Here is a 115,343-nt window from a genome sequence, read left to right as displayed (position 1 = left end):
AAAATCCAGCTAATGCAAATATAAACAATTTTCTCATATATCACATATCCCTTCATACCTAAACTTGTAAATGAAGCCATCGTGTGAATTCTCGTTGCTTAACCTCATCTAAATACTCATCAGATAAAATGTGTTGTAATAAATCCTGTTTCCTAGATGGCTCGATTGATAATCGTTTAATTAGTTGTCTACTTTCATATAAAAAATCAATATACATTTCATATGATTCATCGTACATATCGCTTATTCTTGAAATAATTTTTTTATTCAATTTAGGACTTGCCCCATTGGTTGACACGCTAATAGAAAGTTTTCCACGTTTTAAAATACTTGGAATCGTAACATTTCCAACTTGGGCTTTCGAAGCATGATTACATAATGCATAATGAGGAACACTTTCTAACACCTTTGTATTGACGTCGTTATTATTTGTGGCAATCACTACAAGATCGGCATGTTCAACATCTTGTGGCTCAAATTCTTTTTGGCTCCAAGTGATAATTTCGTTATCTAATAGTTCTTTTAAAGTTGTTGAAATAATAGGACTAACAATATGAACATCATCACAATATTCGATTAAAGTTGAAGCTCGTTTCGTTGCAACTTTTCCGCCACCTACTATGACAATCGATTTCTGGCTTAAATCAATCATGAGCGGCATATGGTTCATATTGTCGTCCTCCTATATTAGATATTTTTCAAATTATGGTAATGTCATTTCAACATCTGATACTTGTTCTTTGAACCAGCTAATTTTTTGACGCATATTTACCACATCACCAATCACAATCATTGCAGGATTTTTGATTTCAGATGCACATTGTACAATGCTACCTAATGTTCCAGTGACTGTTTTTTGAGAAACTGTTGTCCCTAAATGTACTAGCGCTACAGGTGTATCTACTGACTTACCATGACGCACTAACAGTTCACAAATTTCAGGCAAACGTTTTACACCCATATAAATACACAATGTTTCAGGACCATGGGCTAAATGTTCCCAATATGCTTCTTTCGTCATACCTGGTTTATTCACAGCTGTAACAAACGCAACGGATGAACTATAATCTCTGTGAGTAACAGGAATTCCTGCATAAGCAGGAGCTGCAATTCCTGATGTAATCCCAGGAACAATTTCAAATGGAATTTGATTATCCGATAATATTTCTGCTTCTTCGCCACCACGTCCAAAAACGAAAGGATCACCACCCTTTAATCGTGTAATGGTGTGCCCTTTTTTCGCTAAATTCACTAACATACGATTTGTTTCCTCTTGTGGCAATGAATGCTTATTTGGATCTTTACCACAATAGAAGAACTTTGTGTGAGGTTTTGCAAAATCTAAAATTTCCTTGTTCACTAAGCGGTCATATAAAATCACATCTGACGCTTGAATCGCTTTCATACCTTTTACAGTTATTAAATCAGGATCACCAGGTCCTGCACCTACAAGATAAACCTTTCCCATCTTATCACCCCGTTCGCCTTCTATTTCTTTAAAAATTAGCTGTGAAAATCTCTACCATCATGAACTTTAGCTACTACACCCGAACGAATAACGAAGTCTCCGAAATGTTCACCTTCGAGACGTGATTTTCCATAATCCATTAAAATTGGACGTAAGCTTTCGAGAATTTCTTTTTCATCGATGTTTTCTTTATATAGTTTATTTAAGCGATCACCGTTAAAGCTTCCACCTAAATACATATTATATTTGCCAGGTGCTTTACCAATAAATGCAATCTCAGCTAATGCAGGTCGTGCACATCCATTAGGACAACCTGTCATACGTATAGTAATCTCTTCTTCACTAACACCAGCTTCATCTAATAAATCTTCAATTTTAGATAATAGCGTTGGTAAATAACGTTCTGATTCAGCCATTGCTAAACCACAAGTTGGAAATGCTACACAAGCCATTGAATTACGTCTTAAACCACTATAATTTTTACCATCAGTTAAACCGTATTTATCAATAAGAGATTGAATATCTGCTTTTTTCTCTTCAGTTACATTAGCAATAATTAAATTTTGGTTTGGAGATAATCTAAAATCACCAGTATGTGTTTCTGCAATTTCTCTTAACGCTGTTTTTAACTTATAGTCTTCTGTATCTTTTACACGTCCATTTTGAATGAATAATGTATAATTCCATACACCTTTTTCACCTTCAATCCAACCTAAACGATCGCCATTATGTTCAAATTTAAATTCGCGAGCTTCACTGATTTCCCAGCCTAGACGTGTATTTAATTCTTTAACAATATTATCTACACCAAAACGATCTACTGTATATTTAAAACGTGCATTTTTACGATTTGAACGATTACCAAGATCACGTTGAATTGTAAGTAATGCTTCACATACATCTATGACTTTATCTTTAGGAATAAATCCAGCAATGCGTCCTACTTGAGGGTATGTATCTGGATTACCATGCGTCATACCCATGCCACCACCAATAGCCACATTAAATCCAACGAGTTCATCATTTTCTACAATTGCAATTAAACCAATATCTTGTGAAAATACATCAATATCGTTTGATGGTGGTACGGCAATACCAATTTTAAATTTACGTGGTAAATATTTTTCCCCGTACATTGGCTCTACTTCTTCTTTAGAATCAAGCACTTTCTCTCCATCTAACCAAATTTCATGATAGGCATTCGTTTTAGGTAATAAATGATCACTAATGGCTGTAGCATAATCAAGTATTTCTTTATTAATATTTGATTGATATGGATTTGGGTTACACATTGTATTACGATTGACATCCCCACATGCTGCAATCGTATCTAACACTGATTCATTAATTTTTTTCATAGATGATTTTAAATTTCGTTTTAAAATACCATGAAATTGGAAAGTTTGACGTGTTGTGAGTTTCAATGTATGATTCGCATAATTATTAGAAATATCATCCATTGCAATCCATTGCTCAGGTGTTGCTTTACCTCCAGGTAGTCGCACACGAATCATGAAAGCATATGCAGGTTCTAATTTTTGTTTACGACGTTCATCACGTACATCTCGGTCATCTTGTTGATAACTCCCATGAAACTTAAGTAATTTAGTATCGTCATCAGAAATGGCACCAGTTAAAGGATCTTCTAAGCCTTCTTCAATCGTACCGCGTAAATAATTACTTTCAGTTTTTAAATGTTCTAACGCATCAAGGTTTTCATTTAACTCATCAGCAATTTGTTTAATCGTTTTAGCCATTCACTCTCCACCCTTTCTTTAGTACACGTCACGTTGATAACGTTTATCTTTTTTCATTTGTTTTAAGTAGCTTTCAGCATCTTCTTCAGTTAAATTTTGTTCTTTCACTAATACATTGCGTATCGCTTGATGTACATCTTTAGCCATATTTTTTTCATCACCACAAATGTAGATCGATGCACCTTTTTCTAACCACTCATTAAATTCTTTACTATGTTCAGCAATGCGATGTTGTACATATACTTTTTGATCTGTATCACGTGAGAAAGCGACATTCATTTTTTCAAGAACACCATCTTTTAACCATTCTTGCCATTCTGTTTGATATAAGAAATCAGTAGTAAAGTGTTGATCGCCGAAGAATAACCACGTATTACCTTTATAACCATATTCTTCACGTTCTTGCATATGTGCTCTAAATGGTGCAATTCCTGTACCAGGTCCTATCATAATGACAGGTGTATCTCCATCTTTAGGGAATTTAAAGTTTGGATTACGTTTAAGATAAATTGGAACAGTATCTCCTGGTTGAATACGTTCAGCAAATTGAACAGAACATACACCTGAACGATCTCTACCGTGTGTGTTATATCTTACTGCACCAACCGTAATGTGAACTTCATCAGGTAATGATTGATAACTACTTGATATAGAATATTCTCTAGGAGGTAATTTTCTAAGGATTTGATATAAATCTTCAGGTTCTAATTCTTCAGGTGGGAAATCATTGAGTAAATCAATAAAATCTCTACCTTCAATATAATTTTGTATCCACTCACTATCTTGAACTTTGTCTTCTAACGCTTCATTATCAAAATATGCTGCTGCATTTTGAAGTAATGGTTTCGTTAATTTTGTAATTTCAAAGTAAGATGTTAATGCTTCTTCTAATGAAATCGTATCTCCATCTTCTGAGATTTGAATTTGATCTCCCGGATCCCATCCTAATGTACTTATCAGTAATTCAACTAAAGCTGGATCATTTTGTGGTAAAACGACTAAGCAATCTCCTACTTCATATTCTTCACCAAAATTATCTAATAAGAACTCAATATGACGTGTTTCTTTATTAGATCCTCTACCATTTAAATTAATATTTTCTAATACTTCAGCTTGATATGGATTCGCCTTTGAGTATTTTTTTTCTTTTGCAGATTTAATTGTTTCACTTACAACTTGTTCACTTTGTGTACCTTCAGGTGTTGAGTCAATAGTATTAATGACATTAGCCATCCATTTTTCAGCATCTTCTTCATAGTCAACATCACAATCAACACGTTCATATAATCGTTCGGCGCCAAGTTCTTCAAGTTTTTTATCAAAATCTCTACCTGTTTGGCAGAAGAATTCGTAGGTTTGATCACCTAATGCAAGTACTGAAAATCTTACTCCCTCTAATTTAGGTGCCTTTCTACCATGAATAAATTCATGTAATTCGGCTGCATTATCCGGTGGATCTCCTTCACCTTGTGTGGAAGTAATAATAAATAAATCTTCAACATTTTTAAGATTTTTAGGTTTAAATTCATCCATTGCCTTTAACGTTACATTATGTCCAATATTTGAAAGACGTTCTTCAAATATTTCTGCTAAACCTTGCGCATTTCCTGTTTCTGAACCATATAATAATGTAATCGCACGTTTTTCAGGTTGAATTGTTGGTTCATTTTGTTGAAGCATTGTTTCAGTATCCTTTGAAATAACTCCTATTTGTGAACCTTGTGTCTCAGATGTTCCTGATGTAAGTTGCTGATTTGCGACTAAATAGCCACTTAGCCATACTTTTTGTTCTGGCGTAAGTGTCTGTAATAATTCATTAATTTGTGTGGCTTGTCCTTCAGTAAAAGGACTATTGGTAACACTTAGATTCAATTCATCCACCTCTATCATTTCAATCTTTATTTTATTTAAAATACTTACTATCTCTATATTATGTAATCTATATTCGACTTTCCAGTAAAAATCGAATATAGAATATTTTTAAATCCTTATCAGAATACTATGTTTTATATAAAAAATTTTTTAAACCTTACATCACGGTTTATCTGCAACATGAAGTCCACATTCTGTTTTTTCAAAACTTGACCAACGTCCTGCTCTGGAATCATCAGAATTGAATACTGGCGCTGTACAAGGAATACAACCAATACTTGGATAATGCTGGTCATGAAGTTCATTATAAGGTAAATCATGTTGTTTAATATAATCCCAAACGTTATCTTCCGTCCAATAAATTAAAGGACATACTTTAATCGATTTAAAACGTTCATCTTTATTAATGAAATTTGTTTTAGCACGAGTCGGAGATTGATCTCTTCGTAGTCCTGAAATCCAGGCAATCGCACCACCTAGTACCTCTTCTAAAGGTTTAATTTTACGAATATAACAACATTGATTTGGATTATTTTTCCATAATGCAGGATTGTATTTCTCAGCTTGTTCTTCAAGCGTCAATTCTGGTTTCTTCATTTCAATACGTAACTTAGGAAAACGTTCTTTTACTCTATCAATTAAATCGTATGTTTCTTGAAAATGTAAATCTGTATCTAAAAATACAATTTGAGCATCTGGTTTAATTTGATAAATCAAATGAATAAGTACCATGCTCTCTGCCCCAAAACTACATGAGTAAACGATATCTTCACCATACGTAGTATAAGCCCATTTTAAAATTTCATAGGCACCCTTTGTCGCGTCGTCAGTAGAAATGGAGTCAATAAATGGATCGCCATCAAAACTCTCATACGTTATCTTTGATACTGACATAAACCTATGGTCCCTCCTCAGTATTTACAAATTTATTAATCTAATACCTATCAGAATTGTCAGAATAATATGCTAATACTTTAACGAGTTTTGAGGAGAAAGTCAAGAAAGTTTAGGGAATATTTATTTTAAAATAAACATACATTTTTTATTCGAACTACAAATATAAGTTTTATTTTATTCCTACTTAAATAAGTACCTACTTCATAACCGTTTTTTTCATTATTGAAGCAACTTCAACTGTAATTACTACCTTTTCTTTAAAACTAGGATTATAATTAACTACTAAATCCTTGTAATCAATTCATAATCTATACACTCTTATATGAATTTTATATTTTCCAACTATCTTTTTAACTTCCTTTTCAGTCATACTTGAAAAACCATATATCCATTCACACTTATATTTATTCATGATTTCAAATGATTTTAAAGAAATTTTATATAAATTCATTATATTATATAAAAATAATAATGAAGTGTTTCTCACTTTATTATTACTAACTAGTTATTCTTTTCATAACGTACTTTTTGACGGTAACCATATGTGCTTTCTTTAATTAATTGATCATTAAGCAATCCTGCGCCTATTGCTCCTGCAACAGTAGATATTGAGGTTGCAAACCAAGGAATACTTAAATAAAGTTGGACACTGGCTGGTCCTTTTAAACCTACTTGTTGTCCTAAGAATCCTGGAGGTAATAACACAAGCTCTGCAATTAAGAATAATAAATATAAAATCATATAATATATCACAATGGCTATCAATAAAGTCATGATCGTTGTTAAATTATATAACATTACAATTCTTTTATGCTTAGCTTTTTTTGTAGATTCCCATAGACCATGGGAGACCATTATCCAAACGAGCATACCTAAAATTGCCATGACGGAAATTCCAAATAATCGCCATACAGAAAAATCAAGCCCCATATTCCACATGGTTGAAAAAATCAATCCGAATGCGCCTGTCGTAAAAGCAATCGCTACAATATTACTTAAACTTGCCATCATATTCAATGGGTTATTCGCAAAGGTCATCCCACTGACAAGTCGTATCATTCCAAGACTACGTGAATTTGATAAATATCTTAAATGATTATTTCCTGTTTCTTTTAAATGTACTTCTGTTTTCTCAATACGTGAAAAAGGAAATTGTTTATTGATTTCTTTCTTAACCCTATTATTGTCATCATAACCCACATGCTCTCTTTCAGAATAATGAAGTTCATTAATAATGGTTACGATAGCATGTTTAAAACGATTCTTTACAGGACGCCATCCAAAAGCAGGATACGAAAATATTGCAGCGCCATTTTTTTTATTAATATCTAAAGCAAGTACATTTTGATGATAGAACATAGGTAAGTCTGTAATTCCTACAACATAATCCCATTCTCTTTTATTATGATAATCTTGAACTTTTTTGAATATTTCTTCCACACTTTCCGCAAAACCAGTAAGAGGATCCACCACGAGATCAACTTTCCAGTCACGTTGGTGATTATCTTGTTCTGATAATATATTGGGGATGTCATTAATTAAACTTTGGGCTAATTTCTCTGTCACTCCTGGCGCCACAACGAGACCAATTATTTTTTCTTCACTCATGTTGTCTCCTCCTCTCTATGATCTTGTTTTTTATGTTCATCTTGTTGATTATCATTATTTTGTTTATTGGATGCACTTTCTTCAACTTGTTGATTTGATGCATCATGAGAAGATGATTGAGCTTGTTCTTTTTCTTTCTTCTCTTGTTCTGCTTCTTTATAACGATGATACTGTCGATACGAATAAGTAATCTGACGGATTTTTTCTTCATTCTCTACAGTAGACCCCATTGCCCCAGCAAGTAAACCTAGTGAAGATACAAACCATACTAATTTTACATAATTTATAAATGTAAAATGAGGATGTGCGCTAGTCCATTGATTAAATAAGCTTGGTGGAACAAACAATGATACACTTATCGCTAATAAAAGATATAAAATAATATAATTTAAAAGTGTAATAATGAATAATGTGAATATGGTAGTAAAATTATAAATATAGCGATACACACGCTGTGATTTAGTTGTTTTACGTTCAATCAATTGATGTGCATAGAGTAACCAGCCTGTCATACCTAGGATAGCAATAAGCATAAGTATAATAAATCGTACTATGGAGTACTGTATACTCAGTTCCCAAGGCATGGAGAAAATTGATACATAAGTCCCAGTTGCAAAAGCAACTGAAATAATCTTTTTGAAATTAAAAATATTTTTCCATGGTTCATTTGCCCGTGTTAACCCTAAAATAAGTTGGATCCAACTGAGAATAAACCATCGATGAATATAACGTTGCTTTGGCGTTTCATCTTCATTTGGTTCTACTGCTTTAGGATGTATAAGAGGATGAATCTTGGGAGCCACTCTTGAAGTTGAATAATACAATTGTTCAATAATAGAAGTTAAACTATCTCTTAATTTTCGTCGTAGGTCTATCCAACCTAATGAAGGTAAAGATAGCATCGCTACTTGTTTATCATTATTAAAATCACTAATCACTACTTTATTTCCAGAAATACTTGGTAAATCTGTAATACATACAACAAAATCCCAATCATGTTGATCTTTCATTTTTGCCGCTTTATCAATACTTTCATGTACATCTTCAGCTGAGCCAATCATTAAATCAACGTGTAGTTGAAATACCCATTCTTGTTGATCATTCACACGTTGATTCAGCTGTTCTTTTATATCTGGAATAACAGCTTCTACGTGTTTACGAGACACACCCGGTGAAGGTATCAAACCAATTTTGTGCATTGTGTTATCCTCCTTTCTTTATAAATATAAAAAGTAAGGTGTACGTTGAAAAAGTCTACTCTTTTCAAACGTACACCTATTTATAAATAATTATTTAGCAAGTACAAGTGGTGAAAAGATAATGTAAGCAAGTACTACTAAACCTAGAACAATACCGCCTGTAACATAACGATATTTCCAAGGTGTAAGATCCACTTTAGCTTGATTAGTATTTAAGTCAAACGTATTGGAAGGTTTAAATTTATTAAAGACAAGTATAATAGCTAAATCAATAAAGAACATAAAACTAAAAGTATATAGATAATTTAATTGTGGCACCATAAAACTAATTGCAGCATATAACACAATGTGTGTAACTAAAGCTACTTTAGCGCCTAGTTTAGATGTGTGCTTAGAATAAAATGCAACTAAGACCAATGCAAGTACTGGCATACTATATACACCATTGAACTGTTGCACAATCGCATATAATCCACTTGGGAAAAGGGCAATAAGTGGAGATATACCTACTACAATAATGCCAATCACAACTGTCGCGATATGACCGACACGTGCAATATGTTGATCTGAAGCACGCTTACCAAAAATAGGTTTATAAAAGTCTAAAGTAAAGAGTGTTGTTGTACTGTTTAATGATCCAACAAATGAACTTAATATGGCTCCAAAAATAACTGCTCCGAATAGACCATAGCCCCAATCAGGTAAAATCGCCTGAATCAATGCAGGATAAGCATTATCATTAGATGTTATACCCCCATTGAAATAATTATATGCAATAACACCAGGAAGCACTGTAAAAATAGGACCAAATACCTTGAATAAACTTAAATATATCGCACCTTTTTGTGCTTCTTTTAAATTCTTACCAGCTAAGGCTTTTTGTACAATCATTTGGTTCGCACACCAAAAGAATAAATTATTAAAGAACATACCAAAGAATAATGTTGGCCATGGAACAACATCTGAATCAATGGCTCCAAAAGCGTTTAGTTTTTCAGGCGTACGTTGGATCATGTGGTCGAATCCTTTTACAAAATTCCCATCACCTAAATGATGTAAACCTAAAATTGTAATAATCAAACCACCTATAATTAATCCGACACCATAGATTGAATCACTAAATGCGCTCAGTGACAAACCACCGATAAATAAATAGATAACACCTACTGCACCAATGACAAATGCAATAATAATCGTTGCTGTTGCATCACTTACTCCTAAGTATTTTCCAATATTAAACATTTTATTAAATACTAATGAACCAGAGTATAAGACAACTGGTAAAAATGATACAACATAAGTGAAAATAAATAATATAGAAACGAAACGTTTAGTAAAGGTACCATAACGCATTTCAAGTAATTCAGAAATGGTATCCACACCGTACCTTAAATATTTTGGTAAGAATATCCATGCAAGTAAGACAACTGCTACAGCAGCTGTGACTTCCCAAGCCATCACTTCCATACCCTTACCATAACTTTGACCATTCTGTCCTACAATTTGTTCTGTAGATAGATTAGTCATAATAATCGTTGAGGCAATCGTAAATCCTGTTAAACTATTGCCTCCCATAAAATAGCCATCTGCACTATCAGTCTTTATTTTTCTTGAACGCCAAAACGCATAAAGACTGACCCCCATAACAACGGCTAAAAATAAAATAATTGCTAGCCAATTCATAATACGTGTCGCTCTCCTCAATATTTTATTTGTAAAAAATAAAAACGTTAAATCTTCATTCAACGTTAAACTGTTTATTACTTATCCTATAAAGCACCTATTTAGTGTAACTTCTATTTTAACCACGGTATATCTGATTTTCAATCATATAATTGAAAATTATTATAAAAATAAATTATATAAATTTTTATTTTTATATTCAAATAAAAAATTAATCAATATATTCTTTAATGGAAGCGCTTGACTTCTGATAATAGAAGTCATAAAGTGAAACTATAGTTAAATCATATGCACTAGGGGTGTTTTAAAACTGAGATGAGGTGTAACCTCAAACCCTTTGAACCTGAACTAGCTTATACTAGCGTAGGAAAGTGTCGTATAAAATAAGATGACCTGTTGAGATGTGTCAAACTGTTCTCAATAATGATAGATCTATTTTAATGCAACTTTCCTAACGCGAAGGTTGCATATTTTTTTGCTGTAAATGAAGTAAATGGAGGCACGATATTTATGACGAGAACAGTATTAGTAACTGGAAGTAGCCGTGGTTTAGGTGCGGTCATTGTGAAAACATTAGCTACACAAGGATTTGAAGTGATCATTAATTACAATCAAAGTCGTGAAGCGGCTGAGGCACTTGCAAAGGAGCTTGGTGACAAAGCTATCGCAATTCAAGCAGATGTCACACAACGTGCTGAAGTTGATCGTTTAGTTAATGAGGCAACACATCATTTTGGAAAAATTGACGTTGTGGTCAATAACGCATTAGTTAATTTTAAATTCGATCCTAATGCGCAAAAGGCCTTTAAAGACTTAGCATGGGAAGACTACCAACAACAAATTGACGGTACCCTAAAAGGCGCTTTTAATGTTACTCAAAGTGTCATTCCACAATTTATAGAGCGTGGTTCTGGTGCCATTGTAAGCATTGGCACAAATTTGTATCAACATCCCGTTGTCCCATATCATGAATACACAACAGCTAAAGCTGGGTTGATTGGATTCACGCGTAATGTTGCAGCCGAATTAGGGCAATATGGTATTACTGCTAATGTAGTGTCAGGAGGATTGCTTAAAACAACTGATGCTAGTGCTGTCACTACACCAGATGTTTTTGATTTAATTGCACAGACGACTCCATTACGTAAGGTGACTACCCCACAAGATGTTGCTAATATGGTTGCTTATTTAAGTAGCGAAGCTGCAGATGGTATGACTGGTCAAAATATTACTGTCGATGGTGGTTTAACCATGAATTAATATAGGTCTGGTCTTCCTTAGCTTAGAATAGAAATAAAATGAACATTGGAGTGAGAAATTAAATTGACTCATCAACATCAACTTCATCTCGGTGTATTAATCTATGGATGTGGTCATCATCAAGCTGCTTGGCAACTTCCCAATTCAAGTATTGAACGTCTCGGTGATATTCATTACTATCAAGAATTAGCCCAGTTATCTGAAAAAGGACTGTTAGACGTAGTTTTTTTCGCAGATAACCAGTCTTTTATCCCTAGCTATACGTCGATGCCAAGTTTTTGGTTTGATCCACTGATTAACTTAACTGCTATATCTCAAGTCACACAACATATTGGATTAGTTCCTACGATTTCAAGTACATTTTCTAATCCATTCACTGCAGCACGTCAGTTACTTAGTTTAGATCATATTAGTGGTGGACGAGTGGGATGGAATTTAGTCACTTCCATGACAGATGCCGAAGCTCAAAATCACAGCATGGATCATCTACCTAATCATGATGAACGCTATAAGAAGGCTGAAGAGTTTGCTCAAGTCATGAATGGATTGTTTGATTCTTGGCATACTGAAGATTTCAAACCCAACCGGCATCACCATACAATGATCAATCGCAACATCAAACCGCTTCACCACAATGGCAAATATTTTCAAGTTCATGGACCATTGACAACACCAAGTAGCATTCAGGGAAAACCTGTGGCGATGCAAGCAGGTGCCTCTAAACAAGGTATTGCATTAGCTACAAAATATGCAGATGCAGTATATTCCGTTTCTTGGAATATGAAGCAAGCAAAACGGTATCGCGAGCGCTTAGATAGTGAAATGGCACAACGTGACCATCAGCGTTATATTAAAGTGTTTCCTGGACTAGTCACTTATGTGGGTCATACACATGAAGAAGCATTGAAAAAGAAAGCAGAACTTGATCAACGACTTCCTATCAAAGCCGCTTTAAAGCAACTCAGTTTTTTCATTCAACAAGACTGTAGTCAGTGGGAATTAGATGCTCCTGTGCCTAAACTACCTTCCTTAGAAGAGTTTAACGGTCCCGCGGGTCGATATGAAACCATCTTAGAAATTATTCAAGATAAGCAACCTACTGTAAGAGAACTGCTAAGTTACCTTAATGCGGGTGGTGGACATCTGACACTCATAGGTACGCCAAAAGAAATTGTAGATGAAATGGAACGCTGGTTTAATGCAGGTGTTGCAGATGGATTTAACTTAATGCCACCTTCTTTACCAGATAGTTTAAACGACGTAGTTACACTCATTGTACCTGAATTACAACGTCGTGGCTTATATCGACATCAGTATAAAGGTTCTACACTAAGAGAACACTTAGATTTAATTTAATGTCTAATATATTTTATCCAAACCATATAGTAGAAATTAACGTAAAAAGCGATGGTATTAACTTAGGAATACCATCGCTTTTATATATCATATTATTAATATTTGTATGGATCGTTATCTTTTTCTTCTTGAAGCTTTCTTGCTTCATCTTGAATAAAATCATTACTTCGTTTATTCGTTTTATGATTTGAATAACGTTGATCACGATAGTCGTCATCCTTTGAATCATTTACGTGTGTATCGTGCTCTCTTTCATTATTATTGTCCGCTGCTTGATCTTTATTTGAATAATGATCTTTAATATAACGTTGTTGCTGTTTTTCTTCTTCTTCATTCAAAATGAATGCATTATTATTTGCATTTACATCATGATGATCTCTTTTGTAATGATCATTATAATCAGCATTGCCATACATGTCATGCTTAGGTTTACGAACAAGTAACATAATACCTGCAATTAACCATAAAATTAAACTGATCCAGTTTGTAGCAATCGCTAAAATACCTGCAATAATTAATAAGATACCTGCAAGTTTAGGTTTTTTATTAATTAAAATACCGCCAATAATTGCAAGAATTAATGGGATGAACGCGCCCCATGTAAAGAAATTAAATAAACCACCTAATGCATCCATACCATTATTTATTTCTGTTATAGAAACCTCATTGCCTTGCTTTTGTGTTTCATTAATAATTTGTTCTTTAAAATCAGCATTACCAATAAATGGTTTAATCATTAAAAACATAATTGCAACTAATGCTTGAATCGCAACACCTATCCAAGTAAGAACGTGTTCACCAGTACGTTTAATGTTATTGTTACTATTTCTAATTGTTGCATCATCATATTGTTTCGCCATTATTCCGCCTCCTTTTTTTATCCTTATACCCTACTGTCTAAAATTTTACACTCATTGATATAATGATGATTTATTTTCAGTATTATATCAAAGATGAATAAGACGATAATATACACGAGACGTCATTACATACATCAAAGCATAGATTATCATTACAAACACTAAGACACCGATATAAGTTGTTAAAAATAATTTTATATCATTAACATCTAAAATACCAAGCAAAGTATAAATCATTTTAGAAGCACATAGTACATGTATCATAGATACTATAATAGGTAAAGTAAAAATAATAACTACTTGGTCATTAATAACAGATTTAATTCGTTCTTCTTCTAAACCTACTTGACGCATAATTCGATAGTTTTTCCGATCTTCATATCCCTCAGCAATATTTTTGTAATACATCATCGTAAATGTACCAATCATTAAGACTAAAGAAACAATAGTTCCAACAAAAATGAGACCACCATAAATATCAAACATATCCTTATTTAATTCATCTTTATTATCAATTTGAATATCATATTGTTTCATCAATTTAGACTTAATATGATCTATGGACTGTGTATCTTTTGTTTTAAGATTAAAAGCAATGTATGAGTTAATATTTGCTGTTGTTTGATAATAATGAATCAATTGACGTTGTTGGTTTACATTATGAGTAACAAGTGTGACTCCACCTGGAACTGGAAATGAAAAATGATCTCCTTTTAACTGATTTGTTTTAAATGTTTGATTCATTAACTTGATATGGTCTAACTTTTGAAACATGAAATGATTCGCTAATATTCCCATTTCATTATGTTTAAGTCGCAGGTGCGTATGATTGATTGTATTGTAATCTTTCTGATTCATTACAATTAAATATACACTATTTAAATCTAATGGACTGTTCTCATTATCTCGCTTTACAAATGCACCCTTCTTATAAGTGACTGCAACACTTCCACTTGTATATTCTCTGAAAGCATCAACATCAGCATGTCTCTTAATCTCATTTTCTAGCTGATGTACTTTGTGTTTACTCGTAGTACTATGATGCACATCTCCACTCAATTCAATACGATATTGTGTTGGCATTAAATGATTCGCACGTTGGTCTACACTACGATATGTAGCGACGCTCATTCCTAGAGTCACAATAAGAAAAGTACATAGCATGGTTAAACTAGCCAAACCGATAGAATTAGAATTCATTCTTGAACGTAAACCAGAAATAGTAAAAAAATATTTAGGTCGATAATAAACACTCGGAATCTTTTGAAGCCAATCTATCACTAAAACACTCAGTGATATAAATAAGCAATACGTTCCTATTGTCACTAAAATAAGGGCAATAAAAATATTTCGTAGTGAAACCAAAATGAGTGTATCTTTTAAGGCAATCATATAACTGTCAACAACAGTTATGATTCCAACAATCAATAAGATATAGAGTAAAGGTTTGGACCATTGTTTTTCCGTTGGATGTTGTTGTTGTATTAACTTGATAGGACTTTGAAAAGTGATTTTTATATTGTTGAGAATAAATAAAAATAGCATCATTATTGCTAACATCAATAAGGTATATCTCATTGCACTTATATCAAATGGATATTTTTTTAAAGATACATGTGTATAACCTAATATTCTATTTAACGACATATAAGTTAATGCACCAAATAAATAACCACCTATAATACTCAGACATCCAATGATAATATATTGATATATTCCTTCTATAAACAGCATTAACCTAAAATGCTTTTTTTCCATACCCAGAATCATATTCATGGCAAGCTCTTTTTGACGACGTCGCATAATAAAACGATTAGCATAAAGAATAAAAAGGAGTCCAAATAGACACATAAAAAAATTTCCTATACTAATAAAAACTGGAATAACATCACTATGCTTATGAAGCGAAGTATTCATGTTTAAGGATAATAAAATAAATTCAATACCAAATAATGTACTGATGACTAGAATAAATGGAATTATAATATGACTCTGTGTCTTAAAATTCTGAATGACTAACGTCCAAACCAAGCGAAAAGTCATTTTAATCACCACTTTCGTGAAGCATTGCTAAACTATCAGCAATACGTTTTTGAAACTCTGATTGTAGTTCCTCCCCACGATAAATTTCATGATATAAACGGCCATCTTTAATGAATAAAATACGTTTGGCATAGGAAGCATCTACAGCCGAATGTGTCACCATTAAAATGGTTTGCTCATTTTTATTAATGTCTCTAAATAGTTCCATAATCGTTTTAGAAGTTTTAGAATCAAGTGCACCTGTAGGCTCATCTGCGAGTAACAAATCTGGTTCATTAATCAGTGCTCGACAGATAGCCACGCGTTGTTGTTCTCCTCCTGATATTTCAAAAGGATATTTATTAAGAAGTGGTTCAATATGTAACTGATAACTTAAGCGATAAAGACGATGACGCATCGTTTGATGTGAGCGATTCGCAAGTACAAGTGGCATTAAGATATTATCTTTATTTGTCATCGTCGGTAAAATGTTAAAATCCTGAAAAACAAAACCTAAATGGTCTCGACGGAAATAAGCGATTTCTTTATTACGCAATTGACGGATATTTTGCGCGTCAATCGTTATCGTACCTTCAGTAGCTTTATCATAAGTTGCAATTAAATTAAGTAAAGTGGACTTCCCAGATCCAGATTCACCCATAATCGCTACAAATTCACCCCTATCCACATTAAATGACATGCCATTTAATGCGGTAGTAGCATTCAGGCCTCTTCCAAATATTTTTTTTACATTATTCACGTCTAACAACATGATATCCATGCTTCCTTTCTTTTTATTAAACTCTTTAATTTATCACTTACTTCTATCATAAAACAAAAAGAAACCAGTAACATTAATCATTTCTTAAAAATGTTACTAGCTATCCTTACATTATTGAAAGTTTAATTATTTTCTGGGAAATGTATGTCAAATGTAGTTCCTTCATGGAGCGTTGAAGATACTTCTACTTTATGATGTAAATGTGCCGATATATGTTTAACAATAAATAATCCGATGCCACTTGAATGTTGATGAAGTCTTCCGTTATAGCCTGAGTACCCTTTATCGAAAATTTTGGGAAGATCGGCTTTACTAATTCCTACACCGTTATCTCGTATAGATAGCACATGATTTTCGTTGTTAAACGTAATCCAAATATCTTTACCTCTTGCATATTTCAAAGCATTATTAAGAATTTGTTCTATCATGATCGTACACCATTGAACATCAGTCAGTACTTCATCTTCACAACGTGTGTAATGAATAGTTGTTTTTTGATCGATGAATTGAATCGAATATTTCATAATAAGCGGTTTAACGAGATCGTTAATGGTCACTTTTGAAAAGGACATATCCGTTTCTTGATTCATCAATTTTAAATAGCTGAGTGCAAGACTCGTATAGTTATCAATTTGTATAATTTCTTGACGCACACGATTTACTACATTATCTTCATTTCTTTCTAGAAGGAGTTTTGAAGCGGTAATAGGTGTCTTCATTTGATGCACCCATGTTAAAAAATAGTTCTCAACGTTGACTTGGTATGCAGCTTGTTCATTTTTTACACGTTGTAATTCATCTTCTAAGTCAGCAACTTCTTCTTTTAAAGACACTGCTTCTTGAAATCCACTAAGTTGAATCAACCAAAAAATAATCATTATGAAAAGAATAATTGCCATACCTAGAAAGAAGGCATTGAAAGGCAAATTAAAAAGAAAAAAAATCACCAAGAAAAGTAATAAAAATAAAGCTACTATCATCATTTGATGACGTATCGATTTTATAAACGCTTTTAACATACTATTTATACCTTATATCCTACATTTTTCTTTGTCTCAATGAAATCAACAATACCGATAGATTGCAGCTTTTTACGTAGGCGTGTCATATTTACTGCTAACGTATTATCATCAATAAAATTCTCTGATTCCCAACATTTTTCGATGATTGCTGTACGATTGACATATTTCCCTTCATTTTGAAATAATTTATTCAAAATTTGTAGTTCAGTAAACGAAAGTTGTACAGAGTCATTGTTGTAGTATAGTGTGGCTTCATCAACAACGAGTTTACACCCTTTAACAGTCATCTCATTATTTGAAACCGTTAAATCATATGTTCTACGTAGCAATGCTTGAATTTTCGCTATAGTAAGTGACAAATTAAATGGCTTTTCAATAAAGTCATCTCCCCCCATTTGAATTGCCATAATTTGATCCATATTGTCAGTACGCGAACTAATGAAAATAATTGGGACATTAGATACTTTACGTATCTCTTGGCACCAATGATAACCATTAAATGTAGGTAAATTAATATCTAATAACACAAGTTCAGGTTCTGCAGTTTTAAATTCTTCAAGAATATTACCAAACTGCTTAGCAATACTCACTTCATAGTTCCAATGTGAGAGTTCATTCCCTAGACTTTCTGCAATGACGACATCATCTTCGACAATTAATACTTTCATTTTTTTCATCCTTTATTTTGCGTCATGATCATTATTGTCATTAGGATTAGACATTTTATTTTTTTCTTGTTCAAATTTATTTTCTTTATGTTTCGTTTTTTTCTTACGTTTTCTTTCTTCCATAATAGATAATGCGATAAATACAACTATCAGTAAAGGAGATAACATTACGAATATCATTATTGATTCACCTCTATATATTTATTCATGACATGATTTCTCTAACTTTATTTTAACGCTTTTTCTTTAAATTGAATATGTTCGAGATAACTGTTTCATAAAAAAGTAAGGAGCGAGATTCGAATTCATTTTGAATACGCCGTCTCACTCCCATGCTTCTTTTACTTTTAATCTTCTTTATTTAAAATATACTTTCTAATATCTTCTATGGTGATCGCTTCTTTAATTTGTCTTTGGATATCATTGATTTTTGCTGTTCTTCCCATACTTCCTGCCCAACTTTTAGGACTATGCTGTTCCCAATCATCTAATTCTTTAAATAGTTCTTGTAATGTTGTCATATGTTTACCACCTTTTTTTAATTTGGGTAAATAAAATAGCCCTCCTTAAATAAGAAGCGCTTGTCGACATCTTCTTATCTTTCAGGAAATCCTGTTGGATGTAGCACCTCACGCAAAGCGCAGTTGCTGAAGTTTCATAGGGCCAATTCCCTCCACTTACTCTTAATAAGATCAAACTATTTTATTTAATACTATTATAACATATATTTTCAATTCTTTATATTAAATTAATTTATCAAATCATAGAATATGATAAATTAATAATTTTTTACAATACCTTAAACTAAAGTTTACTAAATACTTACTTCAAATCAAATAAAGTTTCTTAATATAAAGATGTAAGTAATCTATATTTTACATATTAGGGGGCTTTTTTAATAATGAGTTTCATCAATAAATTTGGAAAAACCACAGTAGCAACTTCAATTCTAGCTGCTTCAGTATTAGGTACAACACATGTGTCATTCGCATCTGGTGCTGGACAAGGTGCTCAAGATCAACAAGGTCAAAATGGCGATTACATGGCCATCGGTAACACTAAAAATCCTAAAAATGTGATTTTCATGGTTGGAGATGGTATGGGTCCTTCTTATAATTCAGCTTACCGTTATTATGCAGATAATCCTAATACCAAAGAATTAGATCAAACTGCTTTTGATAAATATTTAAAAGGAACTAACCGTACTAATCCTAACGATCCTAAAGAAAATGTCACTGACTCAGCTGCAGGTGGCACAGCTTTCGCTACAGGTCATAAAACATATAATGGTTCAATCTCTGTAGATAATGATAAAAAACCTTTAAAGTCAGTATTAGAATATGCTAAAGAACAAGGCAAATCAACTGGTTTAGTGACAACAGCAGAAGTCACTGATGCAACCCCAGCTGTGTATGCGGCACATGTAGATGATCGTGATAAAAAAGATGAGATTGCACAACAATTTTATAATGATAAAATTAATGGCCAACATAAAGTAGACGTTCTTTTAGGTGGAGGCTCTAAATACTTCGGTAAAGAAAATGGTCATTTAACTGAGAAATTTCAAAAAGATGGGTACGACTATGTAACCAATAAGACTGACTTAGCTAACTCAAAAAGTGACCAAGTATTAGGTTTATTCGCTGAGAAAAATATGCCGTTACAAATTGATGCACCACAACAAAATCCATTATTAGCAGATATGGAAGAGAGTGCATTATCTAAATTAGAAAAAAATGATAAAGGATTCTTCTTAATGGTAGAAGGCGCTTCAATTGATAAATCTGGTCATCCTAATGATATCACTGGTGTCATGTCAGAAATGAGCGGTTTCGATAAAGCATTCCAAAACGCTATCGACTATGCAAAAAATCATAAAGATACATTAGTTGTCGCAACTGCTGACCACTCAACTGGTGGTTTATCCATAGCTAAAGGCAAAGATTATGTATGGAATCCAGACGCTATTCATAAAATGAAACATTCTGGCAGTTACATGACTGAACAAATTGCTAAAGGTAAAGACCCTGAAACAGTGATCAATGAAGGTTATGGTGTCGACTTCCCTAAAAAACAATTAGATAAAGTTAAAGATGCAGCGAAAGAACTAAAAGACATTAAAGATAAAGCTAAAAATGAAGATGATCCAAAAATTGCAGAAGCAACAACAACATTACAAGACGCCATCCAAAAACCAATTAATGACGAATCTCATACTGGTTGGACAACATATGGTCATACTGGTGAAGACGTAAATACTTACGCATATGGCCCAGGTGCTGATAAATTCCGTGGTAACATTGATAACACAGATAGTGCGAAAAATATCTTCGACTTCTTTGGTCAAGATGTCACGTCTAACCAAAATCAACAATAGTATTGAGCTCATAGATAAGACGTTCTCTATAATTAAAGAGCGTCTTGTTTTATGGTCAGAAAAAGCACTTTAGCAAGTAACGAACTGCTAAAGTGCTTTTTTACATCACTATTTCATTTCTAAATTATCTTTAATTTTTTGTTTTACTTCATTTAAGCTATCTTTATTAGGATAGAAATAGTACAATCCGTCGTCACCTTTGTCATCTTGACCATCAATGATTAAACGTTCTACATTATTATCAGCTTTACTATAATCCGATCTAAATTTATTTAATTCTATAAAACTTAAATCTGTTCTTAAATTATCTTGTGCTGCTTTAAATATACTGTTTAATTTTGTTACTGAATTCATTGAGAACGCTTCTTTAGCAACAGTTGTGATGACTTGTTGTTGACGTAACTGACGTCCACCATCGCCACCAGCACCTTCTTCTTTACGACTTCTCATATATGTTAAAGCTTGATCTCCATCCATATGGTATTTTTTACCCTTTTCGAATTGATAATTATGGAATTTAAATGTAGCATCACTGACAATATCTACACCACCTATTTCATCTACAACGGTTTTAACGCCATCCATGTTTATTGCAATATAGTGATCAACAGGTACATCCATTAATTTTTCAAGCGAATTCACTGCCATTTTAGGGCCACCATACGCATAAGCATGATTGATTTTCTCCGTTGAATTATGACCCACAATTTCAGTTCTCGTATCACGTGGTACACTTACCATGACTGTCTTGTTATCTTTTGGATTAATCGACATTAACACAATAGAATCACTACGTTGTCCTAAATTTTCTTGGTGTCGTTGTGCATCATCGTCAATACCATATAACACAACAGTCATTGGATCGCCATCTTTTAAATTTTTTTGTCTTAGTTGTGAGTGATCTCTATCTAATGGTTCTTTAATTGAATTATTCAGCGAATGGAATTTAGCAAATGCGTAAATAACTATTCCAATAATCACAACGAATAATAAAATTAAAATCGTTATAATGACTTTAAAAGTCGTTGATTTTTTCTTTTTCATATAACTCCTTCTATCTTTACTTAATAGTTTTAAAGATAGTATCTTCAAAATTAGACCTTTTATCTTCAAAGTTATACTTACTATCTATATCTTTATCATATACTAAATTCCCATAAACTTTTCTAATTATACCTATTTTATTTAAAAACTTATTTAAAAATTTAAAATACGAAATTTCCAGTAAATATGGTTTCTTGTCATTAAATTTCCGCATTAACATTAATGTCTGATTAGTGTCCATATAATCCTTATTCTGAGGATGAGTAAGAGTTGTTCCATCATACTTTATAAGTTGATTAATATGATAAACTAAATCATCTATATATATAACACTTCTCTGATTACTGATTTTAGGATATATAAAGTTTATTTTAGACATCTTTAATAACCTTGAAAAATTACCAGGTGAATTTTTTCCGTAAACCATCGGTGGTCTAATAATATTTACTTGAAATTGATTATTTGCTAGATCTTCAAGCATTGTTTCAGCTTTATATTTTGTTAAGCCATAGTATGTAGTTGGATTACATTTAGTATATCGATTAATTTTGACAGTAGATGTTAAAGATCCTTCCTTTCCATACACGCTCATTGTGCTTAGAAAAATGAATTTATTAACACCTGCTTTTTTAACTAAGTTAGCTAGATTTTTTGTTAATTCATAGTTAACTTTAAAGTAATCAGTAAGCCTAGCATGAGGAGTATTATTGTGAACTAATGCTGCTAAGTGAATAACAACATCAAATTTTGAAAAATCTTTTTCTTGCCATGTTTGTCTTCTCACACTAAGTCTCTCTACTCTATCTCCTTGAGCAATGAAAAATTTTTCTAATGCGTTTCCAATATACCCTGTTTTACCAGTTATTAATATATTTCTAGACATTAATGACTAACTCCTTCTGAAGATATAGTATTTTTTATTGTTTTATAAATTATATACATATCTAATTTAAAAGACTGGTTCTCTAAATAATATTTATCATATTGAACTTTTTGATCATCAGAATTGTCATCTCTACCCATAACTTGTGCTAATCCAGTTAATCCTGGTTTAATTTTATGAACATTCACTTTTGTTCTTTTTTCAATTAATTCATATTGATTGTATAATGCTGGTCTAGGACCAACTACAGTCATATCTCCTTTTAAGATATTAAATAATTGTGGTAATTCATCTAATGACGTTTTTCTAATTATTTTACCCGATTTAGTAATAAAATCAGCAGGATCCAATAAGTCCGTTGCTACATTCGGAGTATCAACTTTCATAGATCTAAATTTATAAATTTTAAATAACTTATTATTTATTCCTGGACGATCTTGTTTAAAAATAATCGGCCCTTTTGACTCTAACTTTATTGCTACTGAAACTAAAATTAATATTGGTGAAAATAATATAATAGCAAATGATGAACTAAATATATCAAATAACCTTTTCATACTAATCTCCTTACACTTATTTTTTAACAGTTTCCGTTGGCTTTAATTTAACAAAAATTAATAATTGTACAATCACTTTAATAATGTAAACAAATAATTGTGCTAAAGCAACCGAAACTAGATTATTGAATATTATTACAAATAAATATGATAAAATAAAAAATATTACTAATGTACTAATATCAATTATAGCCTTTTTACCAATTGAAAAGTACTTTAGCAAAAAACTTCTTAATATAAAATCTAAACATATCAAACCAAATGATAGTGTAACAATAAAGTATATATCTTTGATATCATTAATATAACTATAATATAATATTTTTATAAGTATTAAGCCTACTGAATATGATATTAAAGAAACAGTTACAAATATAATTGGCAATGCTATTAAAACTTTTCTTTTTAAGCTTCTTCCAATATTTTTTGAATTAGCTAAATAACTAAGAATAACAGATGAAAGCATGTTAAATGGTAATAAAAACATCTTAGATGGTAGAGTAGCTATATAAAATATAGTTATCATTGAAGAACCTAATAGCATTTTTATTACAAAACGATCCGAATAATTCATCATTGATCCAGCCAATCCAGATATTATTAAAATATTTATTGCGTTATAATGAAATATTTCTGAATCTGCTTTTATAAATTCGAATATTTTATATTTGACTATCAAAAATAATATTATAATTGTAATAAATTCAGATATATTAAAGAAAATTAATATATCAATAATATTATTGATATTTACAAAAATGATTAATGAATATAAAACACTTAAACAAATATTAACAATTAAAATATTAATAAATTGTTTCCTTATTCTAAACCACACCATTAAGAACATTCTAGATATTGTTAAAAAAACTAATAACATTAATAGTAAATAAATAATAATTGAAAAATTAATATATATTACAACTATCAAAAATAATAAGCTTGCTATGAAATAATATAGTATCAATTTTTTATAGTAAAAATAATAATTAGTCCTATTTTCTAATTCCTTATCAAAATTATTAAAATTTCTTTGATAAAGATTGGTAAAACTAGTAGCAAGTGTCACAGTTATTACATTGAAAACAGAATAAATCAATAAAAAATACCCAAAGTTTTTTTGACCTAAATTTTTTTCAAAGATAGGAAATAATAAAATCTGTTGTACAGCTATAAATAACGCCTGAGAAATAATATTTAATAATACATCTTTTAAAAATTTCATTTCTTTTTCCTATTATTTATCAAAATTTTTTTATATAATTCTGTATAAATTTTCCCTATATTTTCCCAATTAAATTTTTCAAGAAAGGTTTTATCTTCAATATTTTCTTGATAAAATTCATAATTATCTTTTATATTTTTTATTGCATATGCAATACTCTGATTATCTTTTGAGTTAACTGCTTTTCCAATAAAGTCATCTTTAAAGTATCCATCTATCCCTTCACCTTTTGTATAAATTATTGGCAAACTTTGGGATAATGCTTCAATAAATACTAAGCCAAATGTTTCATTACTAGAAGGCATGGCAAAAATATCATTTTTCTTCATTTGTTCCTTTATTTGATACTTATTCATAACTCCTAAATAATTAAATTGAAATTTTTTTGAAAGCTTACGATAATATTTTTTATTTTCTATCTTACCAATAACATTTAAACTATATTTAATATTACTTTTTTTATTTAATTGTTCAATAGCTTTAAGGATGCTATGTAAATTTTTATAACGATTGATACGACCCACAAATAATATATTGATTTCATTACTATTCAATATTTTTTTATTTTCCACTTTATTACTATGCCAAAATTGATTAATTCCATTTGGAATGACAATTGATTTTTCTAATTTTTCATTAATTTCCTTATTATTTTTAAAAAATTTATTCACTTTATTTTTATAAGAAAAATTGGGAAATATTAATAAACTAGAATATAAAATAGCGTTCTTATAATTTTTCTTCATATACTGTTTATATTTAAAAGAAAAATTAACATCTGTATTTCTAATTGTCAGAACATAAGGTATTTTATATTTTTTAAATAATTGATATGCCAATAAACCATCATTAGTTAAAGTATGTGCATGTACTAAATCAATATTATTTATTATTTTATTCTTCTCCAAGTATCTAAATGTTCTTTTCAATCTACTTCTACTAAAAAAACTGTCTGATTTTTTTATAATAATTGGATTATAATATTTATATTTACTATCAGCTTTAATACTTTGGCGTAAAGGATTAAAAATAATATTTTCTACACTATTATCTAAAACGTCTAGCTGATTTTCATAAAATTCATTATAAAAATAATTCGAATTTATATGTAAAATTTTCATAATATTACTCCTTAGAAATCAATTTAAATAGCAAGAGATTATAAAAATCTCCTGCTATAAATGAGTGATTAAATTGACCAGTAACTTATATTCTCATTTAAACTCATTTTAAATCTATTTTTTAAATCAATAATTATTGAAGAATCCTTATTTAATAATTTAATGAATGTATCATTATCTAATTCTCTAAATTGGTTATGATCTACTGCATATAGTAGAACATCTACAGATTCTTTAAGATTTTCCAATTCTACAATATCCGCTTCTAATTTCCCATTATAACTATTAACGTATGGGTCTAAAACTTTTGGTCTAATACCATAATCATTTAATTCAGAAATCATATCTAAAACTTTAGAATTTCTAAAATCAGGGGTATTTTCTTTAAAAGTTAAACCTGCTATTAAAACATTACTATCAGATGATTTTTTATTTTTTACTAATTCTTTAATAAGATTGTTTACTACAAATTTAGGCATTTGATTATTTATTTTTCTACCAGCAGAAATAATTTGTGAATGATATCCTAAATTCTCAGCTTGATAGATAAAGTAATAAGGATCTACTCCAATACAATGACCTCCAACTAAACCAGGATAAAAGCCTAAGGCGTTCCATTTTGTGTTCATAGCATCAATTACTTCATTTGTATTAATATGCATTAAATCAAAAACTTGAGATAATTCGTTCATAAATGCAATATTAATATCTCTCTGACTATTTTCAACTACCTTAGCACTTTCAGCTACTTTAATTGAAGATGCCTCATGTATTCCAGCTTTTATCACTTTACCATATACCATAGAAATAACTTTGAGTGCTTCCTCATCGATACCAGAAACTATTTTCACAATATTTTCTACCGTATTTTTTTTATCTCCTGGATTGATACGTTCAGGAGAATAACCAATTTTAAAATCTTGAGGACATTTCAAACCTGAAGCTTTTTCTAATAAAGGACCAGCTATATCTTCCGTTACTCCAGGATAAACTGTAGATTCGTATACTACATAGTCACCTACACTTAAATATTTACCTACTGTGTTTGTAGCATTCTCAATTGGTTTTAAGTTTGGAGTATTATCTTGATTTATCGGCGTAGGAACAGTAATTATATAAAAATTAGCATCTTTTAAATCTTCTACATTTGAAGTAAACTTTAATGTAGATTTCTTTAAGCCCTCTGTTCCTATTTCTCCCGTAGGATCTTCATAATTTTTATATTTATTCACCTTATTCTTATCTATGTCAAATCCAATTGTTTCAAATGTTTTTGCGAAAGTAACTGCTAAAGGCATTCCTACATAACCTAAACCTATAACAGCAATTTTTATATTTTTTTTATTCATTTAAATAACCTCATTTCATTTTCTATTTTTATTATTAAAATTTTGGAAATCTCTTTCAAAAATTCATCAGGTCTTCTTAACAAAGCTTTCAAAGCGCTAATAATAGCCTTTTTTTTCTTATTTTGAGACAAATAATTAGAAGTGCTAGCTAAATAATGGCGAAAATATATCCTATTTTTATCAATAATATTTACATTTTTTAAATTTTTAAATTTATAATTCAACAACTCCTTTAACTGAGTTTGCCTTTTACTATTAGTAGATATCCTATTCCCTGTATGTACTACTGCTACTGTAAAATAGTCATCAATATAACCGAGTTTATAATTTTTTCTTAAAGCATTATCTACTAAGTGAAACTCATGTCCCATTGGCACATCAGGAAATCCTTTCACATCTTCAAGAAGAGTTTTTTCAAATATAAAAGTAGGAGTGCCAGTTAAATGATATTTATAATGTTGGGTTCTTAATTCTTCATTATTATATATTTTTTTATTTAACCATTTAAAAGTTCTAATATCTTTAATTTTATAATTTTCATTGACTATAACTAAATTAGAAATAACAAAATTAAATTCGTTATTTTCTAAATAGTCAACTTGTTTTTTTAATTTATCCTTTAAATAAAAATCATCGTCATCTAAAAAGGTAATATAGTCGCCTTTAGCTATTTTTATAGCTTTATTTCTTGATTTTGCACCACCAATATTTTGTTTGTTTTTAATGTATTTAATTCTCTTATCATTAAGCTCATCGACTAATTTTTTAACATCATTTGATATATCAGAATTTATATTATCATCAACTAAAATAATTTCAAAATTTTGATAAGTTTGTTTCAAAACAGATACCAGTGCTCTTTTTATTAATTTTTTATCTCTATTATATGTTGGAATTATTATTGAAACTATTTTCAATTTTTATCCTCCTTTTATTATCAGTTGGAATAAAGAAATAGCCAAATATTATTAAAAATAATAAACCGTGAGTAATTAATAAAGTTTCAAGAAACGATGTATTTATTATGTACATATAAGTAAAAATTATTCCAAAATATTGTGGCTTAAAATTTAGACATTTAAGTATAAAAATTAATAATACAAAAATTAATGAATTTATAATAACACCTATCATTCCCATGCTAATATAGCCTTCAACAAATATACCTGCATTCGCTACCATTCCATCTTGTTTTAGGACTTGTTCACCAATGAACTGGGCTACATTATCAATTTTATTAGGGATATTAAAAATCGATCCTAATATTGTTTGTGAATAATAAGTAAAATTCCCACTAAATGTTTGTTTATATATTGAAAATAAATATGCTGGTAAATAAAAAATTCTTCTTAAATAATCAGCCATGGTTATTGAATCAAACAACCTATAACTTATTATTGAATATGCAAAGAAAACATTTATAGTAATAATAAAAAGTACATTTTTCACACTATACCTAAATGGATAAAATACTATTGTTGCTAAAGCACCAAACAAAATACTTTTTACCGCTCCATTTAATAAGAATAGAAGAATAATAAAACCAAATACTATAACACTATATAATTTTTTGTTTCTAAACCAAAAAAACACTATTAAAAACGGAAATATTACTCTTGCTATAGAACTATATAAATAATCCATAATATTACTATTATCCGAGCGAGTATTAAGTCGTGAATCATAAATGTCATTCAAAAGTAAATTTGATAAATTTATAGAACCTATATTTTTTAAAAAAGGTACTATTAAAATAATTGAAAAAATTATTGATAATATAGCAAAATAGCGATTTTCAACATTAAATTGCTTTCTTTTAATCTTTATATTTTTTTTATCAAGTAAATCAATTGTAAAAAGGAATAAAGTGGGTATTATTACATATCCAAAAAGTTCATTAGTATTAGAATGTAAAGATACAACTGATTGACCATATACTATCATTATTAGAAAAATATTATAAATTATATTATAAAATGAAATTTTCATAAATAATTGTAAACTTGTTAATACTAAAATAATTAAACAATGCATCAATAGCATATAAAAACTATAATCTTTATTGACGAATCCTAAATAACCAAATTCAGGAACTATAATGTCTACGTAAGTTATATGAAACAATATATATAAGATAAACATCAAGAAAATTCTGACAAGCTTCAAATTCATTATTTAATCATCCTATTTATTTGCATATTTAATTAACTCTTCTTTACTAAATTTAGTTAATTGCTTGTTAACAAAACTGTTAACTTCTGTTTTATTTGCTCTGGAAACTTTACCTCGATATATTTTTTCATAAACTTGTTCAGGATGTATCTCGTCTTCGTTTAACAATTCTTCATATAATTTTTCACCTGGACGAATTCCTGAAAATTCAATTTTAATTTCATCTTCAGACTTACCGCTTAATCGGATTAAATTTCGCGCCAAATCAACTATCTTTACTGGTTCTCCCATATCTAATACAAATACTTCTCCACCTTGTGCTAAAGCACCAGCTTGTAATACTAGTCTTGATGCTTCAGGGATAGTCATAAAGTAACGGGTCATATCTGGATGAGTCACTGTGACAGGTCCTCCAGCTGCAATTTGTTTTTTAAATAATGGAATGACAGATCCTCTTGAACCTAAAACATTTCCAAATCGCACAGCTACAAAATCGGTCTTACTATTTTCATCATTGAGACTTTGTACGACCATTTCAGCCATACGTTTAGATGCACCCATGACATTAGGTGGGTTAACCGCTTTATCTGTTGAAATCATTACAAATTTTCTCACACCAGCTTTTTTAGCTGCTGTTGCTACATTTCTAGTCCCAAGCACATTATTTTTAAATGCTTCGATTGGATTGTATTCCATGAGTGGCACATGTTTATGAGCAGCTGCATGATAGATTGCATATGGTTGATATTTATTAACTATTTCTTGAATACGTTCTCCATCTTGTACATCTGCAATAACAGGAGTAATTTCAATTTTATCCTTGTACAATTTCGTTAACTCTTGATGAATTAAATAGATACTATTTTCGCCGTGTCCAAGTAATATGATTCTTTCTGGTTCAAATTTACATACTTGACGACATATTTCGGATCCTATAGATCCTCCGGCTCCAGTGACTAATATGGTTTTATGCGTTAATTCTTTTGAAATCATGGCCATATCTAACTCTACTGGTTCTCTTCCTAGTAAATCTTCAACTTCTACACGTTTTAATTGGTTAACCTCTAATTCTCCAGATAATACAGACTCTATACTTGGCATTTTGAAGATATCAACCCCAGTACTGTTACATAGATCAGTGATTTCTTTCAATCTAGCTGGTGAAAGCGTAGGTATAGCAATGATAATTCTTTTAATTCGATACTTTTCTACTAGATTAGGAATATCTTTAATTGTGCCCTGTACTTTAACTCCTCCAGTAATAGCTAAATTACGCTTTTGTGGATCATCATCTACAGCTAAGACGGGCTCTAATCCCATATCTGGGCTTCGTAACATTTGTCTTATTAATAGTGATCCTCCGCGACCTGCGCCTACAATCAGTGTTGGTTTTTTCTTTTTCCGTTTTCCTACTAAAAAACCACGCCCAATTCTCCATGAAATTCTTGATCCTCCTATAAGAATCAGATGCATCATCCATGTAATTAAATACAATCTAAAAAATGGTGGATGTCCAGTAAAAAGAGGTACAATAATTATTGTTGAAATAATAGAACACGTTACCGCTTCAACAATAATCAATAATTCATTCACGCTCGCATATTCCCAAGCACGATGATAAAGGTTAAATATGTATGCAAATACATGATGTGAAATCAGTAATATAATTGAAGTGAATATTAAAATTTTCTTTGAATAGCCTTCAAAATATGGCTCTAATATGCTGTAACATATAAAAACAGATAACGTTACAATAATTGAATCTATAATAATTAAGGTTAAAAGCCGTCCTCTTGCACTTAATTTATCCAACTTAACTCTCCTCACTTAGAATGTGAAATTTGATTAAAATAAATTAAAAAGTTTTTTCTGTGTATATTCTTGAGTTGGCTGTTTTTTTGGTAAATCTTCATTATCTATAATAAATTTCGCATTATTCATTAAATTATGAATGTCTTCATGATATTTTTTTAATTTTCTTTCTTCAAATAGACTATTCATAATGAAAGGTCTTTTTTCCACATGGTGTGCATCTGAGGCAACAAAATGTGTCAAGTTATTTTCAATCATATCTATACATTTTTTTTGCGTCTTCTTCCCATGATGTCCAATTAGTGAAGCCGTTGTTAACTGACTTAACGCGCCTGCATTGATTAATTCATAAAGGACATCTAAATTTGCACTAATTTCTTTATTTCGTTCTGGATGTGCAATGATTGGCACATAGCCTTTCGATTGTAATTCAAAGAATAAACGACCTGTATAATGTGGCACATGTCCGGATGGTAATTCGATTAATAAGTACTTAGAATGATTAAGACCAATAATTTGCTTGTTCTCTAATTGATGTAAAATTTGGTCACTAATTCTTATCTCTTGTCCAGGATAGATATTAATTCCTATATCTTTAAATTCATCGATACTCAATACTTCATCCATTTTAGGTACGATGTCTTCATAATAATTATCAAATTGTGGACTTAAATGATGAGGAGTAGCAATAATATCTGTAATCCCCTCATTTTTAGCCTGTTTCAACAATGAAATCGTTTCTTCTTTACTATTTGATCCGTCATCTAAACCAATAAGAATATGATTATGTATATCTATCATGACTTAGAACCCTCTCCATAATAATAATAATAATTAGAAGATTTTTCTTGAGCTGTCTTATTTAAAATTGCACCAATAACGTGTCCGTCTGCCTGTTCAACGAGTTGTTTAGCCTTTTTAACTTCATTTCGATTATTTTTCTGAGCATCAATAATTAACACACAATTTGGCACATATTGTAAAAATACTTGTGCATCTGTAACAGAAATAATTGGTGGCGTATCAATTAAAATAAAATCGTATTCTTTTTGTAAATGTTCAAAAATCTTTTTAAAACTTTCAGAAGCAATTAACTCTGAAGGATTTGGTGGAATGGGACCAGATGTTAGTAAATCTAAATTCTTCACTCTCGTAGATCTAATTGCTTTATCAAAATCTGAATTTCCAATAATTAAATTAGATAATCCATCATAGTTTGATGTTTCAAAATGATAATGTTGGGTTGGTTTACGCATATCTCCATCGATAATTAAAGTTTTATATCCAGCTTGTGCATAAGTAATCGCAATATTTGCAGACACAATACTTTTCCCAGCTGCTGGTTTTTCAGAAGTAATCAGCACACTTTTTATTTCTTCAGCATTTGAGAACATAATATTAGAACGTACTCCTCTTAATTTTTCACTGACAATCGACTTTGGTTTATCTTCAACGTATAGTGGAGTCTCTAAAGGTTTTCTTTTTTTTGCTTTTCGCTTAGCCATAAAATTTTCTGTCTCCTTACTTTAATTTTGGAATAGAACCTAATACAGGAACGTTTAATTCTCTTTCTACATCTTCTTCTGACTTAATACGTTTATCCAACATTTCTTTCAAAGCAATTATAAATATTGCCAATACTAATCCAACAAATAATCCAATAATTAAATTTACAGATGTTTTAGGTGAAACTTTTTCAGCAGTGCCATTTGCTGTTGATAAAATCGAAACATTATCCACATTCATAATGTGTGGCATATCATCTTTAAAGACATTTGCAACCTTATTTGCTATATCCTCAGATTCTTTTTTGTTATGATCAGTAACATTAATATTTAATATTTGAGAATTTGCTTGTGTTTTGACATTGACCATCTTATTTAATTCTTCACTAGAATATTTATTATAATCTTTTGAAACTTTATCTAAGATACGTGGACTTTTTAAAATTTCTGCATATGTATTAACTAATTGAATGTTACCTTGGACTTCTTGTACTCCAACGTTTTTCGCTTCCTTTTTTTGATTCACTAATACTTGCGTTGAAGCTTGGTATTGAGGCTTAAGTACAAAAAATGTTAATACTACGCTTAATAATAGAAAAATAATAGGTAATAAAATAAGTAGCCATAAATTTTTCTTTATTATTTGTAATATTCTTGTAAATTCAATTGTGTTTTCTGTGTTTTCCATATTACCCTCCATTTTTTTATTTCAGTAATCATTTTATATTTTTAAAAAGCTTTTTACAATATTATACAAAAATATATTTCATTTTTTTACAATATTTTATAAAATAAATCATTACATTCCATATTATAACTTTTAATATAAGTAAATATTTAAAGTAATGTAAATATCATGTAAACTATTGTATTTTATTTGACAATTAAATTTATTATATAATAATGTGTAGACATTATTTGTCTTTAAGAATTATTTAATTATATCTGCGTTGGATAAATTGTATTCAGCTATATTAATTTAAATTTAATAATTTTTATGTATATTAAAGATATATAAAAAGCCAAGAGATTTTCATTTAAGAAAACCTCTTGGCTTCATTTATTAATATTCAATATTTGGCATTTCGTTTACTTTGTTTTGATATTTTTTGAAAGCAATATAGCCTACAAAACCAATAATAGTCGTAACTAAAAGTTTTTTCATTATTGTCCCTCCTTTTAATTTTTAGCGTACATTAGATTTGTTTTGTCAAAAAACAAGTCTAGACTAAATCTATTATACACTCATTTGGTATTATTTTTAAAGTCAATCGAACGAATTGCGTTATATTTATGTCATTTTAGAGAATGTATTGACAATAATATTTAATTTTTCATCACAAATAAACAAATATATATCGCAACAAACTCTAAGAAAGTAAAAAGATAAATATATTTTAAATTTAGCTTTTCTTTAAGTGGTACTTCCCAATGTGGATACTGACGTTCATAATATACATTTTGAACAAAAAACAATCCCAAACCTAATGGTACATAAGTAATCATATTTTTATACTTTGAATCTAACTCTATGTCACTAAGAAAATGCTTAATTATTACTTGTAATATAATCACAATGACTAAGAGGAGTAGTATTCGAATCATTTTATTAATCGTACTCCTTTCACAAATAATATAAGAATGGCTTGTAATAATACCATAAGCATAATAAAAATAACACTTTTTAAATCGATGGCATCAAACACTTGATGCGTAATCGTTAATGGTCGTGTAATCAGATAAACTGTATGGAATCTTAAAAAACGTCCTACATATATGCCTATCCCATTTAGAAACATTAAACTCAGTACTAAGCATCGATTAAACCATATATTAGAAGTAAAATGTTCTAAGCTGATAAATATAAAGATCATACAATAGATTGCAAAAAAGACACCTGCCAGTAAATACGCAAACGCAAACCATTCAATTAAATTTAAACTGACTAAGAAGTCGAATTTAAAATTATTAAGATGGATTAAGTCTGTAACCATATAGAACGTATTGGGAACTAATAGTATAAAAATAAGTGCAAATACAATAAATAAAGGCCACTCTTTAGTTTCCTTTGGTTTAAATAACTTTAAAAGCAAGCAAAGCTCTAGAGGAATATAGGCTAAGAATAGATTTAATGTCATAAAGTTAAGTATTCGCGGTACAAACAATGAAATAATAAAAAGCACTATAAAATAAATTCTTGCGATATAACGTGGTGCCACATTCTACACTACTTTCTTTCTATAAATGAAATAAGGTTAGAAAATTAAAACGCTAACATGTGATATCTTAATATTCTACTTTACTCTAACCTCTTCTATATTAAAACATATACTTTCGAATTGCATTATTTATGGCTATCGCAAAATGATCCATTGTTGATGTCCAATTTTTTACGTGCTTTTAATAAATAACCGTTATGAGTGAAAAATATTTATTAACAGTCTAGTGTTAATTCTAATTGAACACCTTAACATTTTATATTGTAATCTACAATATTATTTGATTTCATTACTGTTGAATATCCTATCGTACGTTGTACATTAACTGTAAATATCTTTAATTCTTTTGAAATAAGTTGAATTAACTTTTCATCTTTATTGATCATAGACAGTATATTTTCTCCTTAAAATTGTATAGAAACAGCTGAACTGTCGATGTACATCAGTTCAGCTTCTTTTTTAAGATTCTTTTTCATCTTTTAAATGTTTAATATCTTGAAAGCCTTCTCGATAATTCGATAATTCTTCCATAATCGCATACCAATCTTTTCCAACTTTTTGGAACGTTTGTTGCATTAATTTATCTTGTGCTTTATTTAATTTCTCTACTAATTTACTTCCTTTAGGTGTTGGAAATAATTGTTTTACTCTGCGATCTTCTTCAGATTGTTGTTCAATGATTAAGCCTTCTTCTTTTAACTTCTTCAATGTCGCGTGAGACCCTTGCTTTGATATTTCTAACGTGTTTAGTAACTGCTTAATCGTAATACCAGGCAATTTATTGATAAAAAATAAAAAGCGATGGTGTTGTCGACTCATATCATATTTTTCGATAATTTCATCTGCAGTCGTCACAAACGTTTTATAAGCGAAATAAAATAGCATATGCTCATAATCATTTTTATTTCGATCCATATTCACTCGTTCCTTTTCAAAGTCATTATTAATTATTATAGTAAATTTTCTAACGACTTTCATCAAAAGGTCAATAATATTGACTTTATTTATAACCAGGCTTATCCTATATATGTAAACAAAAGCAATACAAAGGTGGAATTGAATATGAAACAACGTGTAGGACAATATTTAATGGATGCAGTACATGAAGCAGGTGTCAATAAAATATTTGGTGTGCCAGGAGATTTTAATCTAGCATTTTTAGATGACATCGTAAGTCATGAAGGCGTTGAATGGGTTGGAACAACGAATGAACTAAATGGTGCTTATACCGCTGATGGTTACGCACGTATGAATGGACTAGGCGTACTCGTAACAACATTCGGTGTTGGAGAATTAAGTGCCGTCAATGGTATTGCAGGCTCATATGCAGAACGTGTCCCGGTCATTGCTATCACTGGTGCACCAACAAGAGCTGTTGAAAAGGCAGGCAAATATGTGCATCACTCTTTAGGTGAAGGACGCTTTGATAGCTATCGACACATGTTTGAACCGATTACAACAGCACAAGCCTATATCACGCCTGAAAATGCAACAACTGAAATCCCTAGAGTAATCAATGCAGCGCTTCAAGAACGTCGTCCAGTACACATTCACTTACCTATTGATGTGGCTATGTCAGACATTGAAGTTGAACAACCATTCAAAGTTGAAAAAGCACCTCAACAAGATGTAACTCAATATGTAGATATGTTGGCTAATCAATTACGTTCAGCTCAACAACCATTAATTATTGCAGGTCATGAAATCAATAGTTTTCATCTACATGATGAATTAGAACAATTTGTCAATAAAACGAATATTCCAGTTGTTCAATTATCGTTAGGTAAAGGGGCATTTAATGAAGAAAACCCACACTATATGGGTATTTATGATGGGGAAATTGCTAAAGATGACATTAAAGACTATGTCGATCATAGCGATGCTATTTTAAATATTGGTGCCAAATTAACTGACTCAGCTACTGCAGGCTTTTCATATCAATTTGATATTAACGAAGTGGTCATGATTAACCATCGCCTATTCAAATTAAACGATACGATTGATACAGAAATTGCATTGCCTGAATTCTTAGAAGCGTTAAATACGATAGATTATACAAATAAATCTTCATTTCCTTCTTACCAACAACCAGAATCAAATGACTATGAATTAACTGATGATATGTTAACTCAAGATATTTACTTTAAAATGATGCAAGACTTTATTGGTGGCGATGATATATTAATCGCAGAACAGGGAACATCCTTCTTTGGGGCTTACAGTTTAACTTTACCTAAAAATATGTCATTTATTGGTCAACCTTTATGGGGTTCAATTGGTTATACATTACCAGCTACATTAGGTTCCCAATTAGCTAATCCACACCGTCGTAATATCTTATTAATTGGTGATGGGTCATTCCAATTAACTGTTCAAGAGTTATCAACGATGATTCGCCAAGATATTAAACCTGTGATTTTCTTAATTAATAATGATGGCTATACTGTTGAACGTCTCATTCATGGTATGGAAGAGCCCTATAATGATATCAACATGTGGGATTACAAAGCATTACCAAACGTATTTGGTGGAGATAGCGTGAAAGTCCATGATGTTAAGACTTCAAAAGATTTAAAGGCTGTCTTTGATGAAATAAACGAAGATCAAGAACACATGCACTTCACTGAAGTGACAATGAAATGGGATGACGCACCTCAAACACTACGTGATATCTCTAAATCATTCGCTAATCAAAACAAATAATAGATATTGGGAGAACAATTAAATAAATTGAAAGCTACTATGTATGTCAATAGTTAAACACATAGTAGCTTTATTTAATAAGTTCTATTATAAATATTTTAAATAAAAATTAAATTTCACTTGTTTAATTTTTATTCAAACTCTTTTTTTAATTATTGATTATCTCGGAAAATTTATTTATTATTTACATAAAGTAGAGGAGGTTGTAAACTGTGTCTTTAATGAATAAATCTATTTTTCTGATGACTAAGCTTCAAAAACATAATATTCCAGTTTTTCCTAGACTTATGCAACAAATGAATCGTTTAATTTTTGCTACTGATGTTCCTAGAACAGTTGAAATTGGTAAAGGAACAAAATTTGCACATAGTGGTTTAGGATGTGTAATACATGAGAGGGCTATAATTGGGGATAATTGTAAAATCCTTCAAAACGTTACAATTGGTGGACGTAGTAAACATGGTACTCCTGTAATTGGTAATAACGTACTTATAGGAGCTGGAGCCACAATATTAGGTGGCATAACAATAGGTAATAACGTTAAAATTGGTGCTCAAGCTTTAGTAATGGAAGATGTTCAAGATAATCAAACAATTGTCGCACAAAAAGGAACAATTTTGAATAAATAAGTTAAAGGCGACTATATATGTCATTAATACATATTTAGTCGCTTTTTTTATAAACTTTTTTCATTTAAAAAATTATTATCAATAACATCTTTTGTAATATCCTGTAAATGTTTGATATTCCATTCACTGTCTGAATCATATTGTAGTCCATGTTTCTGTGCTAATTGTGGTGTGTAATCATCAAGATTATAAATTTTAAAATGTTGTCGTGTTTGTTTGTTGGTAGGACGTGCTTGTTCATAATGATTGACCATGCTTGTCCATTTAACATTTTCTAAATGTACACCTTTAGGTTCTTTTACTACATCGAAGTTTATCCTTCCTAACAATTGATTATTTTCATCTCCACTATACTGTCCATTTAAAAAATTACCTAAAGAATAGGCTACCAACGTTTTATGGTGATGATCTTTTGCTTTAACCCACTTTACTGGTTGAATGACATGTGGGTGCGTACCAATGACGATGTCTACATCTTCATCTGCAAACAATTGAGCATATTTCTTCTGTGTCTTATTTGGTTTATGATGATTTTCATTTCCCCAGTGTGCCGACACCATGACTACGTCGCTTTGTTGTTTTGCTTTTCGTATATCCTGTTTAATAGTAGCTTCGTCAAACGTTTTTACTGTATATGGATAGTTTGAGACCATATCATTTGTTCCGTATGTATAACTTAATACACTGATTTTTACACCATTTTTAGAAATGGTATGTATACGATTCGCCTCTTTTTTCGAATTGTATATTCCTGTAAACAATACGTTATGATCAAATTTTTTCCAAGTCTGTATATGATTTGTAACCCCTTGATCCCCTTGATCTAAGGAGTGATTATTTGCACCATTAATCACATCGAACCCTGTTGCAACAATGTCACCTGCTACTTGACTAGGCGTGTTGAATCGTTTAAATCCTGAAAACGGAATATCATCCCCACCAAGTGGAGACTCTTGGTTTACAAAAGCTAAATCAGGACTAGCTATGTCTTTCTTTATGTTAGAATACATTGGCTTAAAATTAAATGTACCATCAGAATGTTGTGCATCATGATAGACAACAGGATGAATTAAATTATCTCCTACTGCCACAACTGATAATTTTTCACTATGATCTTCAGCAAGCGCCATACCACATATCAGTGAAAATACTAGAAAAATAACGACTGAAGTGATGTAATATCTGTACACTAAACATACGCTCCTTATTAATTTAGAGTAGCTTCTTTTATATTCACGAAAAACCTAAAATAATTAATACTTGTCATTATTTTAAGATACTCAAAATAATAACTCAAATTAGTTTATGAATTAATAAATAAGAAATAGAAAAAGTATCTATTTCTTATTTTTGGTTATCTATTATTACTAGATGTATCAACATGTTTGATGGGTTGATCGATGGCATTCGCTAATTTGAAAGTTTAGTTTTAACTGTAGTGTTAATTGGTTACTTAACTTTATTCGTTGTAGGTATTGCTGGTTTTGTCTATACTATTTTAGCTATTCTTGCAATGAATAAAGACGAAGATTATGTCGTACCTTTAACTATTGAAATTATTAAATAAAACGAAACATCCCTTTGCGACGTCTCATCACAAAGGGATGTTTTTTTATTCCTCTACTAACCATTCAATTGTACGTTCAATGGCTTTGTCCCAAAAAGCATAATCATGTTCCCCAGGTCCTTCTTCATATTTATAATTGATACCTTTTTCATCTAAATATTTCATAAATCGTTGATTATCATCATATAAGAAGTCTTCTGTGCCACATTGAATAAAGAGTTCTGGAAGTGTTGCGCCTTTATCAACCGCTTCATCCACTAAATGATAGGTATCTAACTCTGTACCTTTAACTTTTAAAGCTTCACCGGCAATGGCTTTGGGATCAAAGTCATTCCACTCTATATCGAGTAATGATTGTACATTAAATACTGCTGATAATGGCGCTGCTTTAGAGAATAAATGGCTTTGAGTTAAAGCGAATTTTATGGTTCCGTAACCCCCCATTGAATGACCTGCAATAAAATTATCTTCTCTTTTTTTAGATACTGGTAACACTTGATGTGCATAATTGTAAATTTCTAATATATAGTCATAGTAGCTATGACCAAAAGCCATATTCGCATAGCCACTGTGATCTGCATTCGGCATAATCACTGCCAAGTGATGTGCTTCTGCATAACGTTCGATACTTGTGAAACGCATATACGATGTCGCATCACTTGATAAACCATGTAATAGTAATAACATTTTTAATGGTTTTACTGGTTCATGTTGTTTAAAAAAGCTATCGTCTTCTGGAACGATGGCTGTAAACGATTGATTCATTCCAATCGTAGGTGATTTATAATTTATAGTCATAAACGCCATATTATTTCATCCTTCCAATTGATACGTATGTTATCTATTTTACACTTTTTGTAGACTAATGGAATATTTTTTAATATAAAAAGACGCTAGCCAAATGACTAGCGTTTTTGACTATAAATTGTTTCACGTGAAAACATTATATATCTTCTCTAAATAAAGGTTGACTCATACATCTTGGACCTCCACGACCACGTACTAATTCACTACCTTTAATTTCAATCACTTTAATCCCTTTATCACGTAATAATTGATTAGAGACATAGTTTCTATCGTATGTCACCACAACGCCTGGACGAATACATAATGTATTAGACCCATCGTTCCACTGTTCTCTAGCACCGTCTATGACATCTCCATTGCCAGTAGGTATAAATTCTACGTTATCTACACCTAATACATTGGCTAACGTTTCTCGTAGCTGTCTAGAGTGTGTAATTTTAATATCATCTTTCATTTCATCTTGCTCAATTGTAAAGATATTCATGTGATTCTCTTCTTTAAAAATAGCTGCATGCACTGTAAATTTGTCATAATCAATCATTGTAAATACAGTATCTAGATGCATAAATGTACGACTATTGGGTATTTCAATCGCAAGTACTTTTTTAAATGTAGTATAGCCGTCTTTAAATATATTTCTTGCTAGTCGCTCAATGGCTTCAGCTGATGTACGTTCTGAAATACCGATAGCTAATACATCTTTAGAAAGCACAAGCTCGTCTCCTCCTTCGATGTTAAACGGTGATGTACGATCAAGCCATACCGGTATATCTGCATCTTTAAAACGTGGATGATATTTTAGAATATATGTCATAAAAATAGATTCACGACGTCTTGCACGCCAGTACATGCGATTAATTGACATCCCTCTACCTATTGAGGCTTGTGGATCACGTGTAAAATATAGATTGGGCATTGGATCTAAATAAAAGGGATAACGATCATCTAAATATTCAACGAGATGTGTTGTTTCAAGTTGAATTTCTTCTTTTCTTATACCTGCCATTACTTTTTCAATCAGTGCTTGATTGGATAGCTTTGAAAAATAATCTTTAATTTCTTTCTCATGACCTAAAATTGTTTTTTGAGATTCTGATAAAATATCATCAATAAATTGCTGTCTTATATCTTCATTTTCAATCGCTTCAGCAGCAAGTTGTTCTAGATAAACGACTTCTACCCCTTCACTTCTAAGTGTTTCTGCAAATTGATCATGCTCTTCTTGCGCCACTTTTAAATACGGAATATCATCGAATAATAGTCCACTTAAATGGTCAGGCACTAAATTTTCTAATTCTTTACCTGGACGTTTTAAAAGTACTGTTTTTAATGTACCGATTTCATTATTAACTTGAATTGGCCCCTTTGTCATTTGTATTCCTCCTTCAAGTAAATGGTATATTGATATGTCATTATCATGGAGTAGCGGTTCAAAATATACATTTCATGTATATAGTTCTATCGTAGCATTAAATGTTAATTTCCAATAATAAAATCTTTTAATTATTGATTAAAAGAGGATTTTAAAATTTCAACTTGAAATAGCTTTATATAATCATTTAATATTTATTCGCCTATGTGTATAAAAAATGATTGAAGCGAATACGTTCACTTCAATCACCCATTTAATTCATTGCTTGTTGTACTGTACTATAGCCTAATACGACTCTATCTACTTTACCTTTATTAACATCAAACCAAACTGTCATACCATTTTGTTTAGGTTGATAGTAATAAATACCTGTTGTGTTGTTGTTACCATTATCAATTTTTTGTAGCTCTTTACTATATACTTTTTTAAGTTGTGTTAATGAAAGTTGACCTTTGACTTCCATATCTAATAACGAGGCATTTTTACCATCTTTAGATACATTTCTGAAGTATTGATCATATTTCAATACCGATTTATTAGATGTTGTCGATTTAATTTTAATGCCATTAAATTTAACATTTTCAGCTTTAATCGCATTTTTAAAATGTTTATCTAATACGAATGAAGCATTTTGACCCGCATAACCATCATAGTTGTAATATGATGACGTTGCTGCGTGGGCAGTCGGTTGTTGAACAAGTGCACCTGTGACGCTAGCACCTAATAGTGTACTAAACGCTATTGTCGTAGCTACACATACTTTTGTTATCTTTTTCATATGCGTCTTCCTCTTTCTCTTTAAACTACTCATATCATACTTCATTACTCTTATCTATACAATCTTTATAGTAATTAGCTATCTATTTAAATATCTTTTTATAAAATTGTGGTATACTATAATTAGGAGTAATAGTCCTATTCACTCCTTCACAAAATGTTATATTACATAACAATACTAGGCCACGAGTTTACTTCCCCTTTGTTAAACTTGTGGTCTTATGATATATAAATTCATTATTTTAATTTTTAAATATAAAATTTATTTATATTATAAGAAACCACTTCAATAATACGAACATATGTTCTATAATGTTATCGAGGTGATTTTAATGATTCCTGATCAATACAAACATGAAACAGATTATCGTAACATTCCTAGAGAATATTTAGACGCTAATATACCACAAGGACGTGGCATGATTAAGTGGGCACCTTTTGCAGTGATGCCTGAACAGTATGAACGCATAAACGCTTTTATCGAAAATCAAAATAAAATAACAATGCCCTCTTTGTCGGATGATCAATTCAATATTCTGAATCGACGATTAATTGAAAAATATACAACGCATCAACTCGCTATGATTAGTTATTTTAGAAATGGTACGATTCATTCTATTGCAGCTTATATTAAACGTATTGATACTTTAAAGCGGTATATTACAATTAGTAATGAAAATGGCTCACAAACAATGCAACTCAAATTTGCAGTATTATGTTACATTGAATAATAAAAAAGAGCGGAAATTGAACTCAATTCCGCTCGTATTTATCATTTATTTACTTGTTGTGACACCTTCATACCCAATATCTACTTCTACTGTTCTTCCATGTGTGATAACAAAAGAAACAATTAATCCATCTTTCTTAGGTTGATATTCGAAAATACCACTTTTTTTATCACTTGGAGTACCTTTTACTTTTTTAAAATCTGAGCCATACGCTTTTTTCAATTGATCATATGTCAAATCCCCTTTAACACTAAATTGAACTTTATTCGCCTTTTTACCATCTTTACTTACACCAGTAAATGTTTGGTTATATTTTTCAAGTTTTTTATTACTATGCACTTTTTCAAATTTGATTCCATTCATTGTTACATTTCCATATTTAACTGCTTTAATAAACTGTTTATTGGTTACAAATTTTGCGTCTTTATCTACATACCCGTTATATACATAATATGGCTTTGTAGCTGCATGCGCTGTATCCTCGATTGGTAAAACAGTTGTACTTACGCCTAACATTGTCCCAAATGCTAAAGTAACTGATGCTATAGATTTAACTATTTTATTCATGATTGTCCTTCTTTCTCTAATGGATTTTTATTTCACTATTATTATCTCATACTCTTTATCTTAATTCACTGTACTTTAGATGTATCTATCACAGAATTATGTAAATAAAATGTAATATGATTTGGTTATATACATACTCCCTATTTGTTGAACTTTGATTATAATAAACTAAAGAAATGAATTAAAAATGGAGGACTATCATTTGAAAAAAATATTAGCAACTATAGTCATTATATTACTTATTGTGGCATTAGGATGCTCAGTCTTTTTTGCAGCCACTCATTCTAATCAATCTGACCCAAATCAAACACAATCTACTAAAAAGAAAGATAAAAAAGAAACTACTTCTGAAAGTCATACAGTTCAATCTAATGAAACAAGTCAGTCTGACAATGGCACCACTGCGCAATCTGAGTCAACAAGTCAATCAATACAAGAACAACAACAAACGACGCAACGTCCCTCTACTGTTCAGACTACACAGCCAAAAACAAGCGAATCATCAACTACGTCACAATCACAACATCGTTCAGAAAGTAACACATCAAAACAACCCACATCTCAAAGCACAGAAGACAAACCATCTTCAGAGCAAACATCAACTGAACAACCTTCAACAGAAGAAAAACCTTCATCGCAACAAAGTACGAAGTCTTCTACTGAAAGTCATACTAATCGCAGTAGTGAATCTAATAACAAATCTAATTAAAAATAATAGCCTGACTGATAATGATGTTTCATTATCAATCAGGCTATTTTATTTTCTATTCTGTTACTTTACTTTCTTCTACACGTTTTGCAATTTTAGTCATAATTGGATCTAAGAATGGTTTAGCAATAAATCCAATTAAGAAGAAACCAAGACCGAAGAGCCCAAATATAATTAATTTTGTAATTAAAATTTCTGGTACAATACCACCTACAACTTCACGTAAACAATCAATTAAGTACGTAAATGGTAAGTAAGGTGAAATGTTTTGGAAGAACTTAGGTAGTGTAACTACTGGGAAGGTACCGCCACCGCCTGCAATTTGTAATACTAAAAGAATGATGGCTACCGCTTTACCTGGGTTACCCAATATAGATACACACGTATAAACAATGGTATTAAACACAATTGCACCAAATAATGCAACGAGTACAAAGAGCAATGGTGATTCTACTTGCGCATGAAGTAAGAATAAGTCACCTGTTGTAACAATGAGGGTTTGTAATACACCCATCAAGATAAAGAACATTCCTTTACCAAGATATTCTTGCCGTTTCGTTAACTGATCTGCTAATTCTTCATGTTTGTTATGCACTGTTAATAAACTCACTAATAATAAAGCGCCTACCCAAATGGATAATGCTGTATAGAATGGTGTCATCCCTGAACCATAATCTCTGACTGGGAAAACATCCACAGTTTTCTTATTAATTGGGTTTGCGATAACATCTGCTTGTTTTTTCAAATCATTTTTTAGACTATTAACCAGCTTATCTACTGCATCGTCATCGTCCAATTGATTGAATATATCATTAGCCTTATTTAAATCTCTTTCGATACCAGGTAATTTTGTTTGTGCAAAGTTCGCTAAATTCGCTAAAGCTTCTTTTGCTTTTGGTTGATTCTCATCTAATAAATCTACTGCATTATCATACTTATCAAATAATGTTGGTAAGTTAGCATTAACAGTAGCTGTTGCATTCGCAAGACGTTGTTCTAAATCAGGTAAATCATTACGTACAAAGTCTGCAGCTTTTGCTACATTTTTTCGTACTGTTGGGAAGTAATTTTTAGCAGTTTGAGTTGCTTCAATATATCCCGCTTCAAGTGATGGTAATTCACTTTGAAGTGTTGCAATACGAGTTTGACCATTACCTACAATATCTTGACCTGCTTGAATCACTTGATTAATCGTATTTAATTTAGATTGCACATCTGATAATACAACTTGGCCTTCACTTAATTGTTTTGTAATATCATTAGAAACTACAAGTAAACGATGATTTAAATTATCTTTAATGTAATCTCTATAACTACCTAAACCAGAATTTAAAGCTGGCAAGCTTCTTAATACATTAATAGACTCCGCACTACCTTTACCACCACTTGATAATGCATCAATCAATTGGTTAGTAGAACGTAACGTATCATTAATACGGTTATTGGTACTTTCGATTCGTTTAATTTGTGGTGCTAAATTCACATGTTCACGTTGTTGTAATTCTTTTAATACATCAATCAATTGTTGATTGTATTTTGAAGTGTTTTCTAAACGTCCTTTAATATTTCGAAGCATGTCATTATATTCTGTTGGACGATTAGAGGCAATAACACCATACGTTATATCTCTTAATGCTTTTACATCAGATTGTGATGCCTTAGCTTGCTTATCAGCATTTGAAGATAATGCAAGTAATGCTTCAGCAAGTCCACTATTCATTGATTTAACATCTTCATTCGAAAGAATCTGACCATTAGGTAATTGATCATTATTCGAACTATTACTTAGTTTTTGAATCGTATATTGAGGCATACCGTTGTCATTAGTTGTCGCACTTTGTTGTCGTAAATTATTATTCACATTACCATTAACGGCTTGTGCTCGCCTAGTTGCCTCTTGATAATCCCCAACACGTTGTTTAGCCATACCTAAATAACCTTGTGCATCGTTAAGTTGTTGATTCGCTAAGTCTAATCCTTGACTCGCAATCTCTACCCCTCTATTAATTTTAGGGAATGTCTGAGGAATATCATCTGCTGCTACATTCACTAATTTCTGAATGTTAGGCATATATTCATTCAATGCGAGAATTAGTTTCGCTTTTTGATTTAAAGAAGGAATCGCTGCATTGACGTCATTTAATTTTTGTTGAGCATTTAAAATATCATCTTTATAGTTATCTAAATCACGGAATTGATTCGCATATTGATCAAGCTGATCTTGATGATCATTAAGATAAACAATTCTATCTGCAATTTTATTCAATTTAGGTAAAGATTGATGGGCAGCATAGACTGCATTTTTAATTTTATCGATAGTTGGTACTTCGTCTTCAATTTGAAGACCTACTTTATTTGCTTCTTTCAATAATGCTTTCGTTACAGTAGTATTAAATTGTTTATTGGCTTCATCAACAATAATTGTCGAACCGGTATCAGTCATTTTAGGGGCGACAGCATTAATTTTTTGGTTCACTTTATATGTAATATCTGCTTTTTCCGGATGTTTACGAAGTGTTCCCGTAATTTGATGTGTAAATTTCTTAGGTATATAAATTCCTGCATAATATTTACCCATTCGTATTTCATGATCTGCTTTCTCCCGACTGACAAATTGCCAATCAAATTTATCATTGTTCTTCAATGTGTCTTCGAGCGTATTACCTACATTAATTTTCTTACCTCGAATTTTATCGCCTTGGTCTTCGTTTACAACTGCCACTTTAATATGACCTGTATTACTATATGGATCCCACATTGCCCATAAATTAAACCATGCGTAAAATGAAGGTAAAATTGCCAAACCGCCTAGAATTACCCAAGCAGCAGGTGTTTTAGCGACACGCTTTAAGTCTGTCAAAAATAGTTTAAACGCGTTCTTCATTTTCACTCTCCTAAAAATGAAATATTAAGAATTTATATCAATATGATTTAAAACATTGTTTTTTATATCGTAGAATTAGTATAATACTTTTATCACGAATGCCATAATTAGTTGATATACGTCAACAATTAAAATGGTACTTATGCATTATAGCAGAAAATAATTTTAGCGACAAAGCTAATGCTACGTTAAAATACGATAGAAATCGTCTGACTTAAGACGGATTTATAAAATATATTATACAAAAGTAAGGAGCGTTTATTGATGTCGAAGCAAAAATTCATGATATATTTGCTAACTACAACTCTGGTTTTACCAACATTTACGTCTAGTGTTGCTCAAGCTGAAGAGACTACAAAACAAACTAAAACATCTGAATCAAATAATGAGGATTCAACTTCTACATCAGAAACAACACGTACTGAAAGCAATGAAACTCCATCTTCAGAAGATCCAACTTCTGATAGCTCTGATAATAATAAAAAGCAAGACTCTCAGTCAAAAGAAAGTCAATCAGACACAGTTTCAAATGAAGATGCCGCTTCTCATTCTAAACCATCATCAACACATTCGAAAAATAATCGTTCATCTCATACTAAAGATGAAGACACGTATCATACACCATTATCTGTATTTAACATGAATGGTTCAAATCATTCATTCTCATCAAACTTTTTAGATCCTAGTCACTTTGAAAATGGCTTTAGTTTAACAAGTTTGATTTCATCTTTATTCCATTTTGATGATGATATTTCTAAATATGAACATGTTGAAAGTGATTCATCTTCATCTAATACTAATGATGACAAAAATGCAACGAATACAACTTCTTCAGATGAAGATAGTACTGAATCATCACATCAACACACAACAATTGATCCATCACCTCAAGACTCATCTGATAAGTCAAATAGTCATACCACACCATCAAATCAATCTGAGGTACTAACAGAAAATAATCAGTCAGATCAATCGTCTGAGTCATCATTTAAATATAGTAACAGTAATGACAATCATTCAACTGATGATTCTAGCGTAAGCAAAGCCTTAGATTCATTGAATCAATTAGCTTCAGATTTAAATGATTCTAATACTAATGAGTCCTCGACATCTGAAAATAGCAATCAATCAACATCACAGCAAACAACAAAAAATACAACATCTCAAATCTCTCAAGAAGAGCAAGCAACACCTAATAAAGATCGTCAACAATCAGAGGATGTACTAGATGCGCTTCTTGATAAATATAGTGATAAAGCAACACAAACACATAAAGACTATACCTCATCTAAAAAAGACAGCACATCTCAAGCATCACAAAATGAAGATTCAAAAAAAGATACATCAACAACTCAAGACCAACTAGACACAAATAAAGACAATCCGCAATTGCCAACGGAGAAACAACTAAAACATAAACAAGAAGCACCACAATCATTTGAAAATGATTTTAAACAAAGTAATACACGCGCTATAAGTTTATTCCAAAATGTACCACAATTAGATGGGAACAATGTTACTAATGGAAACATGGCAGTGGTAGAAAATAAAGCAACACGTGAATTTATTACATCTATTGCCAAAGATGCGCATAAAATTGGGCAAGATAATGATATTTATGCTTCTGTTATGATTGCGCAGGCTATTTTAGAATCAAGTTCAGGTAATAGCGCTCTTGCACAAGCACCAAACTACAATTTATTCGGTATGAAAGGTAGTTATAAAGGTGCTTCAGTTAACTTCAATACACTTGAAGCTAGTAGTAATAATAATATTTTTAGTATTAATGCTAGTTTCCGTAAATATCCAAATCTTAAGGCTTCATTAAAAGATTATGCTGATTTAATCAAACATGGTATTGACGGTAATCCTACAATTTATAAATCATCTTGGAAAAATATTGCACCAAGTTATCGTTCAGCAACACGTCATTTAAGCCAAACTTATGCGACTGATCCAAACTATGCAACGAAATTAAATAGCTTAATTGAACATTACAATTTAACTGATTTTGATAAAAAACACATGCCTGATTTAGATAAATACTCAACATCAACAGGAAGTAGTGGCACAGATGTTTCAGGAAGTGCATTTAAGCCATTTTCAATTTCAGATGTTGCTTCACCGTATCCATATGGTCAATGTACTTGGTATGTGTACGAACGTGTTCAACAATTTGATAAACATGTAGGCGGTCATTGGGGCGATGCACATAACTGGGATAATAGCGCTGAAGACGCAGGGTATAATGTAAGTACAACCCCTAAAAATCATACAGCAGTTGTATTTGAAGCAGGCCAATCTGGAGCAAGTGCGTTATATGGCCACGTTGCTTTCGTTGAAAAAGTCAATGATGATGGCTCAATCATTATTTCAGAATCAAATGTAAAAGGATTGGGTATTGTATCATATCGTCAAATTGATGCGGATACTGCCTCATCTTTACACTACATTCAACCTAAATAAATGCATAACAAAAGCCATTGAGTTTCAAAAATTTGAAACTCAATGGCTTTTTTATTATGAATATACTAATACTTGGGCAACTAATAAGCCACCGCCAAAGATAAATACAAAAACGACAATTGGCCATACAAATTTAAACCAATGTGAATATTTCATATCCAACATTTGTAATGTAGCCATAATCAATCCTGTTGGTGCTAAAAATAGCATCGCATATTGTCCAAATTGATACGCTGTAACAATCACAAATCGAGGAATACCTACTGTATCAGCAAGTGGTGCAAATATTGGCATGGCAAGTACAGCCAATCCTGATGATGAAGGAATAATAAATCCTAGGAAGAAAAAGATAATCAATAATACAAGAATAAACAGTGGGCCATTCGCATGTTTTACGAGTGATGATGAAAAATTTAACACTGTATCTGAAATCAGTCCATCATTCATAATCCTATTAATACCACGTGCAAGACCAATGATTAATGATACGCCTACTAAGCTTGATGCACCATTAACAAATGCATCGACCACTTTTTTCTCACCTAATCCATTCTTACCTAATGCGACAATAAGCATAATCACAATGGTAAAGGCTAAAAACATAGACGCCATAATCGGGAACCACCATCCCTGAGTCATGACGCCCCAAACCATAATTGGGAAGGGCAAGATAAAGAGTATTAAAATAATTTTTTCACGTAAGGTAAAGATACTGTCTTCACTATTATTCTTAATCACTGACCATTGTCGTTCAAACTTCACTTTATCATCATAAGTGTATGATCGTTTCGGATTTTTTTTAATGCGTTTTGCATACCAATATAAATATCCTATCGTAAAGATGGTTGCTACAATAAGTCCAGCAATACGCCAATATAATCCATCTACAAAGGTTGTTCCTGCAGCATTAGAGGCGATGACTACTGAAAAAGGGTTAACTGTTGAAAACGTACTCCCAATAGAACTCGCCAGGAAAATAGACCCTACACATATAATGGAATCATAGCCCATCGCTATAAAGATAGGTACCAACACTGGATAGAAAGCGACCGCTTCTTCTTCAATGCCACATAACGTTCCACCTAAAATCATTAAGATGGATACCATAAAGACCAGTAAAAATTCATGTCCTTTAGTTTTTTTAGTTAATGCTAATAATCCCGATTCAAAAGCACCACTCGTTTGTACGACGCCTATTAAACCACCAAGCACAAGAATAAATACCATGACATCGACAGCTTCAATCGTTCCATTTACCATACTTGTCGTAATTTGATCGGGACCCGCTGGCTTTTGTTTCAAGCGCTCGTAAGTTCCAGGAATCGATATCGGTTTATTGATAGCACCTGATTTAAATTGGTTCACATCAATCTTGACACCTAATTTGTCAAGTTGATCTTGTGTCCCTGGGACTGTCGTTGTTTTATTATGTGCATCGACAATCTTAAATTCATGCGCTCCTGCATGATAAGAAAGCTTAGAATACGCACCTGCTGGCACAATCCAAGTTGCTAACACTGCAATAATGGTTAAAATAAATAAAATTGTAAATGCACCAGGCATTTTTAATCGAAACCGTTTTTTCTCTTTGTTATCAGATACTGTATGAGATACACCTTCACTGCGTTCCATGCTCCCCACCCCTTTAATCTTAATCACTTCAACATGTACTACGTCATAATTACAATTGAGTCATTTTCAAATTGTTTTTTCATACTTTAAGTTTATGTCTAATGCATATGACACTCAATGATGATGTAAAGTAAATAGATTATTATTCATACTTTGGATACATCTTTTACATATGTTGAGTTGTCCATTTAAGTGCAACAACTCAATATATAAAAATAGAGTAAATAATTAATGTTCAATGGCATTAATTATTTACTCCTATTTATTTGGTTTAGTTATTAGATTGGTGATGTTTACGACGACTGAACCATACAAGTGCCCCACCTGCAATAGCAATCACTGCTGCAATCGGAATCCAGTTTTTCTTAATGGCTTCACCTGTTGCAGGTAATGATAAATTTCCATCACTATTAAATAAACCGCTAAGTAAACCATCATCGCCTAAATGACCTAATGATAAGCCTTGTGTTGGATTAGGAATATCACTTATACCGTCAAGTAAGCTGTTTCCATTTGTTAATCCATCAAGCAAACTACTACCTGAAGGAAGATTGCCTAATAAATGACTTCCAGTTAAACCACCTAGTAAATCTAATCCATTACCTAATAGATTTGAACCGAGATTGGAACCACTTGTGTTACCCGTAATACGATCTAATAATGATGGTCGATTTACAATTGGATCAAGAATATAGTTTAATCTATTTTTGGCTTGACCTAAGCTATTTTGAAGTTGTAATAAGTCATTGGCTTTACCATTAATTGTACTTTTCACTAAATCCAAAGCATTCGCTTTATCAGATTGTACTCTTGAAATAATATCAGCTAAAGCGTTCGCTTTTGCTTGGTTTAATTTTGTTGCTAACATTGTTTCAATGGCTTGTTTACGATTAGACGTTTTATCTAAAATATCATTTAAAATATCATCACTAGACACAAGACCATGTTGATTAAATGCTTGTTTTAAGCGATCAACAATTTGTGAATTTGTTAAATGGTCATTTACTAATCGTTTCGCAATAGTAGCCGCTTCATTTTGTCCTAAACGTGTAGATAAGATTGTTTTTAATAAATCTTCTTTATTAGGTGCTTGTTCTAACATAGATTTTAAGATGTCATCACTCGTTGTTGAAGTCAATCCATCAATCTGTTTCATAATCTGATCTGCAATTTGTTTATCAGATTGTCCTTTTGTTTTAATATTTTTCAATATGTGTTGCGCTTCATTTTTGCTAAACACACTGTTTAATACATCTTCAGCTGCACGTTGTTTGTCAGAGACTTGTTGCAAACGATTAAGAATAATATCACGGTTATTCTCTATATTTTTACGTACAGTTTCAATGTCATTATCAATAGCTTGTTTATCTTTTTTCGCTAAATCAGCTTGATGTTGAATGTTATCACGTAAATCAGATAATTGATCTAATTTACGATTGATATATAAATGACTGGCATCATCTTTACTATTTTCAATTTTAGCAATAGCTTGATTAATTTTTTCAGCTTCAGATAATTGGCGATTCACTTTATCAAATTGATGATATCGTGCATCTGTATCTAAGTCTTGATCTTTATGAGTATCGTTTAATTTAGCTAATCCATCTAATACATGATGGTTGGAATTAGAATTTGTTGTGTCTTCTGTTGTTGGCGCATCTTGAGTGCTAGATGATTCAGTTGTTTCCTCTTCTGTACTATTTTCATCACTTGGTAATTGATTTGAATCGTTTTCTTTTGAACTTTCGATGTCTTTTTTAGCACTATCAATATCATTTTTAATACTATCTAATTTATCAACAATAGAAGTTTCTGATTTAGAAGAGGTTGTTTGGTTTGAAGGTTTCTCTGTTGTTGGCACTTCTTTTGGTGATTCTTCCGTAGTAGGTTCCTCTTTCGTTACTTCATCAGTTGTGTTTTCAGAAGTATTTGATTCAGAAGACGAAGATTTATTTGATGTTGTTGCATCTTTTTGTTGACCGCTATCAACTTTATTAGATAAAGTATCTAGATCTGATACGATGTTATCTAATTCATTTGATATATTAGATGTATTATCAGCAGAAGTGTCGTTACTTGTTGTAGCCTTTTCTTCTTCTGTTGAAGCATCTTGAGTGCTAGATGATTCAGTGCTATTATCCTTGTTTGAAACGTCAGTTGTGTTTTCTTGTGCTGTTACTTTATTTTCTTTTTTCGCTTCTTTGATTATATTTTTAATTTCATTCTGATTTTTAGCACTTTCAATATCTTCTTTATAACTTTTTAACTCAACTGCACTTAAATGTTTTAGTTGCTTAATGTCTTTTTTCGCTTTATTCATTGCATCTTGTAAATCTTTTTGAACATGTGTTGTAGTTTCAGAAGTTGCTGTTTCTGCATCTTGTGTTGCTGCAAATGCATCTTTAGTAAACCCGTAACCTACAAGTGAACTACTTAATATTAAAGCTGAACATGACACTTTTAAATACGAACTTAGCTTCGACATTTTACGATTTTTGTTTTGCGTATTTTTATTCATTAATGCCACCCTTTTTTAGTGATATTCCATTTCATTATATAACATTTTACATAAAACTTGAATGTCTTATTATATTTTTATTTATTCGTTTTAATCAAAGATTAAACATCATTAACTATTATATTTTTAAGCGTTTTATATTCATTTTTCGAATATTCGTTACCTCTACTGAATACTGATATTGACCTGTTAAATCAATCAGCGATAAAAACTTATTGTGTCCTGCGCCTGTATCTATAGATAATTCATTTTTATTTTTATAAATCTCGTCTTTCTTTAATCCATAGCGATTATTCGGTACATGACCATGAACTAAATATTTATTTTTAGGAATCTGACGATTAAGCGAATGTGAATAATGTCCAGTAGTATATTCTTTAATCTGCTTATTCAAAGGTTTATTGGTATCTATTCCTGCATGTGCAAAAATATAATTACCAATCACTTCAACAGCAGATAATTCACGTAAGAACGGATGCCAACGCTTAATCTTTTTATCTTTACTATTTAACCAGCGCATTTCATGATTACCTGCTAAAGCAAGCGCACCACGTCGTTTTAACCTTTTAACTAATTTTAATGTTCCAAATGAATCCGGTCCATTATTGACATAATCCCCCATAAGTACGAGCTGATCTTTTTTTGGATTATATTTTGCTCGTTTTAAAAGTATGGAAAGGGCTTTTCGATGTCCATGAATATCAGAAATCACAAGTAGCCTTTCTGACATGTAAATCTCTCCTTAAATGTAAATGCTTTATGTTGTAAGATTTGTTAAGCAACATTGTTATTACCCTCAATTTTTAATTTAATACAAGAGAGCGTAACAAAATGTTTATTCAATCCTCTACTGATAATACTGTATATTCCATTATAATGTATCAACATTAACTAACTTTAAACAATTTATTAACGTAACCTCAAAATTCTTTCTTTAATATAAACAATAGAATAGAAAAAATTTATATATTTTGGGGAATTAATTTATGAATACAAAACAAATGATGATTTTTAAAAATTTTGTTGAATTGCAGAATGAAAATGCTGTTGCTGAAAAACTGGGGATAACGCAACCAACTGTAACATTTCATCTAAAAAATTTAAATAACGAACTTGGAATACCCTTATATTTTAAAAAAGGGAAATGTTTCAATTTAACAGATGCTGGAGACTTACTTTATCGTAATTCTAATAAAATGCTAAATTTAATTGATGAAACAACACATATGATTGAAGAATTCAAACAATCCAAACGTGGGACTTTACGAGTTGGAGCAAGTCATGCACCTATTTATAGTATTCTTCCTACCACTTTAAAAAAATATATGCACGATTATCCAAATATTGATATGAATTTAATTGTAGATACTGCTCCTATGATACTAAAGAAAATAAAAGATAGAGAGATTGATATCGGCGTTATTTCAGAAAAAGGATTCAATGAAAAAGAATTGAAAGTGAAACGTCTTCAAGAAAATCCACTTGTTATCGCAATGGATAAAAGACATCCTTTGGCTTCAAAAACAGATATTTCATTAGAAGATTTAAATGCGTATCGTTTCATTATTCATAGTAGTGGTTCAACACGAGAAAGTATTGATGATTGGCGAAAAAACAATTTTATTGATTTAAATGTTCATATGGAATCAAATAGTATTAGTAGTATATTAACCATTATTAAAGATTCTAATTATCTGAGTCTTGTAAGTCAAAGCACCTTATTCCATCATCCTAACATTATTGGCAAGTCATTAAAAGAAGGCCCACCTTCAAGTTATATCTCTATCGTTTACCGGGCAGATCATCATCTCACTGCTCTTATTCAAAACTTTATGACATTAATCTATTCTTTAAAAAATGAAAGTATTTAGATGTCAATGAGATGAAAAGATCATTTATATAACCAAAGGAGTAGAAAACAATTCTTGTAGAATTCATTTTCTACTCCTTTTAATTATTTTATTAAATGTAAATTTCTTATAAATTTTATTAATAAATAACTATAAAAATGATAACATTTTTACATTATATTAATAAATCGCTATAAAAATTTGTCTATTCCTAATATAATAAAATTAAGAGAACACCGTTTTCATCAATTTTGATATGAAGGAGGCTGAGTTGATGCTTATACTTTCTATTATTTTACTAGTAGTTGGTATCATACTCATCTCTATTAGTAGCTTCGTCGCATATAGACAAGATATTGATCTTAGAGAAAAAATATATTTACCTGGCGTTTTATTTGTACTCATTGGTGCAATTTGTCTTATCGGATATTTCGTAGCTTAACTTTATACATATCATAAAGAGAAGGATAACGAATTTTAAATGAATGTTATCCTTCTCTTTTTTATGCTCCTCCTCACTTCTTCTATAAAAAAACAACAATTTTAATAAAATGTTGCATTTTCCAACGTCTTAAATTTTTTAATGGTACACATATAATCAAACTCTTGTTAAATTATAAAATACGTTCTATTAACGTACATTGTCTAATAACGCTATTTTAACAATAAAAGGAGGTATTATATTGGCAAATCTATTATATAAACTTGGTACATTTATCGCTAAGCATAAATGGCTAAGTATTATTATATGGTTAGTCGTACTTGGTGTAGTGATTGCGCCTCTATTAGTTACTTCACCAAAATTTGATAGTGATATCAAAATGAATGGATTAAAATCCATTGATACGAATGATAAAATCAGTAAAGAATTTCATCAAGACAGTGAAAAAGCGTCCATGAAGATTGTCTTTCATTCAAATAAAGAGGATGGATTGAAAGATAAAACAACGAAAAAAGACATAGAGGATGCCTTAGATAATATTAAACAAGATGATGATTATATACAAAACATTTCTAATCCATATGAGTCGGGACAGGTCAATAGTGAAGGCGATACAGCTATTGCTAATATCAGCTATGTTGTCCCTCAAACAAGTATGCAAGATTCATCTAAAAAGATAGTAAATAAAGCACTTCAAGATATTAAAGATAATCACAACATTCAAATTGAAAAAACAACTGGTATGTCAATGGGCTCTGAACCTGGTGGTGTTTCTGAAATAGTAGGTATCGTAGTTGCTTTCATTATTTTACTTATCACATTTGGCTCTCTTATTGCAGCAGGTATGCCAATTATTAGTGCGATTCTTGGTTTAGTAACAAGTGTCGGTATGATTTCATTACTTACATTTATGTTTGACATTCCAAACTTCACATTAACACTAGCTGTAATGATTGGCTTAGCGGTAGGTATTGACTATTCTTTATTTATTCTATTTAGATATAAAGAAATTAAAAAATCAGGTACTGCCACGGTAGAAGCAATTGGTAAAGCAGTAGGTACTGCAGGTAGTGCTGTTATCTTTGCTGGTATTACAGTAATGATGGCAGTGTGTGGTTTATCACTAGTAGGCATTGATTTCTTAGCAATTATGGGATTTGCTTCAGCTATTAGTGTGTTATTCGCTGTTTTAGCAGCCTTAACATTACTTCCTGCATTAATTAGTATTTTCCATAAAAGTATTAAAATTAAAAATAAGCCTACTAAAAATAAAGACCCTAAACATCATCCATGGGCTAAATTCGTTGTAGGTAAACCTGTGCTTGCAACGATTATTAGTTTAGTGATTCTTATTCTAGCTATCATTCCAATCACAGGCATGCGTCTTGGTATTCCTGATGACAGTCTTAAACCAAACGATTCTTCTGAGCATAAAGCGTATCAACTGATTTCAGATAATTTTGGTGAAGGCTATAACGGACAAATTGTAATGTTAGTGAATACTAAAGATGGTGGAAGTAAAACATCAATTGAAAATGATTTAAGTAATATGCGTAGAGATATAGAAGATTTAGATAATGTAGATACAGTATCTAAAGCACAATTGAATGGTAATAATCACTATGCTATCTTTACGATTATTCCAAATGAAGGTCCAAACGCTAAATCTACCACAGATCTTGTATATGAATTGAGAGATTATCACAAAGATGCCGAAGATAAATATCATTATGACACTGAGATTTCTGGTCAAAGCGTCATTAATATCGATATGTCAGAAAAACTGAATGATGCTATCCCAGTATTCGCTAGCGTTATCGTTATACTAGCATTTATTTTACTTATGATTGTATTTAGATCTATCCTTGTACCATTAAAAGCAGTACTTGGATTTGTCTTATCATTAATGGCAACCCTTGGATTTACAACCTTAGTCATGCAAGATGGTGTGATGAGTAGTCTATTTGGTGTAGACAATACAGGTCCATTACTTGCCTTTTTACCTGTTATTACAATCGGTTTATTATTCGGATTAGCCATTGACTATGAATTATTCTTAATGACACGTGTTCATGAAGAATACAGCAAAACTGGAGATAATGATCACTCTATTCGCGTAGGTATTAAAGAAAGTGGTCCAGTTATCGTTGCCGCTGCATTAATTATGTTCAGTGTGTTTATTGCCTTTATCTTCCAAGATGATACTGCAATTAAATCAATGGGTCTTTCTCTTGCATTTGGTGTATTATTTGATGCTTTTATTGTCAGAATGACATTAATTCCTGCTTTAACTAAATTATTCGGTAATGCATCTTGGTACTTACCGAAATGGTTAGGTGTTATATTACCTAAAATTGATGTTGAAGGTAAAGCATTAGAAGAACATCATGAATCTTCTACTTCTAATTACAAACATTCAGAGGCCCCTCGTTATAGAGAATTCGTTGATACACAAGATGTATCTTATCAACATCAAAATCGCAGCTATGCTACCCATTCTAATAATTATAATGCATATGATGATGTTGATTACGAAGCTTTATATACCGAAGAAGGTACACCTGAAACGGTTCATTCTAAGCGACAAGAACAGCATGACACTACAACTTATTTTGATAAAACCACACACCTATACAAAGATTTAACTGATAATAATACGGAGCAGGATGTATTATTTAAAGCATTGATGCTTTATGCCCGCGAACATAATCAACATGTTTACGATAAATATCAAACGAGTCATACAGACAATAGAAAAGATGATCAGGGAGGCGAAAGATATTGATGCTTAAATCACGCGTATCAAAATTTTTAGTACTATTAGCCACACTCACACTAGCCATAGTTTTAAGTGCCTGTGGGAATAGTCAATCCAACTCCTCTACACAAAGTAAAACCGAATTAGGAGACAAAACGATTGAAATCCCTTATATTGCAAGTGATAATTCAACTGCACGTTCACTTGTGATTGCGGAAGTATTAAAGAAAGCTGGTTATGATGTTACAACTACACCTGTGCCAGCAAGTGGACCATTATATGCAACAGTGTCTGCAAGTGATGATGCATTTCATGCTTCAGGTATTTTTCCAGAAACAGATAAAAGATATTATGATAAATTTAAAGATACACTTACTTTATATGATGACAAACATTTAATTAATCATGTTAATGTTGGATTAGCAGTACCTAAATATGTTCAGAACATTGATTCAATTAAAGATTTAAAAGATGATAAAGATTTTGGTAAATCTGTAGATTGGACAATTCAAGGTACTGATAACAGAAATGGTGTTATGCAACAAACGAATGATGAATTAGATAGAGACGATTTGAGTAAATATAGCCTAGATAAAAGTTCCGATCAGGAACAATTCAAAAAAATTCAAAAAGCATATCAACAACAACAACCTATTCTTTTCACATCAATGGAACCAAATTGGTTCTCGAAAGAATTAGATGTCAAAATGCTTAAAGATCCAGACAAAATTTATGGAAATAATAAGCAACATATTGATTTAGTATTCAATCATAATTTTAAAGAAAAACATCCAGCGGCATATGACATTGCAACACGTATGGCAAAAGATTGGGATCAAAAAGATGAGGAACGTTTAGCTAAAAACATCTTTGTTAAAAGTAAAAATCCTGAACAAGTAGCAAAAGATTATGTAGACAATCATGATCACAACGTCGATGATTGGTTAAAAGATATCGACACTAAATAAATATTAAATTGACACTTTATTTGACAATTAAGTGTGGCGAAGAATATTAAATATTCTATCGTCACACTTTTTTATTATCATATTAAAGATGTATATTTGGAATTATTCTAAAATTTATGATACTTTACTTTTAATAAGTCAAACTTTCGAACTATAAAAAATGAATAGGAGTATTTTCGGATTATGCCTACTGCCAATCAAAAGCGTATGATTAAACATATAAACGCAACTGTATTTAAATTATTAAATGATTATCATTTTGACGAAATAACAATTCAAAAAATTTGTGATAACGCAGAAATTAATCGTAGTACATTTTATCGTTATTTCCAAGATAAATACGATCTTCTATTCTCTTTACCTGACTATATCGCAACTCAATTTCATCATGAAGATACTCGACCTTTTCTTTCTACAGAAGAATCTTTTCAACAATTCATCTATTTTATCGGAGAACATAAGAAAGTATTTAAACATTTACTGACCTCTTCTCGTCAAGCGGATGTCTTTCGTAATCTAACGCATGTAAGTCGTGAATTAATGTTAGATAGCGTAAAAAGTCAAAATGATCCACTTGCTTTAAAAATTAAACACAGTCATCATCCTGAAATTATTGCAGATTTTTATAGCAGTGGCATGATAGAGGTCTTAAGACGTTGGGTAGAAAATGATTACAATTATAGTGTAGATGAGATTTTTGCTACATTGCATGACATTTTAGATATATCTTTAAACTGTAAATAGTCTAATAATGCTTTGACTTTGCGTCCTACTTGATACTTGAGAAGCAGATTATGGGTTTTGTCCTGTCATCACATGTCCATCTACTTCTACATAAATTATAAATGGAAGACATCTATCCAAGTAGGTTGCTCCGCGTTGTTTAATTCATTTTGTAAATGGAAAGGGATAGTGGCATCTCTATTGACCATCGACCTAGAAAGTGTCTTATGAACTTTTAAATTCTAAGTTGTTGCGCTTAATTTGACAACTCAACTTATAAAAAATGAGCATCCAAACTCATTTTGAATTTGAATGCTTTCGATACCCATAATGTCATCGTATTACATTTTTTCTACGTGGTAAAAGTAAAGCGACTATAAGAGCGATGATTCCAATGACCGCAATCATTATAAATTGTAATGTGAAATTAGATAATGGTTGAATAAGAATCATCAATAATGGCGCAATGGCTGTTCCTAAAAACAGAATAAAGGTATTAACAGATAAGAAGAAACCTTGATTTCGATTGACAACCATACCTACTTTTGAAATAGTAGATGGAATTGCAAACGCAATCCCTCCTACAAATAGCACACTCCAAATAATTAGTAGACTGATATTAGTTGTGAAAGCCATTAAAATAAGTGATACCACACTTACAACTAATGCACCTACAATCACTTGTTTAACTCCTGTACGATCACTAATACGTCCTGCTAATAATGAAAGTAACATCCCAATAATACCAAAGAGTTTAGCATTAATGGCTGTTGCTTCCGAGCCACCCACAATATCAGAAGTAATATAATGATTAAAAATTGTATACATACTAATGAACATGGTAAGTAAGGATAAAGAAATAAGATAACATAATATGACTATTTTATTATCTTTAAAATCTTTAAAGTTTTTGAAGAAACCTACTAGTTTGAGTTGAGGATTTTTCACTGGACTTTCTGGAACGAATTTATAAATGAGTATTGCTATAAGAATGTAGAGTAATGTCAATATGAAATAAACCATATGCCAATTAGAATAACGCACTACAATTTCACTCAAGTTTTGGCCAATGACACCAGATAACATAAAACTTGTACTAATAAAACTAATCGCAGTCACACGTTTTACTGGGGAATACATTTCAGTGACATAAGTAATAGATACAGGTGAAAAAGCTGCCGCGCATATACCTTGAATTGCACGAAGAATAATAAGTAGTGTGAACGAATGAATGAAGCCTATAAGTAAACATATGATGACGAGTCCAATAAGTCCAAATAAAATCGTACGAATACGTCCAAATTTTTCAGAAATTGTACCATAAAATAGACAACTTAGTGAATACGTAATTGAAAAGATCACACCATTTAGAGAGGCAACAGCATTTGAAATGCCAAAATCTTTTGCGAATACAGAAGTAAGGGGTAAAGCAGTATATAAACTTGCCATAACAATAATACCCGAAATAAAGAAAATTGTAGTCATTCGATTATAATTCATCGATGTTTCCATAATACAACTCCTTTCATAGATTTTGTCACAACAGTATTATTATGACACGTTCAATATAGTTTCTAAAGTGTACTGATTAACACTTTCTTATAAAAAGATAATTATCTAACGCTTTTTATTGACTTTACTTACCAATAATCATATAATTTCTAGTATAAAAATTATACTTATTTTATAATAAAATAATTTAACTAAAAAAGGAGTACTTATTAATGATCTTACGTTATGCTGCAAATTTAAAACTTGCAAAAGAATTATATGATTCATCAAAACCAAAATTACAAGGTAGCCAAGAAATGATTGATACATTTAAAAATGTATTTGGTTTACCAGAAAAATCAGTTAAATTAGCAGGTACAGTAGAAGCTACTGCTGCTGCATTATTTGCTGCAAGTTTCTTAAACAAAAATATTTCTCGTTTAGGTTCTATTGCAACATTTGGTGTATTAGGCGTTGCAGCTTACAAACACTTTGAAGCTGGTCACGGTAAAGAAGGCGCACAACACGCTTTAGATTTACTTGGCTTAGCTGCTTTAAGTTTTGCTGATACATTCGGTAAAAACTAATTCAATAACTATATAAATAAAAACGTTCAGCGTGAATGCATTACACATTTATGCTGAACGTTTTTATTTAACTTTTTTTAACGTGACTTTTATACTTAGTTTAACTAAAAAATATAATATAAAGGAGCGTTTAGATAATGATATTACGTTATGCTACCAATTTAAAACTCGCTAAAGATTTGTATGCCGCTTCAAAACGTAAACTTACTGGTAACCCTTATACTAAACAACTATTTACACAAGATTTTAAATTATCGGAACGTGCAATGAAATTAGCAGGTGTGATTGAGTTCATTGCATCGGGTTTGTTTGCCACAAGTGTCTTGCATAAAAATATCTCTCGCTTAGGATCACTTGTCACGTTTAGTGTATTAAGCGTTGCAGTATATAAACGCCTTGAGGCAGGTCATGGTAAGGTTGGCGCACAACATGCTTTAGATTTATTAGGTTTAGCTGCACTTAGTCTTATCGATACATTTTCTAAGAAATAATAAAGCGCACATGGGACAACGAATACGATAAGAATGCTGTCCCATTCCTTTTAGTTGTATTTATTTAAAATACTTTTAGAGATGTGACATAATGATATATCTTCAGGATGTTTATCTAATCTATCTTGATGTTCGTCTGCACTTTTAACATAATTTTCTAAAGGACGTACTTCCACAACGATTTTATCTCTATCTGAACGTTGTTGAATGAATTGTTGTGCTTCTTTAAGATGGTTCTCATTTTCACTATAAACACCTGTACGATATTTAGGTCCTTTATCTACGCCTTGCTTATTCAGACTGTATGGGTCTATGATTTCAAATAAATAATGCATTAAATCATGAATTGAAGTGATGTCAGGATTAAAAACTGTTTTAACGCATTCTACATAGCCATCATATTCATCATCAAGTCGCTGCGTCGTTCCATTCGCACGTCCTGCTTCAGTAGCTATAACGCCTGGCAATGTTTTAATAAATGCTTGTACACCCCACAAACACCCTCCAGCTAGATATACTGTTTCCAATGTATCACTCCTATTTTTATAATTCTTTTACTAAATTATACCAAGCTACATTTGCATGATTAGAATCTGATAATCCTTTATTAATATATCCATGTGATTCATAAAAATTTACTAAAGTATCGCGACAAGTGAGAGTGACTCCGAAACGTACATGTTGCCTTGCTATATTCTCAAAATCATTTAACAGTTGTCCTGCAATGCCTTGATGTTGAAAATCTTTCGCTACAACTAAACCGAGTACACTTAAATAACCACCCATATTGGGGTTAGGTCTAATCGATGCAAATAAATCATCTGTAATAAACTTATTCGAAATAGCTGGACCATTAATATAGCCAACGATTTGATTGTTTTCTTCTGCAACAATAAACGTATCCGGAATGATTTCAATACGCTGTTTTAAAGCTTGAGTTGTTGCTGCTTCTTCTTTAGTAAACCCTTCATTTTCTAATTGAATTAAACTTTCTAAATCACCTGCCACTACATTTCGAAAAATCATGTTCTACACCCTTTCAATATCATCGTATAGTTTTATTTAATAGCGATTTATCCTATCAACTTTTAAGTGTATGACAAAACTGTCATATAGATGATAGGGAATATTAAGGTTGTTTTTTTATGAATATGTTAGTTTATAAATGTACATAGTTATGATTATTTTTGAAAAAATAAAATCATTATCTTTATGTATATAGAATGATCATTACTAAGAACTAACTATCTTTGAGTATACATCATTTTAAATAGATATTTGGTACAACACTTATAGCATCTTCATTTATTTTTTCTCGAGGTCATGCATTTACATCCTAGCAGAATATTGATTAACAATATAATGATCACATACCTCATCAGCCTATTGCTTCAGAGAACGATACTAATTAATCATGACCAAAACGATTGACTCATTACACCTAGAAATGATTACAACATAAATCAGGGTATTAACTATAACATGAATCACATTCCCGTCATCCGTTAGAATCAACACACATGTTTTTATCATGTTTCAGCCCAACAGTGAAATCTATCTGAAAACAAGTATCGGTTTCAATAGTCTTGTAGAGGAAAATGGATGAAGTAAAGACACCCTAGAAAATAATGACAACGATTTTAATAGTTATGTTGAAAAACAGAACTTAATGAAACAGCGAACAACGACGATTCAACTCCATGATACTAAATTAAATGCTATTAAAACAACACGTTACTCTGACAACACGACTTATGTATCGAATCACACATCAATGAACCACCGCATTATTTAAAAACAGAACCTACACTTAGTTATCATCATTCACAATCCTTAAATAACGTTACATATTCTTTAGTAACACCCCTTACTAAAAAATATGACACTAATACTTCAAAATATAATGATTTTAGCATATTCACTCTTATACTAGCCTTAGAAGTATTAGCTTTAGACGCGTTATTCCTAAAAAACATTAACTGTATTTTTCTAAGTATCTGTTACTAATACTGTAACAACATTTCTTTCATGCATTATAAAAGAGCTATTGTCCAGTTTTCTAAGTTCTGGCAATAGCTCTATTTGTTTATAAAAACGTTCAAATTATGTCTTCTATTACACAATACGTTTACGAATAGCTCCCGAGATAAAGTCAACAATGGCTACCATAATCACTAAGCCGATTAAGATAATCCCTACTCGATCCCATGAACGTGTTTGAAGTGCAAAGATAAGTGGTGTACCAATACCACCAGCACCGATTAAACCTAAAATAGATGCTGAACGTAAGTTTAATTCAAAACGATATAAAATAAGGGATAAGAATGAAGGTAAAATTTGAGGAATAACCGCAAAGACAAGTGTTTTAGTTTTATTCGCACCACTTGCTTTTAAAGCCTCTGCTGATGAGAAGTCTAAACTTTCAATATCCTCTATAAATAATTTACCTAACATCCCTACTGAGTGAATCCCTAACGCAAGTACCCCTGAAAATGAACCAGGACCTACTGCTTTTATGAAAATTAACGCCATAACAATTTCAGGGAATACACGAATCACACTAAGAATGAATTTAGTAATCCCTGTGACTGGTCGAACTTTTACTAAGTTACGTGCACCTAAAAATGCGAATGGTATGCAAATCACTGCTGCGATAAATGTACCAATAACAGCAATGGCAAACGTTTCAAGTAAGCCACGAAGTAAGTCTTCTCCAGCTGGAATATAAACGTAACCCCAATCGGGGTGGAATAATCCATTAAAAATAGATTTAAGAATTTCAATTGATTTAGATTTTAATTCTAAAGCAGGCATACCTGCAAAACCCCAAACAATGATAGCTAAAACAACAATGGCAATAAGCCAATGTTTAATCATTCTTTGTTTGTGTTCCTTTGATCTCACTGGATATTTCTTTTCTAACTGATGCTGTTCTTGTGTCATGCGAGTTTTTCCCTCACTTTCGAGCTGACATAGTCAATAATGACAACAATGACTAAAGTGAACAGAATAATCATCGCTGTTTTTGGATATTGGAATAATCCTAAAGTTGAGTCGTAGAATAAACCGATACCACCAGCACCTACTAATCCAAGAACTGCTGAGGCACGAATATTAATCTCAAATGCAAATAATACATAGGATAAAAATGTAGACATTGTTTGTGGAACTACTCCAAACATAATCCATTTTGTTTTATTTGCACCTACTGCCGTCATCGCTTCCATTGGACCTGGATCAATTGTTTCAAGCGATTCATAGAACAATTTCGCAATAACACATATTGTTAAAATAAATAATGCCAATACCCCTGGAATTTGTCCGATACCAAAAACTGCAACAAAGACAGCAGCTAATAATAAATCAGGAATGGTACGTACAATATTTAAAATAAAACGTGATGGAATCGTAATCCACTTTGTTTTTACAATATTACTTGCACAGAGCAATGCAACCGGAATTGATACGATGGATCCTAAGAATGTCCCTACAATCGCCATGCGAATTGTGTCTAACATAGGTTTTGTAATGGTATTTAAGTAACTCCAATCTGGTGGGACCATTTGCCCAAAGAAAGAACCGATTTGTGGAATCCCTACCATTAAGTCACTAAAGCTAAAGCCCGTATATAAAAAACTCCACACTACGAGCGCAATCACTAAAAATAGAGTTAAACTAGTTTTGAAAGAGAATTTTTTATTTAAATATTGATCATATTTACTTGTAGTAGGTGTTGCCATATTACTCCACCCCTAGCTTCTCATCGTCATTAAGTTTACGGCCATAAATTTCGTTAAATACATCTTCATTCGCTTCACTTGCCGGCCCATCATAAACCAGTTCTCCTGCACGTAAACCAATAATCCGTGTTCCATATTCTAATGCTAAATCAACAAAGTGTAGGTTAATTAAAATGGTAATACCTAATTCTTCATTGATTTTTTTCAAGTCATCCATAACTTGTTTAGTAGTGAGCGGGTCTAAAGATGCAACAGGCTCATCTGCTAAAATAATCGCTGGCTCTTGCGCTAAGGCACGTGCAATTGAAATACGTTGCTGTTGACCTCCAGACAGTTCATCTGAACGTTGGTCATATTTATCCAAAATATTCACACGTTCTAACGCATCCATTGCTTTAATTTTGTCTTCTTTTGGAAATAATCCTAATATCATTTTCCAAGTTGGATGATAACCGACACGACCACTTAATACATTTCTCAACACAGTAGATCGTTTGACTAAATTAAAATGTTGGAAAATCATTCCTATATTACGACGCATCATTAATAATTCTTTACCTTTCGCTTTCGTAATCGATTTACCTTCAATTGTAATATCTCCCGAAGTAATATCATGTAGACGATTAACAGATCGTAATAATGTAGATTTCCCCGCACCTGATAAACCTACGATAACAGCAAAGTCACCTTTTTCAATGTTTAAATTGATATCTTTTAACCCCACATGACCATTAGGATAAATCTTGCTCACATTTTTAAACTCTATCTGACTCATGTATGTTTACACCCTTCTTTTTAATACAGAGAAAGAGGTCGGGACAAGATCATAAGAAATGATATATGCATTTCTTATATGACTCAATTGCCCTAGCCTCTTCTCTTTATCACTTATTTAGTTCTATCTATGTGAAAATTATTTCATATCTTGAACTTCTTTTTCATATTTTCTTACGATATCGAAGTCTGAGTCTTTAGCATCTGTATAGCCTTCGTGAGAGTATACTTCACTAATAATTTTATGTCCTTCTTTTGTTTTAGAGATATCTTTAAATGCTTTTTTAAGTTTATCTTGGAAGTCTTTGTTCATATCAGGACGAACTGAAATCGTATCGTTAGGAATTGGTTTTGTTAGTTTAAGAATTTTAGTATCTTTAAATACGTTGGGTTGATCTTTTTTAACAATGTTACGTGCATCTTGGAATACAGCTGCAGCGTCAACATCGCCATTTAATAATGAAATCACAGCTTGGTCATGACCTTTCATGTTTACGATTTTCATATCTTTAGTAGCGTCAATACCAGTATCTTTTTTAATTGTTGCAATTGGGAATGTGTAACCTGCTGTTGAAGTTACATCTTGTAATGCGATTTTTTTACCTTTTAAATCTTTTAAGCTATTAATACCTGAATTTTTTTTAACTAAGATTTCTGATTTATAATCTTTTACAAGTTTTTTATTACTAGAACCATCTTCATTCACACCATAACGTTGTGCTTGTAATAATAAATCAGCTGCTTTTTGATCATGTGCTAACGTGTAAGCAGTTGGTGGTAAGAAACCAACATCTACTTTTTTAGATTTCATTGCTTCAACAATTGTATTGTAATTTGTTGATACAGACACTTTTACTGGAATACCTAATTTCTTAGATAATAATTTTTCAAGCGGTTTTGCTTTTGCTTCAAGTGTATCTGCATTTTGTGATGGTACGAATTGTACAGTTAATTCTTTAGGTGTGTAGCCATCTTTACTTGAACTTGATCCACCATCCGAATTACTACTTTTATTATTGTCTAACGAGCTATTATTTCCACATGCTGCTGCAAAAATAATAACTGATAGCGCTAATACTAAAAGGTACTTAAATTGCTTCATAACATATTGCCCCCGTTCGCTATGTATACATTCATGTAATTTGTCAACGCATTTCATTTGACAATACTAAGAGTAGCACAATATTAACCAAAATAATATTTATTATGTGTGAATTTTTTATAGAATTGTTTTACACTGTTAAAGAATTGTAAAATTTATTTAAACATTCTCTAAATAATCTATTATCAACTTATTTTTTTATTATACTTTTTCTATAAATCATTTAAAAATATATTTGGGAGATAAAAATATGAAATGGATAAAAGTATTAAGTAGTACTATTTTAGCTTCAGCAATTACATTATCTGCAACGCCAATCAGTCATGCTACACCAAATCAAACTACCACTCAAACTGTCGCTTTTGACGCTTCACACGGCCAAACGGCAGGAGCTGCTGATTGGGTCATTGATGGTGGCTTTTCCGATTATGCTGATTCAATGCGTCAACAAGGATATACTGTGAAACAAATCGATGGAGAATCTAATATTACACCTAATACACTACGCGGCATCAATATTCTCGTTCTTCCAGAAGCCAATATTCCTTTTAAAAAGAGAGAACAACAAGCTATGCTTAATTTTGTTGAAAAAGGTGGCAATATCATCTTTATCTCTGATCATTATAATGCAGACAGAAACTTAAATCGTTTCGATTCTTCAGAAGTGATGAATGGTTATCGTCGTGGTGCATATCAAGATATCACCAAAGATTTAACAAATGAGGAAAAACATTCTAAAGCTATGCGCAATGTTAAAAGTTCAGATTGGCTTTCTGAACACTTCGGCGTACGTTTCCGTTACAACGCTTTAGGTGATTTAAATACTCAAAATATTGTGTCATCTAGTGACAGCTTTGGTATTACTGAAGGTGTACATTCTGTATCAATGCATGCTGGTTCAACTCTTGCAATTACAGATCCTACAAAAGCAAAAGGTATTATTTTCTTACCAGAACATTTATCTCAAAAACAACGTTGGTCTCATGCAGTCGATCAAGGTATTTACAATGGCGGTGGTATAGCAGAGGGTCCTTATGTCGCTATCTCAAAAGTAGGTAAAGGAAAAGCAGCCTTCATTGGAGATTCATCATTAGTCGAAGATAGTACACCTAAATATGTACGTGAAGATAATGGAAGAACTAAGAAAACGTATGATGGATTTAAAGAACAAGATAATAGTAAATTACTTGAAAATATTACAACTTGGTTTGGAAAACAAGATAATACACCGAATTTAAAAGAAACAGGTATTAAGTTAGATCAACCTACGCCACTTCTTAATTTCGAACAACCACAACATTCAACTGAACCTGAAAAAGAACCGTGGTCACAACCACCTTCTGGATATAAATGGTACGATCGTTCAACATTTAAACTAGGTAGTTATGGCAGTACATCATCACAACTAAATAGTAATCATAAAAATCATGGTAGCCATAATGGTAATAACAAAGCGAATAGTACAAAAGACAATACGACTGAAAATAATCATTCACAAGAGGATACAAATACATCACAGTCTTCCCAAGATACAACTACTTCTAATTCAATGATATCTAGCAATAATGTTCAATTCCATTTACCAGATAATGTATCAGTAAATCAACCATTTAATATTCAAGTTGAATTAACAAACATGGCTAAAAATACAACTATTGATCATTTAAAATTAGGTGTTTATCAAGATGGTGGTAGACAGCTTGCACGTTTTTCTCAAGATGGGCAAAATTATGATACGGTAGGCTATAGTCAAGAACAAAGTGTAACCACTGATGACCAAGGTAACGCAACGTTAACTTTTACAGCTAAAACATCTGAATCTATTTCAGGTGCGAATATTCGTTTAAAACAAGGTAGTAAAACGCTTGCTACAGGTTCAATTCAATAATTTATAATAGTAATACAACACATAAGAGATAATAAAGGTATGTGGCGTTCAATAAACTACTTCCCTTTTTTATCTCTTTATTTATGAAAGGAAATGACCTATGACACAACTCTCTTTTTATATCGTAAGTGATATACATGGCTATATTTTTCCCACTGACTTTTCAAAAAGAAACCAAAATCTTCCTATGGGACTATTAAAAGTAAATCAACTGATCGAACAAGAACGTCAACACGATGACTATAGTTTTAAAATTGATAATGGTGATTTTTTACAAGGTTCTCCTTTATGCCATTACCTAGCAACTGAAGAACAATCAAGTCAACCTCTTACTGATATTTATAATCGTCTTAATTTTGACTTTGGTACATTAGGTAATCATGAATTTAATTATGGATTACCTTATTTACAAAATACTTTAAACCATCTTCATCACCCTATCTTGTGTGCAAATATTTTTGATCACAATAACGCACCTTTGACTGGTCAAGGCGTAAATTATTTTAAACGTGGCGATATAACTATTGGCGTCATTGGATTAACAACACAATTCATTCCAAATTGGGAACAACCTGCCCATATTAAAGGATTAACGTTCAACAGTGCAGTTGAAACATTAAAATGTATTTTACCAGACGTTCGTAAAAAATCAGATGTTGTCGTTGTGTCTTATCATGGCGGTTTTGAAAGAAGTCTTGATACTGATATACCTACTGAAGAATTAACTGGAGAAAATGAAGGATCTGATATACTAGAACGTTTCCATAAAGATATTGACGTGCTTATAACAGGACACCAACATCGTGATATTGCAATGATAAAAAATGACACCGCCATTATCCAACCAGGTACACGAGGTACAGAATTTGGTAAGGTGACATTAACATTAGATCATGAACATCGAATTACAGATAAACAGAGCACTCTTGTATCTGTGCCTTCTCATCTTTCATTAACATTATCTAACAACGATCATTCACTTTTAAATGAACTTGAAGATTGGCTTGATACGGACATTACAACATTATCAGAACCAATGCTAGTCACTCATCAGTTCGAAGCTCGAACACACCCTCATTCACTTATTAATCTGATAAATTATATTTTGTTAGAAAAAAGTGGTGCAGATATAGCAAGCACTGCGCTATTTGATTCAGCTAAAGGCTTTAATCAACAAGTCACAATGCGAGATATCATTAATAACTATCCTTTTCCTAATACATTCCAAGTTTTAGAACTTAATGGCAAAGGAATTAAAGCTGCTTTAGAAAAATCAGCAAGTTATTTTAGTGTAAATGACAATAATGAAATCACGGTCAGTGACACATTTTTATCTCCAAAACCTCAACATTTTAATTATGATATGTATGGAGGAATCTCTTATACCATTCATGCTGGTGCACCTGTAGGACAACGTGTTTCAGATATTAAAGTCGGCGCTTCACCTTTAGAAGACACAAAAACGTATACCATATGTGTGAACAACTATCGTGCAGTTGGAGGCGGAGATTATAAAATGTTTGCAGAAGCGCCAGTCGTTAAAGATATTCAAGAGGAAGGCGCACAAGTATTAATTGATTATATGACGCAACACGACGTATCTTATATTCCTCAAGTTGTCAATTTTAAGGTAATTATTTAACATTCATTTTACATTTTATAAAAAAGCGTTCTAAATTGAGTGAATTCAATTTAGAACGCTTTTGATTAATAATCAAATGTAACATACTTTTTTTCATAAAAATGATTAATTGTATTAATTATAATTCCTAAGATAATGATCCCGCCTGATACAAATGTAATCGTAAGATATGGGAATCCCATTGATAATAGTATTGACCCCACAATGGCACCTAAAAAGTTTGCAATATTAAAGACTGAAGCTGCAAGTGTACTTGCAAGTAACGGTGCCTCATGTGCACTTAAAATCACTTTACTATTTAATAGAGGCGTTGTACCGAAAGTGCCGAAACCAAATAAGAAACAAATAATAATTGCTAAAATCGCACTATGCACTGCTGTTACAAATAAAACAATCGTTATAAACAATAACACAAAGGTATAGAACAAGTACTGTGTAAGTTTATGTTCTGGTACATTACCTGTAAGCAAGTTACCAACCACACCGCCAAGGCCAAACATAAATAAACATACAGTTAAACCAACAATTCCAAATGGTGCATATTTATGAATCATTGGTTCCATAAACGTATAAGTTGTGAATACGCCTGAATAACCAAAGACAATAATTGCCATTACAATTAAGATATATGGATTTTTAAATACTTTTAATTCTTTTTTCACACTAGTTTCTGTACTCAATACAACATGAGGTACAAACTTCATCATTCCTAACATAGTAATGACAGCTAACAAAATCATGACGCCAAAGACAAAGCGCCAATTCGCAAATCCACCTAAAAATGAACCGAATGGCACGCCAATCATCACTGCAATTGTTAATCCGGCTTGAACGAGAGCAATCGCTTGTGGTTTTTTACCACGAGGCGCAACAGCTGCCGCCACACTCATACATACGCCAAAGAAAGGCGCGTGCATAGAGGCTGACAATAATCGAGATAACAGTAATATTGGAAAATTCGGTGCTAACATCCCTATTATATTACTTATAATAAAAATGGCCATCAATACTGGGAGTAAACGTTGTGCGCGCACTTTTAAAGTAAATACACGCATTAATGGACCGATTAATGCAACACTAATTGCATACACACTAATTAATAACCCTGCACTCGAAATAGGCACTTTCATATCGCTTGCAATTTGAGTTAATAAACCAGTAACAACATATTCTGCCATTCCAACTGTAAATGTACCTAACATAAATATGAAGAACATCATTCTGTTATCTTTCATTATTGTTTCCTCCTTTTTCTCTCTAAAAATCATATGAAAGATATACTACACAAAATTACATTCTCTGTGAAGAGATTTTTTTAAATTTTTTATTTCTCAAAAATATAGTAATGACAAGTTTTCATATTTTTTCATTATGTTAAAAGTAAGACAATTTCAAAAGGCTTAACTAAAGTTTTATATAATCTAATTTCTATTAATATATGTATTTATATTCAATGTATTGAATATTGTATTTTATAAAACATTTTTCCTCGGTTGACGATGAATTAACATTAATGCCACAACAACGCATAAACCTCCTAAAATTAAATGAAGCGTGAAGGGCTCTCTTAATCCTATAATTGAAAATAGTGTCGAAAATAGTGGTACTAAAAATAAGAAACTACTCGCCGTAGTTGCCCCTCGTTGGCTTAAGCTATAAAACCATAATCCAAATGAACCTACAGAAGCTGGAATAATAAGCCAAAAGAACCATATCCATCCCCAATGATTAAGCGAACTAAGTGTATAATGTTCTTTTAAAACGAGACTCATTATCAGCATAAACATACCACCGAATAATAGTTGCCATCCTGTTAAAACCCAGGGCCCTTTATCAAACACTACCTTTTTTGTCACTATTGTATTGATTGACCAACATAATGAACCAGCTAGTGCAAAAAGCGTCCCCCATCCAAATAATGTTTCATCTAATCCGAGACATAATCCTACTCCAAACACACCAAGTATAAGTGAAGTAATTTTAATTTTTGTTAACCTTTCATCTAAAATAAAATGTGCTAAAAAGGCCAGCCATAGCGGGTTCGTAAATAATAGAATAGATGATATAGAAGAAGACACGCCAAATGCCATTGCAAAATTTAATAATCCCATCGTCCCTGCTGTTTGTAAAAATCCAATAACGAACACTAATATAAATCCTTTATAACTATTCCCTTTACTTGTGGGTAGAATGCCCCTTTCCCCATTTCTCATAAATGTAAGGATTAACATCATACATCCTGCGATAACAAATCGCCATCCACCAAGAAGCATAGGTGGAACATGTTCATTTGAAATTAAATATTTGCCAGTTGGAAAAGATGATCCCATAAAAATAGTCGTAAAAAGAATGGACATATAAAATGTTATTGAAGTATTTAAATGTTTTTTCACTGCTGTCGTCTCCCTATTTTTAATTAAAGATAATTGAGATATATTTTGTCTTTAAATACAATTATATAGGAACTACTTTATTTTTTAAATATAATATAAAAATATTATATAATAGGTTTGATAGGAGGCTTATATATGAAATTATCTACCGGTTGGGAACAAGCAATATATGTCTTATTAATTTTAAACCAACTCCCTCGTCAGTCAGTAATGACATCTACCGCTTTAAGCAAGCGACTTAAAGTTTCTGATTCTTACTTAAAAAAAATAGTAAAAGCATTAGTAAAAGAAAATTTGGTATATTCAACAACTGGTAAAAATGGAGGATTTACACTTAGAAAAAAACTCAAAGATATTACTTTTTACGATGTCTTTTTAGCTATTGAAGGTCGTGGCAATATCTTCTCAAGTCAACATTTACTTACCAACTTTTTAGGAGAAAAAGAAGGACACAAAGCACAACAATGTAACATCAGTATAGCTTTAAATCATATTGAACATACATTGATTTCTACACTTTCTAATATAAATTTAGACGATATATATCAAGATATTATCAAGCTTTATAATCTTGAAGACATTACACAGTGGATAAGATTAAATAGTAAGACGCTTTAGACATCCGGATGTCTAACATCAGACAATCGTTAGTCTTACCCATAATTTACTTTAGATACTTTTTGACAAATATATTTGTCAAAATGACTATGATAATATACACTGATTGTGAGGAGATGATGATGATTGCGAAATCGATTGAAAGAATTACGAGCAAGAGAAGGTTATAATCAAACGCAACTTGCTAAAAAAGCAGGCATCTCACGTCAAACTGTATCTCTCATTGAAAGAAATGACTTTACACCTTCTATTTTAACTGCTATAAAAATAGCTCGTATTTTTAATGAACCTGTTGAATCTATCTTTATAATTGAGGAGGAAGATTTATGAAAATAGGTCGTTTTATAATCACTTTGTTAATTGGCGGACTGATTGGAGGATGTATAGCTTTATTCATTGACTACAACCATAGCTTTCACTTCTTTGGAAATTATCATTATGCTACACATTCAAATGTCATTTTAATCTCATTAATCTGTGTGGCACTTATCCTAGTCTTAAGTATGTATTTAATTATGATTCAAAAAAAGGCCGTTCATTACAAACGTTTATCCGAAACACATATTGATGAAGATGAGGCGGATTCATATGATAAGAAAGCTAATTTAGCATATATGCAAAATTCATTTATTTATTATCTAGAATTAACAATTAGCTTTATTGCTCTTTTTATCATTGTCTTAGGAAATGGAAATTCTAGTGCTAGTAGTTGGGCATTACTTCCTTTTATGACAACGATTATTTCCTCGGTAATTACAGGATTATTTTATCGTAAATTTGATTCTCGCTATCCCAAATTAGGAGAAAAAAATTATGCTGAGAAATTAATTAATATTTTAGATGAAGGAGAACGACATATTTACTTTAACTCCTTGTTCAAAACATTCTATATTAACCTATCTTTAATTATGATTGGTGCAATATTTTTAGGCTTTTATTCATTAGAAACTGGCCATTCCCAAACATTAGGGATCTTTATTTTAATCATTTTGTTTATTTATAATGGATTTAGTCATTTATTAAAAACATATAAATTTTATCATTCATAGTTTTCATTTCTATAAAGAAAGGATCATTAGATGACACATTTACTTCAAGTACAACAACTTAATAAATCGTATAAGAATTCAAATTTCGAATTAAATGATATTTCATTTACTTTAAATCCAGGTGAGGTCATTGGCTTAATTGGTAAAAATGGATCAGGTAAATCCACACTTATTAACACATTAGTGGGTAATCGATTTAAAGATTCAGGAGAGATTTCTTTTTTCAATCAAATTATTTCCGAAAAAGATAAAGATTATAAAGAACACGTGGGTGTAGTTTTTGATGATTTACGTGTACCGAATAAATTGACAATAACAGAGATTGATAAAGTATTTTTAAATATTTTTAAACATTGGAATAGTGATCAATTTTTCAATCTTATTCAATCATTTGAATTACCTAAAAATAATCAAATTTCTACTTTTTCTAGAGGGATGCGCATGAAAGCAGCATTAGCCATCGCACTTTCTCATGAGACAAAATTATTAATCTTAGATGAAGCAACAGCTGGTATGGATGTTTCAGGACGAGAAGAAGTGTTAGAAATTCTCGAAGATTATGTATCAAAAGGGCATGGTATTTTACTTTCATCTCATATTTCAGAGGATATGGAACAACTTGCTACAAAACTTATTTTTATGCGCGATGGTCATATTCTTTTACAAGAAGACAAACATATATTACTAACTGATTATGGCATTATCGAAACAGATGAAACTTCCCCTTTAGACTTACCTCAAGAGGTAATCATTGCTTCACGAATACGTCATGGTCAACGTCAAACGTTAGTCAAGCAACGTCAACACTTTGAACAAGCACGCCCGCTTCAAAGTATTGATGATGCTACAAAATTAATTATGCGAGGTGATAAATAATGAAAGGACTTATACTTAGTAGTTTTTATGCTTCTAAAAAATCGCTCATAACCTATTTAATTATTGGTATCGTATTAAGTATTGTGTTTGCATTTTTTAGTCCAATGATGTGTTGTTTCATGCTAATGGTCATGTTATTATCTCCCGTATCAGATAACTTAAAACGTGAAAAAGATTCTAAATGGATGTACTATGTGTCTACCCTTCCTACACATAGACATACTTATGTAAAAGCATACTTTGCCTTTTATGGTTTACTCATTTTACTTGGTTTGATAATTGGCGCCATCATTTGTCTTATCGTGACTCAAGATATTATGGTTACATTATTTTCAGCATTCATAGGTATTGGGATGGCTTGTACGTATGCATTAATGTTTCCACTCACATTTAAATTTGGTCCTGAGAATTCAAATGTCATTATGCTTACTACAGCAGTTGTTGCTGTTGCATTATTTTTATCCATGTGGTTCTTTGCTGTTATGCCAATACTCATAAAAGCAGGTTCAATAAGTAAAATCGCTTCAAACCCACTCGTTTTAGTAGCAACTGGTAGTTATGCATTGCTTGGTGTTATTATTTTTGTCATTTCTTATTTTTCATCACTATCTATTTTTAAGAAACAAGAACTATAATCACAAACGTGTGTTCGTTTAAGAACACACGTTTGTTCTATTTTATATTTTGAATACATAACAATTAAGGAGGAAAAACTATGGATATTAAAGCAATTGAAGATTATTTAAATATTGAGTCTCAACGTTATCCTCACCCTACTTTAGATGCACTTAACTATTATATGGAACGCTTTATGCTAACCGTTCCTTTTGAAAATATTAGTGTTCAAAATAAAGAAAAGATTTCAGTTGATTTAGATTATTTATTTAATAAATTTATATATCAACATCGGGGTGGGTTTTGCTATGAAATGAACCACTTCTTCGGTAGCTACTTAGAAGCTAAAGGTTTTAAAGTGTTTCGAATGTCAGCAACCGTTCATCAGCCTAATGGCAACTACAGTCCTAAAGGCTCTCATTTATCACTGGTTGTGCTTATTAATAATGGTTACTATATTGCTGATGTGGGATTTGGCGATTTACCATTACAAGCACTCCCAATAACTTCAATTGAAGCGACACAAATTGTGTTTGAAAAGACAGGTCAATTTCGTGCCATTTTTGAAACCCCTACGACGTATCTTCTTCAAAAATTGGAAGAAACAACGTGGGTAACACGTTATAAAGCAGAGTTTATTTCTCATGATATTCATGATTTTGATGAAATGATTAACTACAATACCTCACATCCTGAATCTATATTTGTAAAGCAACTCATGATTACAAAACCACAAAATTTTGGTCGAGCTACGATGTCTTATCATCACCTTACCCTTACTAAAAGATATAAAAAAGAGCAATTCGCTGTCACACGCGAAAATTATAAAGATTTTTTAAAGACCTATTTTAATCTTGACGTTACTATTCTTCCTTTAGAAAAGTGAATACATTTACTACTGTCGCGTAATAACAACAATGAGGTGAAAACTATGTCTGATATCGAAATTATTGGGCAAAACAAAATAACTTAAAAAATATTTATCTTTGATGAACCTACAACACAACTTTACGAAGACGATTTACCTATTCTCGTTGAATGCTTTAATCATTTGATTGATAAAGGGAATACTGTTATTTTAATCGAACATAATTTAACAATAATGACAGAAGTAGATGGGTTTATTGACATTGGACCATTTGCTGGTGAACATGGAGGACAATTATTGTATGCTGGAGAACCTAAAGGATTCCTAGATATTAACAACTCTGTTACAGCAAAACATTTAAGACGATATATTGAATAATCATGATTTAACCCCCGCATGCCCTCAAACACGCGGGGGGGGTAACATTTACCTACACACTATTATAATAATTGATGTTGCTTCAAGAGTTCTTCTACAAACGTACCTTTTATTTTTTTCAAGAACGTGTGTAATGCAACTTGTTGTATTTTATTTTGCTCGGCTAATGTTTTCAAGTCTTTACGATCATTAAGTTCATACATCGCATCTAATAAGACACGAATATCAAATTCTGTCGCCATGACTTCTGGAACACCTCTATCTATGTCCAGTAATTGATAAACTGCTTCCATCGCTGTTCTTACAGAATATTCTGTAGTAAACACTGTATCTCTTTCTGTCTCTGCGAAGTTACCAATGAAGGCTAAGTTACGAGAGTGCTGAGGGACAACAAGTGGTCGATCGCCAATCGCTCTTGGCATGAAATATGAACAAATATAAGGCATATATACAGGAATCGTATTACAATGTTGTGTTGCGAGGCATTCTATTTGATCAATAGGTAATCCCATATGATATAACCATTCTTGACATATTTCATGACCACTACATTCAACAATCGGTTTATGGATATAATCGCCCTTCTCATCTGAATATAAAGCGTATACCCATACACTCACTTCATCTTTAGGTTGTTGTTTGAATTGTTGCTGACGATTCACAGTAAAACTCATTTGCCATTTAGAATCGTTCACTGTGATAATCCCACCTGTAACTGTTTTTCCAGCTAATGGATCCCGTTTACATAAACGTTCGATAGCTTCAATGACCGTCTTGTTATTTGTCGTTACCGTTGCTGAGACGAACCAACTTTTATCGGGTAAATCTTTATAAAACTTTTCAGGGTTACCAAACTCAGGGCTTTGTTTGGCTAAGTTACGCCATAAATTCCAACTTCCGCCAATATCTTTTGTAGGAGGTGCGGGTGTGTCATTATCACCATATGTTGAACTTTCTGTGATACTACCATTAGTAATAAATACGAGATCATCGGGTGTGAGCTGAATCGTTTCTTTATTACCATTTCGTTTTAGTTCAATTGTTTTAGCAACTTTGTCTTTGGTAGTAACATCTACTTTAACGTCAAGCACTTGGACATTATATTCAAATTGCACACCATGGGACGTTAAGTATGCAACCATAGGGCGTACGAGTGATTCGTATTGATTGTATTTAGTAAATTTTAAAGCACTAAAATCAGCTAATCCTCCAATATGATGCACAAATCTCATTAAATAACGACGCATTTCCATCGCAGAATGCCAAGGTTCAAATGCGAACATCGTTTTCCAATAAATCCAAAAGTTCGAATTCATGAAATCCTCTGACAAGACATCTGAAATTGTTACATCATTTAAATCTTCTTCTTTCATCAAACATAATTGAAGTATGTCTTTCATTGCTTGTTTCGTTAAAGTAAAGTCTCCGTCTGTAGGCAAGCGTTGACCCCTTTCTTCAATAACACGACATCGTGAGTAGTTTGGATCTTCTTTATTTAACCAATAAAACTCATCTAAAACTGAAGCATCTTCAATTTCAAGTGATGGGATGGAGCGAAATAAATCCCATAAACACTCGAAATGGTTCTCCATTTCTCTGCCACCACGCATGACATAGCCTTTCATTGGAAGTTCAGTTCCATCCAAACTTCCACCAGATTTAGGTAATTCTTCTAAAATGTGGATGTTTGACCCATCCATTTGCCCATCTCTAATCAAGAAACATGCAGCAGCTAAAGAAGCCAATCCAGAGCCGATTAAATAAGCAGACTTTTGTTCTACATGTTCAGGTTTCTTCGGACGTGCAAATGCTTCATAATTTCCATTACTATAGTACATATGATTCACTTCCCAATTTATATTTTTTTAGTTATCTATGAAAAGTAGTAAACTATAAGTAAATGCTTTAGAAATTAATCTACCCTTCGCTTATATTATAATCATTTTATAAAATATTATTGTGAGTCAGTTAAGTGAAAATGTAACTTAAGTGACATTTTTGATAAAATGTCCTAAATGAGAGGTGAACAACATGAATAATCAAGATTTACGTGTACAACGAACAAAAAAAGCACTCATTACTACATTCTCAGATTTGCTTGAAACAAAATCTTTTGACAATATCACGATTCAAGATTTATGCGAAAAAGCAAATGTACGTCGTTCTACATTTTACCGTCATTTCAATGATAAGTATGATTTACTTAATCATATTGTTGGTACATTAATTGAATATTTTCGAACGTTACATTTGCCTGAAATTGATCCAAAAGATCCGAGACAATTTTTCAATAAATTTATGAAAGATATTTTACTTTTCATTAGTGATAACAAAGCAATGGTAAAAAGTGTCATTTCTATCAATATTTATAGTGAAGTTTATCAAATTTTATATAATCAAATTTATGCAGTGGTTAAACGACAAATTGAATTTGATAAACAAATTGGACAATTTTACATAGATGAGTTCATTTATGGAGAATTTCTAGCTGGAGGCATTTTAAGCGTTATTCTAAACTGGATTCAGTATGGTCAACAATCCATTGATGACGTGTCTTCAGATATCGTTACCATGATTTGTGGAGCGAGAGAAGTTCATTTAAAGTTATTAAAATAAAACGAGAGCGGGAAACAAATATCGTACTGACTTATTAAATTGTTTGACATTCATCTCACAATTAATAGTACGGTAAAGTGTATCCCGCTTTTATTTAGAACCATTTCCATACTTTTTTAGCATTTACTCGTGGATACGTCGTTTCTGGTAAGAAATCACGTTTATAATGCACATAGGCTTTTCCGTCTTTATTGATTCGTATATCCCATTTTTTGTTATCTTTAGGAACGGTATCATATAAATTTTTATCTACTTTATATGTCTTACCGTCAATCTTATGTTCTCCTTTAGATAATACTTTTTTGTATTCATATTCTTCGCGATAATGTTTAAAAATCGCATTCCCTATTCGATTACGATTGTATTTGGCATTATTATCCATATACGGTTCCACATTCATAACCACTTCATTGAGGCGAAGGTGATTTTGTTGGTTAGTTAAAGCAATATTATATCCTTTATCACTCGTACCTGTTTTCAATCCATCTGTACCTTTTAAGTAAAGTGGCTCATGTTTAATTGATAAATTAGTATTATTAAAAGTATAACCTTTTTGAGTATCTTGACTAAGTTGCGTTATATTTAAAATTTTTGGATGTTTGGCGATTAAGTGATGAGATAATATCGCAATATCTTCTGACGTACTTTTAGGATAAATATCCTGTTTATATTTCTTTGGTGCTTGTTGTCCAAGTAAATCATTAGCAGCACCTGCTGGGTTCACAAAATGTGTATGCTTCATATGAAAAGCTTTAGCTTGCACATTCATTTTGTCTGTGAATGTTGATGTATTGCCGCTCACTTGTTCTCCTAAAATCATTGCGGCTGCATTGCTTGAAGGTAAGGCTGCCTGTGTTAATAAATCTTTAATAGTATATATTTGTCCTTGATTTAAAGGGACAGATGTTAAATTTGGCTTTTTAGATAATTGATCATATGCACTCGTGATTTTAACTTTATCGTCTAACTTAAGTTTTCCTTGATGAACTGCCTCTAATGTTAAATAGAGGGTCATCATTTTAGACAAAGAAGCAGGATCCGCTTCTTTATTTCCTTGGAAATTATATAATATTTGTCCTTGTTGTGTCGTAAGCGTTACACCATCAGGTTCATAATTTGAACTTACTGCAACATTACCTTCTTTATTTGTAATATCAACAGGTGTTTCTGCTGCATCAGAGATTGACGTTCCAAATAATGTAAATAAACTAAGTATTCCAATACTTTGTGTTACTTTCAAAAACATTCTATTACCTACTTTTTATTTTTATAATATTGTATAATATATTTTATAACAACTTTATAGGCGAATTACAACTAAGTATCTAATATATATTCTTTAATTATAAAATAAAGAAGAGTTGAACAAATGGTCTTATGAATTTTGTCCAACTCTTTTGTTTATAGCATACTATTGATAGGATTTATCTCCTTTAAAATATTGACGATCTTTCTCACTATACACCTTACTCGGATCTAAAAATGGCTTTAATTTATATTTAAAATCATATAAATTTAATCCATCAATCGCAACACGATCTTGATAGACACTATCATTGCCGATATCTGTAAAATTATTTGGTCCTACACCTGCTAAAAATTTAAATCCTTCATCATGAACAAGGTATTGATATGCTTTAGACCCTCTATCTTGAGCACCGTGTGGATAGATAAATACATCTGTTTTACCTATAATGGGCTCTACTTCGTTTTTCCAACGTTTCGTATCACGAATAATTTGATCATATGAACTATTTGCAAAATCGATATGTCCCCATGAATGACTTGCAAATGTCCAACCATCTCGTTTCATTGCTTTGACAACTTTTTCAGCATCTTCTTTACGTTTTAGATAATCTTTATTATTTAACTCATTTGTTCGATAACCTAACACGCCATTGTATCCTGTTAGCGCAACGACGCCTTTTTGACCATTGAGTGAAAAGTCAGGATGGTCTTTCACGAATTGATTCAATATAGGTACAATATCATTTGTTTCACTTGTTGTTACCTTACCATTTTTATCTTTAGTTTCAGAAACGACATGTTGTTTCTGATCTAACACTAAACGATCTGCATATCCATGACCTCTCATGTACTCATAATAATTCATATCATCAATGGATAAAATTAATGGTTTCTTACCTTTAGGTAATTTTAATTCTTTTCTAGTAACTGTCTTTCCTTTTAAATCATAAGCCTCATGTGGATCTATTAATATGTAATGGTGTTTATAGAGTTCATTTAATGAACGCTTAAACTCATCAGCTGTAATCATCCAATCAAAATTACCCTTAGCTTGATTCTTCTCTTGTGTAAAAGCTACTTTAGGTTCAGTAATCACTGGATGATAAAATACATGTGCAATATCACCTTGATACACTTGCCAATCTTTTTTATTCTGAGTACTTTTTTTCGCATATATATTTGCGATATTTTCTTTATCCTTTTTAGTGTCTTTCTTTGATGATGACAATGTTGAAAATTGACATGCACATAAAACTATAGATATTAAAACAATAAGCGTGCTAAGTAAATATGTCTTAGTCATATAGTTACTCCTTTAAGTTATAGAAATATTATAATACCTTCCAACATTATATAATAATTTTATATTATTTATAATAGATGTGTTTCAACTTTTGAATACGCTTATTTTAAAATAGACTTAACACGTTTATATACAAAACCTACATATCTAAATCTTGAGCTATATCATTTATTGTGGGCATACCACCTTGTGCGCCAAGTGCTGTAACTGAATGACTAGCGGCGACATTAGCAAATGCAATAGCTTTAGCAAGCGAATCGTCTTTTTGTAATCCGACTGCAAGCGCACCATTAAATGTATCCCCAGCGCCTGTGGTATCTTTTACTTCTCGTTCAATTCCTTGAATTTCAATTTGTTCTAAACCATCGTAAAATACAGCACCTAATGCACCTTGTGTCACAATCAATTTATCAGGATAACGTTCTAACGCTTGATCAATGTCTCCTTCAAACATATTTTCACTTTCAGTTTCATTTGGTGTTAAATATGTTACTTGTTCCAATATATCATCTGAAATGTCTCTATATGGAGCTGGATTTAAAATAGAAGTAAGTTCATGTTCATAGCAATAATGAACAGTGTGAGCAACAACATCAGCTGGAATCTCTTGTTGAAGTAACACAATATCTCCTTTATTTGCTTTTGATAAAGCTGAGTCTACCAAAGAGACTGTGACTTTATGATTTGCTGAAGGTACAACAATAATACTATTATCATTATCAGCTAGTGTAATGTGTGCAGTACCTGAAGGTCCTTTTACTTTTTTTACATATTCAACATTTACATGATTATGCTTTAGATTTTCAAGAATTTGTTTACCTAACATATCATCGCCAATACACCCTACCATGTGAACATGGTCACCTAATCTTGCTGCTGCCACTGCTTGATTCGCGCCTTTACCGCCTGGTGTAGTGAAAAATGTATTTCCTAATACTGTTTCACCTTTACTTGGCACTTGGTCAGTCGACACAACCAAATCCATCGACATACTTCCCACAACATATATACGTTTCATATTAACCCTCTCCTTTTTCTTTCTCATCCATATCATATCTAAATTAGCATAAATAATAAAAAAAAGAGTGAGACAACACATTTAAAAAGAAATGCGGTCTCACTCTCATTAATATGTTCTAACTTTTAACTTCATGCTGCTCTTTACCTGCAAACATCACAAGCCACGTTGCAAAAATAAATGGAGCGGTGAAAATAGGAAGACCAATTGGGGCTAATGTTGTAGCTAATGCACCATGCATCACTACTGTTAATAATAAACCAGTAATCACTGCAAGAATCGGATTGAATTTTGTTTTAAACGTCGCACCCAACGCAATACCCGTTAATATTGAGTTATAGCCGTACAATCCATCAGTAATAGTGGGATAGTCTCCACCTAGTAATGTGATACATATCACTGCTAAAATACTTGATACTACTGCATAGATCCCGCCTTTTACTGAACCAATAAAAATACCAATAATAATTAACAGACTACCAATGATTGATGTCACTAAGAAAATTTCACTAAAGTTTGTAATGATACCGCTAATAAAATTCACATGTGAATGACTGATGTCTGGATGTTTAATTTTAGTAGGCAAAATATCTATTGTGATATGCATTTTTGAAAATTGCATGCCCATTGCTAAAATTAACCAAGTCATAAAGACAAATGGAAAAGTTAACATGGGTAGACCATATGGTTTTAAAATTTCTCGGATTGCAGCTCCAACTGGTAAAGTAAGAGTGGTCGCTACAATAAGTACAATCCAATTCACTAAAGATGCTTCTAAGAATAACGCTAACCCGATTGCTGTTAATACTGAATTGTATCCAGCTAATCCATCATGGACTTCATCCTCACTATAATTAAAGTGCGGCGCTAGAATAAGTGCAATGAGACTTCCCACTGTTGCTCCTAATCCAATCTTCCAATTTGCAATAAATAATCCTATCAGAATACACAGCCCTGACCATTTATTATTCATAAATACGACTTGAGCAATATTTTTTAAGAAAATCTCTACATATTTCATAAACTCACCTTTATTATTTTATTCATTTCCTTTCTAATTATTATACCTTTTAAACACTTTTGTAACATTAAAAATATATACAAATTTAATTGAAAAAGTGATTTTAAATAAATTTAAAAGATAAATTACTTGTTAAAAATATTCTACAGTTTTATGATTAATGTTGCAGTACTTATTTTTAAAAGAAAGAAGGTATAACAGTGCATTTTACTCAACGGGAACAAGATAAATTAATGATCGTGGTAGCTGCTGAAGTAGCGCGTCGACGTAAAGCACGTGGCTTAAAATTAAATTATCCAGAAGCATTAGCACTTATTAGTGATGAATTACTAGAAGGTGCACGTGATGGTAAAACTGTAGCTGATTTAATGAGTTACGGTAAACAAATTTTAAATAAAGATGATGTCATGGAAGGCGTTGATAGCATGTTGACTGATATTGAAATTGAAGCAACATTCCCAGATGGAACTAAATTAATCACTATTCATCATCCAATCGTGTAAGGAGGATTTTTAAATGAAACCTGGTGAAATTAAAATAAAAAATACAGAAGTTGAAATTAATCAAGGTCATTTTGAAACAGTGATCAATGTTAAAAATACTGGAGATCGTCCAATTCAAGTTGGTTCACATTTTCATTTCTTTGAAGCCAATAAAGGTTTAAAATTTGATCGTGAAAAAGCATATGGGAAACACTTAGATATTCCTGCCGGTGCTGCTGTTCGCTTTGAACCTGGCGACGAGAAAAAAGTTCAACTCGTTGAATATGCTGGTAACCGTAGAATTTATGGTTTCCGCGGTTTAGTTAACGGTGAAATTGACGAAGATCGCGTTTATCGTCCAACTGGTAAAAATGATGAATATGCTGCGCCAAAAGGTGATAATGGCGAAAAAAATGTGAACAAAATGGGAGGTAAACAGTAATGAGCTTTAAAATGACTCAATCTCAGTATACAAGTTTATATGGTCCAACTGTTGGCGATGCAGTACGACTAGGTGACACTAACTTATTTGCAACTGTTGAAAAAGATTATGCAAATTACGGTGAAGAAGCAACGTTTGGTGGCGGTAAATCTATTCGTGATGGCATGGCTCAAAACCCTAACGTTACACGCGATGACCGCAAAGTGGCTGACTTAGTATTAACAAATGCATTAATTATAGATTATGACAAAATTGTTAAAGCAGATATCGGTGTTAAAAATGGTTATATCTTTGCAATTGGTAAAGCAGGTAACCCTGATATCATGGATAATGTAGATATTATTATTGGTTCAACAACTGATATTATCTCAGCTGAAGGTAAAATCGTAACAGCTGGTGGTATCGATACACACGTTCACTTTATTAACCCCGAACAAGCAGAAGTTGCGCTTGAAAGTGGTGTGACAACACATATCGGTGGTGGTACGGGTGCATCAGAAGGTGCTAAAGCTACAACCGTTACACCTGGACCATGGTATATTCATCGTATGTTAGAAGCTGCTGAAGATTTACCAATTAATGTTGGTTTCACTGGTAAAGGGCAAGCTGTAAACCACACTGCATTAATTGAACAAATTCATGCTGGTGTGATCGGCTTAAAAGTACATGAAGACTGGGGTGCAACTCCTTCAGCGTTAAGTCATGCATTGGATGTAGCAGATGAATTTGATGTACAAATTGCTCTACATGCTGATACATTAAATGAAGCAGGGTTCATGGAAGATACAATGGCCGCTGTAAAAGACCGTGTTTTACACATGTATCATACAGAAGGTGCTGGTGGTGGACATGCGCCAGATTTAATTAAATCTGCATCGTATCCGAATATTTTACCGTCATCTACAAACCCAACATTACCTTACACACATAATACTGTAGATGAACATTTAGACATGGTTATGATTACACACCATTTAAATGCATCTATCCCTGAAGATATTGCTTTCGCAGACTCACGTATTCGTAAAGAAACGATTGCAGCTGAAGACGTATTACAAGATATGGGTGTATTTAGCATGGTAAGTTCTGACTCTCAAGCGATGGGACGTGTGGGTGAAGTCATTACACGTACATGGCAAGTAGCTCATCGTATGAAAGAACAACGTGGTGCTTTAGAAGGTGATACTGACTATAACGATAACAATCGTATTAAACGTTATATCGCAAAATACACAATCAATCCTGCGATTACACATGGTATTTCTGACTATGTTGGATCAATCGAAAAAGGTAAATTAGCTGACTTAGTTCTATGGAATCCAGCTTTCTTCGGTGTAAAACCTGAACTTGTTGTTAAAGGTGGATTGATTAACTCAGCAGTAAATGGTGATGCAAATGCTTCTATTCCAACATCAGAGCCTATGAAATATCGTAAAATGTATGGTCAATATGGTGCAAATAAACAACACACTGCGATTACATTCGTTTCTAAAACAGCATACGAAAACGGTATTTATAACCAACTAAACTTAGAACGTATGGTTCGACCAGTCCATGGTATCCGTAATCTTACTAAAAAAGATATGAAAAATAACGATGCAACACCTAAATTAGATGTTGATCCACAAACATATGAAGTATTTGTAGATGGTGAAAAAATCACAAGTGAACCAGCAACTGAATTACCATTAGCACAAAGATACTTCTTATTCTAGGAGGTACTCAGATGATAGTAGAAGACATTCAAGGCAATATCGCTAACCTTTCTGCAGAGGAAAAACAAAAGCATGTAGAAAAAGTATATCTTGAAAACTCTGATCTAGTTAAACGTATTCAACGTGTCACAACAGATCACGGTAATGAAATCGGTATTCGTTTAAAACAACCTATCGATTTACAATATGGCGATATTTTATATCAAGATGACAACAATATGATTGTAGTAGATGTAAACTCGGAAGATTTACTTGTCATTAAGCCACGTAACATACAAGAAATGGGAGATATTGCGCATCAATTAGGTAATCGTCATTTACCTGCGCAATTCACAGAAACTGAAATGCTTGTACAATATGACTACCTAGTAGAAGATTTATTAAAAACGCTAGGTATTCCCTATAGCCATGAAGATCGAAAAGTGAATAAAGCCTTCAGACATATAGGTCATTCACATGATTGATCATTCACATTTACGACTATTTCAGTTCTGTGATTCACAATTCCCTACTGGCGCATTTAGTCATTCATTTGGACTAGAAACATATATTCAACGTCAAGCTGTTCACGATGCAAATTCATTTAAAGAATGGTTAGAACTCTTTTTAAATGAACAATTAACGTATTCAGATGGACTTGCAATGCGTTTAGTTTATAACGCTTTAAATAATGGTGATACAGAAAAAGTATTACAACTTGATCAATTAATTTATGTCCAAAGTTTACCAAGAGAAACACGTGTAGGTACTAAACAAATGGGTACACGTATGGTAAAACTGGCCATGGAACTTTATGATAGTCCATGGATTAAATGGTACCATCAACAGATGAAAGATAAACGTGCAAAACTGCATCCAGCTATTTGTTTTACAATGCTAGGACATTATTTAGGCGTCGATATTGAAACGATTATTGATTACTATCTATATCAGAACGTTTCCAGTTTAACGCAAAATGCAGTACGTGCAATTCCCTTAGGTCAAACAATAGGACAACAAGTTGTGACGGAGATGATTCCATATATCGAGCGTACACGACAACATATTCTCACATTAAACGAAGAAGACTTTGGTTTAACAGCTCCTGGTTTAGAGCTTAATCAAATGGAGCATGAAAACGTAAACGTGAGAATCTTTATTTCATAGGAGGTAATATACATGGCAAATCCAATTAAAATTGGTGTAGGCGGTCCTGTAGGTGCAGGTAAAACACAATTAATTGAAAAACTTGTACGTCGTCTATCAAAAGATATGAGTATTGGCGTGATTACAAACGATATTTACACAAAAGAAGACCAAAAAATCTTAGTGAATACTGGTGTTTTACCAGAAGATAGAATTATCGGTGTGGAAACGGGTGGCTGTCCACATACAGCAATTCGTGAAGATGCATCAATGAACTTTGCTGCAATCGATGAATTATTAGATCGTCATGAGGATATTGAACTTATTTTCATCGAATCAGGTGGCGATAACTTAGCTGCTACTTTCAGTCCTGAATTAGTAGATTTCTCTATTTATATCATCGATGTAGCTCAAGGTGAAAAAATTCCACGTAAAGGTGGACAAGGTATGATTAAATCTGATTACTTTATCATTAATAAAACAGATTTAGCAGAATTTGTTGGCGCATCACTTGACCAAATGGCAGAAGATACTAAAACATTTCGTGGCAATCGTCCCTTCACATTTACAAATTTAAAAACCGACGATGGTTTAGATAATGTCATTGAATGGATTGAACGTGATGCATTACTTAAAGGATTAGCTTAATGGTACAACATCAATTCGATTCGAAACCTTCTTGGACTGGACAATTGGATCTCACTGTTTTTAATAATGGTGAGCGTTCTGTTGCCCGTAATATCTTTTTCGAAAAAGCGTTAAAGGTTATTCGTCCAGTTTATTTAAATTTCTCTAAGATTCCAACATTTTATATCGTCAATGTTGGCGGTGGTTATTTAGATGGCGATCGTTATCGTATGAATATTAATGTCGAAGAAGAGGCTAAAGTCACTTTGACCTCTCAAGGTGCAACTAAAATTTATAAGACGTTAAACGATTGCGTGAAACAATATCAAACATTCAATATAGCAAAAGATGGTTATATGGAATATGTAGGAGACCCTATTATTGCTTATGAAAGAGCAAAGTTTTTCCAACATAACGTCTTTAATTTAGATAAAAGTGCATCCATGTTCTATACCGATATTTTAACCCCAGGCTATTCTGAAAAAGACACACCATTCACTTACGACTACATGCATTTAATTAATGAAATTTATGTAGATGATGTGCTTATCACCTACGATAATTTACGAATGCACCCAAGTGAAACAAAAATGAGTTCGATTGGCTATATGGAAAACTATACACATCTTGGTTCGGCTTATTGTATACACCCTAATATAACGCAAAAATTCATTGAAGATGTGTATGATGAAATTAAAGATTATACAAAGCAATACGATTGCCGTATTGGTATTACGCAATTACCTACACATGGTTTTACAGTCCGTGTATTATCTAATCTGACACAAGAAATTGAAGAAGTGCTTACACGCGTCCAAGCTTATATTGCTGATAAATTATATCATCGTCAACTCGACTTTTTAAGAAAATATTAATAATTAATTAAAATACACCTTATATCACGAGTACAAAGACTCGATATAAGGTGTTATTCTTTTACACTTATTTTTCTATTTTTATTTATTATCATTAAATATATATTGATAGATATCATGCGACACTTGTTCAAAATCATCAACATTAAGTGAAAGATAGAATTTGAGTTTAGGCTCTGTTCCTGAAGGACGTAATGCGACAAATCCTTCATCAAAGATTAACCGAATCACATTTGACTTTGGTAAAGCTATCGACTCAGTAGTACCATCATCTTTATTTATTCTCTCTTGGCTTTGATAATCTTCAACTGCGATCACTTTTAATCCGCCCAACGTATCTGGAATGTGTTGACGAAGGTGTTCCATTAACGTTGCAATTTCTTGTTGCCCCTTTTTTCCTTCAAATATTTTAGATGTAGGTTGATCGCGATAATATCCTACTTCCTCATATATATCCGTTAAGGCATCATGTAATGTTTTACCTTCATTTTTTAAAATAGAAGCATATTTAATGACTAACGGAACAACTTGAATCGCATCTTTATCTCTTACAAATTCACCCGCAAGGTAACCATAACTTTCCTCATAAGCGAAAATAAATGTTTCATCCTCACGTAATTCGCGAATGGCCTTGGCAATAAATTTAAAACCAATTAAGACTTCCTTCACAGTGACCCCATGTTGCTTTGCGAAACGTTTCCCTAGTTCACCACTTACGATGGATTGAATCATGACTGGCTGTTTAGGAAGCGTCCTATAATCGACTAAATATTTAATCATTAACGCACCTATTTCACTGCCATTAAAATAGTGAATATGACCATCATGATCTCGTTCAACGAATCCCATTCGATCCACATCAGGGTCTGTCGCAATGATTAAATCCGCTTTAGAGTATTGGGCTTGTTTGATAGCTAGATCAAACGCTTCATGTTCTTCTGGATTGGCGCTTTTTACAGAACTAAAATCAGGATCAATTTTACATTGTGCGTCAACAAGTTCAATCTTATTAAAGTGAAGATGGCTTAGCACCTTCGGAATAATAGGTGTTCCTGTACCATGTAAACTCGTATACACCACATTTAAGTTTGATGGAGGTATGTCACCAATCAATTGGTTAATTTCCGCAAAATAGTACTGATTAATATCTTTTGGTAAAGGTAAAATATTTTCTTTAATTAACGTCTCATTTAATTCAATGTCTAAATGAAGTGGATCATCTAATTGTTCAATATACTTAGCTACTTCAAGTGAGGCGACATCGTCGAGCTGTGCTCCATCAGCACCATATACTTTAATGCCATTATAATCTTTAGGATTGTGACTAGCTGTAATCATAATACCTGCAGACGTTTGAAGATATCTCACTGCATAAGATAACTGCGGAGTCGTTTGATATGTATCCGATACATATACTTTAATATGATGAGACGCTAAAATATGCGCGATAATGTCTGCAAATTCTGCTGATAAATGACGAATGTCATAATGAATGACAATGGAAGGTTGTGCCATATTATCTTGTAAATAATATGCAATTCCTAAAGCTAGACGTTGAATGGTATATCGATTTAAACGTCCTGGACCTAAACCAAATTGACCACGAATACCTGCTGTTCCAAAGGAAAGTGTCGTTTCAAACCCTTCTTGTTGAAATTGATATGATTGTTGGTCATAGAATGATCCTACGAGACTATCTGCTTTATGTGTTATCCAATTGTCTTTCATCCAATACTCCTCTCATACATGATGTATGTCCTATTCTTTTCTTTAGTATAATCGATATCTATTTATGTTTCACATGATACTTATCTTTTTTTAATTAAAATCCTATCTACAATAATACAATTCAAAAACACCCTCACTACGATAAGTAAGGATGTTTTTAATTGTAATTTATAGCTATTTACGATTGAAATTGATAGCTTTCATGTCCTTTAGCGAATCCCTCAACTGTATAAATCATTGATCCACCTTCTGAATTATTCTCAATATCATTGGTACATATTAACAATTGATTTGTACCTGGAATAAATTGTGGATGTGTAGAACGCAACATTTTCCCTTCATCACGACCTGGCATCAAGATTTGACCAATAGGATACCCTCTCTTATTAAAGACCAGAACACGACCCTGCCCATACATTGCAACATATAAGTTGTCATCACTATCAATACAAACAGAATCAGGTCCTTCATGACCAGTGAAATAATACGGTATGGTTGCTCCAAACGGTGCAATAGTCACACCATCATCTTCTAATTGAATACGGTGAAGTCGGTTCGTCGTTGTTTCAGTTACCCACAGTACTTTTTCATCGGTACTAAGTGCGATACCATTAGCAACAGAAATATTTTGTATCACGGGTGTCACCGTTTTAAAATCAGGAGAAACGTAGTAGACGCCACCTTTAGGATTCGTTGAATACCCTCTAAAGTCGGTGAAATAAAACCCACCTTTACTATCAAATACCATATCATCAATACAATAATCTGTATTGATGTCTGAAATAATGTCTTCAAAGTATTCTCCATGTTCATCTGTTGCGAAAATACCACCTGTAGATTCAAAGTCACCTAAGTAACATGTAAACAATCGTCCATCTTTATGAATTTTTACTGCAGCTGGATTTTGTTTTTCTGATTGAAACGCTACAGAAATATCTTTGCTTGGTAGATTAACTTTGAAAATCTTTCCACCAAATACTTCACATAAAAATAAGTTATGTTCTCTATCAAAAATAAGTCCTTCAAGTTGAAGTCCTTCATCTGAAATTTCTAACCATGGTTCAGCTGTGACTGTTTGTAATTCACTTTCAGAAACAATAGGAACTACACTTTTAGATTTACCACTATACGTTAATTTAGGTAATTTATTATCCAACATATTAAATAAGCCTCCTTATGTCATTCATTTACATAGTTTATTATACGCTTGAAACATTCTAAACTTAAGCTTACTATATGTAATCGATTTCAATAAGTAAAATGATTCTCCTTGTATAGGTCAATTGACTGATTTATGAGCGCAAATATTGAAAGAAGTTATAATTTTGTTAAAATATTATAATGTCGATTTTTATATAAATAACAATTTAGATACGTTTAACATACAGATAAATTAACTTTTAGAGGAGAATCAGAAAATGGATTATAGAGTGTTATTGTATTACAAATATACAACAATTGATGACCCTGACACATTTGCTAATGAACATTTAGCATTTTGTAAAGAACATAACTTAAAAGGTAGAATCTTAGTATCTACAGAAGGTATCAACGGTACATTATCTGGTACAAAAGAAGATACAGATCAATATATTGAACATATGCATGCAGATGAACGTTTTAAAGATATGACGTTCAAAATTGATGAAGCTGAGGGACATGCATTCAAAAAAATGCACGTACGTCCTAGAAAAGAAATTGTTGCTTTAGGTTTAGAAGATGATGTTGATCCACGTGTGACAACTGGTAAATATTACTCACCTAGTGAGTTCAAAGCTGCATTAGAAGATGACGATACTGTTATTTTAGACGCACGTAATGATTATGAATTTGACTTAGGTCATTTCCGCGGCGCCATTCGCCCAGATATTACACGCTTCAGAGATTTACCAGATTGGATTCGTGAAAATAAAGAAAAATTAGATGGTAAAAACATTGTGACGTATTGTACGGGTGGCATCCGTTGTGAAAAATTCTCAGGCTGGCTTGTAAAAGAAGGCTTTGAAAATGTAGGACAATTACATGGCGGTATTGCTACGTATGGTAAAGATCCAGAAACAAAAGGTGAGTACTGGGATGGCAAAATGTACGTCTTCGATGAACGTATTAGTGTCGATGTGAACCATGTAGATAAAACAGTGATTGGTAAAGAACACTTTGATGGCACTCCATGCGAACGTTATATTAACTGTGCAAATCCAGAATGTAATAAACAAATTTTAGTATCCGAAAAAAATGAAGCAAAATATCTTGGCGCATGTTCATATGACTGTGCCAAACATGAACGTAATCGCTACGTTGCAAAACACCATATTAGTGATGAGGAATGGAATCGTCGTTTAGAAAACTTTAAAGATGTTCCTGAACATATTCACGCATAATGACATGTACCCTTTATAAGTATCAACCTACTTTTAAAGGGTACTTTTACATAATTACTGTGCTATAATAACTTAAATTGAAACTTACCTAAGGTGATTGTTATGAAGAAGCACAGTAAAGATTACTTCCATCTTTTTTATAGTCAGCTATTCGCAAATACTGGAGACGTGTTAACCGTTGTCGGCTTAATTTCGGTAGTATATAGTATGACCTCAAAAACGACTGCCGCTTCTATGATTCCAATTATTTTTACTTCCGGTCTCTTTGTTAGTAGCTTTATTTCAAATTATATTTATCAGTATTTTACTCAAAAACAAGTATTATGGATTTTCCAAGGGCTTAAACTTGTGAGTCTATCCATCATCGCAAGTCTACTTATATTCGAGGAATCTCCAATATTTATTTTTATTCTACTATTTATAAATGCTCTATTTGATGGATTTACCAATCCAATTAAGAACGCGATGATTCCTTTTATTGAAAAGAAAGAATACATAACTTCGGCGAACGCTTTAATGAATATGATGAGTAGTATGGTTCAATTGTCGACATGGGCATTAGGTGGATTTCTGATGAGTCTGATTGGCGCTAAATATTTATTTTTATTTGCGCTTGTACTAGAAATCCTATCCTACTTCTTTATTATTCAACTTTCAGAACGGCATATTTATAATAATGAAAAAGAAAATATATTAAATAGCTTTAAAACTGTATTACGTCATAACTATTCCAATAAACTGAGTTTATATCTAAATCTATCTATAATTTTCGAATCTGTCGCAACGTCCATTTGGGTTGCTGCAATTATTCTTACATATACGAGAACATTTTTACATGTCGATGATTTTTGGTTTGGACTCATCAATGCTGCTTTCTTTAGTGGGACAATTATTGCTGGGTTATGGATGAATGATAAAGATCAATTTTTCACAAAAATAAGTTACCCTATTATTATTTATATTCCGCTCATATTAGCTTTTATTAATGCCAGCTTTATCCTACATCAATCTGTGTTACTTGCTTTACTCATGTCATTATTAATGGGAATTTTCGAAGATTCACGCTATATTTCTTTAAACTCAGTTGTACAACGTGAAGTACCAAAAGAAGCCCTAACATCCACCTATATACTGAATAATTTATTAAGCAGTATATTTTTCTCACTTGGTACTTTAGGTATTTCTCTTGTTGTAGATAATCAAGGAGTGATGTGGGCATATGTAATTAGTAGCGTTGCTTATGTGTTAACATTTGTTTTAGGTTTATATTTTAAAACAGCAATTAAAAATTAATTTACGAGGAGACGACGATATGTGTACAGGCATTACATTTCAAGCCAGCAATGGAGATGTTATTTTTGGAAGAACGATGGATTACGATTATCCTTTGAACGGCTTTCCTGCAGTTCAACCTCGAGGATACTCCTTTAAATCGCATGTCGACTATGAAGGGGAAACGTTGTATGCCTTTGCAGGTGCTGGTTCTGATATGGAGGGATTTGTTTTTGGAGATGGCGTCAATGAACATGGACTTGCCATGTCAAATCAATACGATCGTGGATATGCGTCATATGCGACAGACATTCGTGAAGGCTATATCAATATTTCGCAAACAGAAGTCCTTGTGTGGGCGCTCGGCTATAACAGAACTATTGAAGAACTTATTGAAAATGCGAAACAAGTTAACGTTGTAGCCTATTCATATAGTGATATTAACGAAGTTCCTCCATTACATTATCATTTATCTGATGCGACAGGGCGCACTGTGGAAGTGACATTTGTTGATGGTCGCATCGTCGTGATTGATAATCCAATTGGCGTGCTCACAAATAACCCAGATTTAAATTGGCATTATGAAAATTTGAAACACTTTATGCATGTGACACCATATAACATTGACAATACATTTTCAAAACAATTGAACTTAGGGAATACGAATGGCACATTCGGTTTACCTGGAGGGTATACATCTGGCGAACGTTTTGTTCGAGCAGCTTATCTTGTTCATCACTTATTACCAAATAGCGATGACCATCCTATCTTAGATGCATTTAGAATTTTAGACCATGTGAGTGTACCAAAAGGCGCTGTTCGCCCTTCAGACAATGGATTTTATTATACGTTATATCAAACTGTTTTTAATTTAACGACAAAAACACTCTATATTAAATATTATGACTCGAATACCATTACAGAATTACAACTTACCGATGACTTAATAAATCGTGACGATTTGGTAGTCTTTTCGAGAAAGAATAAAGGGTTATATACTGAAAAAGTGAATGACTAACATATTTTTAAATCTAATAAAGTACCTCTCTTACATTAAATTGTAAGAGAGGCTTGTTATTTTTTCACTTTTATCATTCTTTATTTTATCTATAAACTAGTCCACCATCAGTTAAAATGGCTTGTCCAGTAATATAATCTGAATCTGATGATGCTAAGAATGATACTAAAGAAGCCACATCTTTTGGTTCTTGATAACGCCCGAGTTTAATTGCTGATGAGAACTGTTCAAATGCTTCACCAGGTTTTAGATTACTATCTAATTTAACCATTTCAGCATCAATACGATCCCACATTTCAGTTTTAGCAACTCCAGGACAATAAGCATTCACCGTAATACCTTTTTCAGCTAATTCTTTCGCTGCAGTTTGAGTGAGAGAACGTACTGAATGTTTAGTAGCACAGTATGTACCTAATACCTCATAAGATTCATGTCCTGCAATACTGCATGCGTTAATGATTTTACCTTTACTATTTTGCTTAATAAACTGTTTTGCTGCCGCTTGAATTCCAAATAACGTGCCATATACATTTATATGGAATAATTTATCCAATTCATCTTCTGTAATATCTAAAATAGGTGATACCGCATCTACACCAGCATTATTTACAAATACATCAATTTGACCAAATTCTGCCACTGCAAATTGAACTAATTCTTCTTGCTCTTTTTTCTTAGAAACATCACTATGAAATGCTACCACGTTATATCCATTCTCTTTAAATTCTTGTTCTGTTTTTTCTAGAGCTTTTTGATTAATATCTTGAATCACAATATTAAATCCATCATTGGCTAAACGTTGAGCAATTCCTTTTCCTAATCCTGCTGCTGAACCTGTAATGACTGCTGTTTTTGTCATAATACCACTCCTTTTACATAATTATTTTACCCTTCTAGTTTAATTTTATTCTTAATTTTAAATAATTCACAAACTGTTCATATATCTTTTACGTTGCCTTATATCATCATCTGTTTAATGATGTAAATAAGTGTTTATACCTTACGTATTAAACTGTAAAAAATTAAAGGAGAGGTTTTCTTATGAATATTTTAGTTACTGCATTTGATCCGTTTGGCGGAGAAAAGGTAAATCCGGCATTAGAAGCGGTTAGACAACTGGACCCTACTATTGGGGCACATACCATTACAACATTAGAAATCCCAACTGTATTTCACAAATCAAAAGATGTGATTCAACATGAATTAGAACATCATCATTACGACGTGGTATTATCGATTGGACAAGCAGGGGGACGTTTTAATATTACACCTGAACGTGTAGGCATTAATATTGATGATGCACGTATTGCGGATAATAAAGGAAATCAACCCATTGATGTTGCCATTCATCCAGATGGTGCACCAGCCTACTTTTCAAATCTTCCTATAAAATCAATGACAGAAGCGATTAAAAAAGCGGGTGTTCCAGCAAGTTTATCGAATACCGCAGGCACATTTGTCTGCAATCATGTACTTTATCAATTAGGCTACCTTGCAGATAAGTTTTATCCTAACTTACGATTTGGCTTTATCCATGTTCCCTTTATTCCAGAACAAGTCATAGATAAACCTAATACACCTTCGCTGTCTTTAGATACGATTACAAAAGGAATTACAGCAGCAATCAATGCGATTTCAGACCTCCCTAATGTTAAAGTAGCTTTAGGAGAAACACATTAGAAAATAAGATAATTAGTGATATATAAGATACAAATTCTATAATTAAAACGATTCTTTTCGTCTACAAAATATATAATTTTGTAGACGTTTTTTATTTTCAAAATAAATATTACCGTGTATTATTAATAAGTGACAAATATAAATTGAAAGAGGTTTTAAATTTGAGAAAGCATCTGCTTTTGTCATTCATGATGTGTGCGTCTCTCCTATTAACTGGATGTACACATGATCATCATCAACACAAAGAGGTGAAAGTATCTCTTGCACGAGAATTTAACCCGAGCCAGTTAGATGCACAAGCGTTTGATGTTCCGATGCCTGTCTACAGTGCAATATACCAACCTCTTGTTACATATGGAGAAAATGGAAAGATTGAGCCTGGTTTGGCTAAATCTTGGAAAGTCTCTAATAACGGAAAAGATTATACGTTTCACTTAAAACACCATATTAAATTTAATGATGGTTCGAACTTTGATGCGAAAGCAGTCAAATTTTCAATTGAACGTGCGAAAGCGACAGATAAAACGAATCCTATGGAAACATTAGATAAACTGAAGTCGGTTACTATTAAAGATAACTATACTGTAGATATTCATTTGAAAATGCCATCAAATCAAGTATTAAATGAATTATCACAAATACGTCCGCTACGTATCATGAGTCCACATGCGGTAAAAGATGGTAAAACCACTGGAAAATTTGAAAAAGCGATTGGTACAGGACCATTCAAAGTAGCAGATTCAACAAATGAGACTGTGACTTTTAAACCGAATCCTTATTATCACAACCATCATCCATTGGATTACGATTTAATTTTTCAAACAATTGAAGATAGCGATTCGAGACATCTTGCAATGGAAAGTCATTCTATTGATATTACAGGGGGTTCACTAGGACATTTGACTCCTCAACAAATCAAGGAGTCATACCGTAATCAAGATTTAAAGGTAAAACAATATCCAAGTACAGAAACACAGTTCATGGCCTTTAATCCAGAGGTCTCATTACTTCAAAATAAAAAGATGCGCGAAGTAATCAGTAAAGCGATTAATACTGATCACTTATCATCAAATAAGCAGCTTAAAGGATTATTCCAAGACGGCGTAGAATTCGTGAATGATACAAATCAACACACCCATTCATATAATCCTACTCAAGCGACACGCTTATTAGAACAATTAGGCTATAAAAAAAATGATCGGGGCTACTTTGAAAAAAATGGACGAGACCTTTCTTTAAAATTAGCGCTACAAACTGATGAATTTCCTGAATGGAAAACAAAAGCAGAAATTATGCAACAAGATTTGAAAAACGTAGGTATTCATTTGGATATTAACGTTTTAGATGCCCAAACGTATTATGAAACACTCACTATCCGAAAAGATTATGATCTTATTTTCTATCGTTCTTATACGAATGCGCTCATGCCATATAACTTTTTAAATGCACGCTTTAAGCAAGACGGAGATAAGCCCGGTATGTTCGCAAACGATGTTCAGCTAACAACAATGCTTAACCGCTTCTCAACCATTACCAATAAGGATGATCAACAACGTGCATTTAATCACATCTCACATCGCATCAATCAACAGTATCTTGAAGTGCCAATTGCTTATCCAAACGAAGTGTTTGTTACAAGTCCTAAAATTAAGCAATTCGAATTCTCAGGACAAACGGATGCACCCATTAATTACGATAAATTGAAGGTATCTCATCATGATTAGTATGATTAAACATTTACTTAAACTTATATTATATTTCATTATTATTTCGTTTATCTTATTTGTGCTACTTGAACATACAACTGGAAATCCAGCGATTCAATATCTACATGAACATGGTGTCGCACAAATCACAGATGAACGAATTAAGATGGCTCAAGATAAACTTGGATTAAGCCAAGCATTGCCTATTCGTTATTTACAATGGTTAGGCCATGCATTTACAGGCGATTTAGGCACGAGCTTTAGTAACGGCGAGCCTGTCACTGACCGTATTGCTAAAGCCGTTGCTCCTACCTTGAAACTTATTTTTATCTCAGCCATCATCTTATTTCCACTTGGCTATATTATTGGCTATCTCTGTGGGAATTATCCTAAGAAAAAGTGGTCTATATTCATATTACGTGCGTCTCAAGTGGTGACATCACTACCAGAATATTGGTTAGCCATTATTTTTATTTACTATTTCGGTGTGAAATGGCATCTTCTACCATTTGTTGGAAGTTATAGCTTTGAATACTTTATTCTACCTATCGCTATTTTAGTCTTAGTTGAAGGGAGTCATATGGTTTTACTCAGCAGTCATCTATTTGAACGTACACTTCGTAATGAAGCATACCAACTTGCCTCATTACGTCAGTTTAAATTAAAAGATCGTATTTACGTACAAGTTAAAGACATCTTAGCGCCATTACTTACGATTACAATTAATAATTTTATTCGTTTATTCAGTCGAGTCATTATTTTAGAAGTCATTTTTAGTATTTCAGGGTTAGGAAAATTGCTTATTATTAGTATTAATCTTCGGGATTATCCACTCATTCTAGGTATTCTAATGATGATGATTACAATCATTATGATATTGAATTTCCTGGGTGATATTTTACTAGAAAAAAGTGACCCTCGTTTGAATATGTCGAAAACGTTAGGAGGGCGAGTAACGTATGAAGATTAAACATTTCATATGGCCTATTGCAATAATCATTTTAGCTGTACTCGCTTATGCCCTATATGATAAAGCAAATCAAATTCATCAATCTCAAGCATTACGTCCCCCAAGTTTACATCATTTACTTGGTACGGATGATTTGGGTAGAGATTTTCTAACACGACTATTTGTAGGTAGCTTGATTACACTTGGTCTTACTGCATTCATTATGATAGGGACAATCGTGCTTGGACTGATCATTGGTCTTATTTCAGCTATAGTAGGTAAATGGTTAGATTCTATCATTATGGCACTTGCAGATATGTTAATCGCTTTACCAGCTATCATTATCGCGCTTGTCGTCCTTGGTTTTATTAATAATTCTGTAGTAGGATTATGTCTTGCACTCATCATCGGCTGGCTCGGTCGCTATTTGCGGTATTTCAGAAATTTAGCACGTGACACGATGACACAACCGTTCGTTAAATTTGCGCCACTTAGTGGGATGTCGAAGTTCCAAGTTACAATACATCACATTGTGCCACATCTCATCAGTGACATTATGGCACTTGTTACTGCAGATTTTGGTAAGTTAATGTTAAGTATTTCCGGTCTCGCCTTTATTGGTTTAGGAGTAAAACCCCCTATTCCTGAATTAGGCGCCATTTTACATGACGGTAAAAGTTATTTCTATTCTGCGCCCTGGTTATTTATCTTTCCAGGTGTCTTATTAGGAGGGTTCGCACTCATATGTCAAATACTCAATCGTCGTCACCTACATTAGATACAGTCCTTTATATCAATGATGTATCTGTTTATCACAAACATGAACCATTACTTAAACAGATACATTTAAAGATTGAAAAAGGAAGCTTTCATTGTTTAATTGGAGAAAGTGGGAGTGGTAAATCTTTACTTACACGTACTGTACTGAATATGAAAGAAGATGATTTAACCTATCGTGGTGAGATTCATCTCGATTTAACACAAACGGATGCAATGTTCCAAGATGCGAATCGCAATTTTTTCCAAAATGTTCGTATCAACCGCCACTTTGATGCATTGTTTGACTCTATGTCATCTTCATTAACACGTGATCAGCAAAAAGCATTTGTATTACGTCAATTTAAACATCTCGGATTGGACCAACCTGAATCCATTTATTATCAGTATCCTTTTGAATTGAGTGGTGGTATGGCACAACGAGTTGCACTTGTCATGGCTATTGTAAGAGAAGCACAGTTTTTAATTGCAGATGAACCGACTAGTGCGCTAGATCAACACAATCGTCATAGTTTAATGGCTCTACTGCATCATGTAGTGACAGAACATGATATGACAGTGCTATTTGTAACTCATGATTTAAACTTAGTCTTAAACTATGCAACACATATCAGTGTCATGCTAAACGGAAACATTGTAGAAACAGGGCGTGCTTCTGATATTTTACGTGATCCTCAGCATGCTTACACGAAGCAATTGATTGAACTAGCTAATAGGAGATATCAATATGTTACAGATTAAACAGTTAAATAAAGCTTTTTCTAATAAACAGATATTTAAAAATTTTAATTATACATTAGAGACACACGATCATTTATTGATAAGTGGCGTAAGTGGAAGCGGAAAGTCTACTTTGGCTCAAATTATTGCAGGATTAGATTCAAATTATCAAGGTACACTCATATATAACGATTTAGAACTTGGCCATATTTCACAACACAAATGGATGAAACATATCCAATATGTGCCTCAATATCATTCGAGTACACTTGATCCAAATAAAACAGTTCATTGGATATTAAAACAACCTTTAATTCATTTTCATTATCCTAAAGCTATACATGAGGACAGAATAAAAGAAGTCATGTCGCAATGTAAGTTAGAATCACAATTACTTGGTAAAAAAGTGAGTACTTTAAGTGGTGGCCAATTCCAAAGGCTATGGATAGCAAAAGCTTTGCTTGTAGAACCAGATGTCTTGATTTTAGATGAAGCAACAACAAATTTAGATATGGTGAACGAAGATATCATCTTACAAATGTTAAGAGAATTTCAACATTTACAGTTAATTATCATTACACATGATTCATATTTATTGAAAGCTTTACCTGGTAAACATTTAAATATTGGTTAATTCAAAATAAAGAGTGGGACAACGAGTTTTGTCTCACTCTTTTCATAAATAGTTCAAATATTTTATAAAGTAAGTTGTAGGTTGAAATCAGAGTATGTTATGTTCAAGTTGCAGTATACGTAGTTCAAATAAAAACATTAGAGGTGATACAACCATGACTCAACAAGGTATTACAGAAACACGTATGCATTCAGATTCAAATCTTGACTCTCATTATCATAAAAAAGATGAACATTATCCTAAAGGGAATCGCTTCTTAAATGTTCTTATTTTTATAGGATGGATGTTACTTGCTCAGATTCCTATTGTTCTTATTTTATTTATTACTAATTTTTCTGCAAAAATGGATGTTACAAGTGGAACACTAGCAACATTATTATTTATGCTGTTAGCCGCTGTCGTTATTTGGCTGGTTAGACGTTATTATCAACGGCATACATATGAGCCAATTAAACCGTTTAAACGCAAAGATATTATGATTAATATCGGATGGGCACTATTACTTCGCGTTATTGTCATTGGAATGAGTTTTCTAATGATGGCAATAACAGGTCAAGCACAGACAGAAAATGATAAGGCATTACTGGGTAACTTTCAAGGCGCGAAACCTTCTCCCGATCAACTTGGACAAGCGTTTCCTGTCATAGTATTTGCACTCACCCTTACGTTTGTAGCTCCCTATTTAGAAGAATTAATTTATCGAGGTATCTTTAAAGAAACGCTATTTAAACGTAGCAGTTTCTGGTTACCATTTATTTTATCCTCACTTATTTTTGCTTCCCAACATGGTATTTCAAATTGGGTTGCGGTCTTAATGTATATCATAATGGGGATGGTGTTCTATCTCGCTTATCATCGTCGTCATAACGTTAGAGATAGTATGATGGTTCATATGATTCATAATGGTGTAACGGGTATTGTGATTATTGTGAGTTACTTTATCGCAATGTTTAGCTAAAAAAGGATACCTGTTAAATGAAGTCGACAACTATTTCGCCAAAAAAGGAGTGGAACGGAATTCATTTTGAATTCGTCGGTCCACTCCTTTTTTAATTCATTCGATCAATCTATATCAATATGATTTGAATCCTCATTAAATGTTTCAGTTTTAATATTTTTATCTTCCAAGAAATTGGCAATATCTTGTTTTTCTTGATCATTTACAATGTCTTGATCTTTATTCACTTGCTCAATATCATTAAAAATAGATGTATCATCATCCGATTTTAATGAGATTTCTAAACTTTTTTGCTCTATGCGATTGGCTGTTGAAATATAACGACTTATTTTATCAGTATAGATCACATAATCATTATTTGGCATCTGATTATTTTGAATGTATTGTGCAAAATTTGTATCATTCTCATTCTCTAATTGAACAAGCTTTTTTAATTTGTTCGCTTCTGTGTTGGATAACTTTTGATTGGAATATAATTTCATTTTATATGTATTCATCGTATCATTGATTTTTTTATCAATGTTACTATACGTTTTAATATCTTTTTTAATCGTTTTTTCAGAAATCTGTACATGTCGTACTGATGTTTTTTCAAAAACATGATCCGGTATCTTTGTATCTGGTTCTAGACTGATATCTTGATCATCAGAATTCTTATTTTCTTCTGTTGAATGTTCTTCTTGTGTATTTGCTTTGTCCGAAGGGTCACTATCCTCTTTAGACAATCGATGACATCCCACTAAGCCAATAGATAATATGAGAATAAGTGTTACTATCACTATCTTTTTCATAACTTTTCTCCTTAACTACGTTTATTTATCTTTACTTTAAGTATAGAACAATTACAACTACTTTTGAATGCGTTATAAGTTGCTACCTTTATATGGCGTACGGCACATTAACAGAACAATAATCACCACGATATAGCCTATCGTAGAGACGATAGATGTTTCAAAACCAAACTGTCCTCCTGTAAGCACCATATTTTTAAAACGTAAAACATATTGAAAGACGTTATAGTCAGTTTCTTTTGTAGTGATATAAACGATTTGAAAGACATTCCAAAAGAAATGCAAGGTGATACTCGCCCAAATGGTGTTAAATCGATACGTTGCTATACCAAACATCATACCAACTAAAGTGCCACTAACTAACAATAAAAAGAAACTTGTCACATTTAGAGCACCATTCAATAAATGAATGACGCCAAAGAACAGTGAAGTAACGATGATTGCTATTCGAATGTTTGTTTTCTTTTCAATATAGCCCATTAAAAGACCTCGACACACCATTTCCTCGACAATAGCACCAGCTGCAGCTTGCATAAAAATAATGTAACTCAAGTCGTGTATCGTCTTACTGATTGAATTAAAATGATGTACCTTAAAATCTCCCGGTATAAAAATAAAATAAATCGCATATATTACGCACGGTAATGCAATCCCTAAAATCAAATAAATCGGATGAAATACAGGTTTTGTCATTCGATATGAAGATAGAGTTTCTTTAAATACATGAGTAATTATCCATCTTACGACGAGAAATGTAAGTAAAATATAAGTGATACTCGATAAAATCGTTCCGATTCCATAAAATGGTATAATTATATCAAATAATAGCGAGATTATTTGAGAAATTCCCATAATGATTATCGCTAAAAGAAACATACCAATAATTTTTATTATTTTCATTGTTATTCTCCAATATAAGTGATGTATATAAATTTATCATAGCATAGAAAAAAGAGTAAGATTGAATTGACAATGAATTCATTTTCCTACTCTCTTAATATTAAAAATCAATTTCTTTTTGCTATTTTAGATATATATGTAGAAGCTTTATTTTTGTCGTAAATCGTTAAACCAGTAATATCTTTTACATTTTTAGATGGTACAAGCAAGCTTACGATATAACCTAAAATAAAAGCAACTAAAAATGAAATAATTGATACGTAAAATGGTGAGTTTCCTCCACCTATTCCATGAAGTAAATAAGCGATAATTACTCCTGCAAATAGTCCGACAATGACACCAAATGTATTTGCACGTCTTGTGAATATCCCAACTGCAAATATTCCAGCTAACGGCACACCAAATAATCCAGTAATAAGTAAGAATAAATCCCATAAATTATTAGAATCTGCTGCAATTAAATACATCGAAATACCATAGCTTAATAAACCTGCTATCACAATAATTAATCGAGCAAATTTCACTTCTGATTTATCATCCTTTTTTCCAAAGAAGCGATGTTTAATATCTTCAGAAGTACATGCTGAAATTGAATTTAAACTTGATGAAATTGTTGATTGTGCTGCAGCGAATATTGCTGCAATAAGTAATCCACCAATAAATGGGGGCATTTCAGTCAAAATAAAATATGGAACAATTGATGATGTATTAAAACCTTTAGGCAATGTTTCTTGATGCTGATAAAATGAATACATCATCGTACCCATGCCATAGAAAATAGGCGCTGAAATTAGTGCTAAGACACCATTTGTCCATAATGATTTTTTGGTTTCTTCCATAGATTCTGATGCTTGATAACGTTGTACTACATCTTGGCTCGCTGTATATTGATGTAAATTATTAAAAATATTTCCCAGGAAAATAATTGGGATCGCCGCTGCTGCTGAGTTAAGTTTCCAATTATCTGCGCTAAGAATTTTTTTATTCGCAATAGCATCATGTACAATTGTGCCAAATCCACCTTTTATTTCAAAAGCACCGATGATAATGATAAGCAGTGCTCCACCAAGTAAAATGACACCTTGGATAAAATCACTCCAAACGACTCCTTCGAATCCACCTAAAAATGTATATAAAATACATAAAATACCTACTAAACTTGCTACAATGTATGGATTAATATCAGATACAGCAGTTATTGCTAAAGTTGGTAAATAAATAACGATTGCAATACGTCCTAAGTGAAAAATAATAAATAATAATGATCCAATTAAACGTATACTTGGTCCAAATCGTGCTTCTAAATACTCATAAGCTGAAGTTACATGTAATTTTTTAAAGAATGGAACATAAAAAGCAATTAATATTGGAATGATTGCTACAATTGCAATATTTCCTGCTATATAGGCCCAATCAGTTAAAAAAGCTTTTTCAGGTGTAGACATAAACGTAATTGCACTTAATGTAGTCGCATAAATAGAAAAACCAATTGCCCACGATGGTAAACGTCCGCTTGCTTTAAAGAAACTATCAGTATCTTGGCTTGCACGTTTAGTAAAATAGGCACCTACTAATAACATTGCCACAAGATAGACGATAACTGCTATCCAATTCCATAACCCAAATCCTATATGTTGCATAAGGAACACCCCTTGTTTATATTCTGTCGTTTAAATTGTGTCGTAATTACAAGTTATAAGTTTCAATTAATTGATTTAATTCTTTACGATTTGCTTCATTAAATGGTGAAAATGGACGTTTAGGTACTCCACCATCGATGCCTCGTGTTTTTAATATTTCTTTTAAAGTAGGGTAAATACCCATGCTTAAAACTGTTTCAATAATATTATTAGTATCATGTTGAATTTTATAAGCTTCTTCAACTTTACCTTCACGAGCTAAATCATAAATTTGACGTGCACGACGGCCATTCACATTATATGTAGAACCAATTGCACCATCTACTCCAGAAATAACTGCTTGAACTAACATTTCATCAAATCCAGACAAAATCAACTTATCTGGAAATGCTTTTCTAATTCTTTCAAGTAAGAAGAAATTTGGCGCAGTATATTTTACTCCTACAATTTTTTCATTATCAAACAATTCTTCAAATTGGTTGATACTAATATTTACACCAGTCAAATCCGGAATGGCATAAATTATCATTTTATTTTGCGTTGCTTCAATAATATCGAAGTAATATTGCTTAATCTCTTCAAAAGAAAACGGATAATAGAATGGTGTTACTGCTGATAATGCATCATATCCTAAATTTGTGGCATACTTTCCAAGTTCAATGGCCTCATTTAGATCTAGTGAACCTACTTGAGCAATTAATTTCACATCATTTCCAACCGCTTCTTTTACAACTTTAAAGATTTGTTTCTTTTGTTCTTTACTAATTAAGAAATTTTCTCCAGAACTTCCATTTACATATAAACCGTCTAATTGTTCAACTTCTATTGCATTCTTTGCGATTTGTTTTAATCCTTCTTCTTTAACTTGACCATTTTCATCAAATGGGACAAGTAATGCTGCATATAATCCTTTTAATTGTTCTTCCATTCGAAATCCTCCAATATATAATCTGAATTTTTTATAATTTTATTATTAATTCAACAGCAATATATTCTATTTATATTTCGAATTGTAAACGCTATCATATTTTTATACAATACTATATGAAAAATATTAACAAATAATTCTAAATTTAATGAAAATAATTTTCAAATTAAAACTAGAGGACTAAAAATGATTTATAGTAGTTATAAAGAAAACTAAGGAGGTTTTTTATATGTATAAAATTGCAGTTGATATCGGGGGCACTAATATAAAACTTGCAGTAATTAACAATGAATTAAACATTATTGATTATAAAACCATTGCTACTCCAGACAATATTCACATTTTAATAACGAACGAAATATACTTAATCATTGATGCATTTATAAAAAAATATCAGCTTAAAAATCCTCACATTGGTATCTCAAGTGCTGGCGTTGTAGATTCAACTCGTGGAGAAATTGTTTACACTGGACCAACTATTCAAAATTTTGATGGTACAAATTTTTTAAATGTTTTCAAGGAATTGTCCTCAAATATAACTGTTTACAACGATGTAGATGCAGCATTACTTGGGGAGCTTTCTTTGCATAATTATGAAGAAAATAACATCTTTTGTCTTACTTTAGGAACAGGAATTGGCGGTGCATTTTATAATAAATCTATTGGAATCTATCAAGGTGCACGTCATCGAGCAAATGAAATTGGTTATTTGCTTTATCGTTCTTCCGATGACAAAACATTTGAACAAAGAGCTTCAACTTCAGCGCTAAAAGATTTAATGCTATTACATCACTTTAAGTATGACACTAACGTACCAAAATTATTTGAATTAGCTGAAGAAAATGACACTGTAGCAATCAATATTTTAGAAGAGTGGAGCCATTCAGTAGCTGAAGGTATCGCTCAATTACAAATTATCTATGATCCTGAACTTATCTTGATTGGTGGAGGTATCTCTTCTCAAAAAGATACACTATTAAAATATATTAAGCCTAAAATTCATTATTACCTTCCGCCTCATTATGGAATAGCACGTCTTCAGACGACTCGAAGCGGTAATAATGCAGCTTTGTACGGTGCAATACAATAGTAGTTATAAACATGGAGGACTACGCATTCTAGTCCTCTTATTTATTTGCTCCCATGGTTTAGCACAACTTGACGTGTTTGTTGATAGAGTTTATGCATGTAAGGATCTCCAAGAAGAATGTAACTCACAAGATCTAATAAAAAGTGAGTTGCAATTTGTGAATTAATAAATCTTGTATCATTATTATTGGACTGCGCAGACGTAATCAGCACTAAATCTGCATTTTTAGTAATTGTGCTTCCTTCAAAATTAGTAATTACAACAACATAAGCGCCTTGATTTCGTGCTATTTTAGCCGCATCGATAAGCTCACTTGTTTCCCCACTATTTGAAATTGCTACAAACATATCATTCGATGATAATAATGACGCAGAAATCTTCATTTGATGAGCATCTGTGGATACTAAACCTTTTATCCCCATACGCATGGCACGATAATAAAATTCACTTGTTGTTAAACCTGAACTCCCTAAACCTGCGAAATTCACCTGTCTACATGTTTTTAAATTATGTGCTAAGCGTTTAATTTTTTCCTCAGAAATAAACTCTCCAGTTTGTTGAATGATATTTTGATGATAACGATGTATAAGTTGTACTAATGGTGCATTTTCTACAGATTTCTCTGATTTTTCATGTTGCAAACTAAACTTCATATCTTGAAAATTATCGTAATTTAATTTGTTACTGAAACGCGTTATTGTAGCTGGCGATGTTTCAATTGCATAAGCCAATGAATTAATTGTTGAGAAACTATCATCAAGTGGATGCTTTTGTATATATTCTATAATTCGTTTATCTGTTTTTGTTAATAAATGACGACAACGCTGAACTCTATTTTCAAATTTCATTTTACAATCATCCTCTTTACTCAATTAAATAACTTATGTCTAATTTATTATAAATGAAAATATTTTTCAATTTATAATTTTAAATTGATAATAATTTTCTTAATGTTATGATATGAGTAAATCAATTCAACAGTATTGTATAAATAACCACAAACTCGATATATTCTATTTATAAATATAAATGTTACGGAGTGAATGATATGTTACCACAAGGATTAATCGTTTCTTGCCAAGCTTTACCTGAAGAACCTTTACATTCTTCGTTCATTATGTCAAAAATGGCTTTAGCTGCTTATCAAGGCGGTGCAGTAGGTATACGTGCTAACTCTATAGAAGATATTGTAGCTATTCGCAAGGAAATCAATTTACCAGTTATCGGAATTGTTAAACGAGATTACACTAACTCAAGTGTATTTATAACTGCAACTTCAAAAGAGGTAAATGAACTCATTGAAAGCGGTTGTGAAGTCATTGCTTTAGATGCTACTAAACAAAAACGTCCAAAAGAACCTCTTGAAGAACTTGTGAAATATATTAGAGAAAAAGCGCCTGATATTGAAATTATGGCTGATATCTCAACGATTGAAGAAGCTATTTATGCAGATCAATTAGGTTTTGACTATATTGGAACCACTCTAAGAGGGTATACATCTTATACAAAGGGTCATATATTATATGAAAATGATTTTGAATTTTTAAAAGAAGTACTTAATCAAGTAAACACAAAAGTCATTGCAGAGGGTAATGTCATCACACCTGACATGTATAAAAAAGTGAACGAACTTGGTGTTCATTGTACAGTAGTTGGTGGTGCGATTACACGACCTAAACAAATTACCGAACGATTTGTTGAAGCAGTAAAAAATCATTCATAAACATATGGAGGCGTTTAGATGATGAAATTGATCAATTTAAAAAACAAATCTATCGCAAGTGATTATGTGGCAGTTGAGTTGTTAAAGTTAGTACAAAGTACGCCGACAGCTACTCTTGGATTAGCGACAGGTAATACGATGACAGAGATCTATCCACGATTATCTGAATTATTAACGGCAAATCGTGTGAATTTAAATGATATTAAAACATTTAACTTAGATGAGTATGTGGGTCTTAATTCATCACACCCTCAAAGCTACTACACATATATGCATGAGCTGTTATTTAATCATAACGAATGGAATGAAAATCATATCTACATTCCAAGAGGAGACGCACCTGATCTTGAAGACGAAGCACATGCTTATGAACAGCGTCTATCCTCTATAGGAGAACCCGATATTCAATTATTAGGTATTGGAGAAAATGGTCATATCGGTTTCAACGAACCAGGTACATCTTTTGATAGTCAAACACGAGTTGTAGATTTAACTGATTCTACGATTAAAGCAAATAGTATTCATTTTGATACGATTGATGATGTTCCAAAACAAGCCATTTCTATGGGATTACAATCTATTATGCGCGCAAAACGTATCATTTTATTAGCTTTTGGAGAACGTAAACAAGAAGCTATTGATCGTTTAGTGAATGGTTCAAAAACTGAAACATTACCTGCCTCTATTTTACAAACGCATCCGAATGTAGATATTATCATTGATGATGTCATATTTAATTATTTAAACCACTAAAAAGGACAGAACGTTCGAGTTCTGTCCCTTTTAATATGTTAACTTTACTTCCTATGGATGTTTAAATAATTTTAAAAGCAATGAAATAATAATACAAACTATCGCAATAATTGCGAAAGTAATTAAGAAAATTAAATCCGTTTGAGTGAATTTCACACTGATATCTGACCAACTTTTAAAAGAACTATTATAAAGCGCATTGACCACCACAACTGCTAATAAAGCAATGACCGATAACCATCCTAAAGTAGTAAAGAAATTTTTTGCACTTGGAAATCTCAAATCATTTTGCATTATCTATCCCTCCTTTACTTCAACTTCATATATTATGTAGATTTACTATGTATATACACTAAACTTCATATATATAAACCTAAAAAGATAAAGAGATACTAAATTATTCATTTTTCACTATACGGGGAGTCTTAAAAATGATGAATGGTACCTGATTTAATTGTTGTATCCACTTGTATATGGTCGTCAACAATTACGATATCTGCATCTTTTCCTATGCTTAAGCTTCCTTTTTGCTTATCTATATTAAGCGCAATGGCTTGATTTAAACTTGCCACTCGCCATAAGTGGTCTAAACTATCATGCGTAAATTGAATTAAATTATGCAGTCCTTCATTCATTTTTAAAATACTGCCTGCAAGTGCGCCATTTTCTAAACGTGCTTCTTTCCCTTTAACAATCACATTTTGTCCACCTAAATCATACTCACCATCTTTCATACCTTTGGCACGCATGGCATCTGTAATTAAATACATGTGAGTATATCCTTTTTGCTTATATGCAATATCTACAGCAGCAGGATGTGAATGAATACCATCACCAATAATTTCAGTGTTTAAACTTTGATTGGTCCAAGCGGCACCAAATACACCTGGATTACGATGCTCAAAAGGTGTTGCAGCGTTGTAAAGATGCGTTACATGTTTCGCACCTCGTTCTACCGCTTCATTTGCTTCTTCAAATGTGGCGACAGTATGTCCCATTGAAAAAATAATCTCATCACGCAATTCATTTAACGTGTCATGAGCGCCTTCGACTTCTGGCGCAAAAGTAATGATTTTAATTAATCCTTTCGCTACCTCTTGAAAATGTCGAATTTTATCAACAGTGGGACGTTGTACATATTTAGGATTTTGAGCACCCACTTTATGTTCAGAAATAAATGGTCCTTCTAAATGTACACCACTGATTTCAGCTGCTTCACCTAACGTTTGATTTTCATAACATGCGACAATATTTTTTAATGCTTTTTCAATATTCTCATCAGATTGCGTCATCGTTGTTGCTAAAAATGTTGTTGTCCCTTCAGACAATAATTGTTTAGCTAAATGATTTAAGCCGTCATACGATGCATCCATCGCATCTTCTCCATAGCCACCATGAATATGAATATCGATAAAACCTGGTAACACATGCTTTCCTGCTACATCTATTTGATTTAAATGACCTTTATAATCACCTTTTTGAATATCACTAATTTTGCCATTTTCTACGACAAGATACCCTTTTTCAATAACTTGTGCTTCCGTATAAATTCTTCCATTTGTAATGACATATTGAGACATGATACCCCTTCTTTTCTATAAAATTTCTTATCATTTCAAAGATATTATATCATTTCATATTGTCATCATTAGGCAATTTCTTCTTTTGGAAAAAATTTTCAAATTTAATGTTAACTTTCTTTAAAGTAATTTATAAACGATTAAAATGAATTTTGAAAATACTCATAATTATATGTATAATCAAAACAACTAATTTATAAAGGGATGACTTAATTGATTCATGAATGACAAACGTAAAAGAAATAACAGACTGGTTTATATCATTTCAGTGTCTATTATTATTATTATCACTGCAATTGCTGGTATATTTC

Annotated in this window: 109 protein-coding genes, 3 pseudogenes and 2 riboswitches (2 of these 114 cut by a window edge); of the genes and pseudogenes, 47 read left to right on the top strand and 65 right to left on the bottom strand. The window is 32.0% G+C overall.

The window, feature by feature from the left end; genetic code table 11:
* The 9 genes from HMPREF2881_RS02975 to HMPREF2881_RS02935 form a co-directional block, all read right to left on the bottom strand.
* On the bottom strand, window positions 1-37 hold the start of the coding sequence (locus HMPREF2881_RS02975) for a sulfite exporter TauE/SafE family protein (RefSeq protein ID WP_002488196.1). Its footprint begins 839 nt before the window's first position; 37 of the gene's 876 nt are visible here — the first part of the coding sequence; its start codon is at window positions 35-37; its stop codon lies off the left edge, out of view.
* Window positions 38-58: 21 nt separating this feature from the next.
* Window positions 59-670, bottom strand: coding sequence for an NAD(P)-binding protein (locus HMPREF2881_RS02970; RefSeq protein WP_002449190.1), 612 nt, complete (start codon window positions 668-670; stop codon window positions 59-61).
* 33 nt (window positions 671-703) lie between these two features.
* Window positions 704-1,468 (bottom strand): uroporphyrinogen-III C-methyltransferase, encoded by a 765-nt coding sequence (cobA, locus tag HMPREF2881_RS02965; RefSeq protein WP_002449255.1) that lies wholly within the window; start codon window positions 1,466-1,468, stop codon window positions 704-706.
* A 35-nt stretch (window positions 1,469-1,503) separates the two neighbouring features.
* Entirely contained in the window at window positions 1,504-3,225 is a 1,722-nt protein-coding gene (cysI, locus tag HMPREF2881_RS02960; protein ID WP_002488189.1) for an assimilatory sulfite reductase (NADPH) hemoprotein subunit, read from the bottom strand.
* 18 nt (window positions 3,226-3,243) lie between these two features.
* Window positions 3,244-5,097 (bottom strand): assimilatory sulfite reductase (NADPH) flavoprotein subunit, encoded by a 1,854-nt coding sequence (locus tag HMPREF2881_RS02955; protein WP_002488303.1) that lies wholly within the window; start codon window positions 5,095-5,097, stop codon window positions 3,244-3,246.
* 162 nt (window positions 5,098-5,259) lie between these two features.
* Entirely contained in the window at window positions 5,260-5,991 is a 732-nt protein-coding gene (locus tag HMPREF2881_RS02950; protein WP_002488232.1) for a phosphoadenylyl-sulfate reductase, read from the bottom strand.
* Between the two features lie 504 nt (window positions 5,992-6,495).
* Entirely contained in the window at window positions 6,496-7,602 is a 1,107-nt protein-coding gene (locus tag HMPREF2881_RS02945; RefSeq protein WP_002449471.1) for an MFS transporter, read from the bottom strand.
* Window positions 7,599-8,801, bottom strand: coding sequence for a 5,10-methylene-tetrahydrofolate dehydrogenase (locus tag HMPREF2881_RS02940; RefSeq protein ID WP_002488245.1), 1,203 nt, complete (start codon window positions 8,799-8,801; stop codon window positions 7,599-7,601). Before HMPREF2881_RS02940 ends, HMPREF2881_RS02945 begins: the two co-directional genes overlap by 4 nt.
* Window positions 8,802-8,891: 90 nt before the next feature.
* Window positions 8,892-10,484: a solute:sodium symporter family transporter gene (locus tag HMPREF2881_RS02935; protein ID WP_002488191.1), complete on the bottom strand. Its 1,593-nt coding sequence runs from the start codon at window positions 10,482-10,484 to the stop codon at window positions 8,892-8,894.
* A 285-nt stretch (window positions 10,485-10,769) separates the two neighbouring features.
* Window positions 10,770-10,871, top strand: a riboswitch (TPP riboswitch).
* Between the two features lie 123 nt (window positions 10,872-10,994).
* Between HMPREF2881_RS02935 and HMPREF2881_RS02930 the strand changes: the two genes are divergently transcribed.
* Both HMPREF2881_RS02930 and HMPREF2881_RS02925 read left to right on the top strand, forming a co-directional pair.
* The gene (locus HMPREF2881_RS02930; protein ID WP_002454777.1) at window positions 10,995-11,744 is read left to right on the top strand and encodes a 3-oxoacyl-ACP reductase; all 750 of its coding nucleotides are present in this window, start codon (window positions 10,995-10,997) and stop codon (window positions 11,742-11,744) included.
* A 63-nt stretch (window positions 11,745-11,807) separates the two neighbouring features.
* Complete coding sequence (locus tag HMPREF2881_RS02925) at window positions 11,808-13,100, top strand: LLM class flavin-dependent oxidoreductase (RefSeq protein ID WP_002449506.1); 1,293 nt, start codon at window positions 11,808-11,810, stop codon at window positions 13,098-13,100.
* A 95-nt stretch (window positions 13,101-13,195) separates the two neighbouring features.
* Here the strand turns inward: HMPREF2881_RS02925 and HMPREF2881_RS02920 are convergent, their stop codons facing one another.
* The 7 genes from HMPREF2881_RS02920 to HMPREF2881_RS11765 form a co-directional block, all read right to left on the bottom strand.
* The gene (locus HMPREF2881_RS02920; protein WP_002449398.1) at window positions 13,196-13,960 is read right to left on the bottom strand and encodes a DUF4064 domain-containing protein; all 765 of its coding nucleotides are present in this window, start codon (window positions 13,958-13,960) and stop codon (window positions 13,196-13,198) included.
* A gap of 87 nt (window positions 13,961-14,047) precedes the next feature.
* Window positions 14,048-16,003 (bottom strand): FtsX-like permease family protein, encoded by a 1,956-nt coding sequence (locus HMPREF2881_RS02915; RefSeq protein WP_037555810.1) that lies wholly within the window; start codon window positions 16,001-16,003, stop codon window positions 14,048-14,050.
* Between the two features lies 1 nt (window position 16,004).
* Window positions 16,005-16,754 (bottom strand): ABC transporter ATP-binding protein, encoded by a 750-nt coding sequence (locus HMPREF2881_RS02910; RefSeq protein ID WP_002488212.1) that lies wholly within the window; start codon window positions 16,752-16,754, stop codon window positions 16,005-16,007.
* A gap of 131 nt (window positions 16,755-16,885) precedes the next feature.
* Entirely contained in the window at window positions 16,886-17,782 is an 897-nt protein-coding gene (locus tag HMPREF2881_RS02905; protein WP_002488276.1) for a sensor histidine kinase, read from the bottom strand.
* Between the two features lie 5 nt (window positions 17,783-17,787).
* Window positions 17,788-18,453 carry a response regulator transcription factor gene (locus HMPREF2881_RS02900; protein WP_002488207.1) on the bottom strand — a complete coding sequence of 222 codons (666 nt, stop codon included), beginning with the start codon at window positions 18,451-18,453 and terminating at the stop codon, window positions 17,788-17,790.
* A 12-nt stretch (window positions 18,454-18,465) separates the two neighbouring features.
* Complete coding sequence (locus HMPREF2881_RS11770; protein ID WP_002488268.1) at window positions 18,466-18,633, bottom strand: hypothetical protein; 168 nt, start codon at window positions 18,631-18,633, stop codon at window positions 18,466-18,468.
* A 167-nt stretch (window positions 18,634-18,800) separates the two neighbouring features.
* A complete protein-coding gene (locus tag HMPREF2881_RS11765; RefSeq protein WP_002449232.1) occupies window positions 18,801-18,974 on the bottom strand; it encodes a hypothetical protein in 174 nt (57 codons plus the stop codon).
* Window positions 18,975-19,045: 71 nt separating this feature from the next.
* Window positions 19,046-19,146: riboswitch (SAM riboswitch) on the bottom strand.
* A gap of 208 nt (window positions 19,147-19,354) precedes the next feature.
* On the opposite strand from HMPREF2881_RS11765, the gene HMPREF2881_RS02895 reads away from it, so the two are divergent.
* Window positions 19,355-20,830: an alkaline phosphatase gene (locus tag HMPREF2881_RS02895; protein ID WP_002488271.1), complete on the top strand. Its 1,476-nt coding sequence runs from the start codon at window positions 19,355-19,357 to the stop codon at window positions 20,828-20,830.
* A gap of 108 nt (window positions 20,831-20,938) precedes the next feature.
* Here the strand turns inward: HMPREF2881_RS02895 and HMPREF2881_RS02890 are convergent, their stop codons facing one another.
* The 16 genes from HMPREF2881_RS02890 to HMPREF2881_RS02820 form a co-directional block, all read right to left on the bottom strand.
* A complete protein-coding gene (locus tag HMPREF2881_RS02890) occupies window positions 20,939-21,874 on the bottom strand; it encodes an LCP family glycopolymer transferase (protein WP_002488221.1) in 936 nt (311 codons plus the stop codon).
* A 16-nt stretch (window positions 21,875-21,890) separates the two neighbouring features.
* On the bottom strand, window positions 21,891-22,757 hold the full coding sequence (locus HMPREF2881_RS02885; protein WP_002488283.1) for an NAD-dependent epimerase/dehydratase family protein: 867 nt from the start codon (window positions 22,755-22,757) through the stop codon (window positions 21,891-21,893).
* Window positions 22,757-23,314 (bottom strand): sugar transferase, encoded by a 558-nt coding sequence (locus HMPREF2881_RS02880; RefSeq protein ID WP_002488254.1) that lies wholly within the window; start codon window positions 23,312-23,314, stop codon window positions 22,757-22,759. The genes HMPREF2881_RS02885 and HMPREF2881_RS02880 overlap by 1 nt, the downstream gene beginning before the upstream one ends.
* Before the next feature lie 16 nt (window positions 23,315-23,330).
* On the bottom strand, window positions 23,331-24,539 hold the full coding sequence (locus HMPREF2881_RS02875) for a hypothetical protein (RefSeq protein WP_070653653.1): 1,209 nt from the start codon (window positions 24,537-24,539) through the stop codon (window positions 23,331-23,333).
* Window positions 24,536-25,660, bottom strand: a complete 1,125-nt coding sequence (locus HMPREF2881_RS02870) for a glycosyltransferase family 4 protein (protein WP_070653652.1) — start codon at window positions 25,658-25,660, stop codon at window positions 24,536-24,538. The genes HMPREF2881_RS02875 and HMPREF2881_RS02870 overlap by 4 nt, the downstream gene beginning before the upstream one ends.
* 68 nt (window positions 25,661-25,728) lie before the next feature.
* A complete protein-coding gene (locus HMPREF2881_RS02865) occupies window positions 25,729-27,009 on the bottom strand; it encodes a nucleotide sugar dehydrogenase (RefSeq protein WP_002488253.1) in 1,281 nt (426 codons plus the stop codon).
* Complete coding sequence (locus HMPREF2881_RS02860; protein WP_002488193.1) at window positions 27,006-27,926, bottom strand: glycosyltransferase family 2 protein; 921 nt, start codon at window positions 27,924-27,926, stop codon at window positions 27,006-27,008. Before HMPREF2881_RS02860 ends, HMPREF2881_RS02865 begins: the two co-directional genes overlap by 4 nt.
* Window positions 27,892-29,181 (bottom strand): O-antigen polymerase, encoded by a 1,290-nt coding sequence (locus HMPREF2881_RS12010; protein ID WP_002488297.1) that lies wholly within the window; start codon window positions 29,179-29,181, stop codon window positions 27,892-27,894. The genes HMPREF2881_RS02860 and HMPREF2881_RS12010 overlap by 35 nt, the downstream gene beginning before the upstream one ends.
* A gap of 12 nt (window positions 29,182-29,193) precedes the next feature.
* Window positions 29,194-30,993 (bottom strand): polysaccharide biosynthesis protein, encoded by a 1,800-nt coding sequence (locus HMPREF2881_RS02850; protein WP_037555805.1) that lies wholly within the window; start codon window positions 30,991-30,993, stop codon window positions 29,194-29,196.
* Between the two features lie 33 nt (window positions 30,994-31,026).
* A complete protein-coding gene (locus HMPREF2881_RS02845; RefSeq protein WP_002488244.1) occupies window positions 31,027-31,794 on the bottom strand; it encodes a tyrosine-protein phosphatase in 768 nt (255 codons plus the stop codon).
* Window positions 31,791-32,498, bottom strand: a complete 708-nt coding sequence (locus HMPREF2881_RS02840; RefSeq protein ID WP_002488295.1) for a polysaccharide biosynthesis tyrosine autokinase — start codon at window positions 32,496-32,498, stop codon at window positions 31,791-31,793. The genes HMPREF2881_RS02845 and HMPREF2881_RS02840 overlap by 4 nt, the downstream gene beginning before the upstream one ends.
* 16 nt (window positions 32,499-32,514) lie before the next feature.
* Window positions 32,515-33,186 carry a Wzz/FepE/Etk N-terminal domain-containing protein gene (locus tag HMPREF2881_RS02835; protein WP_002488247.1) on the bottom strand — a complete coding sequence of 224 codons (672 nt, stop codon included), beginning with the start codon at window positions 33,184-33,186 and terminating at the stop codon, window positions 32,515-32,517.
* A gap of 375 nt (window positions 33,187-33,561) precedes the next feature.
* Window positions 33,562-33,663, bottom strand: coding sequence for an SE2200 family small protein (locus HMPREF2881_RS11430; protein ID WP_017175470.1), 102 nt, complete (start codon window positions 33,661-33,663; stop codon window positions 33,562-33,564).
* A gap of 436 nt (window positions 33,664-34,099) precedes the next feature.
* Window positions 34,100-34,717, bottom strand: coding sequence for a DUF1361 domain-containing protein (locus HMPREF2881_RS02825; RefSeq protein ID WP_002488249.1), 618 nt, complete (start codon window positions 34,715-34,717; stop codon window positions 34,100-34,102).
* Between the two features lie 248 nt (window positions 34,718-34,965).
* Window positions 34,966-35,103 carry a hypothetical protein gene (locus tag HMPREF2881_RS11760; RefSeq protein ID WP_002488255.1) on the bottom strand — a complete coding sequence of 46 codons (138 nt, stop codon included), beginning with the start codon at window positions 35,101-35,103 and terminating at the stop codon, window positions 34,966-34,968.
* A gap of 73 nt (window positions 35,104-35,176) precedes the next feature.
* Window positions 35,177-35,632, bottom strand: a complete 456-nt coding sequence (locus HMPREF2881_RS02820) for a MarR family winged helix-turn-helix transcriptional regulator (RefSeq protein WP_002488195.1) — start codon at window positions 35,630-35,632, stop codon at window positions 35,177-35,179.
* Window positions 35,633-35,779: 147 nt separating this feature from the next.
* On the opposite strand from HMPREF2881_RS02820, the gene HMPREF2881_RS02815 reads away from it, so the two are divergent.
* Window positions 35,780-37,420 (top strand): alpha-keto acid decarboxylase family protein, encoded by a 1,641-nt coding sequence (locus HMPREF2881_RS02815; protein WP_070653651.1) that lies wholly within the window; start codon window positions 35,780-35,782, stop codon window positions 37,418-37,420.
* Window positions 37,421-37,641: 221 nt separating this feature from the next.
* Complete coding sequence (locus tag HMPREF2881_RS02810; RefSeq protein ID WP_050994560.1) at window positions 37,642-38,049, top strand: serine O-acetyltransferase; 408 nt, start codon at window positions 37,642-37,644, stop codon at window positions 38,047-38,049.
* 47 nt (window positions 38,050-38,096) lie between these two features.
* Here HMPREF2881_RS02810 and HMPREF2881_RS02805 read toward each other — a convergent pair whose 3' ends face one another.
* Complete coding sequence (locus tag HMPREF2881_RS02805; protein ID WP_002488246.1) at window positions 38,097-39,179, bottom strand: CapA family protein; 1,083 nt, start codon at window positions 39,177-39,179, stop codon at window positions 38,097-38,099.
* Between the two features lie 302 nt (window positions 39,180-39,481).
* Here HMPREF2881_RS02805 and HMPREF2881_RS02800 point away from each other — a divergent pair.
* Window positions 39,482-39,616, top strand: a pseudogene (locus HMPREF2881_RS02800) (DUF4870 domain-containing protein); the annotation flags it as partial.
* 45 nt (window positions 39,617-39,661) lie between these two features.
* Here the strand turns inward: HMPREF2881_RS02800 and HMPREF2881_RS02795 are convergent.
* The 3 genes from HMPREF2881_RS02795 to HMPREF2881_RS02785 form a co-directional block, all read right to left on the bottom strand.
* Window positions 39,662-40,423, bottom strand: coding sequence for an alpha/beta hydrolase (locus HMPREF2881_RS02795; RefSeq protein ID WP_002488199.1), 762 nt, complete (start codon window positions 40,421-40,423; stop codon window positions 39,662-39,664).
* Between the two features lie 136 nt (window positions 40,424-40,559).
* The gene (gene arcA, locus HMPREF2881_RS02790) at window positions 40,560-41,795 is read right to left on the bottom strand and encodes an arginine deiminase (RefSeq protein WP_002488260.1); all 1,236 of its coding nucleotides are present in this window, start codon (window positions 41,793-41,795) and stop codon (window positions 40,560-40,562) included.
* Between the two features lie 253 nt (window positions 41,796-42,048).
* Complete coding sequence (locus HMPREF2881_RS02785) at window positions 42,049-42,573, bottom strand: immunodominant staphylococcal antigen IsaB family protein (protein WP_002488273.1); 525 nt, start codon at window positions 42,571-42,573, stop codon at window positions 42,049-42,051.
* A 331-nt stretch (window positions 42,574-42,904) separates the two neighbouring features.
* On the opposite strand from HMPREF2881_RS02785, the gene HMPREF2881_RS02780 reads away from it, so the two are divergent.
* A complete protein-coding gene (locus HMPREF2881_RS02780; RefSeq protein WP_002488214.1) occupies window positions 42,905-43,303 on the top strand; it encodes a YolD-like family protein in 399 nt (132 codons plus the stop codon).
* Between the two features lie 45 nt (window positions 43,304-43,348).
* Here HMPREF2881_RS02780 and HMPREF2881_RS02775 read toward each other — a convergent pair whose 3' ends face one another.
* Window positions 43,349-43,870, bottom strand: a complete 522-nt coding sequence (locus HMPREF2881_RS02775; RefSeq protein WP_002449373.1) for an immunodominant staphylococcal antigen IsaB family protein — start codon at window positions 43,868-43,870, stop codon at window positions 43,349-43,351.
* Window positions 43,871-44,072: 202 nt separating this feature from the next.
* On the opposite strand from HMPREF2881_RS02775, the gene HMPREF2881_RS02770 reads away from it, so the two are divergent.
* On the top strand, window positions 44,073-44,579 hold the full coding sequence (locus tag HMPREF2881_RS02770) for a hypothetical protein (RefSeq protein ID WP_002488218.1): 507 nt from the start codon (window positions 44,073-44,075) through the stop codon (window positions 44,577-44,579).
* Window positions 44,580-44,634: 55 nt separating this feature from the next.
* On the opposite strand, the gene HMPREF2881_RS02765 is transcribed toward HMPREF2881_RS02770, so the two are convergent.
* The gene (locus tag HMPREF2881_RS02765; protein ID WP_002488243.1) at window positions 44,635-47,463 is read right to left on the bottom strand and encodes a YhgE/Pip domain-containing protein; all 2,829 of its coding nucleotides are present in this window, start codon (window positions 47,461-47,463) and stop codon (window positions 44,635-44,637) included.
* 264 nt (window positions 47,464-47,727) lie between these two features.
* Here HMPREF2881_RS02765 and HMPREF2881_RS02760 point away from each other — a divergent pair, with 264 nt between their 5' ends.
* Window positions 47,728-49,929 carry an amidase domain-containing protein gene (locus tag HMPREF2881_RS02760; protein ID WP_002488204.1) on the top strand — a complete coding sequence of 734 codons (2,202 nt, stop codon included), beginning with the start codon at window positions 47,728-47,730 and terminating at the stop codon, window positions 49,927-49,929.
* Window positions 49,930-49,983: 54 nt separating this feature from the next.
* Here HMPREF2881_RS02760 and HMPREF2881_RS02755 read toward each other — a convergent pair whose 3' ends face one another.
* From HMPREF2881_RS02755 to HMPREF2881_RS02745, 3 genes are all read right to left on the bottom strand, one after another.
* A complete protein-coding gene (locus HMPREF2881_RS02755) occupies window positions 49,984-51,561 on the bottom strand; it encodes a YfcC family protein (protein WP_070653650.1) in 1,578 nt (525 codons plus the stop codon).
* A 271-nt stretch (window positions 51,562-51,832) separates the two neighbouring features.
* Window positions 51,833-54,079, bottom strand: coding sequence for an LPXTG cell wall anchor domain-containing protein (locus tag HMPREF2881_RS02750; RefSeq protein WP_002488187.1), 2,247 nt, complete (start codon window positions 54,077-54,079; stop codon window positions 51,833-51,835).
* 118 nt (window positions 54,080-54,197) lie between these two features.
* Entirely contained in the window at window positions 54,198-54,809 is a 612-nt protein-coding gene (locus HMPREF2881_RS02745) for a metallophosphoesterase (protein WP_002449416.1), read from the bottom strand.
* 256 nt (window positions 54,810-55,065) lie between these two features.
* Between HMPREF2881_RS02745 and HMPREF2881_RS02740 the strand changes: the two genes are divergently transcribed.
* From HMPREF2881_RS02740 to HMPREF2881_RS02725, 5 genes and pseudogenes are all read left to right on the top strand, one after another.
* Window positions 55,066-55,950, top strand: a complete 885-nt coding sequence (locus HMPREF2881_RS02740; RefSeq protein WP_002449315.1) for a LysR family transcriptional regulator — start codon at window positions 55,066-55,068, stop codon at window positions 55,948-55,950.
* 253 nt (window positions 55,951-56,203) lie between these two features.
* Window positions 56,204-56,371 (top strand): hypothetical protein, encoded by a 168-nt coding sequence (locus HMPREF2881_RS11755; protein ID WP_002449294.1) that lies wholly within the window; start codon window positions 56,204-56,206, stop codon window positions 56,369-56,371.
* 241 nt (window positions 56,372-56,612) lie between these two features.
* Window positions 56,613-58,770: pseudogene (locus HMPREF2881_RS02735) on the top strand (MMPL family transporter); the annotation flags it as partial.
* Window positions 58,771-59,155: 385 nt separating this feature from the next.
* Entirely contained in the window at window positions 59,156-60,097 is a 942-nt protein-coding gene (locus HMPREF2881_RS02730) for a glycine betaine ABC transporter substrate-binding protein (RefSeq protein ID WP_037555801.1), read from the top strand.
* Between the two features lie 183 nt (window positions 60,098-60,280).
* Complete coding sequence (locus HMPREF2881_RS02725; protein WP_002449274.1) at window positions 60,281-60,841, top strand: TetR/AcrR family transcriptional regulator; 561 nt, start codon at window positions 60,281-60,283, stop codon at window positions 60,839-60,841.
* Window positions 60,842-61,153: 312 nt separating this feature from the next.
* On the opposite strand, the gene HMPREF2881_RS02720 is transcribed toward HMPREF2881_RS02725, so the two are convergent.
* Complete coding sequence (locus tag HMPREF2881_RS02720) at window positions 61,154-62,332, bottom strand: MFS transporter (RefSeq protein WP_002449173.1); 1,179 nt, start codon at window positions 62,330-62,332, stop codon at window positions 61,154-61,156.
* 212 nt (window positions 62,333-62,544) lie between these two features.
* Between HMPREF2881_RS02720 and HMPREF2881_RS02715 the strand changes: the two genes are divergently transcribed.
* Window positions 62,545-62,898 (top strand): DoxX family protein, encoded by a 354-nt coding sequence (locus HMPREF2881_RS02715; RefSeq protein ID WP_002449545.1) that lies wholly within the window; start codon window positions 62,545-62,547, stop codon window positions 62,896-62,898.
* 137 nt (window positions 62,899-63,035) lie between these two features.
* Window positions 63,036-63,389: a hypothetical protein gene (locus HMPREF2881_RS02710; protein ID WP_002449196.1), complete on the top strand. Its 354-nt coding sequence runs from the start codon at window positions 63,036-63,038 to the stop codon at window positions 63,387-63,389.
* Between the two features lie 50 nt (window positions 63,390-63,439).
* Here the strand turns inward: HMPREF2881_RS02710 and HMPREF2881_RS02705 are convergent, their stop codons facing one another.
* The 6 genes from HMPREF2881_RS02705 to HMPREF2881_RS02680 all read right to left on the bottom strand — a co-directional run bounded on the left by HMPREF2881_RS02705 (window position 63,440) and on the right by HMPREF2881_RS02680 (window position 69,005).
* Window positions 63,440-63,916, bottom strand: a complete 477-nt coding sequence (locus HMPREF2881_RS02705; protein ID WP_002449282.1) for a peptide-methionine (S)-S-oxide reductase — start codon at window positions 63,914-63,916, stop codon at window positions 63,440-63,442.
* A gap of 16 nt (window positions 63,917-63,932) precedes the next feature.
* Window positions 63,933-64,415 (bottom strand): GNAT family N-acetyltransferase, encoded by a 483-nt coding sequence (locus HMPREF2881_RS02700; RefSeq protein ID WP_002449467.1) that lies wholly within the window; start codon window positions 64,413-64,415, stop codon window positions 63,933-63,935.
* 1,089 nt (window positions 64,416-65,504) lie between these two features.
* Window positions 65,505-66,332: a phosphonate ABC transporter, permease protein PhnE gene (gene phnE, locus HMPREF2881_RS02695; RefSeq protein ID WP_002449318.1), complete on the bottom strand. Its 828-nt coding sequence runs from the start codon at window positions 66,330-66,332 to the stop codon at window positions 65,505-65,507.
* Window positions 66,329-67,129, bottom strand: coding sequence for a phosphonate ABC transporter, permease protein PhnE (gene phnE / locus HMPREF2881_RS02690; protein WP_002449275.1), 801 nt, complete (start codon window positions 67,127-67,129; stop codon window positions 66,329-66,331). The genes phnE (HMPREF2881_RS02695) and phnE (HMPREF2881_RS02690) overlap by 4 nt, the downstream gene beginning before the upstream one ends.
* 1 nt (window position 67,130) lies before the next feature.
* On the bottom strand, window positions 67,131-67,904 hold the full coding sequence (phnC, locus tag HMPREF2881_RS02685; RefSeq protein ID WP_002449541.1) for a phosphonate ABC transporter ATP-binding protein: 774 nt from the start codon (window positions 67,902-67,904) through the stop codon (window positions 67,131-67,133).
* Between the two features lie 138 nt (window positions 67,905-68,042).
* A complete protein-coding gene (locus HMPREF2881_RS02680; RefSeq protein ID WP_002449458.1) occupies window positions 68,043-69,005 on the bottom strand; it encodes a phosphate/phosphite/phosphonate ABC transporter substrate-binding protein in 963 nt (320 codons plus the stop codon).
* A 250-nt stretch (window positions 69,006-69,255) separates the two neighbouring features.
* On the opposite strand from HMPREF2881_RS02680, the gene HMPREF2881_RS02675 reads away from it, so the two are divergent.
* Together HMPREF2881_RS02675 and HMPREF2881_RS02670 are read left to right on the top strand one after the other, a co-directional pair.
* The gene (locus tag HMPREF2881_RS02675) at window positions 69,256-70,893 is read left to right on the top strand and encodes a motility-associated ABC transporter substrate-binding family protein (protein WP_002488220.1); all 1,638 of its coding nucleotides are present in this window, start codon (window positions 69,256-69,258) and stop codon (window positions 70,891-70,893) included.
* 100 nt (window positions 70,894-70,993) lie between these two features.
* Window positions 70,994-72,535 (top strand): bifunctional metallophosphatase/5'-nucleotidase, encoded by a 1,542-nt coding sequence (locus HMPREF2881_RS02670; RefSeq protein WP_002449347.1) that lies wholly within the window; start codon window positions 70,994-70,996, stop codon window positions 72,533-72,535.
* A 65-nt stretch (window positions 72,536-72,600) separates the two neighbouring features.
* Here the strand turns inward: HMPREF2881_RS02670 and HMPREF2881_RS02665 are convergent, their stop codons facing one another.
* Both HMPREF2881_RS02665 and HMPREF2881_RS02660 read right to left on the bottom strand, forming a co-directional pair.
* Window positions 72,601-73,770: an MFS transporter gene (locus tag HMPREF2881_RS02665; protein WP_002488252.1), complete on the bottom strand. Its 1,170-nt coding sequence runs from the start codon at window positions 73,768-73,770 to the stop codon at window positions 72,601-72,603.
* A 237-nt stretch (window positions 73,771-74,007) separates the two neighbouring features.
* The gene (locus tag HMPREF2881_RS02660) at window positions 74,008-74,928 is read right to left on the bottom strand and encodes a DMT family transporter (RefSeq protein WP_002488263.1); all 921 of its coding nucleotides are present in this window, start codon (window positions 74,926-74,928) and stop codon (window positions 74,008-74,010) included.
* 135 nt (window positions 74,929-75,063) lie between these two features.
* Between HMPREF2881_RS02660 and HMPREF2881_RS02655 the strand changes: the two genes are divergently transcribed.
* The 7 genes and pseudogenes from HMPREF2881_RS02655 to HMPREF2881_RS02625 form a co-directional block, all read left to right on the top strand.
* Window positions 75,064-75,546 (top strand): RrF2 family transcriptional regulator, encoded by a 483-nt coding sequence (locus tag HMPREF2881_RS02655; RefSeq protein WP_002449396.1) that lies wholly within the window; start codon window positions 75,064-75,066, stop codon window positions 75,544-75,546.
* A 126-nt stretch (window positions 75,547-75,672) separates the two neighbouring features.
* Entirely contained in the window at window positions 75,673-75,876 is a 204-nt protein-coding gene (locus HMPREF2881_RS02650) for a helix-turn-helix transcriptional regulator (protein WP_002449521.1), read from the top strand.
* Window positions 75,873-76,595 carry a DUF3169 family protein gene (locus HMPREF2881_RS02645; RefSeq protein WP_002454713.1) on the top strand — a complete coding sequence of 241 codons (723 nt, stop codon included), beginning with the start codon at window positions 75,873-75,875 and terminating at the stop codon, window positions 76,593-76,595. The genes HMPREF2881_RS02650 and HMPREF2881_RS02645 overlap by 4 nt, the downstream gene beginning before the upstream one ends.
* 30 nt (window positions 76,596-76,625) lie before the next feature.
* A complete protein-coding gene (locus HMPREF2881_RS02640) occupies window positions 76,626-77,471 on the top strand; it encodes an ABC transporter ATP-binding protein (protein ID WP_002449350.1) in 846 nt (281 codons plus the stop codon).
* Window positions 77,471-78,106, top strand: a complete 636-nt coding sequence (locus HMPREF2881_RS02635; protein WP_002449477.1) for an ABC-2 transporter permease — start codon at window positions 77,471-77,473, stop codon at window positions 78,104-78,106. The genes HMPREF2881_RS02640 and HMPREF2881_RS02635 overlap by 1 nt, the downstream gene beginning before the upstream one ends.
* 80 nt (window positions 78,107-78,186) lie before the next feature.
* A complete protein-coding gene (locus tag HMPREF2881_RS02630; protein ID WP_002488288.1) occupies window positions 78,187-78,972 on the top strand; it encodes an arylamine N-acetyltransferase in 786 nt (261 codons plus the stop codon).
* 90 nt (window positions 78,973-79,062) lie between these two features.
* Window positions 79,063-79,332, top strand: a pseudogene (locus HMPREF2881_RS02625) (excinuclease ABC subunit UvrA); the annotation flags it as partial.
* A 62-nt stretch (window positions 79,333-79,394) separates the two neighbouring features.
* Here HMPREF2881_RS02625 and HMPREF2881_RS02620 read toward each other — a convergent pair.
* Entirely contained in the window at window positions 79,395-81,170 is a 1,776-nt protein-coding gene (locus HMPREF2881_RS02620; RefSeq protein ID WP_002488251.1) for an oleate hydratase, read from the bottom strand.
* A 193-nt stretch (window positions 81,171-81,363) separates the two neighbouring features.
* On the opposite strand from HMPREF2881_RS02620, the gene HMPREF2881_RS02615 reads away from it, so the two are divergent.
* Complete coding sequence (locus HMPREF2881_RS02615; RefSeq protein ID WP_002449257.1) at window positions 81,364-81,948, top strand: TetR/AcrR family transcriptional regulator; 585 nt, start codon at window positions 81,364-81,366, stop codon at window positions 81,946-81,948.
* 94 nt (window positions 81,949-82,042) lie between these two features.
* On the opposite strand, the gene pbp4 is transcribed toward HMPREF2881_RS02615, so the two are convergent.
* The 4 genes from pbp4 to yut all read right to left on the bottom strand — a co-directional run bounded on the left by pbp4 (window position 82,043) and on the right by yut (window position 86,538).
* On the bottom strand, window positions 82,043-83,194 hold the full coding sequence (gene pbp4, locus HMPREF2881_RS02610) for a penicillin-binding protein PBP4 (protein WP_002488217.1): 1,152 nt from the start codon (window positions 83,192-83,194) through the stop codon (window positions 82,043-82,045).
* A 165-nt stretch (window positions 83,195-83,359) separates the two neighbouring features.
* Window positions 83,360-84,499: a polysaccharide deacetylase family protein gene (locus tag HMPREF2881_RS02605; RefSeq protein ID WP_002488223.1), complete on the bottom strand. Its 1,140-nt coding sequence runs from the start codon at window positions 84,497-84,499 to the stop codon at window positions 83,360-83,362.
* A gap of 139 nt (window positions 84,500-84,638) precedes the next feature.
* Window positions 84,639-85,517: a ribokinase gene (locus HMPREF2881_RS02600; protein WP_002454710.1), complete on the bottom strand. Its 879-nt coding sequence runs from the start codon at window positions 85,515-85,517 to the stop codon at window positions 84,639-84,641.
* Window positions 85,518-85,635: 118 nt separating this feature from the next.
* Complete coding sequence (gene yut, locus HMPREF2881_RS02595; RefSeq protein ID WP_002488237.1) at window positions 85,636-86,538, bottom strand: urea transporter; 903 nt, start codon at window positions 86,536-86,538, stop codon at window positions 85,636-85,638.
* Window positions 86,539-86,738: 200 nt separating this feature from the next.
* Between yut and HMPREF2881_RS02590 the strand changes: the two genes are divergently transcribed.
* The 7 genes from HMPREF2881_RS02590 to HMPREF2881_RS02560 are packed head-to-tail and all read left to right on the top strand — an operon-like array spanning window position 86,739 to window position 91,804.
* Window positions 86,739-87,041: an urease subunit gamma gene (locus tag HMPREF2881_RS02590; RefSeq protein WP_002449337.1), complete on the top strand. Its 303-nt coding sequence runs from the start codon at window positions 86,739-86,741 to the stop codon at window positions 87,039-87,041.
* Window positions 87,042-87,054: 13 nt separating this feature from the next.
* Complete coding sequence (gene ureB, locus HMPREF2881_RS02585) at window positions 87,055-87,462, top strand: urease subunit beta (RefSeq protein ID WP_002488234.1); 408 nt, start codon at window positions 87,055-87,057, stop codon at window positions 87,460-87,462.
* The gene (gene ureC / locus HMPREF2881_RS02580; protein WP_002449517.1) at window positions 87,462-89,177 is read left to right on the top strand and encodes an urease subunit alpha; all 1,716 of its coding nucleotides are present in this window, start codon (window positions 87,462-87,464) and stop codon (window positions 89,175-89,177) included. Before ureB ends, ureC begins: the two co-directional genes overlap by 1 nt.
* An 11-nt stretch (window positions 89,178-89,188) precedes the next feature.
* Window positions 89,189-89,641, top strand: a complete 453-nt coding sequence (gene ureE / locus HMPREF2881_RS02575; protein ID WP_002449547.1) for an urease accessory protein UreE — start codon at window positions 89,189-89,191, stop codon at window positions 89,639-89,641.
* Window positions 89,634-90,323 (top strand): urease accessory protein UreF, encoded by a 690-nt coding sequence (locus tag HMPREF2881_RS02570; protein ID WP_002488205.1) that lies wholly within the window; start codon window positions 89,634-89,636, stop codon window positions 90,321-90,323. The genes ureE and HMPREF2881_RS02570 overlap by 8 nt, the downstream gene beginning before the upstream one ends.
* A gap of 12 nt (window positions 90,324-90,335) precedes the next feature.
* On the top strand, window positions 90,336-90,950 hold the full coding sequence (gene ureG / locus HMPREF2881_RS02565; protein WP_002449460.1) for an urease accessory protein UreG: 615 nt from the start codon (window positions 90,336-90,338) through the stop codon (window positions 90,948-90,950).
* A complete protein-coding gene (locus HMPREF2881_RS02560; protein ID WP_002488186.1) occupies window positions 90,950-91,804 on the top strand; it encodes an urease accessory protein UreD in 855 nt (284 codons plus the stop codon). Before ureG ends, HMPREF2881_RS02560 begins: the two co-directional genes overlap by 1 nt.
* Window positions 91,805-91,885: 81 nt before the next feature.
* Here HMPREF2881_RS02560 and HMPREF2881_RS02555 read toward each other — a convergent pair whose 3' ends face one another.
* Together HMPREF2881_RS02555 and HMPREF2881_RS02550 are read right to left on the bottom strand one after the other, a co-directional pair.
* On the bottom strand, window positions 91,886-93,532 hold the full coding sequence (locus HMPREF2881_RS02555) for a phospho-sugar mutase (RefSeq protein WP_002449293.1): 1,647 nt from the start codon (window positions 93,530-93,532) through the stop codon (window positions 91,886-91,888).
* A gap of 178 nt (window positions 93,533-93,710) precedes the next feature.
* Entirely contained in the window at window positions 93,711-94,691 is a 981-nt protein-coding gene (locus HMPREF2881_RS02550) for an SMP-30/gluconolactonase/LRE family protein (RefSeq protein ID WP_002449248.1), read from the bottom strand.
* A 259-nt stretch (window positions 94,692-94,950) separates the two neighbouring features.
* Between HMPREF2881_RS02550 and HMPREF2881_RS02545 the strand changes: the two genes are divergently transcribed.
* The 3 genes from HMPREF2881_RS02545 (at window position 94,951) to HMPREF2881_RS02535 (ending at window position 98,203) form a co-directional block, all read left to right on the top strand.
* Entirely contained in the window at window positions 94,951-95,913 is a 963-nt protein-coding gene (locus tag HMPREF2881_RS02545; RefSeq protein WP_002488228.1) for an oxygen-dependent tRNA uridine(34) hydroxylase TrhO, read from the top strand.
* 102 nt (window positions 95,914-96,015) lie between these two features.
* Window positions 96,016-97,206 carry an MFS transporter gene (locus tag HMPREF2881_RS02540; protein WP_002488238.1) on the top strand — a complete coding sequence of 397 codons (1,191 nt, stop codon included), beginning with the start codon at window positions 96,016-96,018 and terminating at the stop codon, window positions 97,204-97,206.
* 19 nt (window positions 97,207-97,225) lie between these two features.
* On the top strand, window positions 97,226-98,203 hold the full coding sequence (locus tag HMPREF2881_RS02535; RefSeq protein WP_002449351.1) for a choloylglycine hydrolase family protein: 978 nt from the start codon (window positions 97,226-97,228) through the stop codon (window positions 98,201-98,203).
* Between the two features lie 85 nt (window positions 98,204-98,288).
* On the opposite strand, the gene HMPREF2881_RS02530 is transcribed toward HMPREF2881_RS02535, so the two are convergent.
* Window positions 98,289-99,062: an acetoin reductase gene (locus tag HMPREF2881_RS02530; RefSeq protein WP_002488197.1), complete on the bottom strand. Its 774-nt coding sequence runs from the start codon at window positions 99,060-99,062 to the stop codon at window positions 98,289-98,291.
* Window positions 99,063-99,244: 182 nt separating this feature from the next.
* On the opposite strand from HMPREF2881_RS02530, the gene pcp reads away from it, so the two are divergent.
* The 7 genes from pcp to HMPREF2881_RS02495 all read left to right on the top strand — a co-directional run bounded on the left by pcp (window position 99,245) and on the right by HMPREF2881_RS02495 (window position 105,627).
* Window positions 99,245-99,883, top strand: a complete 639-nt coding sequence (gene pcp, locus HMPREF2881_RS02525) for a pyroglutamyl-peptidase I (RefSeq protein ID WP_002488280.1) — start codon at window positions 99,245-99,247, stop codon at window positions 99,881-99,883.
* A 161-nt stretch (window positions 99,884-100,044) separates the two neighbouring features.
* Entirely contained in the window at window positions 100,045-101,607 is a 1,563-nt protein-coding gene (locus HMPREF2881_RS02520) for a nickel ABC transporter substrate-binding protein (RefSeq protein ID WP_037555798.1), read from the top strand.
* Window positions 101,600-102,559 carry an ABC transporter permease gene (locus tag HMPREF2881_RS02515; RefSeq protein WP_002449445.1) on the top strand — a complete coding sequence of 320 codons (960 nt, stop codon included), beginning with the start codon at window positions 101,600-101,602 and terminating at the stop codon, window positions 102,557-102,559. The genes HMPREF2881_RS02520 and HMPREF2881_RS02515 overlap by 8 nt, the downstream gene beginning before the upstream one ends.
* The gene (locus tag HMPREF2881_RS02510; protein ID WP_002449346.1) at window positions 102,549-103,316 is read left to right on the top strand and encodes an ABC transporter permease; all 768 of its coding nucleotides are present in this window, start codon (window positions 102,549-102,551) and stop codon (window positions 103,314-103,316) included. The genes HMPREF2881_RS02515 and HMPREF2881_RS02510 overlap by 11 nt, the downstream gene beginning before the upstream one ends.
* Entirely contained in the window at window positions 103,283-104,056 is a 774-nt protein-coding gene (locus HMPREF2881_RS02505; protein ID WP_002449331.1) for an ATP-binding cassette domain-containing protein, read from the top strand. Before HMPREF2881_RS02510 ends, HMPREF2881_RS02505 begins: the two co-directional genes overlap by 34 nt.
* The gene (locus tag HMPREF2881_RS02500; protein WP_002449241.1) at window positions 104,043-104,669 is read left to right on the top strand and encodes an ATP-binding cassette domain-containing protein; all 627 of its coding nucleotides are present in this window, start codon (window positions 104,043-104,045) and stop codon (window positions 104,667-104,669) included. Before HMPREF2881_RS02505 ends, HMPREF2881_RS02500 begins: the two co-directional genes overlap by 14 nt.
* 154 nt (window positions 104,670-104,823) lie before the next feature.
* Complete coding sequence (locus HMPREF2881_RS02495; protein ID WP_002449357.1) at window positions 104,824-105,627, top strand: CPBP family intramembrane glutamic endopeptidase; 804 nt, start codon at window positions 104,824-104,826, stop codon at window positions 105,625-105,627.
* A gap of 104 nt (window positions 105,628-105,731) precedes the next feature.
* Here the strand turns inward: HMPREF2881_RS02495 and HMPREF2881_RS02490 are convergent, their stop codons facing one another.
* The 4 genes from HMPREF2881_RS02490 to HMPREF2881_RS02475 all read right to left on the bottom strand — a co-directional run bounded on the left by HMPREF2881_RS02490 (window position 105,732) and on the right by HMPREF2881_RS02475 (window position 109,886).
* The gene (locus HMPREF2881_RS02490) at window positions 105,732-106,418 is read right to left on the bottom strand and encodes an NDxxF motif lipoprotein (protein WP_002488241.1); all 687 of its coding nucleotides are present in this window, start codon (window positions 106,416-106,418) and stop codon (window positions 105,732-105,734) included.
* Window positions 106,419-106,490: 72 nt separating this feature from the next.
* Entirely contained in the window at window positions 106,491-107,318 is an 828-nt protein-coding gene (locus HMPREF2881_RS02485; RefSeq protein WP_002454703.1) for a CPBP family intramembrane glutamic endopeptidase, read from the bottom strand.
* Between the two features lie 107 nt (window positions 107,319-107,425).
* Complete coding sequence (locus HMPREF2881_RS02480) at window positions 107,426-108,958, bottom strand: sodium:solute symporter family protein (RefSeq protein ID WP_002454702.1); 1,533 nt, start codon at window positions 108,956-108,958, stop codon at window positions 107,426-107,428.
* A gap of 46 nt (window positions 108,959-109,004) precedes the next feature.
* The gene (locus tag HMPREF2881_RS02475; protein WP_002449422.1) at window positions 109,005-109,886 is read right to left on the bottom strand and encodes an N-acetylneuraminate lyase; all 882 of its coding nucleotides are present in this window, start codon (window positions 109,884-109,886) and stop codon (window positions 109,005-109,007) included.
* A gap of 229 nt (window positions 109,887-110,115) precedes the next feature.
* Here HMPREF2881_RS02475 and HMPREF2881_RS02470 point away from each other — a divergent pair, with 229 nt between their 5' ends.
* On the top strand, window positions 110,116-110,976 hold the full coding sequence (locus HMPREF2881_RS02470) for an ROK family protein (RefSeq protein ID WP_002454701.1): 861 nt from the start codon (window positions 110,116-110,118) through the stop codon (window positions 110,974-110,976).
* A gap of 41 nt (window positions 110,977-111,017) precedes the next feature.
* Here the strand turns inward: HMPREF2881_RS02470 and HMPREF2881_RS02465 are convergent, their stop codons facing one another.
* Entirely contained in the window at window positions 111,018-111,824 is an 807-nt protein-coding gene (locus tag HMPREF2881_RS02465) for a MurR/RpiR family transcriptional regulator (protein ID WP_002488296.1), read from the bottom strand.
* Between the two features lie 200 nt (window positions 111,825-112,024).
* Between HMPREF2881_RS02465 and HMPREF2881_RS02460 the strand changes: the two genes are divergently transcribed.
* Both HMPREF2881_RS02460 and nagB read left to right on the top strand, forming a co-directional pair.
* Window positions 112,025-112,699 carry an N-acetylmannosamine-6-phosphate 2-epimerase gene (locus HMPREF2881_RS02460; RefSeq protein ID WP_002454699.1) on the top strand — a complete coding sequence of 225 codons (675 nt, stop codon included), beginning with the start codon at window positions 112,025-112,027 and terminating at the stop codon, window positions 112,697-112,699.
* A 21-nt stretch (window positions 112,700-112,720) separates the two neighbouring features.
* Window positions 112,721-113,452 (top strand): glucosamine-6-phosphate deaminase, encoded by a 732-nt coding sequence (nagB, locus tag HMPREF2881_RS02455; RefSeq protein ID WP_002454698.1) that lies wholly within the window; start codon window positions 112,721-112,723, stop codon window positions 113,450-113,452.
* 51 nt (window positions 113,453-113,503) lie between these two features.
* Here nagB and HMPREF2881_RS02450 read toward each other — a convergent pair whose 3' ends face one another.
* Window positions 113,504-113,746 carry a hypothetical protein gene (locus tag HMPREF2881_RS02450; protein WP_002449323.1) on the bottom strand — a complete coding sequence of 81 codons (243 nt, stop codon included), beginning with the start codon at window positions 113,744-113,746 and terminating at the stop codon, window positions 113,504-113,506.
* A gap of 131 nt (window positions 113,747-113,877) precedes the next feature.
* The gene (nagA, locus tag HMPREF2881_RS02445; protein ID WP_002449216.1) at window positions 113,878-115,032 is read right to left on the bottom strand and encodes an N-acetylglucosamine-6-phosphate deacetylase; all 1,155 of its coding nucleotides are present in this window, start codon (window positions 115,030-115,032) and stop codon (window positions 113,878-113,880) included.
* A 220-nt stretch (window positions 115,033-115,252) separates the two neighbouring features.
* Between nagA and HMPREF2881_RS02440 the strand changes: the two genes are divergently transcribed.
* Window positions 115,253-115,343, top strand: partial view of a BCCT family transporter gene (locus HMPREF2881_RS02440; protein WP_002454696.1) — the start only. 1,517 nt of this gene lie beyond the right edge of the window; 91 of the gene's 1,608 nt are visible here — the first part of the coding sequence; it begins with the start codon at window positions 115,253-115,255; its stop codon lies beyond the right edge, outside the window.

It is taken from the genome of Staphylococcus sp. HMSC057A08, from assembly GCF_001812925.1.
GTDB classification, from domain to species: domain Bacteria; phylum Bacillota; class Bacilli; order Staphylococcales; family Staphylococcaceae; genus Staphylococcus; species Staphylococcus hominis.
This window is presented reverse-complemented; position numbering and strand designations above follow the sequence as displayed.

What these genes read in the sequence shown, in the direction of transcription:
- HMPREF2881_RS02760 (WP_002488204.1), top strand. Translation starts at nt 47,728, where the DNA reads ATGTCGAAGCAAAAATTCATGATATATTTGCTAACTACAACTCTGGTT.
- HMPREF2881_RS02600 (WP_002454710.1), bottom strand. Translation starts at nt 85,517, where the DNA reads ATGAAACGTATATATGTTGTGGGAAGTATGTCGATGGATTTGGTTGTG.
- HMPREF2881_RS02635 (WP_002449477.1), top strand. Translation starts at nt 77,471, where the DNA reads ATGAAAGGACTTATACTTAGTAGTTTTTATGCTTCTAAAAAATCGCTC.
- HMPREF2881_RS02845 (WP_002488244.1), bottom strand. Translation starts at nt 31,794, where the DNA reads ATGATAGATATACATAATCATATTCTTATTGGTTTAGATGACGGATCA.
- HMPREF2881_RS02540 (WP_002488238.1), top strand. Translation starts at nt 96,016, where the DNA reads ATGAAGAAGCACAGTAAAGATTACTTCCATCTTTTTTATAGTCAGCTA.
- HMPREF2881_RS02655 (WP_002449396.1), top strand. Translation starts at nt 75,064, where the DNA reads ATGAAATTATCTACCGGTTGGGAACAAGCAATATATGTCTTATTAATT.
- HMPREF2881_RS02885 (WP_002488283.1), bottom strand. Translation starts at nt 22,757, where the DNA reads ATGTCTAGAAATATATTAATAACTGGTAAAACAGGGTATATTGGAAAC.
- cysI (WP_002488189.1), bottom strand. Translation starts at nt 3,225, where the DNA reads ATGGCTAAAACGATTAAACAAATTGCTGATGAGTTAAATGAAAACCTT.
- HMPREF2881_RS02890 (WP_002488221.1), bottom strand. Translation starts at nt 21,874, where the DNA reads ATGAAAAAGAAAAAATCAACGACTTTTAAAGTCATTATAACGATTTTA.
- HMPREF2881_RS02495 (WP_002449357.1), top strand. Translation starts at nt 104,824, where the DNA reads ATGACTCAACAAGGTATTACAGAAACACGTATGCATTCAGATTCAAAT.
- HMPREF2881_RS02915 (WP_037555810.1), bottom strand. Translation starts at nt 16,003, where the DNA reads ATGACTTTTCGCTTGGTTTGGACGTTAGTCATTCAGAATTTTAAGACA.
- HMPREF2881_RS02570 (WP_002488205.1), top strand. Translation starts at nt 89,634, where the DNA reads ATGATTGATCATTCACATTTACGACTATTTCAGTTCTGTGATTCACAA.
- phnE (WP_002449275.1), bottom strand. Translation starts at nt 67,129, where the DNA reads ATGGCAACACCTACTACAAGTAAATATGATCAATATTTAAATAAAAAA.
- HMPREF2881_RS02880 (WP_002488254.1), bottom strand. Translation starts at nt 23,314, where the DNA reads ATGAAAAGGTTATTTGATATATTTAGTTCATCATTTGCTATTATATTA.
- HMPREF2881_RS02550 (WP_002449248.1), bottom strand. Translation starts at nt 94,691, where the DNA reads ATGTTGGATAATAAATTACCTAAATTAACGTATAGTGGTAAATCTAAA.
- HMPREF2881_RS02535 (WP_002449351.1), top strand. Translation starts at nt 97,226, where the DNA reads ATGTGTACAGGCATTACATTTCAAGCCAGCAATGGAGATGTTATTTTT.
- HMPREF2881_RS02545 (WP_002488228.1), top strand. Translation starts at nt 94,951, where the DNA reads ATGGATTATAGAGTGTTATTGTATTACAAATATACAACAATTGATGAC.
- HMPREF2881_RS02490 (WP_002488241.1), bottom strand. Translation starts at nt 106,418, where the DNA reads ATGAAAAAGATAGTGATAGTAACACTTATTCTCATATTATCTATTGGC.
- HMPREF2881_RS02630 (WP_002488288.1), top strand. Translation starts at nt 78,187, where the DNA reads ATGGATATTAAAGCAATTGAAGATTATTTAAATATTGAGTCTCAACGT.
- pbp4 (WP_002488217.1), bottom strand. Translation starts at nt 83,194, where the DNA reads ATGTTTTTGAAAGTAACACAAAGTATTGGAATACTTAGTTTATTTACA.
- HMPREF2881_RS02700 (WP_002449467.1), bottom strand. Translation starts at nt 64,415, where the DNA reads ATGATTTTTCGAAATGTAGTGGCAGGTGATTTAGAAAGTTTAATTCAA.
- HMPREF2881_RS02865 (WP_002488253.1), bottom strand. Translation starts at nt 27,009, where the DNA reads ATGAATAAAAAAAATATAAAAATTGCTGTTATAGGTTTAGGTTATGTA.
- HMPREF2881_RS02710 (WP_002449196.1), top strand. Translation starts at nt 63,036, where the DNA reads ATGATATTACGTTATGCTACCAATTTAAAACTCGCTAAAGATTTGTAT.
- HMPREF2881_RS02935 (WP_002488191.1), bottom strand. Translation starts at nt 10,484, where the DNA reads ATGAATTGGCTAGCAATTATTTTATTTTTAGCCGTTGTTATGGGGGTC.
- HMPREF2881_RS02680 (WP_002449458.1), bottom strand. Translation starts at nt 69,005, where the DNA reads ATGAAGCAATTTAAGTACCTTTTAGTATTAGCGCTATCAGTTATTATT.
- pcp (WP_002488280.1), top strand. Translation starts at nt 99,245, where the DNA reads ATGAATATTTTAGTTACTGCATTTGATCCGTTTGGCGGAGAAAAGGTA.
- HMPREF2881_RS02765 (WP_002488243.1), bottom strand. Translation starts at nt 47,463, where the DNA reads ATGAAGAACGCGTTTAAACTATTTTTGACAGACTTAAAGCGTGTCGCT.
- HMPREF2881_RS02515 (WP_002449445.1), top strand. Translation starts at nt 101,600, where the DNA reads ATGATTAGTATGATTAAACATTTACTTAAACTTATATTATATTTCATT.
- HMPREF2881_RS02720 (WP_002449173.1), bottom strand. Translation starts at nt 62,332, where the DNA reads ATGGAAACATCGATGAATTATAATCGAATGACTACAATTTTCTTTATT.
- HMPREF2881_RS02475 (WP_002449422.1), bottom strand. Translation starts at nt 109,886, where the DNA reads ATGGAAGAACAATTAAAAGGATTATATGCAGCATTACTTGTCCCATTT.
- HMPREF2881_RS02510 (WP_002449346.1), top strand. Translation starts at nt 102,549, where the DNA reads ATGAAGATTAAACATTTCATATGGCCTATTGCAATAATCATTTTAGCT.
- HMPREF2881_RS02530 (WP_002488197.1), bottom strand. Translation starts at nt 99,062, where the DNA reads ATGACAAAAACAGCAGTCATTACAGGTTCAGCAGCAGGATTAGGAAAA.
- HMPREF2881_RS02910 (WP_002488212.1), bottom strand. Translation starts at nt 16,754, where the DNA reads ATGTTGTTAGACGTGAATAATGTAAAAAAAATATTTGGAAGAGGCCTG.
- HMPREF2881_RS02640 (WP_002449350.1), top strand. Translation starts at nt 76,626, where the DNA reads ATGACACATTTACTTCAAGTACAACAACTTAATAAATCGTATAAGAAT.
- HMPREF2881_RS02620 (WP_002488251.1), bottom strand. Translation starts at nt 81,170, where the DNA reads ATGTACTATAGTAATGGAAATTATGAAGCATTTGCACGTCCGAAGAAA.
- HMPREF2881_RS02480 (WP_002454702.1), bottom strand. Translation starts at nt 108,958, where the DNA reads ATGCAACATATAGGATTTGGGTTATGGAATTGGATAGCAGTTATCGTC.
- HMPREF2881_RS02465 (WP_002488296.1), bottom strand. Translation starts at nt 111,824, where the DNA reads ATGAAATTTGAAAATAGAGTTCAGCGTTGTCGTCATTTATTAACAAAA.
- ureB (WP_002488234.1), top strand. Translation starts at nt 87,055, where the DNA reads ATGAAACCTGGTGAAATTAAAATAAAAAATACAGAAGTTGAAATTAAT.
- ureG (WP_002449460.1), top strand. Translation starts at nt 90,336, where the DNA reads ATGGCAAATCCAATTAAAATTGGTGTAGGCGGTCCTGTAGGTGCAGGT.
- HMPREF2881_RS02810 (WP_050994560.1), top strand. Translation starts at nt 37,642, where the DNA reads ATGAATAAATCTATTTTTCTGATGACTAAGCTTCAAAAACATAATATT.
- HMPREF2881_RS02605 (WP_002488223.1), bottom strand. Translation starts at nt 84,499, where the DNA reads ATGACTAAGACATATTTACTTAGCACGCTTATTGTTTTAATATCTATA.
- HMPREF2881_RS02505 (WP_002449331.1), top strand. Translation starts at nt 103,283, where the DNA reads ATGTCAAATACTCAATCGTCGTCACCTACATTAGATACAGTCCTTTAT.
- HMPREF2881_RS11765 (WP_002449232.1), bottom strand. Translation starts at nt 18,974, where the DNA reads ATGACAACATTACAAGAACTATTTAAAGAATTAGATGATTGGGAACAG.
- HMPREF2881_RS11755 (WP_002449294.1), top strand. Translation starts at nt 56,204, where the DNA reads ATGCTTATACTTTCTATTATTTTACTAGTAGTTGGTATCATACTCATC.
- nagA (WP_002449216.1), bottom strand. Translation starts at nt 115,032, where the DNA reads ATGTCTCAATATGTCATTACAAATGGAAGAATTTATACGGAAGCACAA.
- HMPREF2881_RS02870 (WP_070653652.1), bottom strand. Translation starts at nt 25,660, where the DNA reads ATGAAAATTTTACATATAAATTCGAATTATTTTTATAATGAATTTTAT.
- HMPREF2881_RS02725 (WP_002449274.1), top strand. Translation starts at nt 60,281, where the DNA reads ATGCCTACTGCCAATCAAAAGCGTATGATTAAACATATAAACGCAACT.
- HMPREF2881_RS02875 (WP_070653653.1), bottom strand. Translation starts at nt 24,539, where the DNA reads ATGAAATTTTTAAAAGATGTATTATTAAATATTATTTCTCAGGCGTTA.
- arcA (WP_002488260.1), bottom strand. Translation starts at nt 41,795, where the DNA reads ATGACAAAGGGGCCAATTCAAGTTAATAATGAAATCGGTACATTAAAA.
- HMPREF2881_RS02740 (WP_002449315.1), top strand. Translation starts at nt 55,066, where the DNA reads ATGAATACAAAACAAATGATGATTTTTAAAAATTTTGTTGAATTGCAG.
- HMPREF2881_RS02795 (WP_002488199.1), bottom strand. Translation starts at nt 40,423, where the DNA reads ATGGCGTTTATGACTATAAATTATAAATCACCTACGATTGGAATGAAT.
- HMPREF2881_RS02450 (WP_002449323.1), bottom strand. Translation starts at nt 113,746, where the DNA reads ATGCAAAATGATTTGAGATTTCCAAGTGCAAAAAATTTCTTTACTACT.
- HMPREF2881_RS02730 (WP_037555801.1), top strand. Translation starts at nt 59,156, where the DNA reads ATGCTTAAATCACGCGTATCAAAATTTTTAGTACTATTAGCCACACTC.
- HMPREF2881_RS02715 (WP_002449545.1), top strand. Translation starts at nt 62,545, where the DNA reads ATGATCTTACGTTATGCTGCAAATTTAAAACTTGCAAAAGAATTATAT.
- HMPREF2881_RS02780 (WP_002488214.1), top strand. Translation starts at nt 42,905, where the DNA reads ATGATTCCTGATCAATACAAACATGAAACAGATTATCGTAACATTCCT.
- HMPREF2881_RS02745 (WP_002449416.1), bottom strand. Translation starts at nt 54,809, where the DNA reads ATGTCAGAAAGGCTACTTGTGATTTCTGATATTCATGGACATCGAAAA.
- HMPREF2881_RS11770 (WP_002488268.1), bottom strand. Translation starts at nt 18,633, where the DNA reads ATGATATTCGTAATGTTATCTCCTTTACTGATAGTTGTATTTATCGCA.
- HMPREF2881_RS02840 (WP_002488295.1), bottom strand. Translation starts at nt 32,498, where the DNA reads ATGGCTAAGCGAAAAGCAAAAAAAAGAAAACCTTTAGAGACTCCACTA.
- HMPREF2881_RS02670 (WP_002449347.1), top strand. Translation starts at nt 70,994, where the DNA reads ATGACACAACTCTCTTTTTATATCGTAAGTGATATACATGGCTATATT.
- HMPREF2881_RS02555 (WP_002449293.1), bottom strand. Translation starts at nt 93,532, where the DNA reads ATGAAAGACAATTGGATAACACATAAAGCAGATAGTCTCGTAGGATCA.
- ureE (WP_002449547.1), top strand. Translation starts at nt 89,189, where the DNA reads ATGATAGTAGAAGACATTCAAGGCAATATCGCTAACCTTTCTGCAGAG.
- cobA (WP_002449255.1), bottom strand. Translation starts at nt 1,468, where the DNA reads ATGGGAAAGGTTTATCTTGTAGGTGCAGGACCTGGTGATCCTGATTTA.
- HMPREF2881_RS02815 (WP_070653651.1), top strand. Translation starts at nt 35,780, where the DNA reads ATGAAACAACGTGTAGGACAATATTTAATGGATGCAGTACATGAAGCA.
- HMPREF2881_RS02945 (WP_002449471.1), bottom strand. Translation starts at nt 7,602, where the DNA reads ATGAGTGAAGAAAAAATAATTGGTCTCGTTGTGGCGCCAGGAGTGACA.
- HMPREF2881_RS02750 (WP_002488187.1), bottom strand. Translation starts at nt 54,079, where the DNA reads ATGAATAAAAATACGCAAAACAAAAATCGTAAAATGTCGAAGCTAAGT.
- HMPREF2881_RS02970 (WP_002449190.1), bottom strand. Translation starts at nt 670, where the DNA reads ATGAACCATATGCCGCTCATGATTGATTTAAGCCAGAAATCGATTGTC.
- phnE (WP_002449318.1), bottom strand. Translation starts at nt 66,332, where the DNA reads ATGACACAAGAACAGCATCAGTTAGAAAAGAAATATCCAGTGAGATCA.
- HMPREF2881_RS02665 (WP_002488252.1), bottom strand. Translation starts at nt 73,770, where the DNA reads ATGAAAGATAACAGAATGATGTTCTTCATATTTATGTTAGGTACATTT.
- HMPREF2881_RS11760 (WP_002488255.1), bottom strand. Translation starts at nt 35,103, where the DNA reads ATGATCAATAAAGATGAAAAGTTAATTCAACTTATTTCAAAAGAATTA.
- HMPREF2881_RS02940 (WP_002488245.1), bottom strand. Translation starts at nt 8,801, where the DNA reads ATGCACAAAATTGGTTTGATACCTTCACCGGGTGTGTCTCGTAAACAC.
- nagB (WP_002454698.1), top strand. Translation starts at nt 112,721, where the DNA reads ATGAAATTGATCAATTTAAAAAACAAATCTATCGCAAGTGATTATGTG.
- HMPREF2881_RS02470 (WP_002454701.1), top strand. Translation starts at nt 110,116, where the DNA reads ATGTATAAAATTGCAGTTGATATCGGGGGCACTAATATAAAACTTGCA.
- HMPREF2881_RS02805 (WP_002488246.1), bottom strand. Translation starts at nt 39,179, where the DNA reads ATGGCGCTTGCTGAAGATCATAGTGAAAAATTATCAGTTGTGGCAGTA.
- HMPREF2881_RS02900 (WP_002488207.1), bottom strand. Translation starts at nt 18,453, where the DNA reads ATGAAAGTATTAATTGTCGAAGATGATGTCGTCATTGCAGAAAGTCTA.
- HMPREF2881_RS02785 (WP_002488273.1), bottom strand. Translation starts at nt 42,573, where the DNA reads ATGAAAAAGATAACAAAAGTATGTGTAGCTACGACAATAGCGTTTAGT.
- HMPREF2881_RS02835 (WP_002488247.1), bottom strand. Translation starts at nt 33,186, where the DNA reads ATGGAAAACACAGAAAACACAATTGAATTTACAAGAATATTACAAATA.
- HMPREF2881_RS02615 (WP_002449257.1), top strand. Translation starts at nt 81,364, where the DNA reads ATGAATAATCAAGATTTACGTGTACAACGAACAAAAAAAGCACTCATT.
- ureC (WP_002449517.1), top strand. Translation starts at nt 87,462, where the DNA reads ATGAGCTTTAAAATGACTCAATCTCAGTATACAAGTTTATATGGTCCA.
- HMPREF2881_RS11430 (WP_017175470.1), bottom strand. Translation starts at nt 33,663, where the DNA reads ATGAAAAAACTTTTAGTTACGACTATTATTGGTTTTGTAGGCTATATT.
- HMPREF2881_RS02775 (WP_002449373.1), bottom strand. Translation starts at nt 43,870, where the DNA reads ATGAATAAAATAGTTAAATCTATAGCATCAGTTACTTTAGCATTTGGG.
- HMPREF2881_RS02755 (WP_070653650.1), bottom strand. Translation starts at nt 51,561, where the DNA reads ATGGAACGCAGTGAAGGTGTATCTCATACAGTATCTGATAACAAAGAG.
- HMPREF2881_RS02905 (WP_002488276.1), bottom strand. Translation starts at nt 17,782, where the DNA reads ATGTTAAAAGCGTTTATAAAATCGATACGTCATCAAATGATGATAGTA.
- HMPREF2881_RS02930 (WP_002454777.1), top strand. Translation starts at nt 10,995, where the DNA reads ATGACGAGAACAGTATTAGTAACTGGAAGTAGCCGTGGTTTAGGTGCG.
- HMPREF2881_RS02675 (WP_002488220.1), top strand. Translation starts at nt 69,256, where the DNA reads ATGAAATGGATAAAAGTATTAAGTAGTACTATTTTAGCTTCAGCAATT.
- HMPREF2881_RS02460 (WP_002454699.1), top strand. Translation starts at nt 112,025, where the DNA reads ATGTTACCACAAGGATTAATCGTTTCTTGCCAAGCTTTACCTGAAGAA.
- HMPREF2881_RS02500 (WP_002449241.1), top strand. Translation starts at nt 104,043, where the DNA reads ATGTTACAGATTAAACAGTTAAATAAAGCTTTTTCTAATAAACAGATA.
- HMPREF2881_RS02820 (WP_002488195.1), bottom strand. Translation starts at nt 35,632, where the DNA reads ATGGATCGAAATAAAAATGATTATGAGCATATGCTATTTTATTTCGCT.
- HMPREF2881_RS02895 (WP_002488271.1), top strand. Translation starts at nt 19,355, where the DNA reads ATGAGTTTCATCAATAAATTTGGAAAAACCACAGTAGCAACTTCAATT.
- HMPREF2881_RS02485 (WP_002454703.1), bottom strand. Translation starts at nt 107,318, where the DNA reads ATGAAAATAATAAAAATTATTGGTATGTTTCTTTTAGCGATAATCATT.
- HMPREF2881_RS02560 (WP_002488186.1), top strand. Translation starts at nt 90,950, where the DNA reads ATGGTACAACATCAATTCGATTCGAAACCTTCTTGGACTGGACAATTG.
- yut (WP_002488237.1), bottom strand. Translation starts at nt 86,538, where the DNA reads ATGAAATATGTAGAGATTTTCTTAAAAAATATTGCTCAAGTCGTATTT.
- phnC (WP_002449541.1), bottom strand. Translation starts at nt 67,904, where the DNA reads ATGAGTCAGATAGAGTTTAAAAATGTGAGCAAGATTTATCCTAATGGT.
- HMPREF2881_RS02645 (WP_002454713.1), top strand. Translation starts at nt 75,873, where the DNA reads ATGAAAATAGGTCGTTTTATAATCACTTTGTTAATTGGCGGACTGATT.
- HMPREF2881_RS12010 (WP_002488297.1), bottom strand. Translation starts at nt 29,181, where the DNA reads ATGAATTTGAAGCTTGTCAGAATTTTCTTGATGTTTATCTTATATATA.
- HMPREF2881_RS02920 (WP_002449398.1), bottom strand. Translation starts at nt 13,960, where the DNA reads ATGGCGAAACAATATGATGATGCAACAATTAGAAATAGTAACAATAAC.
- HMPREF2881_RS02950 (WP_002488232.1), bottom strand. Translation starts at nt 5,991, where the DNA reads ATGTCAGTATCAAAGATAACGTATGAGAGTTTTGATGGCGATCCATTT.